Raw genomic sequence first — 115,343 nt, 5'->3', positions numbered from 1 at the left:
TCGGAGCGGGCACGCTGACTATCCTCACCCGTGAGGACCAGCCCATTGTCTTAGAGGCCGACAACGGCCTGGGAACGGTAAGCGGGGCGGTCACCGGCCCCTGGCCGACCACCGGAGCCCCCCTGGACGCCAACATCCCTGCTGAGGAGAGCGTCCCCGGGCACACCTTGGAGGGCGCTGACGTACCCAGCTACAAGTTCAACTACACCACGGCCGGTCGGGAGGACCTCACCCTCTCCTCACCCCGGGCCTCCCAGTCCGGCTCCGGCCTGACCGTTGAAGCCACCGTCGGGGTGGGCATTATCAACGTTAACGAGTACAACTCGGAACTGGTCTGGTACGGCAACGCCGACGAGGCGGTGTGGATCGTCTCGTCCTGGATCGACCCGACGACGGGCTACCACGAGGGCGACGCCCTCCCCGTACCCGGCATGACTCAACCGGCCATCTCCTCGACCACCGCTGAGGAGTGCATTGCCCAGGCCACCGCCGATTCATATTCGGAGGACCACTACTGGATGGACCTGAGCACGCTCAGCCCCCAGGAGCGCACCTCCTACGACTCCTGCGTGCAGGAGAAGCTGGACGCGCAGGCTGCCGGCCCCTCTCAGCCCGGGGACGCCACCGCCGACCCGAGTGCGGACGCCAGCGCGTCGCCCTCCGTCCCCGCCGCATCGGGCACAGCTGAGCCCACAGCCACCCCCACCAACTGACTGCCCTGTCAACCAACTGCGAACGAGGTCACCACTATGAGCACCAGCGACCGCGACACCACCCCCACCACCGAGATGTCCCTGAAGCTGGGCGGGGCGCCCGCCCGCCCCGAGGATGCGCCCGCAACCGCCGATGGGACGGCCGTGGACCAGCCCCCGATTGAAGCAACCGCGCCGCTGCCCGCTGCGACAAGCCCGACCAAGGCGCCGCCAACGCCGAATTCTGCCGAGGAGGCGGCGCCGCCGCTGCCCGGATCCCCCGCCTCGTCCGGTTCCCCGGCCTCCAGCGCCGGCTCCGCGGCTGAAACGGTGTGGAGCGCTAAAACAGTCCAGCGCGATGCGTCGGCACCCACCCGCGGACGGGTGCGTACCTCGACCCTCATGTGGGGGCTTGTCCTCCTGGCCCTGGGTGGCCTGCTGATCGCCGTCGGACTCGGCGCCAGGATCGACCTCGTCAGTGCCTTCATTGTCATTGTCGGAGGCCTGGGGTTCCTGCTCCTGATTCTGGCCCTGGTGCCCAAGCGGTCCCGAGCGGGGGATCAGTGAGGAACAGCGGGGGCCGGGGCCTCAGCGCTGGTAGACAACCTTCGCCTTAAGGTCCTCCACGGCGTCATCCCCCAGGTAGAAGCGCACAATCTCCAGGCCGAGGTCCACCGCCGTGGCCATGCCGCGGCTGGTCAGGAGATTGCCGTCGACGACAACACTGGCTTCGCTGGTCCGAGCCCCGTGCTCGGCCAGCACCGCCATGAAGGCGGGGTTCGCGGTCGCCCGACGGCCCTCCAGCAGTCCCTCCTCGGCCAGGATCGAGGGGGCCGCGCAGATGGCGGCCACCGCCCGGCCCTGCCTCATGCGGGCGGTAACCTCCTCAACCAACGGGGCGGTCGCCTTGAGGTTGGGGGTACCGGGGATGCCGCCGGGCAGGACGACCATGTCGTAGTCGGACAGGTCCACTTCGGCCAGGAGGCGGTCGCAGGTCAGAATAATCCGGTGGGAGGAGGTCACCTGGAGGCTCTGGCCCACGGCGATCATGTCGGCACGGATCCCCGCCCGGTAGAGCAGGTCGACCACGGCCAAGGCCTCGACCTCCTCTAGCCCCTCGGCAATGAGGACGGCGATCTTCTTATCGGTGGTGAGCTGGTCGGGCGTGGGCACGGTTCCTCCTGTGGTGGGTCGTAGTGCGCCGGTCGCGCTTGCCCTAGACCTTAATAGACCTTAGTAGACCTTAATCCGCCCGCCGGCCCTGTGGGCCGACACGGCACGACCCGCTGCCAGGTCCACTGCCGCCGGCCCCTAGCACACGCGGGCGAGGTGCTCCAGAGCGCGTTGCAGAATCCCGGTGGCGTCAATGGGGGCGTAGAGGGATAGCCCGCTATCAGTTACGGAGACCTCGACTGTGCCGTCCTCATCAATGACGACGTCCTCCCCTTCGCCGATAACGCACACCCAGGTCTGGCCCGCGTGGCGGGTGCCGACCCTCATCCTCTTGGCGGCTGCGCAGCGGTCTGAGATTAGGACGGCCAGGCCGCTGGCCGGGTGGTCATCGTCCCCTTCACGGGTGAAACCAATGCACTCCGGTGAGTCGATGTAGTCGTGTTGGGGGCCGTGGGCCAGGCTGCGGCGCGCCCGCATGAGCAGCGGCAGGTCCGTGACCGCCGGGATGTCCCCGGTTTCGGGCGTACCGAATAGGTCGCCCCAGAAGACGCAGGGCACGCCCTTGTCGCGCAGGAGGATCAGTGCGTAGGCCGAGGGCTTGAACCATGGTTCGACATAGGACTCCAACGCCTGCCCGGGCTGGGTGTCGTGGTTCTCCACGAAGGTGATGGCGTTCTCGGGGCGGACCTGCACGACCGTGTCCACAAACATGCCGGACAGGTCGAAGCCGCCTTTGCCTTCCGAACAGGAGGCCAGATAGAAGTTGTGGTGCAGAGGGCTGTCGAATAAGTCCATAATGGGCTCTTCCCCCAGGTAGTTCATCATGAGGTCAATGTCCTCGGTCCAGTACTCCCCGACCGTGGGCAGGGCCTTGCCGGTGGCCCTGCGCAACTCGGGCAGCCACTGGCGGAAGAAGCTGCGACCAATGTGCTTGACGGCGTCCAGGCGCAACCCGTCCACCCCGGTGGTCTCCAGGAACCACTGGCCCCAGCGCTGGAGCTCGTGGGCCACGGCCGGATCGGACAGGTGGACATCGGCACCCATGAGGTAGTCGAAGTTGCCGTGCTCCTCAGCGACCTGTTCATGCCACTGTTTGCCCTCGAAGAGCCACACGCCATTGCGTCCAGTGGCCTCATCCCAGTCGGTGCCCTTAAAGCAGCGCCAGTTCCAGGTGAAGTCGGAGTAGGCGCCGTCACGACCGGGGAAGGTGAAGCGGGTCCAGGCGGTGATGGTCTCCGGCGGGCCCAGGACCCGGTAGCGGTCCTTGGGGTCCACGGGGGTGGCCACGACTTCCTCGGTGGCGTCGGCGCCCATGCGGTGATTGAAGACGATGTCGGCCAGAACCACAATGCCGGCGTCGTGCAGGGCCTTAACGGCCTCAATGTACTCATCCTTGGTGCCGTACTTGGTGGCCACACTGCCCTTCTGGTCGAATTCGCCCAGGTCGTAGAGGTCGTAGACGCCGTAGCCGACGTCGTTTATGCCCTCGTGCCCCTTGTAGGCCGGTGGGAGCCACATGGAGGTGACACCGGTGGCCGCCAGGAGTATGGCGTTGTCGGCAATGAGCCGCCAGTGCGTGCCATCGGCGGGCAGGTCCCACGTGAAGCCCTGCAGGAGGACCGGATTGGTGGGGGCCGTCAAAGTGCTTGGGACTGGGAGTTGCGTCACGGTCCTTGATCTTGCCATGACTACGCCGCCAGTGGGGCCAGGCCCGGTGGGCTGGGCGCTGTCACTGCGAAACCTCCCCGGCCCCCAACACACCGGCCCACTCCAGGAAGTCGATACTCTGACGTGTGGCCGCCACCAGGTGCTCATCTGCGAAACCATGGGCGGCGCCGGGTACGGTCACCAGGCGCGCGTCGGGCAGGATTGCGGCCGCCCGCTGGGAGACCGCCAATGGCACGTCGCGGTCCTGGTTTCCGTGGACGATCAGCACCGGGCCGCGGAAGCGGGCGAGTTCAGTGTCAACGTTCAGGTTCCAGGCGTCGGCGGCGTAGCGGCGCGATAGGAGGATGTCGCGCCCCTCGACGCGGTGGGTGAAGGTCCGGGGCACGGCCGACAGTGCGCCGAAGCGCTGCCGCAGGGACTCGGGGGACCCCAGCGCCGGGTACCACAGGACCAGGGCCATGATCTCGTGGGGGTGGCGGGCGGCGGCCAGGGCGGCGACGAGTCCGCCCAGGCTGCGGCCGAAGAGCGCCACGCGACTAGTGTCCACGAAGGGCCAGGTGCGGGCCGTGCGCACCACGGCCCGCACGTCATCGAGCTGGGTGCCCACGCTCATGGCGGTGGTCGGCCCGGCCGTAGGGGCACCGCCGCCGCGGAAGGAGGGGCAGACGGTGGTGGCGCCGGCCAGGGTGAGGCGTTGGGCCAGAGGTGCGACCCGCAGGCCGGACTCCCCCAGCCCGTGACAGCACACGACCAGCGGAGCGCGCTCGCGCTGGGCCGCAGCCCGGCGCGGGACGTGGACCAGGACGTGCACGAGCCCTCCCGACCCCGGCGACTCCAACGGCACCTGACCCGGAGTTGCCGGGCTTCCTGAGACAGCCGCCGCGGCACCGTCGTCCTCGCCCACGGGCACGCTCGTCTCCCGGACCAGGTAGTCGTCCATGGCTCCCCTTTCGCCGCCTGAGGGCGGGTCCGCCACCCCGAGGGGGAGGTTACGCGACTACGGCCGGCAGTGGAGCCCGGCATCGTTGCGACATCGTTGGGCCGCCGGCCGGGCGGGCCGGCGGCCTGGGAGCATTCCCGGCCCGGTGGGAGCACGCCGCGCAGGTGCAGATCAGGCTGTCGGGCTCGTGCTGGGCGCCCTCGATGTGTACGAGCACGCCGCGCGGGCGCGGGTCAGGCGTCAAGCACCCCGATCTGTTGCAGGTAGGCGGCCGTAGTGCCCACCGCCTGATCCCAGGCGGCCTCGGAGAAGCCGTGCCCGGCGCCGTCAATGGTGACGAGTTGGGCGTCGGGGTAGGTCTGGACGGCCTGGCGGGAGTAGTTGATGGGCACGAGGGCATCCGCGGAGCCGTGAACGAGGAGGACCGGAGAGGCGTAGGAGGGCAGCTCGGCGTAGACGTTGTAGTCCCACATGTCCTCCACGTAGACGCGCCCCAGGCTCAACGGCCCCATGTCGTAGCTCTCGGGCACCTCGTCCAGGGAGTCGAAAAGGAGGTGGAGGTCGTCGGCAATGGAGAAGGCCGGGTACCACAGGGCCAGGCCGGCAACCTCCTGGGGGTGGCGGGAGGCGGTAATAGCGCTGACGGCACCGCCCTGGCTCACCCCCTGGAGAACGATCCGCTGCGGGTCGACGGACTCCCATTCGCCGGCTCCAGTGCGCGCCGTCTCCAGGACGGCCTCCAGATCGGTGACCTCGGTCATGACGGACATGCGCGTGGTGTCCCCGGCTGCAGGGCCCCCGCCGCGGAAGGCGAAGCAGTAGGAGGCCATCCCCACGCCCGCGAGGGCCTGGGCCACCGGGTCGAGGTCGCTCATGGAGCCGCCCAGCCCATGGGAGCAGACAACCAGGGGAACAGCGGCGTCGGTGTCCGGCACGTAGAGACGGCCGTCCATGGACTCCCCCTGGCTGACGACGGCCACGTTGTGCGCCCGGTAGTCGTAGGCGGGCACAGACGCCAGATCGAGTGGGCTGAGCGTGTCCGCCGGCTGGGGGGCAGTTCTGGAGGCATCGGCGGTCGAGGCGGGGGCTGAGGGGGTGCGGTTGGAGGGGCCGGCCCCGCAGGTGGCGACAGCGCCCAGGAGCCCGCCCGCGCCGACGACCCCCAGAGCCCGAACCAGGCTTCTGCGGGTGATCAACGGGTGTGCCATTGTTCTCCCCTCCCGGCCCCTGGGCCGGGGCCGTGTGCGGGGCACCCTACCGCCCTGGGCTGGGCGGCCCCCTAGAGGGTTCTGTCAGCCGGGCATGGGCTCGGAGTACCCGTGCAGCCGGTAGCGGGACTGCCGAGTCGACTCTGGTGGAATCCGCGTGGCCGACGACGGGTCGCCGGAGCTGACCGCCCTCAGTGGTTCCGGGTCGGGTGGTCCTGGGGTTGACCGGCGTCAGGGATGGCGGCGCCCTCCAGGCGCAAGAGCGCTGTCTTGCGTCCAGTGCCACCGGCGTAGCCGGTTAGTGAACCGTTCGCCCCCAGAACGCGGTGGCAGGGCACCAGAATGCTCACCGGATTGCGCCCGACGGCCCCACCGACAGCGCGCGCCGAGCAGCGCCCGCCGCTGGCCGCCTCAATGTCCGCGGCAATCGCCCCGTAGGTGGTGGTGGCGCCGCGCGGGATGAGGCGCAACTGCGCCCAGACCCGCTCTTGGAAGGCGGTGCCGTGAGGCGCCACGGCCGGCGGGGGTCCAGGGTCGTGTCCTGCGAAGTAGGCGTCCAACCAGGCGCGCGCCTGCGCCAGAACGACCGGCTCCTCATCGCCGGGCTTGAGGCTGACAGCGCCGTCGGGCAGGCCCTCGCGGTCATGCTCCTGTCCGTCGAACCAAGCCCCGGTGACGGCCCCGCCGTCGGGCATGCCCTCCCCCACCCGGCAGGCGAGCGTCATGGGCCCCAGGGGTGAGAGGTAGCCGGACAAGTAATGCACAGGCCCATGGTCTCATGCCGCAGGCCCGCTGCGCCACGGGCCGCTGGGCCCCGGCCGTGCTGGGATTCGGCAGGACAACCGGGGCTCAAGAATGCCTCCTCAACGCTGACGATGTGTTCGCGCGAGCCGCCGCTTTCGCATGGCCAGCGCCACGCCCACGATGATCACCGAGTGCAGCAGCCCGAAGATCTGCGAGAACAGGAGGGCTGCGAGAGGGCTCATGGGCCAGGCGCCGAGAGAGGCGGGGATCTGGCTGAGGTTGGCCACGCTGTGGGCGAGCAGACAGGGCCACACGCTCCGCCCCGCCAGGCGCAGCTCGGTGAACAGTGGGGCCCAGGACATGCAGACCGGAACGGCCGTGAGGGCGTAGACGAACCGCGGTACGTCCCAGACGCCGCGCATGAGAGTCTCATCGAGCAGGAACAGGTAGTAGGGCAAGTGCCACAGGCCCCAGACTGCGCCGGAGATGATCCACACGGCGATATCGGGCAGTCCCCGGACCATGAGCGCTGGTGCGAGGTAGCCCCTCCAGGCGCCCTCCTCGGCGATGTTCTTGACCAGGGTCGGCACGACGGCGGCCGCCACCGCCGGCACATAGGGCCCCGGATCCGCTGGCTCAAGGACCCCGCACACCCAGCCGATGACGAGAGTGACAGTGAAGGCCACGGGGAAGATCGCGAGCGCCAGGACATACGCGCTGGGGCGCCCGGGCTTCCATGAGGCGAGGTAGGCGCGGCGCCTGGAAGGGTCGCTCAGCGCGAGTGCCGCACCGGCGAGCAGCGGGGTGAGGATCCAAATGAGGGCGCCATGGGACTCCATCGAGTCGGGGACGCCTGCCAGGCGGTTGACGGCGAGGCCGATCCAGCCGGAGGCGAGGGTGATGAGGACGAACAGGGGCAGAGAGGCATGTGATCGCACGCCCCTACTGTATTTTGCAAATATTCGACTTTGCAAGTATCAGTCGAGTGCGACACCCGCCCGAGCGGCGTCGGCGCGCACGGCCCGTCTCGTCTGCTCAACCCAGTCCAGCTCGTACTGATCCCCGGCGATGCCGTAGCGCAGGATCGACGCCTTGAGGGTGGTGTCGAGATTGTTCTCCTCGATCTCGATGGCCCCCAGGGACTCCTGGTCGGCGCGGATCATGCGCTCGACCTCGTCGAGGAGCGCCAGCACCTTCGTGTGCCCCAGGGGTGCGGCGAGGAAGACCCGGGCCAGCATGGCGTCCTTGGGCCGGCGGGGCTCCAGGGGGCCGGCGAGCCAGGCCTCGAGCTCGGCGCGGCCAGAGTCGGTCAGGGAGTGGACACGGCGGTCGGGGCGGCCGCTCTGGGCGATGACGCGCGTGGAGATCGCGCCGTCGGCCTCGAGGCGGTCGATGGTGCGGTAGACCTGGGACTGGTCGGCGTGCCAGAAGTAGACCACCGAGCTGGCGAAGGCGCGGCTGATGTCGTAGCCGCTGAGCGGCTCGCCCGCGAGCAGGCCCAGGATCGCGTGCCGTAGCTTCATGCCCTCACCGTAGACCAGGAACTGCTCACGCTTCGCGCCGCCACCGCCTCAGGACCGCGCCGCGAGCTCCTTGTCCAGGGTCCAGATCCCGACGACGGACAAGGCTCTTCCAGTCCGCTCACAGTACTGCTGCCGCTCCACCAGGATGCTGAGGTCTCCGCCGCCTATCGCTCCACGGCTCGCCAGATTGACCCAGGACTCCCCCGTGCCATCCCCATCCAGGAACGTCTGCAGGAACACACCATCCCACTGGACCTCGTCCAGCACTCATGGCGCCTTACCCTCGACGACCATGCGGAGGATATTGGCGAAGCGCTCCGCCGCCGCCCGCCGGTTACCTACCTTGACCTTGCTGATGTGGTTGCCCGTCTCGACGACAGCTGTGATGGGCAGGAGGAAGGTGTGCCCCGCCTTTGTCCGCTCCTTGAGGTCGCGAAGGACCTGCTCCCGCTCCTCCCCCTCTTTCGACTTGCCCGGCACCGCGACGATGTGGTCAAGGATGGATGTATCGATGAACCAGGTGCGGGGCGCCATCACTGGGCTCCGATGAGCCGCAGGAACTCTGAGTAGTCTGCCCGCTCCTCCTCAGCGGGCCCGGTGAGCAGGCCTTGGGAGACGACGCGCCCAAGGGTCCCCCGCGCCATGGCCCGGTCGTAGCCGGGGAGGTCTGGCATACGCGTCACCTGGCCGTCGTGGCAAACGAGCACATCCCTGGCATGCGCTCCCCCGATCGCATCGAGAAGCGCTGGCGAGTGGGTGGTGATGATGACCGAGACTCCCGCCTGTCCGGCCGCCTCCTCGACGAGCTCGAACAGGCGCGCCGCATGCGAGGGGTGCAGGCCGTTCTCAATCTCCTCAATGGCGAGCACTTGCCCGAAAGCTCCGAATCCCGACGATTCACCACCGGCTGGCATCTGAAAGCCACCACTGCGAGGAGCAAGCAGGAGCGCAGTCGCGATGCCCAGGAACCTGAGCAGTCCATCGCTCATCGATCTGGCGTCCGTGCGACTGGTCTCCGACTCGTTGAGCGCCAGCATGACCTCGCGCCCCTCGTCGGCGGTGACGAAGTCGAGCGACTTCACGGGGCATCCTGCGACGTCGCGCGTGAGAGTCTCCAACCTGTCGAACAGGCTCGGGTACCCATCCTTCATGAAGTGAGCGACGGCAGATAGATTGGCCATATCCGGCTCGATGGACAGGCTGTCCTTCGGGACATAGGTCCGCATGCGGGATGCATCGACAGCGATAATGACCACGTCCCGCAATGCCTGTGCGACGATGGCCGCCGCCTCGGCAAGCAGTTGATCAGGTGAATCGATCTCCACACTCCCCAGGAAGGACAGGGCGGTATTCTCCGCGGAGACGGAGAACGGCGCTTTGCTCTCACCAATCATGATGCTGTTCATCTGCGTACTGTCATTTCCTTGAGCAAGGAAAGCCGGAGACTGCTCCATCGCCGGGCCGGTCTCCTGGCAGTAAAGCGCCTCTCGCACTACCCTGATGTCAGGGCTCACCTCGACCTCGATGTCGTACAAGTACTCCACCGGGTCCTCGCCGTCGACGCGCACCGTGCACCCGAGCTCGAAGGTGGTCTCCCCGTAGGGGGCCAGGCCCCGGGAGCCGCCGCGCACAGGGCCGCCTCCTCGGCGCCTGCCGTCAAGACTGTCACGCAGGCGCTCAGGCGTGGCCAGCCGCGACAGGACGTCCAGGGCGTCGAAGACATTCGACTTCCCGCTGGAGTTCCGCCCGGTCAGCACCGCCAGCCCGTCGAGTGGCACGACGGCATTCCGGAAGGACTTGAAGCGGGTGAGCCGCAACTCGGTCAGGCGCGACGTCTTCATGCCAGCATGCTACTCAGGCGATTCCGCCTCAGCGCAGCCGCAGGATGACCGAGTCCCAGCCCGCAAGGGCGGGGCGCCCCGGCCTGGACACGCCGTTCTACCGCCCCTGCTGCAGATCATCGAGTCGGTCAACAACACCCTCACGAGCCAACTCGACTTCGAGCGCCACGGCAGTCGGCCTTCGGTGGCGCGGTGGTCTCCACGGAGCGCAAGCCACCGTTATGTGCGGAATCACAGTTGAAGTAGCCTCCCCATGGCACCCGACACTTCTGACACGACAGATAGAGGTTAAGGAGCACACGGATGCAGTACACGGCGCTAGGTGACTCGGGGATCCGCGTTTCGCGGGTGTCCATGGGGTGCATGGGGTTCGGGGAGGCCTCGGCGGGACAGCACTCCTGGACTCTGGACGAGGACGCTTCCCGTGAAATCATCACCTACGGCCTGGAGCAGGGGATCACCTTCTTCGACACGGCCATTGGCTACCAGGGCGGTACCAGCGAGCAGTACCTGGGTCGGGCCCTGCGCCAGTGCGCCCGGCGGGAGGAGGTGGTTGTGGCCACGAAGTTCCTCCCCCGCCCCGCCCAGGCCATTGACGCCGGCCTCAGTGGCGCCGAGCATCTGCGCCAGAGCCTGGAGGCCAGCCTGCGCAATCTGGGCATGGACCATGTGGACCTGTACATCCTCCACATGTGGGACTGGGGCACCCCGATCGAGGAGTACCTGGCCGCCCTCACCCGGGCGGTGCGGGAGGGCAAGGTCCGCGCCATTGGTATCGCTAACGCTTTCGCCTGGCAGGTCGCTCAGGCCAATGCCCTGGCGCAGGCCCACGGTTGGGAACGCTTCGTGTCCGTCCAGAACCACTACAACCTCCTGTTCCGGGAGGAGGAGCGGGAGATGACGGTTTTCGCCGACCAGAACAACATTGCCCTGACCCCCTACAGCGCCCTGGCCGGAGGTCGCCTGGCCCGCCCGGTGGGCACTGTCACGCGCCGGTTGAGGGAGGACGCCTACGCGCGCATGAAGTACGACGCCACCGCCGAGGCCGACGCTGTGGTGATAGATCGCGTGGCGCAGGTGGCGGCCAGGCACTCGGCAAGCATGACCGAGGTCTCCTTGGCCTGGCTGCTGACTCGCACAGCGGCGCCGGTGGTGGGAATGACCAAGCGCTCTCATGTGGAGGGCGCTGTTGGCGCCATGGATCTTGTGCTCGACGACGCCGATCTGGCCGCCCTGGAGGAGGCCTACGTGCCGCACCCCCTGGTTGGGGTCATGGCGCAGAACACGCCCGCTGCCGCCCGCCTGAACCGGGCCCGGCACCGAGCCTGACCACCCCGGGCCCCGCAGGCGGAACGCCCGACTCGCGCTGCCTGTGGCGCGCGAAAGCGGCGCCTCACAGACGCAACGCCACCTGTAGCGCCTTCACGCGGCCCGGTGGCGCGGGTGACCGGCTCTCCCCCGCGCCACCGGGTTTGAACAAGCCGCCGGCGGGCCGAAGTCTCTCCTGGAGTCGCGCTGCTCATCGCCCCGCAGTGAGCCCGACTCAGTCCTCCTGGTCCTTCTGATCCTTCCACCTTTTGAGGCCGGGCAGGACAGCGGCCATATAGGAGATGGCCTCATCCTCGGTAATGTGGACGCCCTTGGACATAAAGGGGGCGCTGTACTCGATAAGCTCCTCCATCGGCCCGGGGGCGGTGAACTCCCCATCCTGGTAGCACCAGGCGCAGTAGTCCTCAGACCTCACGCCGTCGGCCTCGCTGCCGTGCTCCTTCTCAGTGGTCAAGGGCATGGCGCAGCTCTGACAGAAGGGCTCGGGCGGCATCTCCAGCAGGCGGGTGACGGGAACGTCAAGGGTGACGGCAAGAAGCTTGCACATATCGACGCCCGGTGTCGTCACCCCGGTCTCCCAGCGCGAGACCGCCTGCCGGGTCACGAAGATCCTGCCCGCCAACTCACTCTGCGTCATCCCCCGGGAGGTCCGGGCCTCAGAAATTACCTCTCCAATGGACACTGTGCGTCTCCTTTCCGCAGCCCTCATCACCGGCCGCCGTCTCAAGGAAAGCACGAGGCCGCCCGAATATCGAGCAACTGGATGTTGCCCCCATGCGAGGCAGAGCGGAAGGACGGATCGTCACACCGTTCAGCGGCAGCCGGGCGTCAGTCCCTCATGGTCAGGATCTCCTCCACGTCCACGTGGGAGGGGGCGAAGGCGGCCAGGCGACTGTGGGCCGTGTGGCCCACCGCAATACCGGTGGCGAGCGTCTCCTCCTCGCCGATCCCCATGACCTCGCGGACCGCGTCAGGGCGGTTGACGAGCGCATAGGCGTTAATGGCGCCCAGCCCCTTGTCGAACGCCGCTCAACGAACGCGGCGACACCGTGGAGTATCACAGACTGCAGGGCGGCGGATTCATGAGTTTGAAGGCGAAGGACGACGTCGTACACACCAATGGCAAATCGAATGTGTCCTACGACAGCAGCGGCGCATTGAGTTTCTTCTCCGACGATCTTGACGCCGACTTCGCCAATGGTGTGATCACGTTGATCGAAACACTCGGGTTCGTTGATGAGGACGTGGGTTTCGATGGCTCCTCCCACCACTTCCGCCCCGTGGAAGCATGACGGAAAGCGGATCAGCAACCGAAGGCGAGCCGTTTCCCGCGGCCTCAGTTGAACTCATTGAGCATGAGCCATTCGGTGTCGTCGGCGCCATCCCCGACGATGCGAAAGCCCACCCGTTCGTACAGGCGCAGGGCTGGATTGCCCTTGGCGACGCCGAGCGATGCCCGCAGGTAACCGGCCTCCCGCAGCTCCTCCAGCATTAGGCGCAGCATTCGGGTACCGATCCCCCGCCCACGAAACTCCCGGTATAGGGAAATTGCGAATGCCGGCGTCGTCGCATCCAGTCGGCCGTAGCAGTCGGTCGTGCGCACCCAGCAGGCGCCAATCGCCCTGCCGCCCACCTCCGCCACGAGCGCTCGGTCATCGGGCAGCGTCCCGAATCCCTCGAAGTGGGCACGGCACTTCGGATCGTCGTCAATGATGCTGCGCGGAGGTCGGGTGGAGACCCCCTCCGGCACGTAGATCGCCTCGTACAGGAAATCCTCCAGCAAGTGCGCCTCGCCCTCGCGCAGCGGGCGAATGACCGCAGCGGAGTCTTCATGCATCTTCGTCACCTTGCTGCCCTCTTTCCCGCATTGGACGCTTTCGACGCGCCCACTCCTCCGGCGTAGGGGATGCGGAAGTAGTCGAGGTGCTGCTTAAACCGGTCCTGTGCCTCGCGGCAGGTCTCCAAGAGGAATCCCGGCTGTGATTCCCATTCACGCAGGCCCCGGTAGTAGAAGGCCTTCATATCGTCGGTGATGACAAAGGGTACGACATCGCTGGCCAGGCACTCCCCCAGCATAATCAGTCTCCCGACCCGTCCATTACCGTCTTGAAAAGGGTGGATGCGCTCGAAGCGCACGTGCATGTCGACGATCTCCTCCAGCGTATGGGGGCGCTCCGGCTCATACCCGGTCAGGAGAGCCTCGATCTCCTCGGCGACATCCTCGGGCGCAGTGGTCGGCATCCCGGACACCTCGTTGGGGATGCGCTTGTAGTCACCCACGGTGAACCACTCCTTGGCGGCGTCGCCCGTCGCTGTCTTGAGGACGCGGTGCAAGCACTTGATCATGTTCTCAGTCAGTGGCTCGCCCGCGTGGTCGATGACGGCGTCGACGGCTCGGAAGTGGTTGGAGGTCTCGACGACATCGTCGACGCGCACGGGTCCCTCAGAAATGTCGATCGTGCGGGTCTCGAAGATGAGACGAGTCTGCTCCTCGGAGAGTCGACTCCCCTCAATGCGGTTGGAGGAGTAGGTGAGGTCGACCTGCAGGCGGTGGTAGATCCCGCCCTTGATCCTCTCCGCCTTCTCCGCCCGCAATCGGTCAAGCAGCACGGACCCGGGCGAGGTCTCGGGGACGCCGAGCATGCACGCCTCCTTCAGAGCGTCATTCCCACTCGATGGTGCCCACCGGCTTGGGGGTCAGGTCGTAGGCCACGCGGCACACGCCGGGGACCTCCGCCAGAATACGGGCGGTGATGCGCTTCATGAGCGGCCAGCCCAGCTCGGGCACCTCCGCGGTCATCGCATCAACCGTGTTAACGCAGCGGATAATGACGGGCCAGTCGAAAGCGCGCTCGCCGTCGCGCACACCAGTGGCGCGCATGTCGGGCACAACGCAGAAGTACTGCCAGATGTCCTCCCCGGCGGCCTCGATCTCCGCTCGGACAATGGCATCGGCCTCGCGCAACACCTCCAGCCGGTCGCGGGTGATCCCGCCCAGGCAGCGCACCCCCAGCCCCGGACCGGGGAAGGGCTGACGCTCGACCATGGACTCCGGCAGGCCGAGCCGCTTACCGACGACGCGCACCTCGTCCTTGAACAGCAGCTTGACGGGCTCAACCAATTCGAAGTCCATGTCCTCGGGCAGGCCGCCCACGTTGTGGTGAGCCTTGACGCCCTTGTCGGACTCGAGGATATCGGGGTAGATGGTGCCCTGCCCCAGGAAGCCCACGCCGTCGAGCTTCGCGGCCTCCTCGGCGAACACCTTGATGAACTCGCCCCCGATGATCTTGCGCTTGGCCTCGGGCTCGGTCACGCCCTCAAGCAGGGTCAGGAACCGATCTGAAGCGTCGACGTAGATGAGATTGGCGCCCAGCCGATCGCGGAAGACCTCGACGACCTGCTCGGACTCGCCCTTGCGCATGAGGCCGTGATTGACGTGGACGCTGACCAACTGCTTGCCGATCGCCTTGATGAGCAGGGCGGCGACGACGGAGGAGTCGACGCCGCCGGACAGGGCCAGCAGCACCTTGCCGTCGCCGACCTGCGCGCGCACGGCCCGGGTGGCCTCGGCGATGAAGGCGTCCGCCAGCTCGGGGGTGGTGATGCGCTCCATGTCGGCGGGGCGCTGGTTGGAGGTGAGGTCCACTGCGGTCTCCTTCATCGTCGAGTGCGGTCCTGCCCGACCCTACTGCCATTCCCGCACAGGTGAGACGACGCGCCACGACGACGGCGCCTGCGCATCTCCGTCCAAGCTCATCGCCCTGTCGCCCGCGAGCGGCCCCGGGTGCAGTCACGGGGCAGCGGCCGCGGGGCCGTGGGCGCCGTAGGTGCGGACGGTAGGTCAGCCTCGGGCCCCCGTGGAGGGGTCGGCGGCCATGGGGGCCGTAGCCTCACCGCGGCCCTCGCTCGGCTCCTGGCGGGGTCCCTCGGCGACCGCGGGGGCCGCGGGCCGTGCCCGGTGGGCGTCCTCGGCCAGCAGCCCCGGGACTACTCGCACCCCCAGTGGCACCAGTGCCCTGAGAGTCTGGATGACGAAGGACCTCGTCTCGGCGTCGAGACTCGCGAACGCACGGGTGCGCGCCGGGACGCTGTGGCGCCAATCGGCCCGCAGCTCACGCGTAGTCGACACGTCCCCCAGGTCGATGACCGAGTAGAGGGTGTCGATGAAGCGCTCCCTCTCCTCATTGGTTCGGGCACCGAGCCACGCGCTAATGGTGGAGCTGAGGTAGCGGGCGTCGGGTGCCAGGCCGTCCACGTGCACCAGCTCGCAGCCGTCCACCACCCAGGAGAACAGGTCGTGCTGCCAGATCAGGGCGCGGTTGCTGCGCACCACCTGGTACCCCTCCTGCTGCTCCAGCATCATCCCGACCACTGAGGACTGCGGAAGAGTCTTCTCGACCCTGGGCTCCACCCGACGGTAGTCCTCGGTGGCCAGGAACTCCGCCAGGAAGCCGGGGCCGTCGTGGGAGAAGACCCGCACCACACGCTCACTGGCGGCCCCCGCCGCCCTCGCGGCCGCGTAGACGGCGAGGTTGCCTCCCTTGGAGTGCCCGCCCACCAGCAGGTCGCCGTCGACTCGTGCGGCGGCCTCGTTCAGGTAGCGCGCCGCCTCGGCCTGGGAGGGCACGGGGCAGCGGAAGGAGAGGTTGAAGTCCTCCTTCCAGCCCACCAGGCTGGAGTCCGTACCGCGGTAGCCGACGTAGGACGCGTCCTTGGTGAGCCGGAACGTCATGGCGGCGAACTGCTTCTCGACCTGGGGGTCGGTGACGTCCACGTAGCCCGCCACCCGCACGTCCCGGAACCGGGGGCTCGCGGCCACGGCGGCGAGGAGCTCCAGGCCCGCGCTCTCGCTCCACATGCCGTCGTAGTAGGCGTCGAAGTGCTCGGCGCGGTACAGGTCCGCCAGGCGCACCCCCTCCCAGCCGCGGACCGCCGCCAGGTCCGGGTCGCTGGCCGGGATCCGTGTGTAGGTCATCCAGGACAGGACCAGGCTGTCGACGGTGCAGAAGCCGCGTTCGTCGAAGGTGTCGAGCTCGGTACGCACGTAGTCGAGCATGTTCCGTGTACGGCTCACTGTACTGCCCCTCCGATCAGGACCGTCCCTCCGCTCCGGACCCGGCGTCCGCACGTCGCGGCGCGGCTGCCGGGTCCCGCTGACGACGCTACCCACTCCCGCCCGACGGCGCCCAAGGGCCTGGACGTGCAGTCGGGCACCATGTGGTTGACCTTGGGTGCGGAGGCGGGAGAATGCTCCCGGGCGACCCCTCCCAGGCGGCCCCGGGCCACGACGACCAGCCCAGGGACCAGCACCAGGCACCCGTCCCTCGTCGGCGCTCCTCCGTCTCCACGGCCAGGGGGTGCCGACGACGAAAAGTGCAGTACAGGAAGAACTGATGGCGATGACTCTGGAGCCCCTGCAGGAGAAGGACCTCGCGCGGTTCAAGGCCGATATGCGCGAAGCGTTCCGCCTGGGCGCCCGGAACAGCCTCGGGCAGGAGCAGGACGTGCTCCCTGAGGAGGACATCGACGCCTCGCTCTCGGGCCCGGGTGCCGCCGCCTACGTCGCCATCGAGAACGGTGAGATCCTGGGCGGGGCGGTCGTCGCCGTCGACGCCGTGGGCGGACGCAACCACCTCGACTTCCTCTACGTCAGGCACGGGGTCCAGAGCCGGGGCCTGGGCCTGGCTATCTGGCGCGCCATCGAGGCGCGCTACCCGGAGACGAGGGTCTGGGAGACGGTCACGCCCTACCTCGACCGCCGCAACGTCCACTTCTACATCAACCGCTGCGGCTTCCACGCCGTCGAGTTCTTCAACGCCCACTACCCCGACCCCCACGACGAACCGCACCGTGACCCGGCACCAGCGGGCACGGAGCACCCCCCGGCCGAGATGCTCCGCCTCGAGAAAGTCATGCGGCCGTCAGGCGGCGCACACGAACCGTAGGGGCGTGCACGACCACGGGCGGCGGGTCTCAGGCGCGCTCCGAGTACCTGTTGCCGTACGCGGCCCGGGCCGCACCGGTCGTGCGTCTCACGAAGTCGCCCTTGGCCTGCGTGTAGCCATCGCGGTCGTGCTCGAACCGGTGCCACAGCCCCAGCTTGAGCGCCTCGTACTCCTTGGCCGTCTCCGGGTGGTCGTTGAGGAAGTCCCTGAAGTAGAGCTCATCATTGTCGCCCGCGCAGCGGAGGTGGATGTGGAATACCTCGTCGTCGAACCCGTTCTCCGTGTACCCGGCGTTCAGGGAGGCCCGGCGCTCCTCGCTGCTCATCGTGAGAAAGCCGCTGCGCTCAAGGAGCCTGACGACGACGTCCATCTCCTCCCCCTCCTCGATCTCGACGAGTACGTCGACAATGGGTTTGGCCCAGATCCCCGCGACCGCCGTGCTCCCGATGTGGCTGATGCGCACGACCGCACGACTCGGCAGGATCCCCAGAAGCCTCGCCTCCATCTGCGCATACTGTGCCGCCCACTCGCTGCGGTGCTCTGTCAGCTCGATGGGGAACAGCTCCCAGAGCTCCTCGAGCGTCATCTCCAGCAACCTCTTGGCCATGACTCCTCTTCCCTCCACTATTCTCACGCCTCCGCCCCGTCGCACGCTCCTTGGTCGCCACAGATTCGACCTGCTCAGCACGCAATGAGCTGCACGCCCGGAAGTGCCTTGAAGACGCGGTCCGTGCTCGCCAGCGCCCAGCCCCGGCGCGTCGCCTGCGCTACCAGCATCCGGTCAAAGGGGTCCCGGTGCTCCCATATCAGGGAGGCGGCTGCGATCATGTCCTGCATGTCCAGGGCCAGAGGCTGAGCATCAATATCAGATAGCCGGTCCATCCAGCCCAAGGCGATCATCTCCGCCTGCGGCCATTTTCCTAGACGTACCTTGCTAATGAGTTCGTAGGCACTGGCGCTGGAGACCCACAGACGGTGGCGCGGCTGAGAAAGAACATCGAGCGCAGCGGGGCGGATCCTGCGACCCGCGGTCCCCAAGAGCCGCACAACCACATTGGTGTCGAGAAGGACGTCCACCGCTACTCCCACAGAGCGAGCTCGTCCTCGGGCAACGGAGCATCAAGGATCTCGTCAGGGATGTCGTACTCCGGGTAGGTGGGAAACACCCTGCGATTCGGCTCCTCCACGGCGACGAGCCGAGCAACGGGCCTGCCCGCACGCGCGATCATGACCTCCTGGCCGCCCTCCACCCTTGCCAGGAGATCAGACAGATGCGCCTTGGCCTCAGCCACGTTGTACTGCTTCGCCATGGCTGTGATGCTCCCATTGTGACCTAAGTTGGTCAAGACCACCATGACCAGGCAGGTCACTCCCACTCAATGGTGCCCGGGGGCTTGGAGGTGCAGTCGAGCACCACGCGATTGACCTCGGGAACGAGGTTGGTAATACGCGTGGAGATGCGGGCGAGCACGTCGTAGGGCAGCCGCGTCCAGTCCGCGGTCATGGCGTCCTCGCTGCTGACCGGCCGCAGGACCACGGGGTGGCCGTAGGTGCGGCCGTCACCCTGGACGCCCACACTCCGCACCCCGGCCAGGAGGATGACCGGGCACTGCCAGATCTCCGTGTCGAGTCCGGCGGCGGCGAGCTCCTCGCGGGCAATGACGTCGGCGGCGCGCAGAATGCGCAGGTTCTCCGCCGTCACCTCCCCAATAATGCGGATGCCCAGGCCGGGGCCGGGGAAGGGCTGGCGGGCCACGATCTTCTCCGGCACGCCCAGTTCACGGCCAATAACACGCACCTCGTCTTTGAACAGCTCGCGCAGGGGTTCAATGAGCTCGAAGTCCAGGTCCTCGGGTAGACCGCCCACATTGTGGTGGCTCTTAATGTTGGCGGTGCCCTCCCCGTCCCCGGACTCCACGACGTCGGGGTAGAGGGTGCCCTGGACCAGGAATCTGATCTGTCCACCGGCGGCCCCCACCTCCTTCACGACGCGGCGCTGGGCGGCCTCAAAGGAGCGGATGAACTCCCGGCCAATAATCTTCCGCTTGGCCTCCGGGTCGGTCACGCCGGCCAGGGCGGTCAGGAAGCGCTCGGACTCGTCCACGGTGATGACGCGGATACCCATGCCGACGGCGTAGTCGGTCTCCACCTGCTCCCGCTCGCCGGCGCGCAGCAGGCCGTGGTCCACGAAGATGCAGGTGAGCTGGTCGCCGATGGCGCGGTGCACCAGGGCGGCGGCCACGGAGGAGTCGACGCCACCGGACAGGCCGCAGATGACGTGGGCGTCACCCACCCGCTGGCGAATGCGCTCGACCTGCTCATCAATGATGTTCTCCGACGTCCAAGTCGGCGCGATGCCCGCACCGTGGTGCAGGAAGTTCTCCAGGGCGGCCTGGCCGTGCTCGGAGTGGAGCACCTCGGGGTGCCACTGGAGGCCGAAAAGGCGGCGCTCCCGGTCCTCGAAGGCGGCCACCGGAGTTTGCTCGGTGGAGGCGGTCACGACGAAGCCGGCGGGGGCCGCCTCAACGGCGTCGCCGTGACTCATCCACACCGCCTGCTGGATCGGCGTGCCGGCGAAGAGGCAGGAGTCGGTCTCGACGGCGGCCGGGGTGCGACCGTACTCGCGGGTGCCAGTGCGCCCCACTGCTCCCCCCAGAGCCTGAGCCATGGCCTGGAAGCCGTAGCAGATGCCCAGGATTGGTATCCCCGCGTCGAAGAGGGCCGGGTCGATCCCGGGGGCGTCATTGGCGTAGACGGAGGAGGGTCCGCCCGACAGGATAATGGCGGCCGGGCTCTTGGCGAGCATCTCCGCCACGTCCATGGTGTGCGGCACGATCTCGGAGTAAACCGAGGCCTCACGCACACGACGGGCAATGAGCTGGGCGTACTGGGCGCCGAAATCGACGACGAGGACCGGCCCGACGGCTCCGCCCGCGTGCGCCCCGGGAGCAGCACTGGTGGGAGTGGTCACGCACCCAGCATACTGAGCGGCCAGCCGGCCCCGGGGAAGCGGCCCCGAGGCGACAAGGGGCAATGACGGCCGCGGCCCCTCGTGTCGGCTCGCGACGCCGACCCCGGGCCGACACGAGGGGCACACGAGGGGCAATGGGCTCCGATGGTCCCGCGCTTACGCCCAGATGGCGCGCAGAGTCAGGGCCGCTCCGGGCAGTCCGGGCAGCAAGGACGTGCTCAGCCCTGGCATGGCCGAGCGGGTACGCGCCGAGACGGCAATGTGCATGACGAAGGCCGCAGCGCTTCCCAAGCACACCCCGGTAGCGAGTATCCGGGTGGCCGGCTCGGAGCGGCGTGCGCAGGCCCACAGGGCGCCGGCGCCGAGCGCCTGCACCCCGACGGCGGCCAGGCGCCGGGATACGCGCGCGTCGGCCAGTGGGGTGCCCCCGCCTGACGGGCCCCGCAAGTGGGCGTCAAGGAGGGGCCAACCGGTTGAGCCGACGTGCTCGAGCCAGGAATGGGCCGAGTAGACGACTTCCTCGGCCTGGTGGATCGCCAGCAGCCCCAGGGTGAGCGCCCAGACCTGGTCCGGGTTCAGGGCGCGGCGTACGGGAGCGCTCATCGGAGCCACCCGCCCCCCGGCGAGACGGCTGAGCGGGCCCGGGGCGCACCATCCGGGGCGGTACGGGCGCCATGCGCCGCGGCGCAGGCGCCCAGGGCGTGAGCGAGTGCCAGCCAGGAGCCGACGATGAGCGCCGCCCGGGGCAGGTTCGAGCGGTCGGGTACGCCGGCGCGCCGCAGCCGCGAGCGCGCCCACCACCACACCGGCAGCACCACGGTCGGCGAGGTGGCCACGCCGGAGGTGTAGCCGCGGGTCAGCGCGGAAGCGGCCATGTGCCCGTATGCGTGCAGCCCGAAGGCCCGCTGAACGTCCTGGTAGAACCAGCCCCGTCCAGCCGTGCGCACGCCGTCGAGGGCGGCGGCGCCGTATAGCAGCCCCATGGTGGCCACCCCCACCTGGACGTGCCTGCGGGAGACGGCCAGCGCCTCCAGGCGCGACCCCGCCCGGGAGCGCACCGCTGCGGGTAGGCGGGCCAGGGTGTCGACCATCGTTGCGGACATGGTCGCCAGCTCCTCGCCGTCGTTGGCGGCGAAGGACACGAGCAGAGAGGCAGGGACCAGGACCCGCATGGGGCCGCTTAGAGCGCCGTCCACAAGAACACCTTTCGATACTTCCAGTAGCGATATAACTATCATGCCCCTCCGCGCCGTCTGAGGGCAACCGGATCTGGAGGATTGAGCCGGCAATGCCGGGTCGCGCGAATCCCGCGGCGGCCATCCCCGACTGCCAAGCGGGCCGGGCCAAGTGAGCCGAACCGGCGACCCCAGGGCGAGTGACCCCTTGGATTCACGACAGATTCACAACGGCTGGGCTCGCCGGCGGATCGAGCCTGGTCCCAACGGTGAAGCCATCGGCTCCCGGGCGCACATGTGCGCGCCCGGTGCGCCGCCGATCGAGTTCCGGCGCACCGAACGCGCACGCGTGCAGGCCGGCCCTGCGGGCCGGCGGTCACAGGGACATGTCGACCACCGCGCGCCCTTGGATTTCGCGGTTCCTCAGGGCCTCATAGCCCTTGCCGGCGTCCTGGAGGGGGAGGCGGCGCGAGACGACATCCTTGTAGTTAATAATGCCCCGGGCCGCCAGATCGACAACAGCGGGCAGATCCTGGCGGGTACGGGCGCCGTAGGAGCCCAGAATCGACTGGGAGCGGCGCACGGTGCGGTTGATCTCAACCCCGGCGGTCTGCACGCCGGCCCCCAGTCCGATCGGGACCATGCGGCCGCCGTCGGCCAGGACGTCCAGCGCCGTGGTCCAGGTGGCGGGAATGCCCAGGGCCTCGAAGGCCACGTCCACGCCCTTGCCGCCGGTGAGTCGGAAGACCTCCTCGCGGGCGTTGTGGGTGACCGAGTTGACCACGGCGGTGGCGCCGTAGTCGAACATGGGGGCCAGTTTCTCATCCGAAACGTCAATGGCGATGACCTGGCTGGCGCCGAAGGCGCGGGCGATCTGGACAATATTGGTTCCCACGCCGCCGGTGGCCACCACGGCCACGGTCTCCCCGAAGCGCAGGTCGGCTCCGCGGCGCACTGCGCCGTAGCCGGTCAGAGCGGCGCAGCCCAGAATGGCGGAGGGGACCAGGTCAATGGTGTCCGGGACGGGGGCCACGGAGGTGGAGGGGACGACGGCGTACTCGGCCAGGCCGCCCATGGAATACATGGCCACGCTCTCGCCATCGAGGGTGGCCAGGCGGGTGGTGCCGTCGTAGAGCACCCCCTTGAGGCGGTTGAGCTCGAAGAAGGGGCCGCACAACTCGTCGCGGCCCGCGGCGCAGGCTTCGCACTGCCCGCAGGGCATGAGGAAACCACCGGCGACCTTCTGCCCCACCTCCAGGCCGGTGTGCTCGTTGCCCGGGCCGAGCTCGACAATGACCCCGGAGACCTCGTGCCCGAGGACGGCCGGCAGGGGGAAGGCAATGGCGCCGCCTATGACGTGCAGGTCGGAGTGGCATAGGCCGCAGGCGACGACCTTTATGAGGACTTCGCCGCTCTTGGGGTGAGGGGTGCGCAGGGTCTCCATTTGGAGCCCCTGCTCCGGGTCGCGCAGGACGGCGGCACGCATGGTGTCGGGGACCTGGACTGCCTCGTTGCTTGTCATGGTCACTTGCCTCTCAGTATTTGGGGAGGGCCGGCGGAGCGCTGCGACCCATTGGGCCACCACTCACATTACACCGTTTGTCTTGACATATAAAGCGATTGATGGCGGTTTCCGCCTGCCGCAGCAATCGCACACCGCAGCAGGCGGAACTCCTGGAGGCCGACCCCGCTGTTCCCGGCGCGCTGCGGCACGGGGAACAGCGGGGTCGGCCTTGGCAGTGAGTTCCTGGGGCCCAGGGGCATTGCGCCAGCGCGACGCGCCGGCCTCAGACCCCTTAGACGGGAACCCGGGAGCGCTTAGCTGTACTCCTTCTCAAAGCGGTCCTCCAGCTCCTCCAGGGAGTGGTACTTCGTCTCCGGAACGACCTTGAGGTAGAACAGCAGCGATCCGACGTTGATGAGGGCGAAGATGAGGTAGGTTCCCGCACCCCCGATCCGCTTCATCATAATGGGGAAGAGCCAGGCCACCAGGCCATTGGCGATCCACAGCGTTCCCACGGCCAGCCCCATGGCGGTACCGCGAATCTTGGAGGGGAAGATCTCCGCAATGAGCACCCAGGTCACCGTTCCGGACTGCTTGGCGAACACGAAGAGGCTGACAATGAGCAGGACGAAGTAGGGGGCGAAGGACGGCGCACCGATAATGTCGCCCTCGGCGTTCTGGTAGGGCTCAATGAGGAAGAAGAAGACGGCCGCCAGGACGCCGAGCGAGATGACAATACTCGTTTCCTGGTAGATGCCCACATGGCGACGCGCGAAGCGAGTCACAAGATACAGGCCCACGGCCGACCCGATGAAGGAAATGGCACCGGAGACCACATTGAGGGAGATGGCATCGCTCATGGGCAGACCGGCCGCCGAAAGCACCTTGGGCGTGTAGTACATCGCCGTGTTAATGCCCGTGAGCTGGTCGGCCAGGCCCAGGACAATGCCGATGCCGAGCAGTCGCCTCGTCCACCTCACTCCCAGGATCTGGGCGAGCCCCCATTTCTCCTGGTTGGCCTCCTTGCGCTGGATCTCGAGCATCTCGTCGATCTCGTCGGCGACGGGGCCGTCCTTTTCCTCATTGCGCACGCGCTTGAGCGAGCCGATGGCCTCGGGGATCCGCTGGTTGGCCACGTACCACCGCGAGGACTCCGGCATGAGACGGATACCGATCCACAGGGCAATGGCGGGCAGCGATGCGAGAATGAGCATGTAACGCCACGTGGCGCCATTGCCGTCGGCGATGGAGAACATGCCGTTGGCGAACTGCGTGGCCACCGAGTCCGACCAGTCGACGCTCTGGCCGTCGGTGGTCGTGAAGTGCGGGCCGCCCTGGCTCTGGGCAATGACGGCGTTCATGGAGAAGGCGAGGAACTGACCGAAGACGATCATCATCTGGTCCACCGCCACCAGGGTGCCACGGATGCGCTTGGGCGCCGTCTCACCGAGGAACACCGGCACCGTACCCGAGGCACCGCCGACCGCGAAGCCGAGGACGATGCGGAAGACGTAGAGGATCCAGATACTCGGCGCCAGAGCACAGCCCACCGCACCGACGAAGAAGACGACCGCGAGCAGGATAATGTTGTGCCGCCGCCCGTACTTGTCGGACAGCTTGCCGCCCACGGCCGCACCAATGGCGGCGCCCAGGCAGAGGAAGGCTCCGACGAGCCCCTCCTCAACGTCGTTGATCTGCAAGCCGTGAGCGTCGTGAGGCAGATACATATAGGGCAGGGCCCCGGAGATGACTCCGGTGTCGTAGCCGAAGAGCAGCGACCCGAGAGTGGCCACGAAAGCGATGAGGCCCAGTGAGCGTTTAGGCCCTGACGGCGGCGTCTCCTCTGCCAGTTTTTTAATTCTGTCCGGCGTGTAGTCGTCCACCGATGATGCGGGTTGGGACATTGGAATCTCCTTGTTGGGGGGCGGTCTTCGTCGACCAGTCCTTTTTTGGGGGCCGGCGCCTCATTGTGTGCGGGGCGACGAGCCAAGATGTGAGAAGGACGCGCATGGGGTGGGAAGTGGGTTTAAGGTCCCTGCTCCGCCAGTGGCGGAGCAGGGACCCCGGTTCACCTCGCGCGGAGAGGGAACCGGGCGTTTGCCACGGCCGGCGGCTCCGGTTCAGCCGAGCTCGGCGCTCAGGCGCTGGAGCATTCGTTTGTGGATGTCATCGGCGTGTTCGTGCCAGCCGAAGACGCAGACCGAAACGACGCCGTCGAAGCCCACCTCTCGCAAGGTCGCGAAGACCTCGTCCCAAGGGACCTCGCCATGACCAATTTCGTTGTGCTGATGGACGGTAACGTCGGCCCCCGGGGGGTTAATAATGTAACGGTTGCCGTCGTTGGCCCGGTGATTGAATCCGTCGGCAACATGGACCTCCCGGAGCTTGCCGGCAGCCGCTGCAGTGCGAATCATGCGCCCAACATCTCCGGCGCCGTCGGAAAGATGGAAGGCGTGGGGGCAGCAGAACTCGTATCCCATCCACTCCTTGTTGACGGCGCGCACCAGGCGCAGCGCATCATCGTGGAGTTCGATGAAATCATAGGGGTGAGCCTCCATATTGAGGCGGATCCCATAACGCTCGAAGTCGGGGATGAGTTCCTCGACGGAGCGGAACCATTGCTGCTCGGACTCGCGGGCGCGGTTGCGGTCCCCGGAGAACTCCGAGGTGATCTCACGCACGCCAATGGCGTCGGCGAGTTCGAGAAGACGACGCCAGTTGGACACCTGGGCGGCGCGCTCCCGCTCGTCAATGGCCGACCAGTTGAAGACCGGGTTGAGGGTGCGCACGGTGACGCCGGTCTCCTTCTGGGCCTTGTTGAGCTCGGCGACGAAGGCGTCGTCGGCGGCCGGGCGGTGGTGCCAGAAGTGGAAGTCCGCGTTCGGGGACAGCTCGACAAAGCGGTAGCCGAGCTCGGCGGCCTTGTAGAGCGTGGCGGGGGTGGACATGGTCCGGTAATACATGTTGGGGTCGAGCGCGATATCGACCATGAGGGCTCCTCTCGCCGTCGACGACATCGTCGTCATCGTCGAACTCATAATGTCATGACAAATCAGATTTGGGAAGTGGCTCGCCAGATCCTGGACAATGATCTCGGCTCGCGGCGCGCCGGCCCGGTGCCCGCCCTGAGAGCGGGCGGGTCACCGGACTCGGCGTCGCCCGCGCTCTCAGGCGTAGAAGGAGGGCTTGGCGATCATGGAGACGGCCACCTCGCGGCCGCCACTCTCCAGGGACTCCAGGCCGGCGTCCACCACGCAGGTGGCGGCGTAGCCATCCCAGGCGGTGGAACCGGTGTGCTCATCGCGCTCAACCGCGCGGATCCACTGCTGGACCTCGGCGTTGAAAGCGGCATGGAAGCGGTCAATGTGGCTGCGGCAGATCGCATTGCGGTTGCCCGCCCCGTCGCGGGTGACGGTCTTCTCCTGGTCCCCCAGGCGAACAGTGCCCGCCTCCATGACCAGTTCGCACTCAATGGAGTAGCCGAACTGGATATTGACATTGATCTCATCGTCAATGAGGACGCCGGAAGTCGTCTTGGCCACCAGAACCAGCGGGTCCTGGAGGTGCTCGAAGCGGCGGGTAGTGGCGCGCGGGACGTCCACGCGCACTGAAACGATCTCCTCATCCAGCAGGTAACGGCAGATGTCGATCTCATGGATCGCAGTGTCGTCGATCATATTGCGGGTGGTGTAGTTCTCCGGCACCGAGGGGTTGCGGTGACGGCAGTGAACCAGGGTGGCGTGGCCCAGTTCGCCGCCCTCGCGCACAGCGCGCATCTCCTGGTAGCCGGTGTCGAAACGGCGCATGAAGCCGACGGTGACCAGCTGTTTCCCCGCCTTCTGCTCGGCATCCATAATGGCGATGCAGTCCTCGGGCGTCGTGGCCAGGGGCTTCTCGCACAGGACGTACTTGCCGGCCTGGACGGCGGCAATGACGTCGGGGGCGTGGACCTTGCCGAAGGTGGCGATCAAGACGGCGTCGACCTCGGGGTCGGCAATGAGTTCGGGGCCGCTGGCGTAGGCCGTGGCCCCCAAGGGCTCGGCGACGGCCTTGGCGCCCTGAAGGTTGATGTCGGCGACGGCGACGATCTTGCCGCCGGCCAGCTCCTTCTCAATGCGCTCGACGTGGGCGCGGCCCATGCCGCCTGCGCCAATGAGTCCAATGCGGATGGTCATGGTGTTTCCTCTTCCTTGAGCGGGTTGGTTGGGGTCGGGGCTGGAGATCTCAAGCCAGTCCCAGGCCGCACTCGGCCAGGTAGGTGCGCATATTGATGGCGTTCTGCTTGGGGAAGCTGGGGTCGCAGGGATAGCAGTCCTGCTCGCAGATGCAGTAAATGGGCTTGTCGAGCTCGGCCAGGGCGTCGACGAAGGCGTGCATCTCGGGCAGGCCCGCCGGCGGGCAGACCGAGGCGCCCTTGGTGACGGCCTCGCCGAAGGGCCAGTCCTTCTCGTGGGCCTCGCGGGTAATGTCCTCATCAAAGGCCTTAATGTGGACATAGGTAATGCGCTCGGGGTACTGCTTGCACAGTTCGACGGGGTCGCCACCGCCGTAGACCACGTGACCGGAATCCAGGCAGAGGTTGACGTAGGCGGGATCGGTGGCCTCGAAGATGCGGGCGATCTCCTCGGGGGTCTCAATATGGGAGTCCCCGTGGGGATGGAGGACCATCTTCAGGCCGTACTCGTCGAGGAGCATCTGCCCCAGGGCGTTGGCGTGCTCCACGTAGAGCTTCCAGGCGTCGTCGCTCAGGACCCGGTCATCAGTCCACTCCCAGGTCTTGTCATCGCGGTAGAGCGGCGGCAGGTGGACAATGTACTCCGCCCCAACGGCGGCATGGGTCTCGGCAATGGCGCGGAAGGTCGAAAGGGTGGTCTCCCAGGCCTCCTGCTTGTGCAAGATGCCCCAGCCGGTGCCGGCCACGACTCGCATGCCGTATTCGTCGCACCACTTCTGGAGTTCCTTGGGGTCGGTCGGGAAGTAGCCGAAGGGTCCGGTCTCAATGATCTCGAAGCCGGCCTCGGCCATCTCCTGCCAGGCCTGGCGGGGGTCCATCTGCTTGGGGTCATCAGGGAACCACACGCCCCACTGATCGGGACAGACCCCAATGGTGAGCTTTGAGTACTTCGGGTTCTTGGTGTTGACAGCTCTCGACGTCATTGTCATCGTCGCCTCTCCTGTGATGGCTTGGCACATCATCCGAATCGTTTCGGATGACATGGAACACGATACTCGTCGCACCTTGTTTGTCAAGACATTAGGTCTAATGAGTTAACCGTCCTGTGACCTGCCCGCCCCGTCCCCGGGGCGGGCAGGCGGGGCACTGGGGTTAGGCGTTGGTGGGGAAGCTCATGCCCACGTAGCCCACCTTCTCCCCCCGGCGGGGCCAGCGGGTGGTCACCACCTTGCCCCTGGTGTAGAAGCGCACGCCCTCAGGGCCATGGATGTGGACATCGCCCAGCAGTGACTCCTTCCAGCCTCCAAAGGAGTAGTAGGCCACCGGCACCGGGATTGGCACGTTGACGCCCACCATGCCGGCCTCGACGTCCACGGTGAACTGCCGGGCGGCGTCGCCGTCGCTGGTGAAGATGGCCGAGCCATTGCCGAAGGGGCTGGAGTTGACCAGCTCTATGGCCTCCTCGTAGGTACCCGCGCGCACCACCACCAGCACGGGCCCGAAGACCTCCTCGTGGTAGATCCTCAGGTCAGTACTGACCTTGTCCACAATGGTGGGCCCCAGCCAGAAGCCGTTGTCGTGCGCCCCGCCGGCGGGGCGGTAGCCGCGCCCATCCAGGACCAGTTCAGCCCCGGCCCGTGCGGCCTCCTCGATCCAGGACTCAATGCGCTCCAGATCCCCTCGGGTAATGACCGGACCCATCTCGCTGGCCGGGTCGGTGCCGGGGCCCACAACGATTCTCTCGGCCCGCGCTTTAACGGCCGACACGAGCCGGTCGCCGGCATCGCCGACGGCGACGACCACCGGCAGCGCCATGCAGCGCTGGCCCGCGGACCCGAAGGCGCCGGCGCAAATGTGCTGGGCGGCGAACTCCATCTGGGCGTCGGGCATAACAATGGCGTGGTTGTTGGCCCCGCCCAGGGCCTGGACCCGCTTGCCATGGGTCACGCCGGTGTTCTGGACAATGTGGGCCACCGGGGTGGAGCCCACGAAGGAGATAGCGTCAATGCCGGGGTGCTCCAGGATCCTGGAGACAATGGTGCGATTGCCGGCGATGACATTGAACAGGCCGTCGGGCAAGCCGGCCTCCTTGTAGAGGCGGGCAATGAGCATGGAGGCACTGGGCACCAGCGAGGCCACCTTGAGAATGAAGGCGTTGCCCGTGGCCAGGGCCACCGGATGCATCCAAGCCGGGACCATGACCGGGAAGTTGAAGGGGCAAATACCGGCGACCACGCCGACTGGTTGGCGCAGGGTGTGCACGTCGATACCGGTGGCGGCCTGGTCGGTGAATTCGCCCTTGAGCGCGGTATTGACCCCGCAGACGAAGTCGATGGTCTCTCGGCCGCGGGCTATCTCGCCCAGAGCATCGTCGCGAGTCTTGCCGCCCTCGCGCACAATGAGATCGGCAAGTTCCTCGGCGTGCTCATCCACCAGCCGGCGCATGGCGAACATGACCTCGACTCGCTTTGCCAGGGAGACCCTGGCCCACCTCTTCTGGGCCTGGCGGGCGACCGCGACCACGTGATCGAGGTCCTCGGCGCTGGCCAGCAGGAGTTCGTCAACAACCTCGCCGGTGGCGGGGTTCTCAACGGGCAGGGTGTCGGTGCCGGTGCCGGCGTAGGGCGCCCCGGCCACCCAATGGGTGATGGTCATTGAAGTTGGTCCTCTCGTATGCCGCAATCCCGCCGACGGCGGCCCGGCGATGGTCAGTCGTGATCAGTCACGGTCGGTCGTAGTCAGTCATCGTTGATGGAGCGCGAGTGGGGCAGGACCGCAGCCCCATCGGCAGAGCGGGCCGGTGGGGCGGGCCCTCCTCGGTGGGCGCCGGTTTTCTCGGCCACCCACCGAGGAGGCTCACGGCTCACAGGTAGTGGCGCTGCGGCTTGCGGTCCTCGAGGTAGCGCTCATAGGCCTGCTGGGTGGACTCCAGGCGAGAGACCTGGGAGACGGCCACGTCCCACCAGCTCGAGCTGGGCGGATTAGGACCGTACAGGTCGGTCTCAATATGGATCATGGTGGGCCGCTTGGAAGCGGCCGCGATCTTATAGGCGCCCCTGAACTCTTCAATGCTGTGAACCTCCAGGACGTCCAGGCCCCAGGAACGCGCGTTGGCGGCAATGTCGAGCCCGGCGATCCTCTCGGTGTCCTCCAGGTGGCCGCCGGTGCCGCGCTGGCGGTACTTGGTGCCGAAGCGCTGGGAGCCGCGGGACTCCGACAGGGCCCCAATGGAGCAGAACCCGTAGTTCTGGAGCAGTACGTAGATGACCTTAATGCCCTCCTGGACCACGGTGGCCAGCTCCATGGGGAGCATCTGGTAGGTGCCATCGCCCACAATGGACACCACTTCGGACTCGGGCCGGGCCAGCTTGCAGCCCAGGGCGGCGGGGACCTCGTAGCCCATGCAGGAGAAGGCGTACTCGACGTGGTACTGCACCGGCGTGCGGGCCTGCCACAGGGCCTGAAGGTCCCCGGGCATAGAGCCGGCGGCGTTAATAACGATGTCGTCCTCGCCCATGAGCTCGTTGAGGGCACCGAAAACCTCGGTTTGGGCGGGAAGCGGGCCGTGGTTCAGGTGGTAGCACCTGTCGGTGGCGGCGAGCCAGGCCTCGCGCTCGGCCGCGATCTCCGCGGAGTAGGCCTCCTGAACGTGGTAGCCCTCCAAGGCGGCGGTCAGGGCCTCCAGGGCCTCGCGGGCGTCGGCCACGATCATTTCGGCGCTCTCCTTGGCGGCGTCGAAGGCGCAGACGTTAATGTTGACGAACTTGACATCCGGGTTCTTGAACTGGGTCTTGGAGGCGGTGGTGAAGTCCGAGTAGCGGGTACCAATGCCAATGACCAAGTCGGCCTTGTCGGCAATGTGGTTGCCCGAGTCTCCGCCGGTGGAGCCCACTCCCCCAATGGCGCAGGGGTGGTCGAAGTTAATGGCGCCCTTACCGGCTTGGGTATCCGCCACGGGAATACCGGTCGCCGTGGCCAGGGCCCGCAGTTGCTGGCAGGCCTCGGAGTAGATGGTGCCGCCCCCGGAGATGATCATGGGGCGCTTGGCCGCCTTAATCATGGCCACAGCGCGATCCAGGGCGGCGGGCTCGGGAAGGGGGCGGCGCACATGCCACACGCGCTTGCGGAAGAACTCGACCGGCCAGTCAAAGGCCTCGGCCTGGACGTCCTGGGGCATGGCAATGGTGACCGCGCCGGTCTCAGCGGGGTCGGTCAGGACCCGCATGGCGTTGAGGAGCGAGGGGATGAGCTGCTCGGGGCGGTTAATGCGGTCGAAGAAGCGCGACACCGGGCGGAAGCAGTCGTTGACCGTGACATCCAGGCTCGTGGGGTCCTCCAACTGCTGGAGGACGGGGTCGGGCACCCGCGTGGCGAACTGGTCGGAGGGGAAGAGCAGCACCGGCACCCGGTTGGTGGTGGCCAGGGCCGCACCGGTGACCATATTGAGTGAGCCCGGGCCAATGGAGGCGGTGCACATATAGGCTTGGAGGCGGTTCTTGACCTTGGCGTAGGCCGCAGCCGCGTGGACTTGCCCCTGCTCATTGCGGGGCATGATGTAGGGCATTGCCTCCTCGCCCGGGACGGGGGCCACTTCGTTTTGGAGAAGGGCCTGGCCGATTCCAGCCACATTGCCGTGGCCGAAGATCCCGAAGGCGCCGGCGATGAGACGTTGTTCGACGCCGTCTCGCTCGGAGTACTGGTTGGACAGGAAACGGATAGTGGCCTGGGCGACCGTCAGTCGGATCGTCCCAGTGTAGGCCTCGTTGCTCACGTCGTGCTCTCTCTGCTTGTGGGGCGGGTGGTCTCAGCGGGTCATGGGCAGCCGGGGGTCGATTTCCTGATCGTCCCAGGTGGCACGGATCCAGTGATGGGCCGGATCGTCGGGGGCGAGCCAAACCAGGTCGTCGGCGGGGCCCGCCATGACATTGAGGTAGTACATGTCGTAGCCGGGGGCGGCCACGCAGGGCCCGTGGTAGCCGTGGGGCACCAGGGCGACATCGCCGTCGCGGACTTCGGCGCACAGGTCAATGGGGCGCTCGGGCGTGCCGTAGGTGCGGTGGAGGCCGAAGCCGGCCTCCCCCGTGGGGCCGGGGGCGATCTCGAAGTAGTAGATCTCCTCCAGCTCGCGCTCGGTCTCGGAGGTCTGGTCGTGCTTGTGGGCCGGGTAGGAGGACCAGTTGCCCCCGGGGGTCAGCACCTCGCAGCACAGCAGGTGGGAGGTGGGCACGCCGTTGGCCAGGGCGTAGTTGTTGACCTGGCGGGAGCAGTCGCCCGCCCCGCGCAGGTCGGTGCGCACCTGCTCGCGGCCGTACCGGGCCACCGGCAGGTCGGCGGTGGCCAGCGCCGAGGGCAGGGCGTAGCGGCCCCCGGCCACGGAGGTGAGGGTGAAACTGGTGCGCCGGGGCACATAGAGGTAGTCGGTGACCTCGGTGAAGACGGAGCTGCGGCCGGCCAGTTCGTGGTGCTGGGAACCGATCCTCACGGTGGCTGCGCCCTGGAGGGGCAGGACGAGCAACTCGGATTCCCCGGTGCTCAGCTCAATGCTCTGACCGGCCTCTAGGGCGGCGACCCGCAACCCGGAGTAGGTCCAGCCGGCGCGGGCGGGGTCGATGTCGACGGTGAGGGCGCCGTGCCCTGAAGCGCCGGCCTTGATGTGGAGGGTGGTGGCGGGTGCGGTCATGAGAGGAGTCCTACGGTGTTGTCGACGGCGGCGGCGACGTCGTCGTCGGGCGGATAGAGCAGGGAGCGGCCAATGACCAGCCCCTTGACGGTAGGCAGGGACAGGGCCTTGGCCCAGGAGGCGCGGGAGGCCTCGGGGTCGGAGGTCTCGGCGCCGCCCAGGATGAGGGCGGGCATGGTGGAGGCCTCCATGACCCGCTCCATCTGGGCGACGGCGGGCAGCTTGAGCCAGGTGTAGGCCGAGGTGCGCCCCAGCCCGGAGGCGATGGCCATGGAGGAGATGACGGCGTCGGGGCTCAGATCGTTGACGACGCGCCCCTTGTCCCACCGGGAGATGAAGGGCTCGACCATGGCCATGACTCGCCGCTGGGCAAGCTCGTCGATCCCGCGGGCGCAGGCGGCCAGGGTGTCCACCGTCTTGGGGTCCTCGTAGTTAATGCGCAGGAGCATCTTCCCGCCGTCCAGGCCGGCGTCGACTACTCCGGCGGCGTCGTAGCCGGTGAAGCGGTCGTCCATCTCGAAGGTGGATCCTGCCAGGCCGCCGCGGTTCATGGAGCCGTAGACGAGCTTGCCGTCCAGGGCCCCCAGGAGAGCAAGATCCTCGATCATGTCGGCGGTGCCCAGGAAGCCGTTGACCCCGGGCCGGCTCAGGGCCGTGACACAGCGGGCCAGGACGTCCTCGCGCGAGGCCATGGCCAGGGGGCGGGCTCCGGCGGCCATGGCCCCGCGGGCCGGGTGGTCGCAGGCGATAATCATGAGCTTGCCCTCGCCGGTGGGCAGAGTGCCACGGGGGCGGGCGGCCAGGACCTGGGCAATGCGCTCGGGGGTGTGAGTGCGAATCTCGACAATACGGTCGGTCAGGGGCGTGGTGCTCATGGCGGTCACAGTCCACTCACGTCCGGAGCGCACAGCTCGCGGTGATCGCGCATCATGGCCAGGAGTTCGGGCTCGGTGGGCATTGCCGTGGAGCACTCCAGACGGGAGGAGACAATGGCCCCGGCGGTGGAGGCCGCGAAGATCGTCTTCTTGAGAGACCAGCCGGACAGCAGACCGTGGCAGACGGCTCCGCCAAAGGCGTCGCCGGCGCCCAGTCCGTTCTTGGTGACCACCCGGGTCACGGGCATCTCGACGCGCTCGTCGCGGGTCTTGGCGAGGGTGCCGTTGAGGCCCTGCTTGACAATGGCGAGCTCAACACCAGCGTCCAGGAGGGCGTCGGCGGCCCTCTCGGGATCAGTCTCGCCCACTGCGACCTGACACTCCTCGCGGTTGCCAATGGCGACGGTCACCTTGGGCAGGGCCTCGGCCACGCGCTCGTGGGCGACCTGGGGGTTATCCCAGAAAATGGGGCGGTAGTCCAGGTCGATAATGGTGTACTGCTTGCGGGCCCGGGCGTCGAGGGCGGCGTGGTGGGCGGTGCGGGAGGGCTCGCGGCTCAGGCCGGTGGCCGAGACCCAGAAGACCTGGGCCTCCTTGACGGAGTCCACCGGGATGTCCTCCTCGGTGAGCTCGAGGTCAGGGGCGGAGGGTTGGCGGTAGAAGTAGAGGGGGAAGTTGTCGGGAGGGAAGATCTCGCAGAAGGTGACGGGCGTGTTGTAGTCGGCCTTCGTGACGACGTAGTCGTCGTAGACGCCCAGCTGGCGCATCTCGGTGCGCACGAAGCGCCCGAAGGGGTCGTCGCCGACACCGGTGATGACGGCGGCGCGGTGGCGGTAGCGGGCCGCGGCCACGGCCACGTTCGTGGGGCTTCCGCCCAGGAACTTGCCGAAACTCTCGACATCCTCCAGGCCAACGCCGATCTGGAGGGGGTAGATGTCAATGCCGCAGCGTCCAATGGTCAGGACGTCCAACGGCGGAGTGGTTGAGGCGGTCATCGTGTTCCCTTCCACATCATCGGGGTGGGGTGGTGGATCAGGCGCGGTCGGTGCGTCTGGGTTCACTGTGACACCCATCGCCTCATCCAGTCAAGCATTTGTCCGAACATTTGCCATGCCGGGGGCGCGCTCGACTCTCCGCTATCCTGTCCCTAATATCAACCCCAGTCTCGCGAGCACAACCATGCCCACCACACCCTTCACCGTCGACGTCAAGCTGGACCGTTCCAGCCCAATCCCGCTGTACTTCCAGATCTCCGAGCCCATCGCCTCCGCGATCCAGGACGGCACACTCGCCGCCGGCACCCGTCTGGAGGACGAGTTGAGCATGGCCAAGCGGCTCCAGGTTTCGCGACCCACGGCCCGCCAGGCCCTCCAGCGGCTGGTGGACAGAGGACTGCTCACGCGACGGCGCGGCGTAGGAACCCTCGTGGCCCCCACAAGAGTGCACCGCCCCATGGAGCTGACCAGCCTTCACTCCGACCTGGTGGCCGCAGGACTGACGGTGACCACCGCGGTCCTGGACTACGACGAGCACCCGGCCACCGAGGAGGAGGCCGAACTTTTAGAAACCCAGGCCGAGACCCCAATAGTGCGCCTGGTGCGCCTGCGCTCGACTGATGACGAGCCGATCGCACTCATGACCAACCTCATGCCCGCCGACATCGCCCCCACTCGCGACCAGCTTGAGCGCGAGGGCCTCTACGACCTTCTGCGCGCCGAACAAGTCGTCCCCACCACCGCGCACCAGGTGATCGGCGCCCGCAATGCCACCGCCCCCGAGGCTTTGACCCTGGGCGAGGAGCCCGGCGGCGCCCTGTTGACCGCAACGCGCACCAGCTACGACCGCTCCGGGCGGGTCATCGAGTACGGCAACCACCTCTACCGGGCCTCGCGCTACTCCTTCGAGACCACACTCTTCGCCAACTAGGGCCACGAGGGCGACGAGGGTCGCTAAGACCACGAGGACGACGAGGACCACCGCCCATCCCGACAGGAGCGCACTCGTTCGTTCAGGCGCGCACGAGATTTCTTGCCACATTTGTCTTAACATTCTATTGACAGCGGCCCTCTTTTGGTCTTGAATGGCCTCATCCGGCATCGCCGCCGGAGCCTGCGAGAACCTTGATCAGGAGAGCAGCCGATGACCATCGACTACACCCCCGGGCCGCTTCTGGACGCAGCCCGCACCACCCCCACCGCCCTGTGGAACGACTCCGCCGACCCTGACGAGTTGGCCCAGTCCATCTCCTTCGGCGGCGTGGGCGCCACCTGCAACCCCGCCATCGCCTACACCTGCATTAACCAGCGCAAGGACGTCTGGCTGCCGCGCATTGCCGAACTCGCCACGGAGATGCCCCACGCCAGTGAGTCCGAGATCGGCTGGCAGGTGGTGCGCGAGTTGAGCGTCAAGGCCGCAGCCCTCCTGGAGCCCATCTTCGAGGAGCACAAGGGCCGCAACGGCCGGCTGTCGGTACAAACCGACCCGCGTCTGGCCCGCTCCGCCCAGGCCCTGGCCGACCAGGCCGAGGAGTTCTCACGGCTGGCCAAGAACATTATCGTTAAGATCCCCGCCACCTCCGAGGGCATTAAGGCCATTGAGGACGCCACCTACCGCGGGGTCTCCATTAATGTCACCGTCTCCTTCTCCGTCGCCCAGGCGGTGACCGCCGGTGAGGCCATTGAGCGCGGCCTTGCCCGCCGCGAGGCCGCGGGCAAGGACACCTCCACCATGGGCCCGGTGGTCACTCTCATGGGCGGGCGCCTGGACGACTGGATTAAGATCGTCGCCAAGCGCGCCAACCTTTTCCTGGACCCCGGCCACCTGGAGTGGGCCGGCGTGGCGGCCCTCAAACGCGCCTACCAGGAGTTCCAGGCCCGCGGCCTGCGCGCCCGCGTCCTGTCCGCGGCCTTCCGCAATGTCATGCACTGGTCCGAGCTCGTCGGCGGCGACCTGGTCATCTCCCCGCCCTTCGCCTGGCAGAAGCTCATTAACGACTCCGGATACAAGGTCACCCCCCGCATCGACGTGCCGGTGGCGCCCGAGATCATGGAGACCCTGCTGAGCATCCCGGAATTCGTGCGCGCCTATGAGCCCGAGGGCATGACTCCCGCGGAGTTCGACACCTTCGGCGCCACCGTGCGCACCCTGCGCGGTTTCCTCCAGGCCGACGCCGACCTGGACGCCCTGGTGCGCGACGTACTCATGCCCCAGCCCTGAATAGGGCCGCTCCACCGGCACGGACCGCCCGGCCCCGCCCATCGCCCCTCAACATCCACACCCAACTGAAAGCAGGAGCAACGATGCTCAAGATCGCCGTCATTGGAGCGGGCCGCATCGGCCACGTCCACGCCAAGACCATTGCCGGCCACCCGGCCGCCGAGCTCACCCTTGTCGCCGACCCTTTCGGGGACGCCGCGGACAAGCTGGCCACCCTCTATGGGGCCCGCTCGTGCAAGGATGCCGAGGAGGTCTTCTCCGACCCGCAGGTGGACGCCGTCATCGTTGGCAGCCCCACACCACTGCACATCCCCCACCTCCTGGCCGCCGCCGCAGCGGGCAAAGCAGTTCTATGCGAAAAGCCGATCGCCCTGGACATGAAAGACGTTGAGGCGGCCCGCGCCGAACTCGACGCCGTCAAGGTCCCGGTCATGTTCGGCTTCAACCGCCGCTTCGACCCCTCTTTCGCCGCTGTGCACGCCGCCGTGGCCGCCGGCAGGATCGGGCGGCTTGAGCAGCTGACCATCATTAGCCGAGACCCCGCAGCACCGCCGGTGGAGTACATTGCGGTCTCCGGCGGCATCTTCCGCGACATGACCATCCACGACTTCGACACCGCCCGCTTCTTCCTGGGCGAGATCACGGAGGTCCACGCCGTGGGCCAGAACCTGGATCCCGCCATTGAGAAGGCCGGCGACTTCGACGCCGCCGTGGTGACCCTGCGCGCCGCCACGGGGGCCGTGGCCACGATAATTAACAACCGCCACTGCGCCTCCGGCTACGACCAGCGCCTAGAGGCCTCAGGCCGCGACGGAGCGCTCTTCGCCGAGAACATCCGCCCCACCACGGTGCGCCTGTCCAACGCGGAGGTCACTGACGCCCAGGAGCCCTACCTGGACTTCTTCCTGGAGCGCTACGCCGACGCCTACCGCCTGGAGCTGTCAGCCTTCATTGAGGCCGTCGAGGCGGGCACAACACCGCCCACGAGCATTGACGACGCCATCCAGGCCCTGCGCCTGGCTGAGGCGGCCACGCAGTCGGCCAGGAGTGGGAAGCCGGTGCGCTTGGGTTGAGCACTCCCGGTCCGGGTGGGCGCCGTTCCCCGGGGGCGGCGCCCACCGCTTCACCGCCCCCCCTTCCACCCGGGGGCGGCACCGCGCCCGCAACACCCGGCGCCGGCCGCAGCGCTGCAGGACCGGATGGGGCGCTCAGGCCCCCACCGCCGTCGTCCCGCGAAGTACGAGGCTGGGCATGACGAAATAGGCGCTCCCACCCTGGGGACGGGCTCGACTCACCACCCCCGGGGGCATGATCCCCATGGTCTGGGCCTGCTCGGGGTGCACCCGCCCCAGCAGCGCCCGCACCGCCACCTCGGCCAGGAGACCCGCGTCCTGGTGCACAGTGGTCAAGGAGAAGGAGGAGACCGCGGTCACCGGGATGTCGTCGTAGCCAGTGATCGCCACGTCCTGGGGCACCCTGACCCCCTGACGCCGCAGTTCCATGAGCGCCCCCACGGCGCAGTGGTCATTGAAGCACAACAGCGCCTCGGGGAGCCGATCACCCAGAAGGACCTGCACCGCCCGGGCTCCGCTTTCCTCGTCACCGCCGCCGGGAACCACCCGGGACAGGCCGGCCAGGCCATGGTTCTCCATGGCGGTGAGGTAGGTGCGGGCCCGTAACTCCGCAGCGGTCTCATCGGCCCCATCCAGGTGGACAATGCGCCGCCGCCCGGTCATGACCAGGTGGTCCACCAGCGCGGTGACGCCAACATCGTCGCGAGAATGGACCTCGTCGACATCCGCCAGCCCCGTGCTGGTGCAGATGAGCACGCCCTGGGCGCGCTCGACGGCACCGGCCAGGACCGGGGCCGCCACGTCGGGGTCAATGAGGATAAGCCCCTCGCAGCGCTCCGACAGCAGTCCGCGCAGGCCCTGGGCCACGTCGCGGTGCGGGGTGGAGGCGGCCAGCACCAGGGAGTGCCCCAGCTCGGAGCAGGCGCGGTACAGCCCGTCAACGATCTGCCCCTGGAACGCCTGCCCTACGGCGAAGCTGGCACCAATGAGTCCGGTGTGACGGCTGCGCAGGAGGCGCGCCCGCGGATCAGCCTCATATCCCAGTTCTCCGGCCACGCGCAGGATCTCCTCGCGGGTCGACGCGGCCACACCCGGACTGCCGTTGAGGGCGGCGGAGACGGTGGAGATGGAGCGCCCGGCACGGGCCGCGACCGTGGCGATCGTCGCCCTGCCATTCCGCCCTTGCGCCATGGAACCTCCAAATGCACGGGCACGACCGCCCGCCTAACCGGATCATGGTAACGGCACGGGAGCAGCATCTTCCCATTCACACCTTGTCCTGACATTAATACTTATGTAATCTATGGGTGTGCTCGCCACCGCCGATGGGCACAACACCGCGAGACGCCGGCCAGCACCACCGATAAGAACTCAACGAAGAGGGACCACCCGCCATGACCACCGTTTACAACCCCGCCACCGCAATCAAAGACCCCCACGGCATCACCTGGGGCATGCACCCCATCTCCTGGCGCAATGACGACATCCCCGAGGTCGGAGAGTGGAACACCCTGGAGGACATGCTCGAGGACCTCGCCGCCGTTGGCTACGCCGGCACTGAGTGCGCCGGGTTCTTCCCGCCCAAGGAGGAGGTCAAGGCCGCCGTCGAGGCCCACGGACTGCGAATCGCCGCGCAATGGTTCTCCTCCTTCATTGTGCGCGACGGCGTGGAGGCCGTCATCCCCGAGTTCGAGGACAAGTGCGCCTACCTGGAATACCTCGGCGCAAGCCGTGTGGTGGTCTCCGAGCAGACCGGAAGCGTCCAGGGCATCCGCGACGTCAGCATCTTCACCAACAAGCCGGTCCTCACCGACGCCGAGTGGGAGGTGCTGGCGGCGGGCCTGAACCGCCTGGGGCAGATCGCCCAGGCCCACGGCCTGGAGCTCGTCTACCACCACCACCTGGGCACCGTCGTTCAGACCAAGGAGGAGACGGTGCGCCTTATGGAGATGACCGACCCGGCCAGGGTCTCACTCCTGTTCGACACCGGGCACGCCTTCGTCGGCGACGGCAACGTCATGGGCTTGCTGCGAGCCACCATCGACCGGGTCAAGCACGTCCACTTCAAGGACGTGCGCCCCGAGAAGATGGCCGAGTCCCGAGCCGCCGGCCGCTCCTTCCTGGACTCCTTCTTGGCCGGCATGTTCACCGTGCCCGGCGATGGCTGCATTGACTTCACCGAGCCCTACCGGCTGCTGGTGGACCACGGCTACTCCGACTGGATCCTGGTCGAGGCCGAGCAGGACCCGGCAGTGGCCAACCCCCTGGAGTACGCCCGCAAGGCGCGCGCCTACCTGGAGGACACGCTCTTCACCGCCTGAGGCGCTCCGCCCCGCCGACGCCGCAGCCGGCCCATCCGGCCGCTGGGCGCCGGCCCCGGCCGCAGGCCCTGACGGCTCCCCCATCCGGACAGTGGACGGGGGAGCCGTCGTTTTCCCGGCGCGCCCGCACGCGGCCACATCAGTCATCTGACCTCTCTGCATCCTATTGACAGGACATTGTTCACGCGCGTGAACTTGATATGCGCGTAGCTCCGCGCGCACCGCCCACCCACAGGGTGCGAACAGAAGGATCCTCACATGACCGCACAGTCAACGGACCCCACCAGGGAGGAGATCGACTCCCTGGTCAAGCAAACACCCCCGTCCGGCGCGCGCCGCTCAGTAGGCTTCGTGGCCGTGGTCGCCACGCTGGGCTCACTCCTCTTCGGCTATGACACCGGTGTCATCTCCGGGGCGCTTCCCTACATGTACCTCCCCCAGGCCGCGAACGGACTCCACCTGAACTCCACTGAGGAGGGCCTCGTCGGCGGCATCCTCCTCATCGGCTGCGCCTGCGGCGCGTTCTTCGGCGGCCGCCTCTCCGACGCCTACGGGCGACGCCACAACATTCTCATGCTCGCGGCGATCTTCCTCTTCGGCGCCCTGGGCTGCACCTTCTCCCCCAATATCTGGGTCCTGTACGCCGCCCGCTTCATCCTGGGCCTGGCCGTTGGCGGCGCCTCCGCCACCGTCCCCGTCTACCTGGCCGAGACAGCGCCGAAGTCCATCCGCGGCACCCTTGTGGGCATCGACCAGCTCATGATCGTCACCGGCCAGTTCCTCGCCTTCGCCGTCAACGCCGGCATCGCGCGGATCACCGGCGGCCCCGAGGCCACCGTCACCTCCGTGGCGCCCGGCACCACAATCAAGATCGACGGCGTCGAGCAGGCCGTCGAGGTCGGCAGGACCTACAGCTGGGATGTCCTCAAGAGCGTTCAGGACGCCATCGCCGTCGACGGCGGTACCGGCAACACCTGGCGCTACATGCTCGTCGTGTGCTCCATCCCCGCCATCGCGCTGTGGCTCGGCATGCGCATGATGCCCGAGTCGTCCCGCTGGCACGCCTCCCAGGCTCGCTACATCCAGGCCATAGCCGAGCTCAAGCGCGTGCGCAGGCCCGACGACGACATCGCCGCCGAGATCGACGAGATGATCGAGATCAACCGCCGAGAGGCCAGCGCCGAACGCTGGAGCCTCTCACGCTGCTTCCAGATCCGATGGACGCGCAAACTCCTCATCATCGGCGTGCTGGTGGGCGTCTTCAACCAGACCACGGGCGTGAACACCATGATGTACTACGCCCCGAAGATCCTGCAGAACGCGGGTTTCGGCACCGAGTCGGCCATCACGCTCACCGTGCTCACCGGCATCGCCTCCGTCATCGGCTCCTCGCTCGGCCTGTGGCTGCTGCTGCGCTTCTCCCGGCGCGGGGTCCTCCTGGGCGGCACCATCGGCCTGACCGTCATGCTGTGGGTCATGACCGCCGTCTTCCTGTTCGGCATCAACCCCCACCTCGACGACGCCGGCAACATCCTGAACACCATGCCCGCGATGGTCCCCTACCTCGTGGTGGTCGTCATCGTCGTCTACATGCTCTTCATGCAGGGCGGCAACGCCCCGGGCACCTGGGTCATCATGTCCGAGCTCTTCCCGACGCGCATGCGCGGGGCGGCGATGGGCTTCGCGGTTCTGTGCCTGTGGGTGGTCAACGCGATCATCACCTTCCTCTTCCCCATCATGATGGACAAGCTCGGGCCGGTCATCACCTACCTGACTTTCTCCATCATCAACGTCATCGCGGTCATCTACATGCATCGCAACGTCCCGGAGACGAAGTACTCCTCCCTGGAGGAGCTGGAGGAGGAGTTCCAGCAGCGCTACGCGTGACATGGGCGCCCCACTGCGAACAGCGCGACCAGGGCGGGGAGTCGCCTCGCGGGCCAGTCCCCCGCGCCATCGGGCCGGGCGCCGAAGGGCGCCCGACCCGATGGGGGCTCCGCGGAGCGAATCACCACCCCGGCTTCAACGCTTCAAGCAGCGCATGATTAGACTGCTCCTCACAAGCCATCGCCAGTGAGGAAGCATATGAGCGCGCACGCCGCCACGCAGAGCGACGTCGCGCTCGCCGCGGGAGTCTCCCGCTCGCTGGTGTCCCTGGCCCTCGCCGGATCGCCGAAGGTCGCCCGCGAGACCCGCGAGCGCATTGAGCAGGTGGCCCGGGACCTGGGGTACCGCGTCAATGTGTCGGCGTCGTCGTTGGCGCGGCGGAGCTCGACGATCATCGGGCTCGTGCTGCCCAACCTGCGCAACGCCTTCTTCGAGCGCATGGCAAGGTGCCTCAATGAGGCCGCCTCGGATCGGGGGATGACGCTGTTCGTCACCGTAGGCTCGGAGGACCCGGTGGCGCTGCACCGGGCCATCGACTCGCTCCTGGGCGTGCGGGTGGCGGGGATCGCGATGGTTTCCCCGTGGCTGACCGGCGAGGATGTGGTGGCCGTGGGCGAGGAGGTCGCCACCTGCGTCATCGGGCGCAAGACCCCGGGCGGCAGGATCGACGCCGTGCATATCGATGAGCGCGCGGCCGCCGGGCTCGTTGTGGAGCACTTGCGCGAGCGGGGGGCGTCGTCATTGGTGTACGTGCGCCCCCGGAGCGGCGACGAGACCTCCCGCCACGAGAGGGAGATCGCCCTGACCGGCGCTGCCGAGGAGGCGGGCCTGCCTCTGGTCGTCTACGGCTGCCACGACGAGGCCGGACCCGCCGTGCGGGCGGCGGTGAGCACGCACCCCGAGCCGCTGGGCCTAGTCATGCACAACGACGTCCTGGCGATCGACGCCGTGCCCGCCTTGCGCGCCGTGCATCGCAGCCAGGACTCCCCCGTGTTCATCGCCTCCTACGACAACACCTACCTGGCCCAGCGCGAGGAGTTCTCGCTGACGAGCATCAACCAGCCCGAGCCCGTCATGGCGGCCCGGGCCATCGAGTTCATCTGCCAGCGGGCGGGACTGGACTCCCAGGTGACCCTGCCCGCCGACGAGCCGGCGCGCAGCGTGGTTCTGGCCCCCACCCTCGCGATTCGGGCCTCCTCGGCGCGGTAGGGGCGTCGGGAGCGCGCCGCTCCGCTCGACCGCGCCTGCACCCTCATTGTCCAGACAAAAGGTCATATCTTCTCTGACGCCCTTGACACCGCACGGCGCCGATGACAGCATTGCTCACACCAATTCACGCGCGTGAACTACGGAAGTTCCAGCATTGTCGAGACCGCCCTCAGCATCCGTCAATAGCACCCGTCAATGAGGATAGGAAGGCACACCCATGAGCACATCACCCGCCTCACTCTCCGTCGCAGTCATCGGCGCGGGCATGGCCGGCACCACCCACGCAAACGCCTGGCGCCAGGTCGGCACCGTCTTCGAACTCGGCCTGCCCAAGGTCCGCCTGGCCGCCATCGCCGACGCCTACGAGCCCTTCGCCGTTGACGCCGCCGAGCGCTACGGCTACGAGAAGGCCGTCACCGACTGGCGCACCATCGCCGACGACCCGAGTATCGACATTGTCTCCATCGTCGTGGGCAACGCCCTGCACCGCGAAATCGCCGAGGCCATGATTAAGGCCGGCAAGCACGTCCTGTGCGAGAAGCCGCTCGCGGACACGCTTGAGAGCGCCAAGGCCATGGCCGAGGCGGAGAAGAGCGCCGGCGTCGTCACGGCGGTCGGCTTCACCTACCGCCGCAACGCCGCCGTCGCCGAGCTCGCCAAACTCGTGGCGACGGGGCACCTGGGCGAGATCAACCACTTCGATGGCCGCTACTGGTGCGACTACGGCGCCGACCCGAACACTCCCATGGCCTGGCGGTACAAGGGCCCCATGGGCTCGGGCGCCCTGGGCGACGTCGGCTCCCACCTCATCGACACCGCCGAGACCATCTGCGGTCCGCTGGTGAGCGTCTCCGGCGCCGCCATGATGACCTCCATCAAGCAGCGCCCCGTCGCCGCCGGGCACGTCACCCGCGGCACCGCGCTGGACACCGCGAACGCCGTCTACGAGGACGTGGAGAACGACGACGTCGCCACCTTCACCGCGACCTTCGCCAACGGCGCCGTGGGCACCTTCTCCTGCTCGCGCGTGGCCTGGGGCCTGCCCAACTCCCTCATGGTGGACGTTCTGGGCTCCAAGGGCCGCGCCTCCTGGGACCTGTCCCGCTGCGGGGAGATCAAGATCGACGATATCCACTCCCCCGCCGGCCTGGGCGGCGCGCGCCGGGTCCTGGTCAACCCGGACTTCCCCTACTTCGCCCGCGGCTCCTCAATGGCGTTCGGCGGGGTGGGGCTGACCCAGATCGAGCAGTTCACCTACCAGGCCTACGCCTTCCTCCAGCAGGTGGCCGGCGTCACCGATGGGGCCCTGCCCCCCTGCGCGTCCTTCGCCGACGGCTACCGCGAGATGCTCATCGCCGACGCGATCGCCCGCTCCGCCGCCGCCGGTGGGGCCCCCATTGACCTAACCGCCCTCAACTGACATCACCGCCATCGCCATACCGCGCACGATCACGCAAGGAGTTCATCATGCCACTCAACTACGGCGCCTACACCGCATGCCTCGGCGACCGCCCACTGGCCGCAGCCCTCGACGTCCTCAAGGAGGCCGGCCTGACCGGCGCCGAGATCAACGCCGGCGGCTTCATCCCCTCCCCCCACTGCCCCGTGGATGCGCTGCTCGCCTCGGCGGCGGCCCGCGAGGACTACCTGGGAGTCTTCGAGTCCAAGGGCATGCGCCTGGCCGGCCTCAACACCTCCGGCAACCCGGTCTCCCCCCTGCCGGGCGAGGGCATTAAGCACGCCCACGACCTGCGCCAGACCATTGAGCTGGCGGGCCTGCTGGGCGTGGGCGAGATCGTCACCATGTCCGGAACTCCCGGGACCGACCCGACGGCCATCTACCCCACCTGGGTGGTCAACCCCTGGAACGGCATTGACATGGAGATCCTGGACTACCAGTGGAGCGTCGTCGTGCCCTTCTTCAAGGAGATCGATGCCCTGGCCCGCGACAATGACGTTCAGGTCTGCCTGGAACTCCATCCGCGCAACCTGGTCTTCAACGTGCCGAGCTTCGAGCGCCTGGTGGAAGAGACCGGCGCCACCAACATTAAGGTGAACATGGACCCCTCTCACCTGTTCTGGCAGCACATGGACCCGATCGCCGCCACGAAGCGCCTGGGCTCTCTCATCGGCCACGTCCACGCCAAGGACACCAAGATCTTCCCCGGAGCGGCCTACCGCGGCGTACTGGACACGGACTTCGGCCACGTCCCGGCCGACGCTGAGGGCAAGGTCCCGGTGGCCTACGGCTACTGGTGCAACGCCTGGCCCCAGGATCCAGCCTGGCGCTTCGTAGCCTTCGGCCTGGGGCACGACACCGATTACTGGACTGAATTCCTCAAGGCCATTGAGGAGGTCAACCCGGACATGAACGTCAATATCGAGCATGAGGACGCCGAGTACGGCAATGTCGAGGGCCTGAAGATCTCCGCTAAGAACCTCCTGGAGGCCGCCGCCAGACTGTGAGGGCCGCACTGGGGGCGGGGGCCCTGGGCGCCCCGCCCCCGGCCGAGCGGAGATCAGGAGTTCGTCGACCCGCGCGAGCGGGAGTGGTCCACGTAGTCCAAAGGAGTGGTCTCGTCGAGCTCGGCATCGACCCGCGCGAGCGGGAGTGGTCCCGCCCCGTAGCGCAACCCCCGCCCTGAGCAGCCTCCCACACCCCATCGCAACCCCATCGCACACGACGAAAGGTCAGGTCGTGCTCCCAGCACTCCTCGGGCTGCCCCATATGAGCACCACCGCCTGGGCCATGCTGGTCTTGGCGGCGGCATTGGCCGGCATTGCCAAGACCGCGCTGCCGGGCGCTGCCACCATTGCCGTAGCGCTGTGCGCCGCAATCCTGCCCGCCAAGGAGTCCACTGGGGCAATGCTGCTCATGCTCATGACCGGCGACCTTCTGGCGGTGTGGAGCTACCGCAGGGACGCGGACTTCAATATGCTGCGACGGCTGGTGCCCGCCGTCGGTGCGGGCGTGGCCGCCGGCGCCCTCTTCCTGCGCCTGGCCTCCAATGACTCCACCCGCCGCATTATCGGCCTTATCCTGCTGCTCCTCATCGCCGTCACCCTCGTGCAGCGGCGCCCACGGCCCCGGCGCCATGGCCGCGGCAGCGGCCCTGGGGCGGACGGGGCGGACGGGGCACCGGGCCCGGCCGCAAGAGACTCAACGGGCGAAGCCAGCAGCGGGGCACTGGCGGCCAACGCCCCACGGGGTGCGGAATCGCCGCCAAGACCACCGGCCCTCGCCGACGCCCCACCAGCCGGCTCCCACACCTCGGTGGCGAGTTCACGCTCCGCCCGTCTTCTCTACGGCGGCCTCGCCGGCTTCACCACCATGGTGGCCAATGCGGGGGGCCCGGTCACCTCCATGTACTTCTTGGCCTGCCGCTACCCGGTCAAGGCCTTCCTGGGCACCACCGCCTGGTTCTTCTTCGCCGTCAACCTGATCAAACTGCCCTTCTCCATTGCCATCGGCCTGGTCAACCCCACCACCATTGCCCTGGCCGCCGTCAGCGCCCCGGTGGTCGTGGCCGCGGCCCTCATTGGCCGCAGGCTCGCCGAGCACATGGACCAGAAGGTCTTCGAACCCATAGTCGTCGTCCTGACCGTCGTCTCGGCGCTACCACTGCTCGCGTGAGACCCCGGCGCCCCGACCCTAAGGGGCGGGGCACCGGCCCCGGGCCGCGAGGCGCTCCCGTCGTATTCACCGGGTGCCCGCGGATCCCAATAGGACCGCAATCGGTCCGCATGTGCCCCTTTCCACATCATCGCCGACCGCCGACCCGGGCCCTTGGTCGCATCTTTGCGCCCTCAAAGGGCAGAATCGGGCAGTGAGGGGCACCGGACGATCCCGACCCACCCAACTCAACGTCGAGACACGAGAAGGATCCATCGTGGCGCGCAGCATCTATATCGCTTCACCCAACGCCGGAACCGGTAAGTCGACCGTGGCACTGGGCCTGGTCGCCTCTCTGACCAAGGTCGTCGCGAAGGTGGGCGTGTTCCGTCCTTTCACCGGATCGCGCAACCTGGACCCCTTCCTCAACCTTCTGCTCTCACGCTCCGGCTCGACCACCCCCGCCGACCAGTGCGTGGGCGTGACCTGGGACGAGTACCATGCCGACCCCGAGGGCTCCCTGGCCCGGATTGTCACCGCCTACCGCGCTGTGGCCCGCAACCACGATGTTGTCATCATTGACGGCTCGGACTTCTCCGATGTCGTCGGAAACCCCGAGTTGGCCCTCAACGCCCGCGTCGCCGCCAATATGGGCGTCCCGGTGCTCCTGGTGGTCTCCGGTCAGGGGGCGCCGGAGGACGTGCGTAGTTCCGTCGAGGTCTCCATGGCCGAGATCTCGGACAACCTGGCTCGCACGGTCGCCGTTGTCGCCAACAAGTGCCCAGCCGACTCGCGCTCCGCCGTGGCCCAGGCCCTGCGGGGCATTAAGGGCATCGCCACCACGACCCTGCCCGAGGTCCCCCTCCTGGCGGCCCCCTCGGTGCGCGAGGTCATGAAGCGCATTGACGGCACGCTCATCTCCGGGGACGAGGCCCTACTGGACCGCGAGGCCGAGTCGGTGCTCGTGGCCGCCATGGATGTCTCCCACCTTCTGGAGCGTCTGCGCGAGGGGCAGGTCGTCATTGTCCCGGCCGACCGCTCCGCGGTCCTCATCTCCTTGGCCGCCGCCCAGGCCTCCTCCTCCTTCCCCTCTATGGCCGGCCTGGTGCTCAATGGGGGTTTCGCGGTCGCCCCCTACGCCATGCGCCTGCTGCAGGGCCTCAACCAGCCCCTGCCGGTCATGACCTCCGCCCTGGACACCTTCGACGCCGCCTCGGCGGCCGGTTCCTTGACCGGGGCCCTGGCCCACGGCTCCGAGCGCAAATTGGACGTGGCCGTGACTACTTTCGAGAAGGAGGCCGACGTCGACGCGCTCATGGCCGCCTTGGAGGTCGAGCCCTCCGGGGTGGTCACCCCCATTATGTTCCAGGCCGAGCTGGTGGAGCGCTCCCGCTCCCACCGCAAGACCATTGTCCTGCCCGAGCCCGACGACGACCGCGTCCTGCGCGCCGCCGACGCCATTTTGCGTCGCGGCATCGCCGAGATCGTCCTGCTGGGAGAAGAGACGACCGTGCGCGCCCGCGCCGCCGAGCTGGGCCTGGACATTGCCGCCGCCCGGGTGGTGTCCACCAACGACGCCGAACTGCTGGAGAAGTACGCCACGGAGTTCGCCCGCATCCGCGCCAAGAAGGGCGTCACCCTGGAGCAGGCCCGTGAGAAGGTCCAAGACGTGTCCTACTTCGGCACCATGATGGTCCACATGGGTGATGCCGACGGGATGGTCTCCGGTGCTGCGCACACCACCGCTCACACCATTGTCCCCTCGTTCCAGATCATTAAGACGCGCCCGGGCACCTCGATCGTCTCCTCGGTGTTCCTCATGCTCCTGGAGGACCGGGTCCTGGCCTACGGCGACTGCGCCGTCAACCCCGAGCCCACGGCGGAGCAGCTAGCGGACATCGCCATCTCCTCGGCGGCCACGGCCCGCCAGTTCGGGGTGGAGCCGCGCGTGGCCATGCTGTCCTTCTCCACCGGCACCTCCGGCAAGGGCGCGGACGTGGACAAGGTCCGGGAGGCCACTGAACTGGTGCGCGCCAAGGCCCCCGAGCTGGCGGTGGAGGGCCCCATCCAGTACGACGCCGCCATTGACCCGACCGTGGCCGCCAAGAAGGCGCCGGACTCGGCGGTAGCCGGACGGGCCACCGTCTTCATCTTCCCCGACCTGCAGTCCGGCAACATTGGCTACAAGGCGGTGCAGCGCTCCAGCGGTGCCATCGCCATTGGCCCCGTGCTCCAGGGCCTGAACAAGCCGGTCAACGACCTATCCCGCGGCGCCCTCGTGGAGGACATTATTAACACCGTCGCGATTACTGCCATTCAGGCCCAGGCCTGAATCCTTGGGCGGTGCCGTCACTCCCCGACAGACGGCACCGCCCATCCCGTCCCACCGCGCCCGCACCGAACTGAAAGGCCCTTGCCGCCATGACCACCCGCACCGTCCTCGTCATTAACTCCGGCTCCTCCTCCATTAAGTACGCCCTGGTAGACCCCGACTCCGGGGCCTCTCTGGCTTCAGGCCTGGTGGAGCGCATTGGCGAGGAGATGGGTGCCATCACCCACAAGCGCGGGCAGGAGAAGACCGAGCTGACCGAGCCCGTGGCCGACCACGGCTTCGGCCTGTCCGAGGTGCTGCGCCTCTTCGAAGAACAGGGCCCTAGCCTGGCCCAGGCCAATATTGTCGCCGTCGGGCACCGCGTGGTCCAAGGTGGGCGCTACTTCTCGGGCCCGGCCCTGGTCGACGACGAGGTCGTGGCCCGTATTGAGCAGCTGGTACCACTGGGGCCGCTGCACAACCCCGCCCACCTCAAGGGCATTGAGGTCGGCCGCCGCCTGCTGGCCGAGGTTCCCCACGTCGTCGTCTTCGACACCGCTTTCTTCCAGGACCTGCCCGAGGAGGCGGCCCGCTACGCCCTGGATCGCGAGATCGCCGACACGTACTCCATCCGCCGCTATGGGGCGCACGGCACCAGCCACCAGTTCGTCTCCGGCGCGGTCTCAACGCTCCTGGGCCGCGACGACCTCAAGCAGGTGGTTCTTCACCTGGGCAATGGGGCCTCGGCCTCCGCCGTCGTGGCCGGGCGCGCCGTGGACACCTCCATGGGCCTGACCCCCTTGGAGGGCCTCGTCATGGGCGGGCGCACCGGCGACATTGACCCGGCGGCTGTTTTCCATCTGGCGCGGGTGGCGGGCATGAGCATTGACCAGATCGACCACCTGTTCAACCGCGGCTCGGGCATGAAGGGCCTGGCCGGCGACAATGACATGCGTGAAGTGTGGAAGCGCATTGAGGCCGGGGATGCCCAGGCGCGCGACGCCATGGACATCTACCTGCACCGCCTGACCAAGTACGTGGGTGCCTACACCGCCGTCATGGGCGGCCTGGACGCGCTGACCTTCACCGCCGGCATTGGGGAGAATGACGACCTTCTGCGCGCCGAGCTGTGCCAGCGCCTGGCCTTTATGGGCGTGCAGATCAATGAGGGGGAGAACGCGGTGCGCTCAAGCGAACCGCGGGTCATCTCCACCCCCGACTCGGCGGTGACCGTCTTGGTGGTTCCCACCAATGAGGAGTTGGCCATTGCTCGCCAGGCCATGACGCTGCTGTAGGGCCATCGCCACGGACGCGATCGCCCGCCGGGCGGGCGCCCGGGCTTTAGAGCCCCTGGCCTTAGAACAATGTGCCTTCCTCCCGGCGCAGGCGGGCGCGGCGAGCCGCTGTGGCCCCGGGAACCACCGTGGTCCCCTCCGCCTCCGTGGGGCCGGGGGCGGGCGATACGGCACCAGGGCTCCCCGCTGCCGTATCGCCCCCGTCACTCGCCCCCGGCCATCCCGGCCCGCCGGGCACGTGGGCGCCCCGTTGGTAGGCGGTGGCGGCGGCCCGGGCACGGGAGTCCGCGGCCTCATTGAGGGGGTGGCCCACATGCCCGCGCACCCATTCGAACTTCACCGACCGGCCCGCGAGTGCGGCGTCGAGAGCCTTGATGAGGTCGGCGTTGAGAACCGGCTTGCCGTCGGCCTTGCGCCAGCCGCGCTTCTTCCAGCCGGCCATCCACTTCGTCAGGGAGTTGATGACGTACTGGGAGTCGCACTGGATGACCAGGTCCTCCCCCGCCAAGCCCGCGGCCCGCGTCGCACGCAGGAGCTCCAGGACGGCGGTGAGCTCGCCGCGATTGTTCGTTGAGTTCTCCCAGCCCCCAGCCGCCCAGCAGGCGTCATTCACGTACCAGGCCCAGCCCGCCGGGCCGGGGTTGCCCAGGGCGGAGCCGTCCGCCGCCGCAATAATCGTCATGCGCGCACCCTACCGGGGGTCCTAGTGCGCCAGTCCGGGCAGCACTGCGGCCAGGCCGACGGTGAGCATTTCGACAGCGATTGAGGCCAGCATCATGCCCATGAGCCGCGTCATAACGGTGCGCAGCGTCATGGACAGGTGGGCGCCGATCTGGGCGGAGAAGAAGAGCACGACGCCGAGCATCACCAGGACCCCGATCAGTGCCAGGGCCACGGTCAAGCGCTCGGGCAGGCCATGGGCCTGGGCGTCAATAACGACAATGGTGGTGATGGTGCCCGGCCCCACAATCATGGGAAAGGTCATGGGGTAGAAGGCGATGTCGTTGACGGTCGCGTGGTGGCTTTTCTCCTCCTGGCTGCCCTCGTGGGCGCTGGACCCGCGGCCGGAGAGCATGCCCAGGGCAATAGTCAAGAGCACCAGGCCCCCGGCGACCCTGAAGGCGTCCACACTCACCCCGAAGAACCCGAGCAGCCGGGAGCCGGTCAGCACAACGACGGCGCACATCATGGTGGAGAACAGGATGGTGCGCAGGGCGGTGCGGCGCTGGCGACCCGGGTCCTGCCCGGCGGTCAGGCTCAGGAAGATGGGGAGGTTGACGAAGGGGTTCATGATTGCGAAGAAAGCCCCGAGAGCCTTGACCAGGAGTGCCGTATTCACGCCCCCATTGTCAACCGGCTGGAGGTCATTGGGGCGGGTATCGGGACTCTGCGGCATGTGGCGAGGACCAAGCGGGGTTCGGTGCCCGCGGCGCACTGCCCCCGACCGCCCTGTCCGGGCTGCCCGCAGAGCCCCGGAGCGAGCGCCCCAGCGGCACGGGCCGCCCCGACCGCGCGGCGGGACCGGCCGGGCCTCACTCCCGCGCGGCGGCCGCCCCCATGAGGATGAGGCCGGCTACGGCGACGACAATGCCAATCAGGGTGGTGCGCGTCTCCGCAGGGGTCTTGCGCTCCCCCAGGATGGTCATGGCGCCAATAGTGGCGATAACGAAGCCGAGCTGGGAGAGGGTAAAACCGCTGGCCACGCCGACGGCCCTGGTGGAGCGCAGCAGGGCCGCATTGCCCACCGCCCACACTCCCCCGGCAATGATCCCGGGGAGGATTCTGGGCCCGCGCAGGGGAACCGGTCGCGGCAAGATGAAGGCGACGAGTACGGACCCCACCAGCAGGCCCAGACCCATGGGGCCCAGGGCCTCGCCGGGGCTGACGCGGACCAGGCGCAGCATGGAGGCGTACGAGCCGTAGAGAGCAGACGAGGCCGCGGTGGCCAGGAAACCGAGCCGGCGGGAGGCGGCGTCGGGCCCCGGCCCACTGCGCTCCTGCCAGGAGCAGGCGGCGGCGCCGACCATAATGAAGATCAGGGACGTCACGCCCAGGGGCATGGCCCCTGGGGCGCGCCACTCACTGAAGAGGATGATTCCCAGCACGGCGTTGAGGACCAGCTGGAGGGCGGTGGTTACTGGCATGGTCAGTCCCACGCCCCAGTAGTTGTAGGCGCGCAGCATGAGTACCTGCCCACCGGCCCACATAAGCCCCGCCAGGGCGCCCCAAATGGTGGCGCGCGGGCTCCAGGCGCCGCCCATCATGAGCGAGCAGGCCAGGCTCACCAGGCCGGCGCCAATGAGGACGGCGACGTTCTGCCGTCTCTGATCCGTGGCGAAGCCTCCAAGCAGGAGGCTCATGATTCCGAACAGGAGGGAGGGCAGCAAGGCGATCGCGAGGTCCACCCACCGATAGTAGTGGTGCACCTCACTATGTGGGCGTCAAACGGGCCCTCCTCGTGCTCCCGTCACTGGGCTCGTCGGGCGCCGGTCGATCCCGCAGGCCGCCGGTACGCCGCCAATACGTCAATGCTCAGAGCATGCAGGACGTCACCGGTGCCGAACGCGCCGAGGGGGCGCGCCTGATCAGGCGCGCCCCCTCGGACAGGATCTGACAAGCGTCAGGCGTCGAGGTCGGTCTCAAGCAGAGCCTTGAGCTCCTCGAGGGCACCCTCGGCACCAGCGGCCTCGGAAGTGAGGGTCACGACGTCGCCGAAGCCGGCGCCCAGGGTCATGACGCCGAGGATGGAGGAGGCGTCAACGGGGGCACCGCCCTCCTTGGCGATGGTGACAGGGACACCCTTCTCGGCGACGGCCTTGACGAAGGTGGCAGCGGGACGGGCGTGAAGGCCGACCTTGGAAGCGACGGTGGCGGTGACCTGGGCCATGAATAGCTCCTAGTGAGGGATCTGGTGCCGACTCCCGGGGCATGTGCGCCCGCTCGTCGGCAATGACAGCGCTTAGGCTTGTGCCCACACAGTACCGGAGATTATGAGCGCGCAAGGCGGAGTGGAGGATTGATTCAAGAAATCGTTCACCGCCGCCCGCCCTCACCCCCCTGCCGGGGCCCAAGGCCCGCGCCACCACGAGCCGGCGCCCGCCCGCCGGGCCTCACGGCGCCTGAACGTCCTGAGCGCACTGAACGCCCTGTCTCGCTGCGGTTCAGGAGGGATCGTAGGGGGCCAGGACGATCTCGACGCGCTGCAGCTCCTTGACGTCGGAGTAGCCGGTCGTGGCCAGGGTCCGCCGCAGGGCACCCATGAGGTTGAGGGTCCCGTCGGCGCGGTCCGAAGGCCCATTGAGGATCTCGGCCATGGTGCCCACCGTCCCCACGCGACTGCGGTAGCCGCGTGGAAGTCTCTCGTGGCGGGCCTCATCGCCCCAGTGGTAACCGCCTCCGGGAGCTTCCCGGGCACGGGCCAGGGCGGCACCGAGCATGACGGCGTCGGCCCCGCAGGCAATGGCCTTGACGACGTCCCCGGAGTTGCCCACCGAGCCGTCGGCGATAACGTGGACGTAGCGGCCCCCGGATTCATCAAGGTAGTCGCGTCGCGCCCCGGCCACGTCGGCCACGGCGGTGGCCATGGGCATGTGGAGCCCCAGGACTTGGCGCACCGAGGAGGAGGCGCCGCCCCCCTGCCCCACCAGGAGGGCGGCGGCACCGGTGCGCATGAGGTGGAGGGCGGCGGTGTAGGTACTCACGCCGCCGACGACGACGGGCACGTCGAGCTCGTAGATGAAGCGCTTGAGGTTGAGGGGTTCGGTCGAGCCCGAGACGTGCTCGGCGGAGACCGCGGCCCCGCGGATGACGAAGAGGTCAACGCCGGCCTCGACGACTGTGCGCCAGTGCCGCTGGGTTTGCCCGGGGCTGAGGCGCCCGGCGACCACGACGCCGGCGGCGCGGATCTGGGCCAGGCGGGCGGTAATGAGCTCGGGGAGGACCGGGGGCCGGTAGACCTCTTGGAGGACCCGGGTGGCGTCTTGAGGGTCGGCTTCGCGAATGCGGGCGAAGGCCTCGGTGGGGTCCTCGTAGCGGGTCCACAGGCCTTCGAGATCCAGCACGCCAATGCCCCCAAGCTGCCCCACGAGGATCGCGGTGCCGGGGCTCATGACAGAGTCCATGGGTGAGGCGATGACCGGCAGCTCCACGTGGTAGGCGTCGATCTGCCAGCCCACGCGCACGTCATGCACGTCCCGGGTGCGCCGGGCGGGCACCAGGGCGATGTCGTCGAAAGAGTAGGCCTGGCGCGCCCGCTTGGAGCGCCCAATCTCGATCTCTGAGGTCATGGCCCGATCGTAGGCGACCGGCCGGCTCTGGCGGCCGGCACAGGCCGGGGCGCCATGAGTGTCGCAGGCCGGTGGCACACTCGATCCATGAGCGCCGCACCGGACCGCACCGTCTCCCGCCGCCCATGGGTTTATGGACCCCTGGTCGGCTTTGACACCGAGACCACGGGCGTGGACCCGCGGCATGACCGGCTCGTCACGGCCGCGGTCGTGTCCCGCGAGTCAATGGATGCCGGTGGGGTTCGCGCCCAATCCGTGCGCATGTGGCTGGCGGATCCGGGGGTCGAGATCCCCGCCGCCGCGGCAGCGGTTCACGGCGTGACCACTGAGCGGGCGCGCGCCGAGGGCAGGCCGGCGGTCGAGGTGCTTGAGGAGATCGCCTCGGTCCTCACTGAGGCCATGGCGGCGAACATCCCCGTCGTCGTGTTCAACGCCAGCTTCGATCTCACCCTCATGGAAGCCGAACTCGCCCGCCACGGCCTGCCGACTCTGCGTCAGCGCCTGGGGCGGGAGCTTGGCCCCGTGCTTGACCCCCTCGTCCTTGATCGGGCGGTGGATCGTTACCGCCCGGGCAAGCGCCGCCTGGAGGACCTGTGCACGGTCTACGGCGTGAGCGTCGAGGATTCGCTGCACACAGCGGAAGTTGACGTCACCGCCACTCTCGATGTCTTGGCGGCGATCACCGTCGCCTACCCCGCACTGTCCCGCAGGAGCACCGACGAGCTCGTCCCCTTCCAGGCCGGCGCGCACCGCGCCTGGGCGGAGTCCTTCAATGACTTCCTGCGCCGCCGCGGCCGCACACCCGATGTCTCCACGTCCTGGCCGCTCGCCGAGGGCCTTTGAGCCGTGCGGCCGATGATCCACGTAGCCCTGGTAAACTAATGTATCTTCGGTATTGACAGTCAGGAGGATCGGGCATGGCCCAGCCGTTACTGCAGCAACCGCCTTCGAAGCGCATCGCCAAGCGGCCGTCTGTCGCCGCCACGAAGACTTCTGTCGGCACTCCGCGCATTATCGTCCTATCTCAGCAAGTGGCCCCGAGTCCCGCATCTGACGAGTTGTACGCGAACATTCCGACTCGGGCGCAGCTCAAACGCGGGCGGCCGCGGCGGTCGCTGCGCCGGAAGATGGCGTAGCCGCCTCGCACCGGGAGTCCCGCCCACGGCGGTCACTCGTCATCGATCGTTTATGAGCCATGCGATTCCCTTGCCGGAGGCCGGTCCGTCAACGCAGTCTCAACTCGGCGAGACCGCCTCGCCGAGTGACGCCACGCCAGCCGGAGCGCACCCCATACTCCGAGCCCGGTCGGGCAGAGTCGCTGTTCGACCGGGAGACTGGTGCGTTCACCGGCGACATCGCCGAACTCATTGATCGCATCGGCTTCCAGGGGTATCTCTGGAAGGAGCGCATCCACTGGCAGCGGCGCATCGTTCAGACAATCACCTTCGCCGACGAGGAAACCCATCGGCGCTCCATGAGCATTGATATCAACGGAATTCACCTGGCCGCCATCCTCAACGCCTGGGATCATGAGCACTCGGCTATCTGTCTGCCCGCGCTAGCAGGAATGATTCCGGGCCCGATTCTCGACATCGACGCCAAAGACGGACAAAATAGAGTCCTCAGCATCGCCCGGCGACACGAGAATAATGAAGCGATCACCTTCCAGTTAATGAGCGCTCTCTTGGACGCCGACTCCATAAGAGAATGGCATTGGATTCCAGAGGCCGCCCAAACGATCTATCGGTTCCTCAAACACCAGATCCCGACCACAGATGTTTTCCACGATCATATCGGAGGAATAGAGCAGCTACCTGAATCCGTGAAGGGCATTGCGAAGTCACCGGGATTCACTGATGAGCTGAACAGACTCCGAGAGCACTATACCCTGCACGTCATCTACACGCCGCATCGAAACGGCGATCGCTTTGTGCGCGACGACGTCCTGAAAGTCTCGTGGCTCGAGCGCAGCATCCCGGCGTCTTCGTGGTGGCTCGAGAGCCTTGCCACACGGATGCTCCCACGACCAGCTCCCTATGAAATCGCGCTACCATTACTCAATAGCTCCAAACGGGCCGGAACCCATATTAGAATTCTCGCACCGGAGGAAATGCAGATCGGGGGAATCGCCATCTCATTCGGCGAGCATGAGTTGCCCCTTCTGCCGTCGCAGCCCCACCGGAATACATCAGGTTCCACGCCAGAACCGGTAGAACCGGGGATGCGCATTATCGCTGACGACCCGGTTCACCCGTTCATCGAGCTGAATCGCAATCGGCGCCAGATCGAGATTCTCACCCACCCCGACGCCCTTCATGAGCGCAGCGATGACATTGCTTCGCTCCTAACAGACATTCCCGGGCCCGGCGCCGATCAACCGATCTGCAAAGCAACCGTCACCTTCATCCCCGACCGCAGTCATTTCGCCATCTCAGCAGTCTTGAACCTCCTGCTCACACTCCTCCTTCTCAGCCTCTCCTACCGGTACCTTTGGGACAGCAATGCAGCAGAGGCGGGACCGACAACACTCCTGTCACTGCTCCCACCTTTGGTGACGATGTATATCGCCACCCCGCACGAGCACGCCATCATGGCTGAATCACAGGCAAGCGGACGACTCGGCGTGATCATTGCCTCGTGCGCGGCCTTCAGCTACGCCGCGGTCGAGACCTTCAACGGCTCGCATCCCGCCCTCCGCGTGCACATGCCGCAGTGGCTCCCTGATTTCCTCGGCCAGTGCTGGGATCTGCCTTTCCTATCCGTGATCGGCGTGTGCACGGGCGTGATCCTCTATCTTGTCACTGCCGCAATTCTGACGACCATCGCCCAGATTGACGCTTTCAGGCTGTACGCGTACTTCCGCAATGATCAAGCCCTGCTCTCCGAGAGCATCGACGCGAGCGAAATCAGTTCATACCGCCGGGAACTGAGGCGGGAGGGTTTCGGCATCCTGGGACGAAGCCTGCTGCTCCTCGATAAGCGCGGACGCCGCTTCATCTCCGAGACGCCACCACCGTGGCGCCGCGGCGACGGCGCAGCGCCACTGCAATCCTCCGGGCCGCCCGATACGGGGTCATCCTGAACTGCTTCGCCTACTCCCGTCCGGTGTAGTTGGGGGCCTCCACCGTCATCTTGACGTCATGCGGGTGGGACTCCTTGAGCCCGGCACTAGTAATGCGCACGAACTTGCCATTGGCCTTGAGCTCGGGGACGGTACGGGCGCCCACATAGAACATTGACTGGTGCAGGCCGCCGACCAGCTGGTAGACCACGTCCGCTAGGGAACCGGAGAAGGGCACCTGCCCCTCAATGCCCTCGGGCACAATCTTATCGTCCCCGGAGACGTCGGCCTGGAAGTAACGGTCTTTGGAATAGGACTTGCGCCCGCGCGAACTCATGGCGCCCAGCGACCCCATGCCCCGGTAACGCTTCCACTGCTTGCCGTTGACGAAAACCAAGTCACCGGGGGATTCGACGCATCCGGCCAAGAGCGAGCCGAGCATGACAGTGTCCGCACCGGCCACCAGGGCCTTGGCAATATCGCCGGAGTACTGCAGGCCGCCGTCAGCAATGAGGGGAACTCCGGCGGGGGCGCAGGCGCGGGCGGATTCGTAGATGGCGGTGATCTGGGGCACGCCGACGCCGGCAACCACGCGGGTGGTGCAAATCGAGCCCGGCCCCACCCCCACCTTGACGGCGTCCACGCCGGCGTCGATCAGCGCCTGGGCCCCTTCGCGGGTGGCGACATTGCCGCCAATAATGTCCACGCCGGCGAAGGCCGAATCGGACTTAATGCGGGAGATCATCTCCAGGGCCAGCGCCGCCCCGCCGTTGGCGGTATCGACGACGATCACGTCCACACCGGCCTCGGCTAAGGCGCCAGCCCGTTCCCACGTGTCCCCCCAGTATCCGACGGCGGCGCCCACGACCAGGCGGCCCTCTTCGTCCTTGGTGGCATTGGGGTACTGCTCGGTCTTGACGAAGTCCTTGACGGTAATCAGGCCGGTCAAGCGCCCTTGGTCGTCAATGAGGGGAAGCTTCTCAATGCGGTGCTCGGCCAGAAGGGCCTTGGCGTCCTCCCGGGAGATGCCGGTGGCCCCGGTGATCAGGCGCTCACGAGGGGTCATGCACTGACGCACGGTCAGGGAGGACCACCGCGCAGGCGGCACGAAACGCAGGTCGCGGTTGGTGATAATGCCCAGCAGGCTCCCATCCTCCTCAACCACGGGCAGGCCGGAGACCTTGTAGTGGCCGCAGAGGCTGTCGAGCTCGGCAATGGTGGCGTTGGGGCCGACTGTCACCGGATCCGAAACCATGCCGGACTCCGAGCGCTTGACCCGCCGCACCTGCTGCGCCTGGCTCTCAATGGGCAGGTTGCGGTGGAGAATGCCAATACCGCCTTGACGCGCCATGGCGATAGCCATATCCGACTCTGTGACCGTGTCCATGGCAGCGGAAAGCATGGGGGTGGCCAGGGTGATTCGCCGGGTTAGGTACGAGGTTGTATCAACCTCGGAAGGGATCACGTTTGTGAGTCCGGGAAGCAGGAGCACGTCGTCATAGGTCAATGCGGTGGGGGCGAAGAGGTCGGGGTTGGTGATCGAATCGCTCACGGCATCATCGTAGGGTCGAGGCCCCGGACGCTGCACCTCATAACCGGATAGCCGGCGCCGCGCCCGCCCCGCTCCCCCGCCCGGCACGGAGCGCACCGACGCCCTTCTTTCGTTTCTCATATGAAACACATAAGGCGACCTCGCGCGAGCCGCGAAAACACACTAGTTTCCTAGGAAAAGTGGGCGTCGAATCTTGCCTCCGACACCAGCATTGGCTAAGGTTTTCTACAAGGTCAACACATCTATCCGGTGTGTTTGGCACACCCCGCTGATGGTCGAACCCAACGGAGGGACACATCGATGCTCGACAACTCACGCCTTCCAGGGCCTGTACTGGCCCTGTGGGAGTGGCAGCACAGCGGAGCCTGCATGGGAATGGACTCTGCGCTCTTCTTCCATCCTGAGGGCGAACGTGGGAACTCCCGGCGACGTCGGGACGAGGACGCCAAAAACGTCTGTCGCACCTGCCCGGTGATTGACTCCTGTCGCGCCCACGCCCTAGCCACCCATGAGCCGTACGGGGTCTGGGGCGGGATGACGGAGGATGAGCGCCGCACCTGGATTAAGCAGAAGGAGCGCTATGCCCGCAGCGCCGCCACAGGCTGACCGGCGCCGCTGGGCCGCCCGCCTGAAGCGGGCTCGCCGCATCCCGCCGCACTCAGAACCACTCAGAACTGGGTGTAAGACTCCGATGAGATGGTGAAACCTCGACCAGTGACCGTATTCCAGCAGGTCATACCGGTGAGGCGGGCGGTGCAGGCGAAGTTCGAGAAGGTTGTGGACTGTTCGTACTGGAGTTCGTGGAAAGTCATCCCCGGCACGCCCAGGAACTGCTCTCCGCAGCGCAGTTGCGAGCTGCCCTGCCCCACCGAGATGGAGAAGTGCGAGGAGGAGCAGTCGCTCTGGCCGGCGGCGCTGTAATCGCGCAGCAGAATCGAGCAAGCCACGTAGTCCTCATGGAGCTCACAGGAGATGTTCTTCGAAGGCGTGTCTATGTACTGGTAGGTGAAGGAGCCGGCCGGTGCGGGACTGGCCTCGGTCCGCGTGTAGCTGCTGAGCGTCGTGGTCAGGGCCGGGGTCGCCCCTGAGGCGGTGGCTGTTTGCGCCACCTGGCGCGCATAGTCGTGCCCGCAGGAGGACTGCAGGTCCGCCATGGCCAGGATGACGGAATTCTCACCGTCCGCGGTCGTCCAGGTGGCCCCACGGGAGTTCGAGGCCCCGTAAGACACGAGCACACTGGCGTCCGTGGAGGCTGTGGCACAGCTTGAGTTGCTCAGGGCCGTCAGGCCTGTGGCGGTAGTTGCGGTCGCAGTGGGCAGGGCCGCGTTGTCACCAGCGGCCGCCCCGGGTGAGGCCTCGGTACCCATGACACTGGGTACCGTCGTGGCCGACGCGGAGGGCTGCCCGGAGGGGCTGGAGGCGCGGGTGTCGTCCCCGCCGCGAAGCAGGGCGCCGGCGAATCCCCCGCCGACAGCGACCACCACGGCCAGGACGGCGACCAGCGCTATGCGCATACCGGACCAGGCGGACCCTTGGCCGCGCCCGCCGGCGGGTTGAGGCTCAATGGCCGGGTAGCTGGATCTGACCGGGATGGGGGCGGGCGGCGGGACGGGGCCCGCCTCATGGGGCTGCGGGGCGGGCATGACCATATAGGGCGAGCCCGCGGCCTCGGCCGTGGGCGCCCAGGACAGGTCAATGTCGACGGGGCTGACGACGTCGGCGTCGGCAGGGTCGGCGACAGGGTCGGCGTCGGCGGCCGCAGCGGTTGCTGCTGAGATGGCTTGAGCGTGGATCCAGTCGCGCAGCTCGGGGCTGGCCGCCGGATTGGCGACGATTAGCGGCCAGAGCTCGGCCGATCGCTGGGCGAGCTGGTGGAGCATGGTCGGGTCGGTCGTGGGGTCTGCGGCCAGACGCGCTTCATCATCAAGGGAGGCAGGCACGGCAAGATCATAAATGCTACCGGCAGTGCGCTGAACTGTTTTATCGGTCATGGACTCGCCGAGGACCCCGCCCCGCTCGAGAGTGATGGGACACGCACGCCTGTGGGGCGGGAAGCGTACGCTTCCCGCCCCACAGGCGTGCGCTGCGGCTGGGCAGCAGGCGGGCCGGAAACCGGCGCCGCCTAAGACTCAGCGGGTGACGACGGCGAGAACGTCACGGGCCGAGAGGATGAGGTACTCCTCACCCAGGTACTTGACCTCGGTGCCGCCGTACTTGGAGTAAATGACAATGTCGCCCTCGGCGACATCCACCGGAATGCGGTTGCCATTGTCGTCGACGCGGCCGGGGCCCACGGCCACGACCTTGCCCTCCTGGGGCTTCTCCTTGGCGGTGTCAGGGATGACCAGGCCGGAGGCGGTGGTCTGCTCGGCCTCGACCGTCTGGACGACAATCCGGTCCTCGAGCGGCTTGATGGAGATCGACATTGCGGACCTCCCCTTCTCGCTTCATAGCGTGTGTAGATGACAGGCGGGTCGCCCTCGTCAACACGACCGGACCGCCGTCGCGGGGGTCGGCCGGTCGCGTCGGAGTGCGGGTCGCAGAAGCGTGCCGGAGCACGCCCCCGCGCCTGGTGAGGAATCTACGTCGGCGTTAGCACTCAGTCAAAGCGAGTGCCAGCGCGCCGGTTGCGGTTCGCCGATGGCGTTCACTGCTTCCCGCGATTGGCGCGGGTCCAGGCCACGGCGTCATCCACACTGGTCTCGTGCCTGCCGAGCACGGGATCGCGGCCGGTCACCACATCCGCGACAGCCTTGATCGCGGCGAGCCGCTCGCGCAACCAGCTTTTCACCCAGGTGCTCCGGTAGGCCCGGGCGCGCGTATCGGCCACCCCTTCGACCTGGAGCCCGGCGGAGCGGCAGGCGAATACGGCGCGCGGCTCATGGAAGTCCTGGGTGACGATAATCGCCTCGTCGATTCCAAAGATCTTGGTGGCCCGCACACAGGTCCCGTAGGTGTCGAAGCCCGCGTAGTCCAGGGCGACCGCCTCACTGGGCACCCCGATCTTCACCAGGTAGTCGCGCATGGCCGAGGGCTCGTCATAGGTGGTCCGGCCGTTGTCCCCCGACACCAGGATGGCGTCAACACGGCCGGACTCGTACAGGCCGGCGGCGACCTCCAAACGGTAGCGCAGCCATGGGGAGGGGGTGCCGTTGGGGTACACCGAGGCCCCCAGCACAATGGCTACCGGCGCCCGCGCAGTGTCCCCCTCGGAGCCGTAGACGCGGATATGGCCGCGGGAAGCCCCCCAGATCCAGATATTGGGGACCGCCAGGATCATGGCGGCCAGCACAAGAAGGCCCACTAGCCCCCTGAGCACCGGGCGGCGGCGCCGTGGAGCCCGCCGGTGGGCCGACCGCATAGTGCCCCTAGTGCTGGCCGCCCTTTCACCGCCGGGCACGGCGCCCACAAGAGTCGAGCCGTCGCCGCCCGCGTCAGCAATGCCGGCATTGCCAGCTTTATCGGTGTTGCCGGCGTTGCCGGCGTTGTCAGCGTTGCCGGCTTTATCGGTGTTGCCGGCGTTGTCAGCGTTGTCAGCGTTGTCGGCGTTGGGGTTCCCCTCTTCCTGATCGGGGGCCGTGCGGGTGGCGTATCCACCGTCGACGGCCATGGGATGGGCGCCTCCAGGTCCGCGGTGGTCGGAGTGCTCCGACTCGGGCACTTCGTCGCGGTTCGTCATGTGCTCCCACCTCTCCTATTAGCGTCCAAGCGCCCACAACCGGCCCCGGGCGTCAACACGACTCTAACGACTCTAACGCCGTGGTCTGGTCCGGGCCGGCCGCCGGGCCCTCACATCCCAGGGCAGAGATCCCCATTCGGGACGCGGCCCATGACATGATTCCGGTGATGAACGCCGCCGACCTCGCCCCTCTGCTCACCTCTGAAGGCTGGGCCCTACTGTCCTCGCTGCCGCCCTACCGGGAGGATGAGGCGCTGGCCCTGGGCACCTCGCTACGCGAACAGGGGCACGCACCGGACCTGGTGGCCGCCGCGCTGACTCAACAGCGGTTGCGGTCACGAGCCACCGCAAAATTTGGTCCCTTCGCCGCCCAGATGCTCTTCACCCCTGAAGGTTTGGAGCAGGCCACGCGCCTGGCGGTCGGGGCCCACCACGCCTCCCGCTACGCCCGTGCCGGAGTTAGTCGGGTGGCCGACCTGGGCTGCGGCATCGGCGGGGACGCACTCGCCCTGGCGGGCCTGGACCTGTCGGTCCTGGCCGTCGAGCACGATGAAGCCACAGCGGCCCTGGCCACAGTCAATCTCATGCCCTTCCCGCAGGCCGTGGTGCGCTGCGCCGACGCGCTGGAGGTGGACCTGGCCGCCGAGGGGGTCGACGCCGTCTTCGCCGACCCCGCCCGACGGCGCCAGGGCGAACGGGTGGGCGACCCCGAACAGTGGTCCCCTCGACTCTCCCAGATCCTGGCGCTGCGCGAGCAGGTGGCGGCCTTGGGCGTCAAGGTCGCCCCGGGCATTGACCACGCCACCCTGCCCGCCGACACCCACGTGCAGTGGGTGAGCGTGGACGGACAGGTCGTCGAGGCCGGGATCTGGTGCGGCCCACTGGCCGTCGAGGGCCCGGGGCGCAGCGCCCTGTGCCTGCGCTCAAGCTCCGAGGGCCGGCAGACCGCCCACACCCTGGTCGACCCCGACTGCCAGGACCCCTCCACCGAGCCCAGGCAGATCGACCCGCTCACCGACGTCGACGAACTCGGCGAACTGCTCATTGAGCCCGACGGCGCCGCTATTCGGGCGGGCCTGGTGGCCCACCTGGCCGAACGGCTGGGGGCAGCGCCGGTGGCCTCGCGCATCGCGTACCTGTCCGGTCCAACACCGCCGGGAGGTGACCTGGCCCCCTTTGTGCGCTCCTGGCGGGTCCTGGAGGTGCTGCCCCTGCACCTCAAAGACCTCAAGGCCCGGGTGCGTGAGCGCGGTATTGGGCGCCTGGAGATCCACAAGCGCGGCGTGGAGGTCTCACCCGACGCCCTGCGCGCCTCCCTCAAACCGCGCGGGCCGGCCGGGGAGACCTGGGTGGTCACACGCATTGGCGTCAGCGCAGAGGCATCGGGCCGTGCGGGGGCCAGGGGCGCGGTGCTCGTCGTCGAACCCCTCTAAGGGCCGTGTCAAAAGGTTAAGGACTGCGTCAAAAGGGGCCGGCCCCGGCCGGCAGGGCCCGCAGGACGCCCGTCAGGGCGCTGGAGCCGCCGAATCGGGGCCTCAGTGAGCTCAGTGAAGAACGTCAGCGGACGCGTCAGTGGACGACGGTGACGCTCAGGGGCATCCCGGAGTCGGGGGCGAAGCCCAGCGGGGAGGGTTCCACGCCCGCGCGTACCGCCGCCGAGCCCAAGGCCGCAATCTGGGCGCCGTTGTCGGTGCAGTAGCGCAGCGGGGGCAGGCGCAGCGTAATGCCGGCCGCCGCGCAGCGCTGGGCGGCGAGCTCGCGCAGGCGGGAGTTGGCAGAAAAGCCGCCCCCGACCACCAGGGTGTCGCAGTCGTGGTCCAGGCAGGCCTGCACCGCCTTGGCCGTCAGGGAATCATTGACGGCTTCGGAGAATCCGGCGCACACGTGAGCGCCCGGCACCTCCTGGCCGGCGTCCTGAAGGGACTCCACATAGCGGGCCACCGCGGTCTTGAGCCCGGAGAAGGAGAAGTCGTAACGGTGGCGCTCCTTGTCCTTTCCGGCCGCCAGGCCGCGCGGGAAGCGGATGGCGTGGCGGTCGCCGGCCCGGGCGAGCCGGTCCACGTGGGGGCCGCCGGGGTAGGGCAGGCCCAGGAGGCGCCCGACCTTGTCGAAGGCCTCCCCGGCGGCGTCATCGAGTGTGCCGCCGAGTTCGACAACGTCGGTCGCTATATTGCGGATGCTTAGCAGGTTGGAGTGTCCGCCGGAGACAATGAGACCTATGAAGCGCTCGGGCAGAGGGCCATCAGTGAGTTCATCGACGGCCAGATGCCCAATGACGTGGTTGACGCCGTAGACCGGCCTGCCCAGGGAGACGGCCAGGGCCTTGGCGGCGGAGACCCCCACGGTCAGTGAGCCAATGAGGCCGGGCCCGGCGCACACGGCGACGGCGTCCACCTGCCCCAGGTCGACGTCGGCCGCGGCCAGGGCGGCGTCCAGGGTGGGGATGAAGGACTCCAGGTGGGCGCGGGAGGCTATCTCGGGGATGATGCCGCCATACCTGGCGTACTCGTCCATGGAGGTGGCGGTCACGTCACCGAGGAGCTCGCGGCCGCGCACCAGGGCCACGCCGGTCTCATCGCAGGTGGACTCAATGCCCAGGACTAGTGGTTCGCTCACGGGCACCCAGCCTATCCCGCACGCGCCCCGCCAATATCCCGCGAAATCCCCGCGGACTCGTGCACCCCGCCTTGCTAGCCTTGCCCCAGCTCGCCCCGCCCAGATTCTCGGCCCCGCCCCTGGAGGCACCATGCTCTTCCAGCTCCTGCCGGCGTTAGGAACCGACTCCCCCCGCCATTGGCGCCAGCCATTGGCCCAGGCCGAGGCGGTCCTGTGCGATATGGACGGCACGCTGGTGGACTCCACGGCCGTGGTGGAGGCCATGTGGGAGCTGTTCGCCCACCAATACGGCCTGGGCGACCGTTTTGACGAGATCATGGAGTACTCCCCCGGCCGAACCAGCATGGACACCATTAGCCACTTCCTGCCCCACCTCCCCGAGGAGCAGCGCGCCGCGATTAGCCGGCGTTTTGTGCGCGAGGAGACCACCCGCACCGAGGGCATTACCGAGGTACCCGGCGCCGCCGCCCTGGTGGCCGGCCTGCTTGAGGCCGGCGTGCCCACGGCACTGGTGACCTCCGCCTCGGAAGGCCTCATGCGGGCGCGCATGGGGGCCGCGGGCGTCCCCGTCCCGCCGGTGACCGTGTGCGCTGGGGACGTCGCCCGCGGCAAGCCCGCCCCGGACGCCTACCTGCGTGCCGCCGAACTCGTGGGCGTGCCAATCGGCTCCTGCCTGGTCCTGGAGGACGCGCCGTCGGGCTACATCGCCGCCCGCGCGGCCGGGGCCGCAGTCCTGCTGGTGGGTTCGCAGCCGGGCTCCGCCGAGAACACGCCCTGGGTGCCCGACCTGCGCGGTTTGCGGGTGGCCCGGGTTTGAGCCGCCCCTCGCACGCAGACCCGAGGGGCGGTCACCGCCCGCGTTGGTGACCACCCCTCAGGTTGGGCAGCGACACTGTCAAGCAGCCTCAGCGTCGCCGACGTGGATCAGTGCGCGTGCTGCCCCTTCCACAGGGCGTGACCCAGGTCCCGGTTAAGGCGCGTAATAACCTCCAGGGGAACCGACTTGGGGCACACCGCGGCGCACTCGCCAATGTTCGTGCAGCCGCCGAAGCCCTCGGCGTCGTGCTGGTTCAGCATGTTCACCACACGTGCTAGGCGCTCGGGCTGACCCTGCGGGAGCAGGCCCAGGTGAGAGATCTTCGCACCGGTGAACAGCATGGCCGAGGCGTTGGGGCAGGCGGCCACGCAGGCGCCGCAGCCAATGCAGGCGGCGGCCTCGAAGGCGGCGTCCGCCTTCTCCTTCTGGACGGGGACCGAGTGGGCCTCCGGTGCCGCACCAGTGTTGACTGAGATGTAGCCGCCGGCCTGAACAATGCGGTCCAGGGCCGAGCGGTCCACAATGAGATCGCGTAGCACCGGGAAACCGGTGGAGCGCCAGGGCTCAATGGTAATGGTGTCCCCATCCTTGAAGGAGGGGTCCTCCGCCAGGTGACGCATGTGCAGCTGGCAGGTGGTTGAGCGAATAGGCCCGTGGGCCTGCCCATTAATGACCACGCCGCACTGGCCGCAGATTCCCTCACGGCAGTCCGAGTCGAAGGCCACCGGTTCCTCGCCCTTCCTGAAAAGCTGCTCGTTGAGCAGGTCGAGGACCTCCAGGAAGCTCATGTGCTCCTCAATGCCGCTCATCGGGTACTCCTCGAAGTGCCCCGCAGAGCCCTGGTTCTTCTGGCGCCAGATCTTGAGCTTGATGTTCACTTGTAACTCCGCTGCTTGAGCTCGATGTCCTTGTAGATGAGGTCCTCTTTGTGGAGGATCGGCGGCTGGTTCTCCCCGCCCCACTCCCAGGCGGCCACGTAAAGGAACTCGTCGTCGTGGCGCATGGCCTCGCCCTCGGGGGTCTGGGACTCGGCCCGGAAGTGGCCGCCGCAGGACTCGCGGCGGTGCAGCGCGTCAATGCACATGAGTTCAGCCAGTTCGAAGAAGTCCAGGAGGCGCCCGGCCTTCTCCAGGGCCTGATTGAGCTCCATGGCCTCACCGGTGACGCGGGCGTCACGCCAGAATTCCTCCTTGAGGGCCCGGATTTGCCCGATGGCGTCGCGCAGGCCGGGCTCGCGGCGCTCCATGCCGCAGTACTCCCACATAATGCGCCCCAGCGCCATGTGGAAGTCGTCCACACTGCGGGTGCCGCGCAGTGCCATGAGGCGCGCAATGCGCTCCTCCACGTCGCGCTTGGCGGCGGCGATCTCGGGCGCATTGGGATCGACCTTGCCCTCGCGGAGCATGTCGGCCAGGTAGTCGTTCATGGTGTCGGGCAGAACGAAGTAGCCGTCGGCCAGGCCCTGCATGAGGGCCGAGGCCCCCAGACGGTTGGCGCCGTGGTCGGAGAAGTTGGCCTCGCCGGCCACGTACAGGCCCGGGATGTTGGATTCCAGGTCGTAGTCGACCCACAGCCCCCCCATGGTGTAGTGCACGGCCGGGTAGATGCGCATGGGAACCTCATAGGGGTCGTCCCCGGTAATGCGCTGGTACATCTCGAAGAGGTTGCCGTAGCGGGCTGAGACCGCGTCCTTGCCCAAACGCCCGATCGCCTCGGAGAAGTCCAGGTAGACGCCCCGGCGCATCATGCGCTCATTGCCGGCGGCGTCGCGCTCCTTAATGGCCGGGCCCACGCCGCGGCCCTCGTCGCACATGTTCTTGGCCTGGCGGCTCGCAATGTCGCGCGGCACGAGGTTGCCGAAGGCCGGGTAGATGCGCTCCAGGTAGTAGTCGCGGTCCTCCTCGGGAATCGTGCGCGGGTCCTTGTCGCAGTCCTCCGCCTTCTTAGGCACCCAGATGCGCCCGTCGTTGCGCAGGGATTCGCTCATGAGGGTGAGCTTGGACTGGAAGTCCCCGGACTGCGGAATGCAGGTGGGGTGGATCTGGGTGTAGCAGGGGTTGGCGAAGTAGGCGCCCTTGCGGTGCGCCCGCCAGATGGCGGTGGCATTGCAGCCCATGGCGTTGGTGGACAGGAAGAAGACGTTGCCGTAACCGCCCGAGCACAGCACGACGGCGTCGGCCAGGTGCGTGTCAATCGCGCCGGTGACCATATTGCGGGTGACAATTCCGCGCGCACGACCATCGACCACGATCAGCTCAACCATCTCGTGGCGGCGGAACTCCTCCACCGTGCCGGCCGCCACCTGGCGCTCCAGGGCCTGGTAGGCGCCAATGAGGAGCTGCTGCCCGGTCTGGCCACGGGCGTAGAAGGTGCGCGAGACCTGGACGCCGCCGAAGGAGCGGTTGTCGAGCAGTCCCCCGTACTCGCGGGCGAAGGGCACGCCCTGGGCTACGCACTGGTCAATAATGTTGGCGCTGACCTCGGCCAGGCGGTAGACATTGTCCTCGCGGGCCCGGTAGTCGCCGCCCTTGACCGTGTCGTAGAAGAGCCGGTAAACGGAGTCGCCGTCATTGCGGTAGTTCTTGGCGGCGTTAATGCCGCCCTGGGCGGCAATGGAGTGCGCGCGGCGGGCGGAGTCCTGGTAGAAGAACACCTTGACGTTGTAGCCCTGCTCGCCCAGGGAGGCCGCCGCCGCGCCGCCGGCCAGGCCAGAACCGACGACAATAATGTCGAGCTTGCGGCGGTTGGCGGGGTTGACCAACTTGGCGTTGAACTTGCGCTGCTCCCAGCGCCGGGCAATGGGGACGTCATGGGGGGCCTTGGTGTCGGCGATCCTCTCGCCCTCGGTGTACAGGCCGTCGATGAGCTCAGTCATGGTGGTTCACTCTCAGTGGGAAGATCCGATACCGGCCTCAGCGGCCTTAATCGCGTACTCGGCTGCGTCCATCGGGGCCTCGGTCAAGCCGAAGAGGATCGCCGTCGGGACGCACATGAACGCGGCGAAGAGTCCGAAGGCGACCACGAAGGCGATGAGGCGGATGAAGGGCACCGTGTTGCCGCGCACCGCGCCCAGGGTCTGGAGGGCCGACCACACGCCGTGCCACACGTGTAGGCACAAAGCCACCAGGGCGACGGCGTAGATGAGCCACACCCACCACAGGTGGAAGCCGTAGTACATGTTCATGTAGGCGCGTCCGTGGATGTACGTGCCGCCGGCCTGGATGTGCAAGGTGGTGAACTGCAGGATGTGCCAGACAATGAACATCAGCAGGATGACGCCGCCCCAGCGCATGGTGCGCATGGCGTAGCGGGAGGCGAAGTAGTCGGCATTGGACTTCTTAACCGCGTACCGGTCGTTTCCGCGGGCCTTCCTATTGCGGTTCCACAGGTAGAAGGCGCTGTAGGCGTGGGCGCACAGGAGCACCAGGAGCACGATGCGCAGGATCCACAGGACCCCGCCGCGGGGGAGGATCGGCACGAGCAGCTCACGCAGGAAGTGCGCGTAGTGGTCGTAGGCGATCTCGCCCTCAAAGTAGTGGAGGTTGCCGTAAGCGTGGAAGAGGACGAAGAGCAGGAACACGATTCCCGAGATCGCCATCATGCGCTTCATGAAGACAGTCGTCGTGAACGCGGTCCGCTTCTTGGAGGGAACAGTCGTTTTGGCCACACGCGAAGGGTAATCGGGAACATGTCCGGCTCGCCCGCGGATGTTCCGCCCACCCGAAAGGGGTCGTTGGTGATCGGCGCCGTTCCAGGCGAAAGTGCCGGTCGCCCGGGGAGTCGGAGGGCCGGGTGGGGCCGCGGGAGGGGCCGGTAGCGCAATCGGGCCGTCGCCATTTCGTGACGCGGTCGTCAGACAAATCTATTGCGGGCGCCCAGGTCCAGGCGCATGACCAGGGCGTCCTCAGCAGGGTGCTGGTAGTAGCGCCGGCGCCGTCCCAGCTCCACGAATCCCCGCCCCCGGTACAGGGCCTGCGCCCCGGCGTTAGAGGCCCGCACCTCCAGGAGTACCGCGGTGCAGCCGCGGTCGCGGGCGGCGTCGACCAGGGCGTCGAGCATGAGCCCGCCCAGGCCCTGGCGGCGGGCGGCGGGCACGGTGGCAATAGTCAGCAGGTCGGCCTCACTGCGCCCGTCACCGAACCACAGGCCCGCGTACCCCAGGATCTGCTCGTCGTCGGTGAGCACCAGGTAAGTTCGGTCCCCTGCCTGCGCCTGAGCCAATTCGGCCTCCAGCAGCGCCCGGCTCCAGGACTCGCCGCCGAAGAGCTCAGCCTCCAGGCGCTCCAGGGTCGGCAGGTCCTCCGCCCTCATCTCGCGCAGAATCAGCCGCCCCCACTGGCGTGACGCGGGGCTCATTGGACGCGCTTGCGCGGCCTCGGCGCCTGGACGTCGGCATGACGCAGGTAGAGGGGCTCGGTGCCCAGTTCCTCACCCCGGGCCAGGCGAGCCAGGGCAATGCGGACCTGCGTGGCCCCATCCCCTGAGGCGGCGGCCAGCACCGGAGCGTCCCCGAGGACCGAGGCGTACTGGCGCGCGCCGGATCCGGCCAGCAGTGCGCGCTCACCGACGCCTTCCCGGGCCCGGTCCGGGGCCCCCACCCGCAGGTCGGTGAGTCGCTCGACGTCGTCGGCGCCGCGCGCCCGGTAGGCGGCGGAGTAGACCTCGCGGCGGCGGGCGTCGGTCAGGACGATAATGGTGGCGCCAGCGGCCGCCTCCTGCCCCCGCTCCTGGGCCAGCTCATCGAAGGCGGCCCGGGCCACCGCGTCCAGGCTCGGCACGCCGTAGACCGGGATGCCGCGGGCGCGCCCCACGGTGCGTGCGGTCACGAGCCCAGCACGCAGACCGGTGAAGGGGGCGGGCCCGGTGGCGGCGACGACGGCCCCCAGGGGGGCGTCGGCCACGGCGGGGTCGGCGAGTGCCCGGGCCAGCATGGGCCCCAGGGACTCGGCGTGACGGCGGGGGTCCGGCTGCTGGGCGCTGGCGAGCACCCGCAGGCTCACGGGGGCACCGGCCCTCCGCACGGCGTCGCACACCAGGAGCTGGGTGCCCAGGGAGGAGTCAATGGAGAGGATGCGCACGCGCCCAGCCTAGGCCTTCCCCCACGACCCCCTGGAGTACCGGCGCACCTTGGAGGCGGAGGGGCGCGGGATTCGGGCGGCATCGAGGGTATTCTCCAGCTGGAGGGTGGCCTCCAGGGGGCGGGGCCGCTCGGGCTGGGTCTGGTGCGTGGCCCGGTTCGCGCTTTGACGGTCCTGGCGCCGCTTACCCGGAGCACTCACGTTCACCCGCCGCAGGGGCTCGGTCACGCGCCTTTCGTGAAGGATCGTGGCGGTCAGGCAGACCACGCCCAAGGTGACCACCGCCAGGGCGACCGCCCATACGGGCACGTCCCCCAGGGACAGGCCGTCCTTGTCCGTGGCGGTCTCGGTGCGCAGGGTCCCTGTGCGCTCCCGCAGGACCACGGAGAACACTTGGGTGCTCACCGTGCCGGCCAGGCCCGCACGGGCCTCGGCGTTAATGGCGCTGACGGTGGAGTCCTTCACCAGGTACCAGGCGCCGTCATCGCGCACCAGGAAGCCGGCGCCCTTGTCCTGCCAAACGGCGGCCGCCAATTCGGGGTCGGCGTTCAGTGAGCCGGTGGCCCCGGTGGCGGAGACGGTGACGATGAGGACGCCGTGAGCGGTGTCGTCGACGCGAACCGGCACGGCCCAGTCCCCGGTGAGCACCGGGGCGGCGGCGGTGTCACGCCCCTCCAGGAAGGCCGGGGCCCAGGAGCGGATCTGCGTGGGGGAACCGAGGGCAATGGTGGCCTGCGCGCCGGCCCGCTGCCGGACCAGTTGCAAGCCCTCACCGTCAACCCAGGCCTGGACGGTGGCCCGGGCCTCCTCGTCCCCGGCGGCACTGGCCGGGGAGATGGGGGTGGCGGTGGTGGCGCCTGTGGCCGGGGGCGGGAAGGCCAGGGCGGGGAACATGGGCAGGAGGGCCGCGACCAGGAGTAGCCAGCCGAGCAGGCGGGCCCGGTGCCGCCAAAGCCACCGGCCCGAGCCATGAGCCCGTGGCCGCCCCGCTGCGGCCGGGGCGGCCAGAGGCGGCGGTCGATGGTGCGGACGGGAGGCTGGGCTCACGGGCGCACCACCCCCAAGTCCACCCCGGCCCACCGGGCTCCCAGGGCGCGAATGGTAATAACGCGGTGGCCATCGTCAATGCCGGCCAGGTCGGTGTCTGCGGCGGCCGGCGCGTCCTGGGCGGTGGCCGCGTCCTTAGCCGTGTCCGCCTTGGGGGCGATGACCGTCGGGGCCGCCAGGGCGCCGCGGGGGCGGGAGACCTCGATCTCCAGGCGGTCGGCGGCCAGTGACTCGACCTTGCCCCTCCCCCATTCCACCAGGGTCACCGAGGAGTCCATGGAGGATTCCAGGTCGAGGGCGTCAATCTCCTCCAGGGAGCCCAGCCGGTAGGCGTCGACGTGGATGAGGTCGGGGCCATCGCCGGTGGCGCGGTGAGTGCGGGCAATGATGAACGTCGGGGAGGAGACGCGTCCACGCACCTTCATGGCGGCCCCGACGCCCTGGGCCAGGGTGGTCTTGCCCGCCCCCAACTCGCCCGAGAGCATGACCAGGTCACCGGGGCGTAGGAGGGCGGCGAGGCGGGCGCCCAGGGCGCGGGTCTGCTCGGCGTCGGTGACGGTGAGCCGTTGTGCGGGGGCGGTGCTCATGGCTGCTCCTGGCAGCCGGGCCCTGTCGGGGCGCCAATATGGTGCCGGGGGACGTTGGGGCCCAGGCGGGTGACGATCTCGTAGTTAATGGTGCCGCACACCTGCGCCCACTCGTCGGCGGTGGGGGCACCGGGGGTGCGGGCCGGATCGGCCCACAGCACGGCGAGGTCCCCGGCCTGCGCCGGCGCTGGGCGCAGGGACCCATCCGCGCGGGTGGCCGGCCCCAGGTCCACAATGACCTGGTCCATGCACACCCTGCCGACAATGCGGGTGCGGTAGCCCGCCACGCTCACCGGCCCGGCGCTGGCGGCGGCCCGCGGGACGCCGTCCGCATATCCCAGGGGCACTAGGCCCAGCCAGCGCTCGGTGGGGGCTGTCCAGGTGCCCCCGTAGGAGACGGCCTGCCCGGCGGGGATGCGCTTGACCTGGACGAGGGGCGCCTCCAGGCGCATGGCGGGGCGCAGGCCGAGTTCGGCGGACGTGGCCAGGGCCGGATCCGGGGAGAGCCCGTACAGGCCGATGCCGGCGCGCACCAGGTCCAGACGGGCCCGGGGGTGCCACAGCAGTCCGCCGGTGGCGGCCAGGTGGCGCACGCCTGGGGTGAGCCCGGCGTCAGCCAGAACCTGCTCGGCATGGTGGAAACGAGCGAGGTGCTCCTCGGTGGAGCCGCTGGCCGGCTCATCAGCCCGTGACAGGTGGCTCCACAGGCCGACGACGGCGACACTCCCCTCATCCTGCGCCGTGCGGGCGGCGCCGGCCAGTGCCGGAAGGTCCTCGGCGACGGCGCCGGCGCGAGACATGCCGGTGTCGGCCTTCAGGTGGATGCGAGCAGTGGTGCCCTGGGCGTTGGCGGCGGCGGCCACCGCCGCCAGCATTGGGCGGGTGGAGACGGACAGGTCGATCTCAGCGTCCAGGGCGGCGCGCAGGGGTGAGCGGGGGGCGGCGGCGGCTTCGGGGGTCATGACGGGCAGCAACCAGCACATGAGGCGCGGCGCCGCCTGCGTGGGGGTGGTGTGCGCCCCGGGGGCGGGGCGGGCGGTCCCGGCGGCATCCAGGAGGGTGCGCAGGTGGAGGGCTTCGGCGAGCTGGGCGACACCCAGCCAGGTGGCCCCCGCCTCCAGGCAGGTGGCGGCCACCGGTCCCAGGCCATGACCGTAGGCGTCGGCTTTGACCACGGCCATCCAGGGGACGCCCGCGGCCTTGGCCAGGACGCCGGCATTGTGGGCTATGGCGCCCAGGTCGATGACGGCGCGGGATGTCGCCGCTGCGGGGGTCGGGGCGTCCGAGGGGGCTGGTGTTGGCCGGTGATTCACGGTGGTGATTGTCTCACCCCCGGGCGCCGCTTTGGTCAGCGGCTCAGGTGGCAGGACCTGGCCCGCCGGCGGCCTGCTCCCCGGCGGCCCGGCGGTGCGGCGCACAGGCGCCTTGGGCGGGCGGGTGGGCTCGTAACTCGGCCCAGGCCCGCGGCACGGCGCGGGCGATGTCGAGGGCGGCAAGGGGGCGCCCAATGCTGGGGCCGGAAGTCTCCTGGGACCCGGCGGCGCAGTGGCCCGCCAGCGCGTGGAGGCGGACCGCCAGTGCCGCGAACCGGGGGGTGTCACGGTCTCCCGGCCCGGACTGATCAGCCTCGTCTCCCGGCCCGGACTGATCGGCCTCCTGGCGTGCCCGCATGCCGGCCAGGAGTGCGCCGAGGATGCCGGCGAGCACGTCGCCGCTGCCGGCGGTGGCCAGCCAGCCGGGGCCGGGGTCCACGCAGAGCACCGGTGACGGCCAGGGCGGGGCGATCAGTGTTGGGGTCCCCTTGAGTAGGACGGTGGCCCCGGTGAGTCGGGCTATCCGGTCGGCGGCCCGGGCGGGCGCGGCCTCGACCTTCTCGCGTGAGGCGGGCTCCCCCAGGGCGGTGAGCAGCGCAGCGGCCTCACCCGCGTGGGGGGTGAGGACCTGCACCGCGTCTAAGCGCGCGCCTGTGGCGAGCAGGGCCGGCACCAGGGGCAGGGCCCCGGCGTCAATGACGGCGGGCAGGGGGCCGGTGCCGGGCGGTGCTGGAGTCTCGGGCCGTGGTGCTGCCTTGGGCCGGGCCTGCCGCATGAGGCTGCGCAGGGCCCGGCGCAGCTCCTCGGCGCGCGGCTTGTCGGCCGGGTCGGTGCCGGGTCCAATGACGAGGGCCTGGCAGCGCCCCGGTGCGGGCACCACCTCGGGTCGGACTGCCAGGACGAGGTCTTCGACGCGCCGGGGCGCCGCCAGGCGCACCATGCCGACTCCGCAGCGCACGGCGGCCGAGGCGGTCAGGACGGCGGCGCCCGGGTAGGTCTGGGAGCCGGCCCACAGCCCGAGAACCCCGCGGGTGTACTTGTGGTCCTGGGGGCCGGGGGCGTGCAGCAGTGCGGCGAGCTCACCGTCGTCGAGACTCACGGCCAGGGGCGGCCCCGGCGGCAGGGGCAGCCCCAGGTCGACCGTCTCAATGATGCCGGCGGTAGGGGCGGCCGGGGGCAGAAGGTGGGCACCTTTGAGGCAGGTGAAGGTAACGGTCCGGTCGGCGGCCAGGACCGGGCCGGGCAGGGTGCCGTCGTCTACGCCGGTGCCGCTGGGAAGGTCCACCGCCAGGACCCTGAAGGGCCGTTGGCCGGGCGGGCCCGCGGCCTGAAGCGGGGCGATCAGGTCCGCGGCGCGGGGCCTGAGGGCCCCGGTGGCCCCAATGCCAGTCAGTCCGTCCAAGACCAGGTCGAAGCGGGCGCCGTCGGGAGGCCCCGCGTCAGGGGCGTTGGGGGCGTTTGGGCCTGCTCCCTTCCCTCCGCGCCCCCCGGGCTCGCCCCCGCCGGCGGGAGTGGGCCCGGCCGCTGCGGGCGCGGCTTCCGCGCCGGGGATAAGGTTGACGGAGCTGATGGGGTCGATGGGATCGTCCTCGACCGTGCGCACGCCGGCGCGGCGGGCTTGGGCCAGGGCCCGGGCGTGGGGTCTGTCGGTGGCCAGGGCCGCGGTGACGGTGCAGCCCCGGCGGGCCAGGGCGCCACCGGCCAGGAGGGTGTCGGCGCCATTGTGCCCGCCGCCCACGAGCAGGAGCACCCTGGCCCCGGCCACGCGCCCGCGCGCCCGGCGCAGCTCGGCGCGGGCGGCGGCTGCGACGGCGTGGGCGGCGGCACGCATGTAGCGGTCGGTCCGGGCGGTCAGTGGCGCCTCGGCCCGGGCGACGGCGCGGGCGGGCCAGGCCGTGCGGGGGGCGAAGGTGGAACCCGGCGGGGTGCGGGGCGGGGCCGCGGCGGTGCTTGGGGTGCTCACGGCCCCATCATGGCCCCGACCTGGCGCAAGGATGTGAGCATCCGGGTTCGCGGTTGCTGCTGCGCGCGGGCACCGGGGCGGTGAGTGCGAGACCAGGGGCGCGCCACGGCTCCTGGCCCCAGCGTCATCCCCGCCGGCCGGGGCCGCCCGGCCCTCTATTCCTATTCGGCTTATTCCTATTCGACGGTGACGGACTTGGCCAGGTTGCGCGGCTGGTCAATGTTCAGGCCCTTGGCGCCGGCCAGGGCGGCGGCGAAGAGTTGGAGGGGGACCACGCTCATGAGCGGCCACATGAGTGTCGGCGTGGCGGGCACGCGGATAATGTCGTCGGCGAAGGGGGTGACGGCCTCATCCCCCTCCTCGGCGATGACAATGGTGCGGGCGCCTCGGGCGCGGATCTCCTCAATATTGGAGATGACCTTGTCGTGCAGCACCGGGCGGCGCGGGGTGGGGACAATGACGAACACCGGCAGCCCCTCCTCGACCAGGGCGATGGGCCCGTGCTTGAGTTCCCCGGCGGCGAAGCCCTCAGCGTGGACGTAGGCGAGCTCCTTGAGCTTGAGCGCCCCCTCCAGGGCCACCGGGAAGCCCACGTGCCGGCCCAGGAATAGGAAGGAGGTTTTGTCGGCCAGTTCGGCGCCCAGGGCGCGGACCTGCTCCTCCTGGGTGTCCAGGACGTGCTGAATGCGCTCGGGCATGCGCTCAAGGTTCTCCAGGTAGTCGGCGACCTCGTCGGGCCACTTGTTGCCGCGCAGCTGGGCCAGGTAGAGGCCCAGCAGATAGCAGGCGGTGATCTGGGCCAGGAAGGCCTTGGTGGAGGCCACCGCCACCTCGGGGCCGGCGTGGGTGTAGAGCACCGCATCGGCCTCACGGGCAATGGTCGAACCGTATGTGTTGACAATAGCGAGCACCTTCGAGCCCTGCTCGCGGGCGTGGCGCACCGCCTGAATGGTGTCCATGGTCTCCCCGGACTGGGAGATGGCCACGGTCAGGGTCTTCTCGGAGACCACGGGGTCGCGGTAGCGGAACTCGTGGGCGAGTTCGACCTCCACCGGAATGCGGCACCAGTGCTCAATGGCGTACTTGGCGACGTGCCCGGCGTAGGCGGCGGTCCCGCAGGCGACGACAATGATCTTGTCGACGCTGCGCAGCACAGTGGGTTCAATGCGCATCTCGTCGAGCTGGAGCTCACCGCGCTCATCGACGCGCCCGCGCAGGGTGTCGGCCACGGCGGTGGGCTGCTCGTGGATCTCCTTGTCCATGAACGTCTCGTAGCCGCCCTTGACAGCGGCTGAGGCGTCCCAGGACACCTCCCAGGTGGCCGGCTCCACCGGGGCGCCGTCCTCATCCCACACGCGCACCTCCTGGGCGGTCAGCAGCAGGACCTGGTTGTCGTTGACTTCGGCGGCGCGCTTGGTGAAGGCGACAAAAGCAGCGACGTCCGAACCCAGGAAGTTCTCGCCCTCACCCAGGCCAATGACCAGGGGGCTGGAGCGGCGGGCGGCCACAATGACGCCAGGGGCCAGGGGGGTGACGGCCAGCAGGGCGAAGGCGCCCTCCAGGCGGGCGGTGACGGCGCGCATGGACTCCACGAGCACGGCCGCCACGGCCTCTTGGGACAGGGCCTCGCCGGCGGCCTTCAGGCGGGCGGTGAAGTCGAGGTCCAGGATCTGGGCGACCACCTCGGTGTCAGTGTCTGACAGGAGCTCGCGGCCGGCCGCCTCCACCTCTGCGCGCAGGGGGCGGAAGTTCTCAATAATGCCGTTGTGGACCACGGCGAGGTTGCCGGCACGATGGGGGTGGGCGTTGGCGGTGGTGGGGCCACCGTGGGTGGCCCAACGGGTATGACCAATGCCACAGGTGGCGGGGGCCGGGGGGCGGGCGGACAGGGCCGCGCGCAGCTCGTCGAGTTTGCCGGCGGCCTTAACGACATTGAGCCCGCTCGGGCCCACAAGGGCCACTCCCGCGGAGTCGTAGCCGCGATACTCCAGGCGCCCCAGGCCGTCCATGAGGACGTGCAGGGGGCGATCCGATCCGGCGGGTGACAGGGGGCCGACGTGCCCGACGATTCCACACATGCGGCTGATCGAACCACGCCCACGGCGCCCCCTTCAACGATATGCTCGGCCAGTTCTGTGATTCGCGCCCAGGTGGTGCACGCGGGTGAGCCGAATTGGCCGCTATGCGTCACACTTAGTCGGTGACCACCTCGCCGTCCCCCTACATCGAGTTGTCGCGGGAGCAGTGGGCAGGCCTGGCCTCCACCGCCCCCCTGCCACTGACCCAAGCCGATGTTGAACACCTGCGCGGCCTAGGCGACCCCATCGATCTGGCTGAGGTCGACGTCGTCTACCGGCCCTTGACGGCGCTGCTCCAGGACTACATTGCCGCCACCCGCGAGCGCGCCCGCCGCACCGCCGGCTTCCTGGGGGTCACTGAGGGGCCAACGCCCTTTGTCATTGCCGTGGCGGGGTCGGTGGCTGTGGGCAAATCCACGACGGCCCGCCTTATTGCCCACCTGCTCGCCCGTTTCCCCGACACCCCGCGCGTGGACCTGGTGACCACCGACGGGTTCCTCCTGCCCAACGCGGTATTGGAAGAACGTGGCCTGACCGGCCGCAAGGGCTTCCCGGAGTCCTATGACCGGCGGGCCCTACTGGAGTTCGTCTCGGCGGTGAAGTCGGGGGCGCCGCGGGTGGAGGCCCCGGTGTACTCCCACACGGTCTACGACATTGTGCCCGGACGCCGCGTGGTGGTTGAGCGCCCCGACGTGCTGGTCTTGGAGGGGCTCAATGTGCTTCAGCCGGCGCCGCGCGGGCGCGTAGGGGCCGGTGGTTCCCGGGCCTCGGCGTTAGCGGTCTCGGATTTTATTGACTTCTCGATCTATGTTGACGCCGACCCCAGTGATATTCGCCGCTGGTACCTGGAACGCTTCCTCACCCTCAAGCGCACCGCCTTCAACGACCCTGAATCCTATTTCCAGCGTTTTGCGGACGTCCGCGACGACATTGCGCTCAGCGCCGCGAGCGGGGTGTGGGAGTCGGTCAACCTCCTCAACTTGCGTGAGAACATCGCCCCAACACGAGGGCGCGCCACCCTGGTGCTGCACAAGGACTCCGATCACCACATGAGCCGGGTGCTGCTGCGCAAGGCCTGATCCCCTGATCCCTGGCGTACGGCGCTGGGGTGGGTGGGCGCAGGTCGCTGCCCACCCACCCCAGCGCCGCTGGACGCAGTGCAGACGCTCAGGTCCTGCGCCGCATGAGCCGCAGCCCGACACCAATAGCGCACACAGCCAGCAAGAGCGGCAGGCCGATCCGGACTCCAGTAGTCGCCAACGACGACGAACTACTCGATCCCGCTGACGTCGGCGTGGCCACGGGCTGGGTTGACGCTCCCCCTGTCGGGTTGTCAGACGGCGGAGTCGTCGCCGGATCACCCGTGGGCGCGGGCGTGGGCGTAGGCGTGGGCTGATCACCGCTGTGATAATCCCCAAGGTGGTGGATCGCCATGCTTCGCACCGTCATCTCACCGCCTTCGGAGAAGAGAATGACATTGGTGGACTGGGGCGAGGGGTAGACCGCTGAGGTGATGACCGCCTCACCGCTTCCGGCGAAGACCTCAACGCTCGAGCGGTCAACGAGCACCCGCAAGTGGATCAGACCATCGGCATCAGGCTTAACAGGAGCCGAGGACACTGACGGGAACGCCGGGCTAAAGGAGGTGCGCCCAGAATTAGTGCGATCCACGTAGACCGTGCCCGCCTGGGCGTCGTAGCCGATCACCGTGGCCTCATCACCGGAGGCGAGAACCTTGACGCCGCTGCGACTGGCGGAGCCCGGATCAAACACCACTTCCATGTCATAGGCGTTGCCGGCGGCCCCCTGGTCAAGGACCACGTCCGCACCATCACTGACAGTCACATCGGTGGTCGAGAAAGATTCCCCGGTGCGCAAGGTATCCAGCGCCTCCACCGGAGACGACACGAGCTGAACCTGCCCATTGACCGTCCTGAGTTCATACTTGCGCACCATGGTCATGGCCTGGCGCCACGTCGAGGTGGGCAGGGCGCCGGCGTAGGACCAATGCGACATCCAACCAATCCCGTAGCGCTCGCCATCAGGGGTGTGGTTCCACGTCACCGCGGCGTAGTAGTCCATGCCGTGGTCGATGATGGGCATGGCATCGGCTCCCGAGAAGCCTTGAGTATTCGAGGCGAGGATGGAGTCGACCAGGATATGCCCGTAATCACCTGAAGTGTTGGCGTCCTCAATGACAATGCTTGCCTGCCGGCCCTTCCACTGCCTGAGATCAATACTCTGCCATGCCAGGAGTTCGCTCTGGTTTCCCGTGGCGGAGCCGACAACCTCCCCGTCAACCACGACGTTAACTGATGTATGACTCGGCACGGGCGTGGCAGGGCGCTCACCCAGGCGCACCTCGTCGAGGAGAATGTGCCCCCATCCCCCGGTAGCCGCATCCGTCACGACGATCGTGGCGGTCTTGCCGTTGAGATCCGTTACGTCCCACGACTGCCAGTTGAGCACTTCGGTGTCGCGCCCGGTGGCCGTGCGCACGACCTGACCGTCAACGACCAGTTCCACTGTTGTGCGTCCGGACGGGGAATCGGCAGTGTGATAGCCGCCTCCGATATTGAGGTTAATATACGGAGCGTTAATGGTGAACTCCGGGGAGGTGGCCGTGCCCGTGGTGGCGTCGGAGCCCCGACCGGTGACGGCATCATAGAAGGTATTGATCAGTCCGGCTCCGCGCTGGTTGCCCAACGGCAGTTGATCGGGCCAGCCGCCCGTCGCGGGAGCGGAGGAGAAGGCGTCCCCCTCCACGGACCAGCCCTCCCAGGTCCCGGAGTCGAAGCCTGCGAATAACGTGCCGCCGCCGTCGTCACCGGTGGCGACCGGGTCATAGGGGTGGTTGCCGCCGCCAATGCGCATATTGAGATAATCCGCGTTAATGGTGAATTCCGGGGAGGTGGCCGTGCCCGTGGTGGCGTCACTGCCCCGGCCGGTGGCGGCATCATAGAAGGTATTCACAAAGCCACTGCCTTCATATCCGGCCACCGGCAGTTGATCCGGCCATGAACCAGTTGCCGGCTCCTTGGAGAAGGCGGAACCGTCGACAACCCATCCGTCCCAGCTGCCGGAGTCGAAGTTCGCCAGCATCTCGCCTTCAGAGCCGTCGTAACTCGGCAACGGATCCGGGGTGAAGACCGAGCCGTCCCAGTCGCCGGTGAAGTACTTGGTTCGGCCGACCCCGCCCGCAATGGATACGCTCAGCACCCATTTGGTCTGGTCGCCGCCATCGACTTGCAGGGGGAACAGGTCGGGGCACTCCCACACGGCGGTGGTGTCCCCGATCCCGCCGACCTCGGACTCGTAGGCCCAGTCGATGAGGTTGTTCGAGGAGTAGAAGACGACCTTGTGCTCGGTGGCGACGACGGCGACCATAATCCACTTGCCCGAGACGTCATCCCAGAACACCTTGGGGTCGCGGAACTCCCTGGAGCCGATGTCCAGCACCGGGGCGCCATCGTTGTAGTTCGTCCAGGTAGCGCCGTGATCGGTGGAGTAGGACAGCGACTGGGCCTGGATACCCGTCGCTGTATCCGCGCGCGTCCACACCGCGACAATCGGCGGGGCCTCGGCTGTTCCCAACCCCGAGGTGTTGTTCTCGTCGTAGACCGCCGACCCGGAGAAGACTCCATAGGAGTCGGTCGCAGGAATCGCGACTTCCCGCTCAGTCCAGTGAATGAGATCTGGGGATGTGGCATGCCCCCAGGACATATTGCCCCACTCCAGGCCGTAGGGGTTGTACTGGTAGAACAGGTGATACGTGCCGTTCTCGTACACCAGTCCGTTGGGGTCGTTCATCCAATTCTTCTCGGGTGCATAGTGCGCCAGCGGTCGCCAGGCCTCCGAAGCAGTCGCATCGTCGTCGGCGAGAGCCGACTCGGGCACGATGGTCAGAACTCCGATAGACGCGAGAGCCATCGCCACGCACAGCGCCAGGAAGCGATACGGGGCTCGCATGGTATCTCCTTCGATACGGGGAGCGGCAGCCACAGTCATGAGTTAAGGGAAGATCTCGCTGCCGCACCGCAACCATAGAAGATGGTAGAACGTTTTGGCAAGGGGTGATGATGAGCCGCCCCCATCCAAGAGGCGCCCACTGCGTTCGCGACACCGCTCTCCCCCAGTCGCTGCGCGCGTTTGCGCGAGGACAACCCCAGCGGGACCCGGCCGAGGACAGCTGCACCATCTCGGCGGTTGAGGGGACCGCTCAGCGAGACTGATCACTCATCTAAGGTTCTCCCCAACACCCACCCCAGGGGCCGGGCCCGGGTTGCGTGCTCGCCTCGCATCCACATCAGTTAGGAGTTGCCGTGCGTCTTGGAGTCCCGTGCGAGAGTCCAGGCCAGCGCCTGGTCGCCGCCACCCCCCAGAGCGTCGAGAGGCTCGTCCGCCTCGGGTATGAGGTCTGCGTCGAACGCGGTGCCGGGCATCGGGCCCGCTTCCACGACGCCGACTATGAGGCCGCCGGAGCCAGTCTCGTCGACGGCGACGCCGCCTGGGGCTGCGAGCTGGTACTGGGCGTGCAGGCCCCGGCCACCAGCGATCTCGACCGCCTCACCGAGGGGGCGACGTTCATTGGTCGACTCGATCCCGGCCGACACCCCGAGCTTGTTGAAGCCCTCCGGGCCCGCGGCGTGACCGCCCTGGCGCTGGACGCAGTGCCGCGCATTTCGCGCGCCCAGGCCATGGACGTGCTGTCCTCCCAGGCGAACCTGGCCGGCTACCGCGCTGTCATCGAGGCGGCGGCGCACTTCGGTCGCCTTCTCAACGGCCAGGTGACGGCGGCCGGGAAGTTCCCGCCAGCCACGGCCTATGTCATTGGCGCCGGCGTGGCCGGGCTGGCCGCCATTGGAACCGCCTACTCACTGGGGGCGGTGGTGCGCGGCACCGACGTGCGCCCGGAGGTTGCCGACCAGGTGCGCTCCATGGGGGCCGAGTTCATTGCCGTTCCCACCGCGCAGGACGTGTCCTCCGACGGCTACGCCCAGGAGATGTCCGCCGACCAGGCTGCCCGAGCCGCCCTGCTGTACGCCGAGCAGGCCGCCCGGTCCGACATTGTCATCACCACCGCGAATATCCCTGGGCGGCGCGCCCCTATCCTGCTGGACCGCGCCGCCATTGACGCCATGCGCCCCGGCTCAGTCGTTGTGGACATGGCGGCGGCCAATGGGGGCAACACCGAGTTGACGGTGCCCGGGGAGGTGGTGACCACCGACGGCGGGGTCATAATCGTGGGCTACACCGATCTGGCCGGGCGCCTGCCCTCCCAGGCCTCCCAGCTCTACGGCCAGAATCTGGTCAATCTTCTGACCCTCATGACCCCGGGCAAGGACGGCCGGTTCACGCTCGACCTGGACGATCAGATCGTGCGCACCATCACCGTGTGCCACGACTCCGAGACGCTGTGGCCACCGCCGCCGGTGACCGTCTCGGCGGCACCGAGCGCGACACCCGCCCCGAGCGCCGACGAGGTCGCCCGCACTGAGGCGCAGGAGGCCGCAGCCCGGGCGCGCTCCCGGCGCAACCGGATCATCGGCCTGGCCCTTGCCTCCCTGGCGGGAGCCGCCCTAATCCTGGTCACCCCGGCGGCGGTCACGAGCCACTACATTGTGCTGGCGCTGTCGATCATCCTCGGTTTCCACATTATTTCTAATGTCACCCCCGCTCTGCACACCCCGCTCATGAGCGTGACTAACGCGATCTCCGGGATCATTCTGCTGGGCGCCATCTCCCAGGTGGGCCACTCCAATCTGTTCATTAGCACCGCCGCCTTCGTCGCCGTCGTCCTGTCCACCATTAACGTTTTCGGCGGTTTCGCGGTGACTCACCGCATGCTCGCCATGTTCAAGAAGGACTGAGGCCATGCTCGCCATTCCCGCAGCATCCATGCCCATCGCCGCCGAGGTCCCTCTTCTCGGCTCTTTGCCCTCGCCCGTGGCTCTGGCCTACATCCTGGCGGCCGTCCTGTTCATTGCCGCCGCCGCCGGCCTGTCCAGGCATGAAACCGCCGTCGCCGGCAATGTCGCCGGGGCCGCCGGCATGTGTGTGGCGGTGGCCGCCGCCATCGGCCTGGCCCTTTCCTCCAATCCGAGCCGAGGGGTGCTGACCACTGCGCTTCTCATCGCACTCGCCCTGGGGATCGGGGCGGTTATCGGCATGGTGCTGGCCGGCCGCGTCGCCATGACCGGCATGCCTCAACTCATCGCCGTCCTCAACGGGCTGGTCGGCCTGGCCGCCGTCGTCGTGGGATACAACTCCTACCTGTCCCCCGACGCCCTGGCCGCCTCCTTGGGCACCTTCCACCTCGGCGAGGTCTTCCTGGGCGTCTTCGTGGGCTCGGTGACCTTCACCGGTTCCATTGTGGCCGCCCTCAAGCTCGCCGGCAGGATCCCGGGCCGCCCCATCACCCTGCCCGGGCGCAACCTGCTCAACCTCGCCGCCCTGCTGGTGTCTGCGGCGCTCATGGCCGCCTTCATGGTCCTGCCCGACGGCTCCCCGGCCGCCTGGACCTGCCTGGTCGTCATGACGGTCATCGCCCTGGCCCTCGGCGTGCACCTGGTGGTGGCCATCGGCGGCGGCGATATGCCCGTGGTGGTGTCGATTATGAACTCCTACTCGGGCTGGGCCTCAACCTTCACCGGTTTCCTCGTCAACAATGACCTGCTCATTATCACCGGAACCCTGGTGGGCTCGTCCGGCGCCTACCTGTCCTACCTCATGTGCCAGGCCATGAACCGCTCCTTCATGTCGGTGCTGCTGGGCGGATTCGGCACCGAGGGATCCGCGCCCATGCCGGCCGGCGCCGAGGAGGGCACCATTGATGCCACTGATGTCACCACTGTGGCGCACACGCTTCAGGGGGCCCGGCGCGTGGTTATTACCCCCGGCTACGGCATGGCGGTGGCCCAGGCGCAGTACCCGGTGGCGACCCTGACCGATATGCTGCGCAATGAAGGCGTTGAGGTCACCTTCGGTATTCACCCGGTGGCCGGCAGGCTTCCAGGCCATATGAACGTTCTTCTGGCCGAGGCCAAAGTCCCCTACGACATTGTCCTGGAGATGGACGAGATCAACGACGACTTCCCCGAGGTCGATGTGGTTCTGGTCATTGGCGCCAACGACACCGTTAATCCCGCGGCCCAGGAGCCGGGCTCCCCCATTGCCGGCATGCCGGTGCTGCGCGTGTGGGAGTCCCGGCAGGTCGTCGTCTTTAAACGCTCCATGGCCACCGGTTACGCCGGGGTGCAGAATCCCCTGTTCTTCAAGGACAACACTTCTATGCTCTTCGGTGACGCCAAAGACACTGTCGAAGGCATTATTCGGGCACTGGAGTAGGACGCGGCCGGAGCCTCCAGGAGGGCCGGCCCCAGGTCCGGCCGACCCTCCTGGAGGCGGACCCGGAGCGGCCCGGGAGCCGCAACGAGCGTGGCGGCCGGGCGCGGTCCATTGTTCGCCGTCGGACTGCCCGATCCCTCCGCGGCATTAGCCGCCCGCCTCCATTAGCCCGCCCAAGACCCACGGGAGCACATTGTGTCTCGTGGCCACCCACAGCTCGGCGCGGGTGATCCGACCGCCGACCACGACGAGGGAGCCTCGCAGGCTGTGGGGCACCTTGGAGAAGGGGATGACGGTGGAGGCGCCGTGATCGACGGCGACACGGCCCTTGCCCAGCAGGTGCAGGCGCGCAGTGGGGCGTCTCGGGTCCCGGCCCAAGGCCTGGATGACCTGCGGGGGCAGTCCCTGGGGCAGTAGCAGCGCCAGATCCGCGGCGTGCTCGGCGCGATCCCGTCCCGGAGCGGCGATGAGAATGTCGAGGTGGGTGTCTTCGACGATATCGAAGAGCGTCGCGGACTGGTCGGTGTCGACGCACAGCCGCGTCCAATCAAGGGCGCCCCGGGCCCGGTCCTCCTCACTGACCGTCACCGCGTGCAAACTTCCAGTGGCGTTGCCGGTGAAGCTGGCTATGGTCTGCCGACCCGAGCGGTTGAGGCTGCTCATCTCCATGAGTGAGGGCAGGCGGCGCCCGTGCACATGGACCAGCTCGTCAAGGTCGAGCAGGCCCAGCTCGGGTGCGGCCGCCGCGTCGAATCCCTGATCGCGCAGCTTGCGGTGCTCGCGGCGCGGCGCACGAAACCCGGAGAATATGAAGGTCGATCCCTTCAGCGCCGTCGACAATCCTCTCGCATGCGGACGCGAGGCCATGGCGGTGCTGAGCGCTCGGCCGAATGGGGTCGCATTGGTTGCGGCGGTGGCGGCGTCGGCCGGGGCGGCTCCGGCCGCCCCGGGCAGGGCGCTGCGCACCATCTTGCCCGCCCGGGCAGCCGCTTGAGAGGCGGCCTGCGATGGGCTCGTGCGCAGCCGCTCAGCCAGCCGCCGCACCTGCTCGACGGCTCGGGGGCGTGGGTCCATCGGGGCTCCCTTCATGTCGTTGACGCTCAGTGTGGCACCCGGCGGCGTCCACCTTCGTGCCCGGGCGGTATTGCGGTGGGGCCGGGCGGGCCCGAACGGGGCCTCGAGTCAGGAGGCGGGCGCTACGCTGAGGGTCCCACTGGTCGTGTCGGAAGGCGGGGACTATGAGGCTCCTCCCCGCGCTTCTGAACCGGGGCGGGCGGGTGCTGGGGAGGCTGTCGGCCCTGGAGCTCCACCCCGGCACCGGGGCTGAGGACCCCGCCGGGCCCCCCGACTTCAAAGAAGGTCGAGGAAGGCCAGGTCGTAGCCCTCGAGCTCGGGCCGATGGCTGCGTGCGAAGGCGGCCAGCTGCGCCGGACGCGGCGCGCTGGATGCCCCGCCCGGCGAGAGGACCGTCAGCGTGGCGGCGAGGACCGCGGCACTGAGAGCCGCCCGCAGCCCCAGTCCGTGAAGATGCGCCCACGTCAGGGCGGCGGAGAAGGTGTCGCCCGCACCCGTGGTGTCCACGGCGCGGACCGCCGGGCAGCGAAGGCTGATGCGCTCCTCCCCGATGGCCACCACTCCATGCGCACCGCAGGTCACAATGACGGTTCCCACCCTCTGGGCGAGCATGCCGGCCGCCTCGGCGACGGAGTCGGCCCGCGTGTAATGAAGGGCCTCGGCGTCATTGGGCGTGAACACATCGACGGCGTGCAGCGGATCGAGGTCAGCGGGGTCCCAGCGGCCCGTGGGATCCCAGCCGACATCGCCCAGCACCCAGGTCGGCGTCGACGAATCCCGCCACGCGCGTATGACGTCGAGGCTGCCCGCAATGCCGGCGAGATCGGCGAGCAGCGCCGCGGGGGCCGGACCGGGGGCCACGGGTGGGGCGGCGTCGGAGCCGAAGGTCGTTATCGCCCGGTCGCCGTCGAAGAACAGACTGGTCGACACCGATTGGCGTTCGACGTAAGCCACCGCATCCAGCCCGACGCCCTCCTCGGCGAGCATGGCCTCGACGAGCCGCCCGGCGGTATCGCGGCCCACATAGGTCACGACGGACGCCGCCAGCCCGAGCCGTGACAGCGCCACGGCCTGATTGGCCACGCCCCCAGGGGTTAGCGCGCAATCGGGCACCCACTGCTCCTGGCCGGGGCGAGGGGCGTGCTCGAGGCCGCCCATGACGACGTCGAGGAACAGCGGGCCGACGGCGAGGACCGGACCAGTGGTGGGCCCGCCCGCGCCGGGCCCACCCGCACTGGAGGCGGTTGTACCGGGCTCACTCCCGCCGGACACGGTTCTGCCTGCCAAGGAATCCACCCGCCCAGCGTACTCACTTTTGCTCGAAGATGCTCATTTCTGCTCATTGTTGTAGAGTGGGACTGTGTTGGCGCGGCTGCGGGCGAACCGGGCCTCCGCCAATGCGGGCGCCGGCGACCTCACGGCCACCTCGCCGCGGCATGCAGTCCATGCGCCGCGGCAATGGGCCCGGGCCCGGCGCACGGAGGCGCCTCCGCCGGGCGGCCATGACGCCTCCACCACCCGGGCTGGCCGCACACGGAGGTTTGTCACGCATGAAGCTGGTCATTGTCGGGGGTGGCGGATTCCGCGTGCCCCAGATCGTCGAGGTGCTCGCTCAGGCCCGCGCCGGAGCCGGCAGTCACGCTCATCTCGTTGTCGACGAGCTGTGCCTCTACGACGTCTCGGCGCGCCGCCTGAGCGCCATGCGGGCCATCCTGACCGACCTGGCCTTCCCCCATGCTCCCGCCGTCACCACGACCACCGAGTTGCGCGAGGCCGTGCGCGGCGCGGACTTCGTCTTCTCCGCCATTCGCGTGGGCGGAACCGGCGGCCGCATTGTTGACGAGCGCGTCGCCCTCGACCAGGGGGTGCTGGGGCAGGAGACCGTGGGCCCGGGCGGTTACGCCTATGCCTTCCGCACCATCCCGGTGGCCGTGGACCTGGCCCGCGTGGTGCGCGACCTCGCCCCCGAGGCCTGGGTCATCAACTTCACCAATCCGGCGGGCATCATCACCCAGGCGATGCGCACCGTGCTCGGGCGGCGCGTCGTCGGCATCTGCGACACCCCCATCGGGTTGGTGCGGCGCGCCTGCGCGGCCCTGGGGGTCGACCCGCGGGAGGCCGCCCGACCACGGGGGCGGGTGGAGTTCGACTATGCCGGACTCAACCACCTGGGCTGGCTGCGCAGGCTGACGGTCGACGGCGTCGACCGGCTTCCCGAGCTCCTGGCCCGTGACGACCTCCTCGATGCCATCGAGGAGGTACGCGCCATCGGAGTGGACTGGGTTCGCGCTCTGGGGGTGCTCCCCAACGAGTACCTCTTCTACTACTACCTCAACCGCGAGTCCGTGGCCCGGATCCGCCGCGAGGACGAAACCCGCGGGCAGTTCCTCGACCGTCAGCAGACCGCGTTCTTCGACGCCGTCACCGCCGATCCGGGGCGCGCGGGCGAGCTGTGGGTCTGTGCGCACGGCGAGCGCGAGGCCACCTACATGGCCGAGTCCCGGGCCGAATCCCAACGCTCCGCCCGGCGCGAGGAGGACATCGCCGCAGGCGGCTACCAGGAGGTCGCCCTGGACTTCATGACGGCCGTGGCCACCGGATCGCCCGCCCGCATGATCCTCAACGTCGCCAATTCCGACCGGCGCGACGACGGCGGGGCGGGCCTCACCGTGCCCCAGTTGCGTGAGGATGCCGTGGTCGAGGTGCCCTGTCTCGTGGGCGACGACGGCGCTCACCCCCAGGATGTGGCTCCGGTCAGCGGCCCGGAGCTCGGGCTGGTGACGGCCGTCAAGGCCTGTGAAGAACTCGTCATCGAGGCGACCCTCCGCGGCGACTTCGACCTCGCCTGGCGCGCGGTGGCCGCTCATCCACTTGTCGACTCCGTGGAGGTGGCCCGGCGCATTGTCGAGGGCTACGTGCGCAATAGCCCGGAGGTGGCCCGCGTCTTCGGCCAATGAGCCCGCGGTGGCGGCGCGGCGCCGGCTTGGTTGGGCCCGGGTAGCAGAATCGATCATGCACTATGATTGAGAATCGTTCTCACGTAGAATGGTGGTGTCGGGCACTGACGACGGTTCCGTACGGGACCCCGCGCCGGGCCCGGCTCCGGATTCCGAGCGTTCGCATACCCGAGGAGTAACCGTGAACCAGCAACAGGCACAGCAGATGCGACACGGAGCCGGCTTCATCGCCGCTCTTGACCAGTCGGGCGGATCAACCCCCAAAGCCCTCGCAGCCTACGGCGTAGGCCCCGAGCGCTACTCGAACGAGGCCGAAATGTTCGACCTCGTCCACCAGATGCGCACCCGCGTCATCACCTCGAAGGCCTTCAGTTCAAGCAGGATCCTCGGCGCGATCCTCTTCGAACGCACCATGGACGGCCAGATCGAAGGCAAGCCGACGGCCGATTACCTGTGGGAGGTCAAGGGGGTGGTGCCCTTCCTCAAGGTCGACAAGGGCCTCGCCGAGGAGCAGCACTCCGCCCGCCTCATGGTGGACAACCCCGGCTTGGCGGATCTGCTCAAGCGGGCCGTGGACGCCGGGATCTTCGGCACCAAGATGCGTTCGGTCATCCTGGGGGCGGACCCGGAGGGCGTGGGCGCCGTCGTCGACCAGCAGTTCGAGGTGGCCGAGCAGATTCTCGACGCCGGACTCGTGCCGATCATTGAACCCGAGGTGGACATCCACGCACCGGACAAGGCCGCCGCCGAGGACCTCCTCATCGCCGCGCTCACCAAGCGCCTCGATGCCCTGGGCCCGGGGCGCGACGTCATGCTCAAGGTGACCATCCCCAGTGTGGACGGCCTGTTCACCCCGATCATGGAGCACCCTCGAGTCATGCGCGTGGTGGCCCTGTCCGGCGGGTATGAGCGCGAGGACGCCAATGCCCGCCTGGCCCGCAACCCGGGGCTCATCGCCAGCTTCTCGCGGGCCCTCCTCGAGGGGCTGTCGGACTCCCAGAGCAAGGAGGAGTTCGACTCGACCCTCGCCGCGAGCGTCGAGGGCATCTACCGGGCCTCTGTCGCCTGAGGGTCAGGGGCACGAGGACCTGACGGAGGTTGACCGGGGCGCGCAGGGGATCGGCCCGGGCTCCGTCACCCGGTCGGGCGCCAGGCCGCGGTGCAGCGCCACGGACGGTCGCCCTTAGAGCGCTTTCCGTCGAGTTCGGGCCCGGCGGGCTCGAACTCGACGGAAGGCCTCGAAGTGGGCGGAAGGCCTCGAAGGCGAAATGCCGCGGCTGCCGGGCGGCCCCTCCCCCTTAACTACCCCTTGACGGCGCCTTCGGTCATGCCGGAGATGAACTGCTTTTGCAGCACCAGGTAGAGGATGACCATTGGCAGGGCGACCAGGACGGCGCCGGCGGCCAGCAGGGTTGAGCCCTGCGTGTACTGCCCTTGGAAGAAGGCCAACCCCAGTGGGGCCGTGCGCATGGCGCCCGAGGGCGACATGACCAGCGGGATGAGGAAGTCGTTCCACGTCCACATGAAGGTCAGAACCACCTGCGTCACGATCGCGGGCCTGCCGATGGGCAGGAGCACCGAGACCAGAATCCGCAGATCGCCGGCGCCATCGATCCGTGCGGCCTCGAGGATGGCCGGGTCCACCCCGCGGAAGAAGGCCCGCATCCAGAAGGTGCCGAATGCCAGCGACTGAGCGGTCTGGGGCAGGGCCACCGCCCAGACCGTGTCGGTCAGCCCCAGGGCGCGCATGTCGAAGAACATTGGCAGCACAATGGCCTCGCTGGGCACCATAATGCCCAGGAGGAACACGAAGAACAGGACGTTTCCGCCCCGCGGCCGCAGCACCCCCAGGACGTATCCGCTCATGAGCGAGAGCACGAGCGCCAGCCCGACGACGAGCACGGCAATGATCGCCGAGTTGGCCATGTACTGGGAGAAGCGCCCCTGCTCCCAGGCGGTCGCGTAGTTCTCGACGTGCCCCCACGAGTCGTCGCCGATCCGCTCCGAGCGCAGCGACAGGATGACGACGTACAGCACCGGGATGAGGGCCTGGGCGGCGAAGAGGACGAGGACCATGTAGTTGACGGCCCTCTCCATGCGCGAGGCCCTCATCGTCGCCTCTCCCCGACCAGGTTGATCGTCAGGTTGATGACGAAGATGACGAGGGTCAGCACGACGGCCAGGGAGGAGGCCGTCCCGACGCTGCCCAGGCGGAAGGCCTGGTTGTAGACCTCGTAGCTGGGGACCGTCGTCGTCGAGCCAGGGCCGCCGGAGGTGGTGACATAGACGAGGTCGAAGGTCTTCAGGGCGGCGATGATCGTCAGGGTGAGGCACACGAGGATCTCGGCCCTCACGCCGGGGATGGTGATGTGCCAGAAGCGCTGCCACCAGCCGGCGCCGTCGAGGATGGCCGCCTCGTAGTAGTCCTTGGGTATGGCGGCGATGCCGCTCATGAGCAGAACGGTGACCAGTCCGGTGCTCACCCAGGTGCCGATGAGGCCGACGGCGGGCAGCGCCGTGGAGAAGTCACCGAGCCAGGCGCGGGTGAGCCCGTCCAGCCCGACGGCGCGCAGGACGCTGTTGAGCAGGCCGTCGGGGGCGTAGATCCGGCGCCAGGCCACCGCCAGCACCACCATGGCGATGACCTGGGGCAGGAAGACCACCGTGCGGAACAGGCCGATGCCGCGCAGCTCACTGCGGGTCAGGAGCGTGGCCAGGGGCAGGCCGATAATGAGCGGAAGCAGCGCGTAGAAGACGATGAGCACCAGGGCGTGGCCGAAGGCTCCTGCGAGGCGGTCGTCGGAGAAGGTCGTCATGTAGTTCTCGACGCCGACCCACCGGCCCACCCCCAGGCCGTCCCACTCGTAGAAGGACAGTGTGACAACGCGCGCCAGCGGGTAGAGCATGAATAGGCCGTAGACGATCAGGGGCGGCGTCAGCAGGCCGACGATGGCCATGGTGCGTCCGCGCCGGATGGTGGCAGGTGGCGTCATCGGGCCTCACCCGGCGGTGTGCTCGGTGTAGGCCGCCTCCAGCGCGGACAGGAAGTCCTGGGGCGTGGTGCGCGAGTCGAGCAGGGATTGCAGTGAGTCGCCGAGGACCTGGTCGAAGGTGGTCGTGGCGTAGTCGAGGTAGGGCAGGACCTCGCCCTGGGTGGTGAGGGTGTCGAATCCGGTCATGACGTCGTGGACCACGCCGGTTTGGCCCTCGGCGTAGGTCGAGGCGCCGTTGACGGGCACGTTGCCGGTCTCCGCCAGGACCTTCATGGCCTCGGCGTTGGTGATGAAGTTGATGTAGGCCGCGGCCACATTGGGGTCCTTGGCCGCTGAGGTGATGGCGAAGGGCAGCCCGGTGCCCCCGGTGGTGGCGGGCTTGTCCATGGTGGCGGACTTCGGCGGGAGCATGAAGCGCACGTCGTCGCCCAGGACCGCCTTGAGGTCCGGGGCGAGCCAGGAGCCGGCCATGAGGTAGATGCCGGTGCCCTGGGAGAAGTCCTGCCACACCGAGTCGTAGTCGACGCCGTTGAAGCCGTCGTTGAAGTAGCCGTTCTTCGCCCAGTCCTGGAGTTCGGTGGCCGCCGCGAGGTTCTCGGGGGTGTTCCAGGAGGCGCCGGGGTTGCCGAAGCCAAGGGCGCGGATCTGGTCGGCGGGGACGTGTGCGGCCTGAACCGGGCCGAAGATGTGGAAGGCGGGCCATTTCTCGACGTTGCCCAGCATGAGCGGGACCTGTCCGGCGGCCTTGATGGTGGCCAGCTGGGCGGTGAAGTCCTCCCATGTGGTGGGGGCGGACAGGCCCAGTGCGCTCAGGCGCGAGGGCGAGTAGTAGATGCCGATGGCCTCGCCGACCTGGGGCAGACCCCACAGGGAGCCCTCGCCGAAGGTGGCACCGTCGCTGGAGTAGGAGGAGTAGGCCAGGATGGAGGCGCTGTAGCTGGAGTCCCAGCCGTAGGTCGTGATCCACGGGTCGAGGCTCATGAGCTGGCCCGCGGCGACGAACTGCCCCATGGTGGAGCGGGCGTTGTTGGCCTCGACGACGTCGGGGGCGTCGTCTCCGGTCAGTGCCAGGCGCAGGGTGGTTTGGAGGTCGTCGAAGGACTGGGAGACGCGCTTGATCGTGATGTTGGGGTAGGCGGCCATGAAGGCGGCGTTGAGGGTCTCCATTTGCTCGTTCTGGCCGCCGCGGACCTCTTGGTCCCACACGGTGAGGGTCTGGTCGGGAAGGCCGGCGATATCGGTTGAGACCGCCACGGGGCCGGCCGAGGAGCCCGAGCCGGAGCCGGAGGGCGCGCAGGCGGACAGGGCGGCCAGGGCCGCCAGGGCCCCGGCGCCCGCAATGACGTGGCGACGGCTGAGGTGGTGGGCCCGTTGGGTGACGGGGGTGGGGGTGCGGCGCACGGGGTTCTCCTTGCTCATGAGGTGGACGGCGCCCCGGCGGTCGGCCGAGACGATGGATCGCCGACGGCGGTGTCAGGCGGAGTCTCAGACGCGCCGGTTCGGGGCTGCGCAAGAGTGTGGCGAGGACGAGTCTACGCCAATTCTGACTGAATTTGAACGATTCTGCACGATAGTGCTCGAAGTGGGATAGGGTGTGGTCATGCTGGTCCAGCAACGGCACACGGCCATCCTGTCCTTCGTGAGGGAGCGCGGAGGTGCCTCGGTGACCGATCTCGCCAGGCGCCTTGACGTCTCGGAGTCGACCATCCGGCGCGATCTCAACGCGCTGGACCGCGAAGGGCTGTTGCAGCGGGTGCGCGGCGGTGGCGCGGTGGAGGTCGATGATCAGCCATTCGCACATGTGGCCACGCATTATGCCGAGGAGAAGGACCGGATCGGGGCCACGGCCGCCGGTCTTGTTCAGGATCGTGACGTCGTCCTGCTCGATATCGGCACCACCTGCGCGGCGGTGGCCCGGCACCTGCGCGGCAGGGACATTACGGTGGTCACCGCCTCGCTGGCGGTGGTCGATGAGCTGCGCAATGACCGGACAGTTGAGCTCATTGTGCTGGGCGGGCTCTTGCGAGCCTCGTACCTCTCACTGGTGGGGTCGCTGACGCAGCAGGCGCTGGCCCAGCTCAGCGCTGGCATCGCCTTCATGGGGACCTCGGGAATCCGACCCGACGGCACGGTCTTGGATTCCACGGGCGTGGAGGTGCCGATCAAGCAGGCGATCCGGGCGGCCTCCGAGCGCACGTGCCTTGTGGCCACGACCGACAAGTTCCCCGGAACCGGGCTGCTCGCGGTCTGCGCGCTGAGCGACCTGCAGACGGTGGTGACCACCGCGCCGCCCTCGACGGCGCAGCTGGCCGCACTGGAGGGCTCGGGTACGGACGTGGTCTACGCCTGAGGCGCGGGCCGGTGGGTCGGCGGGGAGCGCGGGCGGCGGCCGGTCGCAGTGCTTGACTCTCACATCGTGGGAGGCCTCATGCTGTGCTCATGGCCGAGATCACGAAGCTCATGGGCATTGGGCAGTTCAGTTCCCGAAGTCGCCTGTCGGTGCGCATGCTCCGCCACTACGACGCCCACGGCGTCCTCGTCCCCGCGGACGTCGACCCGGTCACTGGTTATCGCCGCTACGCCCCGGCCCAGCTCCGGGATGCGGCCGACGTGCGGAACCTGCGCGACATCGGCATCGGCGTCTCCGCCATTCCCGCCCTCCTCGCCGCCCGCGGCACCCCGGCCTGGCCCAGTGCGCTAAGACTCCAGCGCGAGGCCCTCACCGAGGAACTGCGCGCGGCCCAAGGTCGGCTCACCCTCATCGACCGCATGCTCAACGAAGGAGAGTCAACCATGTCCGTGACCATTGAACGCCGCACCATCCCCGCCATGACGGTGGCCGCCCTGCGCGCAACCGTGCCCACCTACGGCGACGAAGGGCAGCTGTGGGAGCGCTTCCTGCCCATTCTCACCGAGCAGGGGATCGAGCCGACTGGCCCATGCGGTGCCATTGAGCACGCCGACGAGTACGTCGAGCACGACGTCGACCTGTCGGTCTTCGTGCCCGTGGCCCCGCACACCGAGGTCCGCGCTCCGGTCGAGAAGCTGGAGTTGCCCGAGCGCGACTGCCTCGTGGCGCGCGTGGTGGGGCCCTACAGCCTCATCTCGCAGGCCCATGACCTCATCGGCAAGCGCCTGACTGATGAGTCCCTGAGCGTGGCCCGGAGCACGCAGGTGTGGGCCCGCGTCTTCAACCTCTACCTGGCGACGCCCGGAGAAGTCAGCGAGGCCGAGCTCGTCACCGAGGTCCACGTCCCGCTCGCCTGAGCGGGGCGGGCCCGGACCGACCACCTCCCCGCGAGCCCCAGGTCGCTCTGGGGCTCGCGGGGAGGTGGACCCCTTCGAGGCGCGCCCAGTGGCCAGGCATGATTTCGACGGTGTCTCCAGGACCTACTCCTGCCATTCGCATGAGGATCGGGAGATTTTGGAGAGTGTCGCACTCCTGTACCGGCAGGCCAGCTTCGCATGACCTCAGTTATTGAGGGGCTCCCGCCGTGCAAGGTGCGGGACCTCTTGGACGAGGGGTTCGCACTGGACCTCGTCAACCGGGTCGAGAATCGACTAGGAGTCGACGTCATTCTCCTGCCGTTAACGGGTCCCGGAAACTCACTACGGTTAGGGCAGCACGAGGTGTTTCAGCGTTAATGTCCGCTTCGGCGATTGGATCAGACCACATCCTGATCGCCCAGCCCCAACTGACACCTGAAGCACGCAAGATCCTCACCACACTCCAACGCCCGCCGGCACACTCAAACCCAGCCCGAGTGCCAGGAGTCGGACTTGGCGGTGTTGCACATTCTTCTTACACCGGCCTGCGAGGGATCGTTGATATCTCAACGATCCCTTGTTGTAGAGCACCCGTTAGACAAGGATGAATGTGCAACGGCGACGCCGTTGCACATTCATCTCCTTCCCAGGCCCCCAGCCCCCGAGCAGATCCGCAGGATTCAGCGCCCTGCCACTCTTCGGGGACAGAAAGAATGTGCAACGCTCACACCCGAGCACACGCCGAAGAGATCCCAGGCCTGACTTGCCCAGGGAACTAAATCAGCACGAGTCAGGTGAGAAGTGCGGAAGCCTGGCGCGGACGGTCCGCGTGTGCGCGAGGCAGAGCAGGGCTCAGGGCGTGCCAGCACCTGAAGAGGATCTGCCAGCCGATCGCCGCCGGTCATCCGCCCCGGCCGCTTCGCCGTCGCCCCCATGCTCAGCTAATGAGCGGGACCAGCCCTCCAATGCCCTCGTGAATGGCGATGGGGCGGAAGGGGTAGGTGGTGACGTCGGCGAGCGTCGTCGAGCCGGTGAGGACAAGGTGGGTTTGAAGGCCGGCCTCCAGGCCCGCCCGCATGTCAGTGTCCATCCGGTCGCCGACGAAAGCCGTGGTCTCGGAGTGGGCGTCGATCCGGTTGAGGCCCGCGCGGATCATAATGGGGTTGGGCTTGCCCACGAAGTAGGGTTCGCGGTCCGTTGCCGCGGTGATCATGGCGGCCACCGCGCCGGTGGCGGGCAGAGCGCCGTCGGCGGAGGGGCCTGTGACATCGGGGTTCGTGGCGATGAAGGTCGCGCCACCCTCAATGAGGCGAATGGCTCGGGTGATGGCGTCGAAGGAGTAGTTGCGCGTCTCGCCCAGGATCACGAACTCCGGATCTGTTTCGGTCATGACGAAACCCTCCTGGTGGAGGGCCGTGATGAGACCCGCCTCGCCGATAACGAAAGCGGAGCCACCAGGGCGCTGCGAGGCCAGGAAGTCGGCGGTGGCGACGGCGGAGGTCCAGATCTTCTCCTCGGGGATGGTCAGGCCCGAGTTGCGCAGGCGAACGGAAAGGTCCCGGCGGGTGAAGATCGAATTATTCGTCAGCACCAGGTACGGGGTGGAGGTGTCCTCCAGGGCCGCAATGAACTCGACCGCCCCCGGCAAGGCGAGATTCTCGTGGACGAGCACCCCGTCCATGTCGCACAGCCAGGCGGAAGGGCGGGGCAGGGCGGCGAGCTCGTCGGGGGTGCTGAGGTGGGGGGTGATGCGCATGGGTGACCTCCAGGGTGAACGTATGCAGCACAATATCCTGCGCGCGTGCGCCGGACGTGCACGATGCGGGGCCCCGGCCGGATGAGGATCGGCCGACCGCCACGAGGGCGGGTTCGGCTCTGGAGGCGATCCGCGCCGACTTGGCCGTCCGCGCCCATCCGCTACATCAACGTTGCTGCCACGGCGGCCGACGGATCGCGAAGCGCGGCAGCTGTCTATCCGCCGACGCCGCCCACCGCAACGCCGAGAATGAACCTTTTGGCCCCGGTCCCCTGCTTTTGCCCGGGGACCGGGGCCAAAAGGTTCGTATTCGGTGCCAACCGGCATCACGGCGATCGATGTGCCGGAGCCGGAAGGGCGGGTACCAGCGCTCAATGAAGTGCAGTTCCCGAAGGAACTGCAACATGCCGGGTGCGTCGCGTTTGGAGCAGGCTCGTGCGGGCCTCAATGAAGTGCAGTTCCCGAAGGAACTGCAACCTGGCGAGTCCCTGGAGACGATCCAGGAGAACATCCTGGGGCCTCAATGAAGTGCAGTTCCCGAAGGAACTGCAACTTCGATTACCATCCCCATCGGGGTGACGCTGATCGCGCCTCAATGAAGTGCAGTTCCCGAAGGAACTGCAACACCGGGCACCTGGCTGTAGTCCTGGTGCATGGAGATATGCCTCAATGAAGTGCAGTTCCCGAAGGAACTGCAACCATTATGCAGTCGCGTATGTATACGGTGACCATTCGCCTCAATGAAGTGCAGTTCCCGAAGGAACTGCAACTGGCTTGATTACAACAATGTGCTCGACGTGTTCGAATGCCTCAATGAAGTGCAGTTCCCGAAGGAACTGCAACCCACGGCAACTCCGATAGACCACACAGACCAGATAAGCCTCAATGAAGTGCAGTTCCCGAAGGAACTGCAACAAGCCGGGTTATCTGCACGACGCCCTCTTGGATGGGCCTCAATGAAGTGCAGTTCCCGAAGGAACTGCAACCATGAATGTGAAGGGTATGTCCAACGGCGAACTGGCCTCAATGAAGTGCAGTTCCCGAAGGAACTGCAACCTGGCACTACTGTCTCGGAAGGGGACGATGAATTGAGCCTCAATGAAGTGCAGTTCCCGAAGGAACTGCAACTCTCGGGGGTTTTTCTTCTGAGGTCAAGCGGAAGCGCCTCAATGAAGTGCAGTTCCCGAAGGAACTGCAACATCATCTTCAAGTATCCTTCAGACATGGACTGCGCGCCTCAATGAAGTGCAGTTCCCGAAGGAACTGCAACTAGAGATCCAGCTCCACGGCGGACTCCTCCGCCACGCCTCAATGAAGTGCAGTTCCCGAAGGAACTGCAACTTGAGGTCGATGTAACCCCGTCGGTTAAGCACGGCCTCAATGAAGTGCAGTTCCCGAAGGAACTGCAACAGTCCCCGTAGTCTAGCCTACGACGCCGCTGGCGAGCGAACCGACTGCGACCGCTCGGCTATGCGTAGCTCGGGTCGAGCCTCAGCTCGACCGCACCATCTCCGTGAATCGGCATGAGAACGCCAAAAGCTGGGCGACGAGCGCTGACCGGGGATCCCGGACCACCGGAGCGCTCGCGTCAGGCGATGAGGGGGCCGTCCGGCGTGATCGTTCGCGTCAGCCCGACGTAGCTGAACCTCCGCTCATCCACGGTCGACAGCAAGCCGAGGTCGCACAGAAGGATCGAATCCGCGTCAGGATCGACGATCGCATTCAGCTCACCGCGCAGACGCAGGAGCCGGGCAGGAGCGGCATCGACGATGAACACCGAGTACTGAATCCGATCGCCGTACTGGGAGAGCTTCTTTGAAACCCTCGTCCGGCGCCGGTCGGATGGAATATCATAGGCGACGAGAACCCGCCTCACGTCATCGCGCATTAACGTACGGTCACTCCCCGGTAACTTGCTTGAGTTCCATCGATCACTCCGAGGATGAGCCGAGCCTGAACCTCGATCGCACGCCGCCACGTCACATCGTAATTGAAAACGGGATGCTTGAACGACGTCTCGATACGGCGTTCGAAACCTGCAATGAGCTGCTTACGGCCCCGATCGGTTAAGCGACATGCCCCCATCCGCTGTGTGAAATCGGTGGCGCCGAGCTCGCCGTTACGCAGGGCGCGTACCACCACGGAATCGGCCACGGGCGCACGGAGCTCCTCCATGAGATCGAGGCCCAGTGCGGGTTTGTTGCGCGTACTGGAATGGAGAAACCCGGCATGCGGATCAAGCCCGCATGCTACAAGAGCGCGAATGCACTCACCAAGCAGCAGGGCGTATGTGTAATCAAGGGCGGAGTTAACGGGATCGGGCGCAGGTCGGCGGTGCCGCCCGGTCCACTGTGATGCGGCGAACTCGGCGGTCGGACCTTCCAGCATGGACCCGAATGCCTCAAAATACAATCCCGCGGCCTCTCCTTCGAAGCCCATGAGGTCATTGAGGCTGGCGGCTCTGGCGGCATAGTGTTGCAGCTGCCGCATGCGGGCCACGAGGTCAGGCGCATTTCCGTTCCGGCGCAGAAGGGTTGCCTGATTGGCAATCTTCGCTGATACCATCTGCTGAGCAATATCGAGTCGACCTTGCGAGCTGGCGACGTGCTGCTGAACTCGTTGTAGTCCGTTTGGACTGTCCGCCCCATGGGACCAGCCGATGACCCGGCCGGACCAGGAGCACCACACCACGCACCGATTCCTCCAGAACATCTCACGAAGCAGAGCGGAAGAAACATCAACGTTTCCGTGGATGACAAGGCCGAGAACTCGCTCCATGGGCACACTCATGAGTTGCTCGCCCTGTTTACTCACCTCCAGCCTGCCGCCCTTGAGCGAGGCCCGCGCCCCGGCGGTTGCACAATGAACGATCTGGGCGTCCGGAGCAGCGGCAATGATTCGACGTCGGGGCTGCTCATACCGGTGCTCCGAGGGCAAGCATACCGAGACATGAGAACACCAACCGCACCGAGTGTCGTCATCAAGCGGCGCCGGTGCCGTCGCGGAGGAGATGATGCTGCGCGTCCGATGGACGGCGTCCTTCGCCGCCACGAAGTCATCGTCGGTCAGATCGACCTCCACGCGGCGGCGGTGCCCGGTGAAATAGACCTCAGTCTTCTCGACCCTCTCGCCCATCTCCTCCAAGCAGAGTTTTTGAAGGGCGAGCTGCACGCGATTCGCATATGTAACGTCGGGGCGGCGTCGCACCGGTGTCGCCTTGTACTCCACTATTGTCAGCGGCGTTCCGGGAGCTCCCTCAAGGACATCACAGCGGCCGGATAGTCCAAGGGACTCGCTGCGCACGTCCACGGCACGGTGCTCGGCGGGCCGACTCTGAGCCGGATCGTCGGTGCGCTGGTGCGAGTCTCGTCCTGCCTGCATCTGCATCGTATCCGTCTTCTCCCCGACGGAATCCAGCCACGCGCGCCGCGGACAGTAGATCGTGTGGATGACCAAGCTGATGGGGATCGGATCCCCGGTCGCCGACGATTCGCTGGCCGCCTCAGTTACGGTTCCCATGATGTCTCTCCTTACAAGACCCTCAACGAGAGGCCGACGGCGCCGCCGCGCTGAAGTCACGTCATGACAGGCAGGGCCTCCCCGAGAACATCCAACTCCCCGACGCCCAATGAGCGCTCGCGAGTGCGCGAGCCGTCGCTGAGATGGAATGCAAACGTGATGACAGCCCTGGCGCCATGCGCGGCCAGCCAGGTGCGGGCGGAGAGATCATCCGCGGACCGAGCTCGGATCAGCTGATCCGAAACCAGGAGCGCCCGCCACCGCTCGAGGGAGTGCGGTCCCACGAAGACCGGCAGCACCATGGCCCCGGGGTAGAATGTGCCGACGGGCGTGGCGGCGGCCGTAACAGACGCGCCCTCAACCCGATGGATGACCGGGAATGATGCGATCCCCCACAAGGCGCACCAGGCAAGAGCGCTGTCGGTCCACCGGGGCGTCGTCAAGCCCGTCGGCGTTCGGGATTCCTTGGACCGCTTCCCCTTGTAGGCCTCGTCAATGCGATGTCGACCGTCCAGGCCTTTGTGAACCCCATCAACGTCACGCGCGGCAACATGCTTGGCAAGGTGCCGCAGTCGATTCTGTACGAAGTCTGCTCCGCTGTTTCGTGCTGCCATCTCCCAGCGACTGGCGCCCTCATCCGGCACGGGGTCCTTATCGCTGAGCCGCCAATAGGCGGGTTCCCCGAGAGCTCCAATGAACTCGAGCCCTTCCCCGAAATCCGATCCGTCCCCCTCCCGGTCGATGCCGCAGTGTCGTGCCTCCTGTAGGGCCCTCCACCGCTCGATCACCTGATCCTGCGATGGCGCGACTTTGTTCACCTTCGCATGCGGTGATTTGATTCGAGGACTGAAAACCGCGCTGTCCTCATTCCACGGCGGGCCGTCCAGATCGGCTTGAACCCAACTGCCCTCCCGCGTGCACGCCTCGGCGTGCCGGTGGACGGCGTCGGCGATCATCTTGTCGTCGAGTCCGGCGGCGGTGACAACCATGCGTGGTTCTTCCTCGTCCGTCCAGCCCAGGCGGACGCGTTGCGCCCCATCGGCCTCCAGGATGAGTGCCAGCCCCAATCCGGCGAAGCTCGTCAAAGCGCTCGTGATGCTCCCAGCCAGGATCATCCCGATCACTTCCCTTCCGCAGAGATGGTGCAATCGGCGGCGCGCAGAAGCGCCTCCACATAGGCGGTTCCCCACGGCCCGAAGGACCTGTCGGTGCGAGCGATGAGCGACTCCCACTCGCCCTCGCCTACGAGCTCCCCGAGCGCCTCCAGGCACGCAGGGCCGGCCGTGACGGGGTCGTGATTGAAGGTGGGCCTGCCCCTGCCGTGGCTGGTTCCCACGAGCCGGGTCACCAGATCGCGTTCCGGAGCGTCGGTTCCCTCCCTGCCGGTCTGCTCCCAGTAGGCGGCGGCCGAAGCCAACTCGTGGCGCCACCCCGGTGGCAGCCCGGCATCGGCCCATGCCCGCTGAACCGACCGGGGTGGCCTACCCCCGCTCTTGGCCAGGACCTCGTCTCCTTCACGCCGTCCCAGCATCGCCTGGAAGCGCTCATCGGCCTTGCCGACGTCGTGCCAGCGCCCCGCCTCGGCCAGGGCGCGGGTCGGCGCCGGCGCAAGGCCGAGCCCGCTGGCCAGCACCTCCGCCCGCCCCGAGACGGCCGCATTGTGGTCCGCCAGAAGCACGCGGCGACTGCGCGACCAGGCAGAGCGGGTATCGGATTCGTCATCGACGACTTCCCCGCTGCGCACCACAAGCCATGCCGGTGGTGTAGCGGCGTCCGGATCCCACCCGGGAGACCACTCCAGGCTCTGATCGGGGAATTCGCGCTCCAGCTCGTCGATCTCCATATCGGACAAACGCCCCAGCTCGTCAGGGTCGGTGACGATGGCGGCGATGCCCTCGAGATCCTGCGCCGGCACCGGAGCACCCGTATCCGCGCCGTCGGATGTGACAACCCCCTCGGTGAGCAGCGGCGTGGAGGCGTCGAGCACGAGCACATCACCGGGGCGCAGCGCCCACCCGACGTCGATCTCGACGTCGTCCTCGGCCCGGGCCGACTGCCCCAGGGGCAACGCCTCCCCGTCCCGCCACAGCACGGCCTGCTCCAGCGGGGCGTCGGCAGCCTGCGCCAGCTGCTTCATCATGGCGCGCGCTGTGGTGATCGTGGGGAAGACCTCGCTCTCCTGCGGCAGGACGGCCCGCAGGAGCGTCTCACAGGCCGTGGCGTCGGGCAGGGCCGCCAGATCCCGCAGCACCACGCCGACCGTCCCGACCTCCGGTTCCAGGTCGTCCCTGAGCCACAGGTCGAGCTCGGGTTCGATGACCAGGTCCATGGACGTCTTGGCCCACAGGGCGGCGTTCCACGGCTCGGGCCGCTGCCACAGGAATCTGCGGGGTTGCTCCGGCGACGGCGGGTCCTCGCTGACGGCCAGCGGGGATAGATCGCCGTCGTCGGCGCGGGCCAGCGCCCAATCCCGGCCCTCGGTCAGATCGGCGGCCTGGTAGGGGAGTGCGTTCTTGGTCAACTCCGTCTCGGGTGGCGGGCCGACGACGATGACGCTCCCCCACTGCCGATCACCCAGGCGATTGACGCGGCCCGCCCGCTGAGCCAGGGCGCTGCCGGAGGCCAGTTCGGTGACCATGGCCGCAAGATCGAGATCCACACCGACCTCGATGGTCTGGGTGGCCACGAGCACGTCAACACGCCCCGAACCGGAAACGTCGAACAGGCCCGGATCCTCCCGCTTGAGCCGCTCAAGATCCCACGGGCGCATGCGCCCCACCCACAGGCGGCACTCCAGCCCATGCTTGTCGCGCAGCTTCTTGACCACCTGGGTGGCGGACTCGACCCGGTTGAGGACGCAGCCCACGGTGCGCGGCGCGTGGGTGCCGTCGGCCGCGTCGGGCACGAGTTCGCGCGCCTCCTCGACGGCGCTCACCACCTGCTCGACGACGACATCCCGATACTTCGCCGTCATCGTGCCGTTCGCGGGCCAGTGATCGGTCGGTGCGTACACGGCGGTCTTGGCCGCCTGCACCCGGTGGGCCAGACGCGGGTCGCGGGCGAGATCCCCGCGCTCAACACCAATGGTCGCATCGGAGGTTTGCGACGGCGTCGCCGTCATCTCCACGACCTGCAGGCCGGGCACGCCGAGCCGACCGGCACTGGCCGTACTCAACTGGCCGACGCGCCGCGCCGTGAGAAGGACCTGACGGTTGAGGTGCGCCTCGTCGAGGACGACGGCGGCATCGAGGGCGAGCAGCCCGGCCAGCCGCGGTCGCGCGAAACGACTGGCACCGTAGGAGCGGAACAGGAGACTGGATGCCCACATGGCCGGGGTCATGCACAGGACGGCGCAGGCCTCCGGCGCGTTGAGCCACGCCCGGTCCGTGGCCGCGGCGCCCCGCATGGTTGTCACGACGAGCGGAGCCCGGTCGAGTGCCTCAGGTGGTCGCAGGCTTACGAGCGCATCGCGCACCCGCCCGAGGACACCGTGGTCACCGTCGGGCGCCTGGGCCAACTCATCGCGGAGCCGGGCGGCCCTGTCCGCGTGGGCGTCGGTGAGGGCCCGACGGTTGACGACCACGGCCAGTCGGCGCGGAACGCGGGCGCCCGCTCCCAGGGCCGCCAGCGCGCAGGCGAAGACGTGCGCTTCGACGACGCTCGACTTGCCGGCCCCGGTGGGTGCGGCGATCTGCTCGGGCCATCGGCCTGTGGAGATGACATGGTCAAGTAGTTTCTCCTGCCAGGCAAAGGGCCTGACCCCGGGCCCGTGGAGGGCCTCGAAGAACTCTGCGAAATCCTCACGGCTCAACACGGCGGCTCCTCAGCGTCTCCTGCACCAATTCGGTGGGCAGGTCTGCGGGAACGAGCAGCCCACCGCCCAGGTGGCGGCTCTGGCCGACGGCGGCGAGTGCCGAGTCCGGCAGCAGCTCCCCGGCGCGGATGAGGGCGTGATAGGGCTGGGCGACCATTCCCTGCGGCATCTTGTGGGCGTAGGCGGGGGGCCGCTTCGTCACGTGCTCGTACCACATGACTGAGGCGCCCAGGGCGCGCACCTGCTGAACGAGGTTCCGGTAGCCCTGCGGGCCCTTGCCGACCGGCTCCAGGGCGCCGCGCCACACGAAGCCCAGGGACAGCAGGATCGCATCCTCGAAGGTCCACTGGCCGCGCTGACGCACTACCTCGGGAACGGCGACCGGGGTCGGTGACCAGAGCCGAGTCGTGCCCGAGGCTGGTGCCGCCCAGAAATCACCGGCCCGGTACACCTCACCCAAGGGGCGCAATCGGGCCTTGCCCCAGCGCGACCTCACGTGCGGCATCCCGATCAGGCCCCGGCGCACCACCTCGGCCTCTGCTGCGCTGATGTCGGCGGGGAGCATGACGAGGAACGCCCCGCGCGCCCCACCGGCATCCCGGCCAATGCGCGAGCGGGCGAGCACCGATGCGGGGACGTACTGGATGGCAAGGCGATTGGCGGGGAGTTTGAGTCCCTCGGGGTAGCGGCCGGTGACGACGGCGGGGGCGCCATACCCGATCCGGGAGATGAGCGCCTTGTGGAAGCCGACGCACCAGTCGAGGCGCCGAAGGGCGGAGAATTCCTGCCCGGAACCGTCGTCGGCGAGGAGGACGAGGACCTCGTTCCAGGGTGAGCCGAAACCGTCCGCGGCCTCCCGCCCGTCGTCGAATCCCGCAGCAACGTATCGGACGGTGCGCAGGCATTCGGTCGAGGTGGGGAAGACGACGACCGATTCGCTCGCCTTCGGCTTGTCTGCGCTCGCCGTCGGCCATTTGGTGGGCCGGGTCTTGGCGTGCAGGTCGGCGAGAACCTTCGCCCGTCCCAGGGCGGGCACCGGCAGCCGCAGCCCACCGGGGGTGAAGGCCGTGGCCTGCTCGTCGATGCGCCAGGTCGGCTCTACCCCGGTGTCCACCTCGAAGACGGCGACGCTGTCCGCCTCGCCGAGGTGGGGGATATCGGCGCACAGGCCGGTGAGGGTCTCTTGGACCGCGGTGGGCATCTCATCCCAGATCCAGGCGAAGCCGCCGGCGACGGCCACGCCGTCGGAGATCGGCTTCGATTTCTTCTTTATCTCCTTCTTCTTCGTCGACTGGTTCGTCTCCACAACCCCGGTGTCGCAGTAGGCGACGCGCATCCTGTGGGAGGTGCGGACGGCCATGGTGGGAGGTATCCTCAGGCCGCTGGGCGGGTGCTCCTCCAGCCACCTCAGGGCCGCCTCAGCCTCATGGGAGGGCGCACCCTCGGGTGTGGCCGTGGTTCCAGTGCAGGCGGCGCTGACCAGTGCGGAGAAGAGCCGGGCGGGCGAGGGCCAGGGGTCGGGTGCGCCATCGTCACCATGACCGTGGTAGACGCCGAGCGGGAAGCGCGCTGTGATCGCAACCGGGCCCATCACTCGTCCTGTGCGTCATCGACCGCTGCGGCGAGGATCGCCGGGTTGCCCTCGACCACGAGGGCTGAGCCGTCCCAGGTCAAGTCCGCCTCGCGCTCCGCATGCTCGATCGCCGCGGTGAGGAGGCCCTGGGCCTGGTCCACGCTCAAGGGGTCGAGGGTCTCCTTCTGCCCGTAGCGTTTGTCCAGGGTCACCACGGTGGGACCCGCCTCGACCAGGTCGCAGTTGGCGCGCAGCAACAGTTCGGCGTCGGAGCGGGCCAGGCCGTTGAGGGCGAGGGCGGCCAGGACCGCGCGGCAGGCGACGTCGCCCTCAGGGTTGTCGCAGTCGAAGCGCAGCGCCCGCAGGGCCGAGAAGCTCAGCACATGGGAGCGGATGATCGCCTGACAGGCCACGCCGCCCAGCTGTTTCAGGGCCGGTGGGATGCCGCCGAGACCAAGGATTGAAAGCTGCTTCTTCTCCTTCACTGCATTGTTATAGGTGCCTTTGGACAGCTCATTCTTCTGGGCGTCTGCGATCGCCTTGCGGTCCTTGTCGGTGATCTCGAGCTTCATTCCAAGTGGGTCGATGCGGGCCCCGCCCCGCTTGGATTGGTGAGCACTGGGGTTCCCGTCCTGGTCCGCGAGGATGCCAATGATCTCGCCGACGAGGATGGAGCGGTAGCGCCCCTGATGGCTCTTGCGGCTGGCGTCCCAGCCGCCCAGCAGCAGCGTCATGGGACTGCGCTCCAGGAGTGCGCGCGCATGGGAGAACGTGGCGTCGCGCAGCAACCGGTAGTCCGGATCGGCGGTCGCAGGCTGGCCGTTGATCGTCCCGGCACGGATCTGACCGTCGAAGGCCCGGTGGGGCAACTCGATGTCGCTGAACACCGGACCGTCCGAGAAGCGGAGCTCAATGCACGGCAACCGTGACAGGACCGGGTCGCCGCCCGCGATCGCCGCCGCCACGGCGGCCTCGATCCGGTTGTTCTGGGACTGCTTGGAGTCGAGGAGGACGGCATCCACCGCCCGCCCCTCCCAGAAGCGCCGCTCGTAGGCGAAGACGCTCTTGTCGCCTTCTTTGAACTTCGCCGGCGCGACCGAGGCGTGCGGCCCCGCCGCGGGCTCCAAGGGGGTCACGGAGGTCAGGACGCTCGCCCCTCCCGGTCGGCACGCTGCGAGTAGGTCTTCAAGGGCAGGGACAGTCACAGTGCACTCCTCACTGAACGGGTGATGCGCGGGTCTTCACGGCGCGCGTAGACATCATTGTCCTCTTCGGGGTTGAGTGTTCCCTGAATGGCGTCACAGTTCGACAACACCGCCAATCAGAGGTAAACGGCAACCGACCTGCCTGCGCAGATGAGGGCGCGGATGTTCCGGGTTCTGCGGCAACGGATGACGACGTGGTCGCCGCGAGTGACGATCGCCGCCGGCTCAGGACGAGCGACGGAGCTTGCGCGCAGCGAGACGACCCATCTCCGCAATAAGCAGGACGGCGAGGATCCACCGCGCATACCGCCAGAGATCATAGGGAAGGAACGAGAAGCTCAGTGCTGCCAGGATCACCCACAGCAGCAGATTCCTTTCGGGGCGCCGAATGAATTCACCCCAACTTCTCCTGTTGGATTCACGAATCGTGTTCATGGGTTCTCCCTCCATTTTCCATTACGGAATGTGGGGAGCGGGGCGATGCTCGCTCCGGCCTCTCCTCCCTTGAGCCTACTCGCGGCCCCGCACCCGCGGAATAGGTCTACCCCCGGGGTGCTCGACGGCGGTGCCACCGGCCGCCGCCGAGCCCGGCCTCTCACCGGCGAGGAGGACGAGGCGGACCTCGGTCCGACGTGGGCCCGTCACTCCTCGCTGGTGAGCCGTCCGCCACGACGCGGCGCCTCAGCCCTCGGAGGCCACGGTCCACCGGATGGAGCGGTGGGCGTCAGACTCGGCCTCGTCGACGATGGCCACGGCCATGTCCTCGGCCGACACCTTGGGCCCGGCCGGGGAGTCGGTGGCCTGCGCGTAGCGCCCGGTTCGCTTGCCGGGTTCGATCAGTGGCGCCGGGGCGATGACGGACCAGGCGAAGGCGGGCCCCGCCTCCCGGTAGAACTCGAGGATTCGGGTGTAGGCGTTTGCTTCGGCGAGGTACTCCGCGGGGAATCCGGGCGCGTCCTTGAGGAGCAGACCCGAGCCCGGCTCGGTTTCCAGAGCCCCGGCACCGGCGACGACCACGAGCCGGCCCACCGGCTCGCCAGTCAAGGACTCCACCAGTGCCCGGTGCTCATCAATCGTGGGCTGGACCGGACCGCCGCTGCGATCCGGGGAGGTGGCGATGACGACGACGTCGTGGTCCGCCAGCAGCTGACGCACCCCTGGCACGTCGGACAGGGGTACGGCGACGTTCACGGCGGCGCCCTCGATGGGGCGCCCCGAGCGACTTGCGCTGGTGACGTCGTGTCCGCGTGAGGATGCCTCGGCGACGACGCGTGATCCGATCATCCCGGTACCACCGATGACTGCGATCTTCATGTTTCCTCCGGTTTGGTGAGAGAAGCGCGTGGGCTGTGAGTGCCCCCTGATCCATGGGGACGATGTCCTTGCTGTCCTTGCTCAGGGGGTGCACTTACGCTATCCTCTAGATATCAGATACCTCAAAGATACTAAAGGATGGATGTGACGGTCTTCACGAATACTTCTCGTCGGGCGGCGGACACGGCGCGAAGCGAGGCGAGCGAGGCGCTTGTTGACTTCGACGTCATGTCACCGCAGTGCCCTTCGCGTTCCGTTTTACGTCATGTCGTGGACCGCTGGACGCCTCTGGTGGTCTCCGCCCTGGCCGATGGGCCGCTGCGCTTCACCGAGTTGCGCCGTCGAGTCGGCGGGGTCACGCCCAAGGTGCTCACGCAGACGCTGCGCTCCATGGAGCGCGACGGTCTGGTGACTCGCACTCAAACCGGGGGTGTGCCCCCGCGCGTGGACTATGAGCTCACCGAGCTGGGGATCACCATCAGTGAACCGATCGCCGCGTTGCGCCGCTGGGCGCAGGACAACGCCCGCGAAGTCCTGGCCGCCCGCACGGCCTACGACGCCGACCACGAAGCCCACCAGGATTCGCAGGGTGTCAGCGGACAGGAGAATGCGTGATGCGCAGTTCTCCAGCACTGCTGAATTCGGTGACCTACCGCCGCGACCTGGATCGTGCACTGCAATGGGCGATTGAGGATGCCGGACGGTACCTGTCGGCGGATCTCACTGATCGTCTGGTCCCGCGGGGGCAGGTCGAGGCCGATCGGGAACTGCTCGCCGCCCTGCTGACCCTGCGGGATCCCGGTCCGGTGCCCACCGCGGCCGCACGAGCAATTGACGCGCTTCTGACGGCCGAGGTCCGGGAGCGGGGCGTTGTCGAGGCTGAGGATCTTCCTCGCATCGCGGACAGTGGCCCGTTGGCCCATGTGGCCCTGTGGCAGGGGGACATCACTCGTCTGCGCATCGGCGGAGTCGTCAACGCCGCCAACAGCGCCATGCTGGGGTGCCGCACCCCGGGGCATTCCTGTATCGACAATGCGATCCATGCCGCCTCCGGGCCCGAGCTGCGCAATGCCTGCGCCGAACACATGCGACGTCGGCGCACACCGGAGCCCACGGGAACCGCCACCATCACGCCGGCCTTCAACCTGCCAGCAGCAGCGGTCATCCACACTGTTGGACCGATCGTCACCGGGCGACAGCCCACGGCTGAGGACGCTCGTCTTCTCGCCTCCTGCTACCGCGCGTGCTTGGACGCAGCCGAACGCGCCGGGCTCGACAGCATCGCCCTGTGCTCCGTCTCGACTGGCGTCTTCGGTTACCCGATCGAGCAGGCGGCCGCGGTGGCACTCAACGCCGTGACGCAGTGGCTGGGCGGACCAGACGGTCGCGGCATGTTCATCGTTTTCGACACCTTCTCGCCACGAGACACCGAGGTGTATCGCGAGCTGCTCACCAGCGCCCGGGCACAACGATCCAAGGAGACGATATGAGACCCACCTGGCCCGAGGACCTCGTGTCCGCAGATGCCACCTCGATCAGTGAGGCGCGCGCCCTCCTGGTGGGAGCGGAGCACATCCTTGTGGCAACGGGCTCGGGCATGAGCGCCGCCGCCGGATACGACTACGGCGACGAGGCGTACTTCGCCCGGGTTCACCCCGAACTGCACGCCATGGGCGCCCGCAACTGTCTCCAGTTCATCACTACAGAACTCCCCCAACAGGTTCTGTGGACCTTCTGGAGAAACTACGTTTGGGATATCCGACTGCATCCCCACCCCGACCCCAATCCCCTGTACTCGCGGCTTCGCGAGATGATCGCCGACCGCGATTACGCCGTCCTGACCAGCAACGTCGATGAGCTCCTGGCCCGGAACGGCTTCAGCGTCGATGCCTACGCCAAACCCCAGGGCGACTACGCCTTCTACCAGTGCACGAAGCCCTGCGTACGACGGGTCTGGGACGTCGCCCCGGTTGTCGAGCGCCTCAGAGACGACGCTGCGACCCATCCAGGGCTGTCCCGGCCCGAGGTGCTGCCGACCTGCCCCAACTGCGGCGGACCAACCTTCCTCAATGTGCGGGCGGACTCCTCCTTCATCGACGAGCACTTGCGACCTGGCATTGCAGAGGCCAACAACTGGCTGTCTGCTCTGCCGCAGGACGGCCAGGGCGTGGTAGTCCTCGAGATCGGCGCCGGTTTCAACACCCCCAGTGTTGTGCGCTGGCCCGTTGAGCACATCGTGCGCTCCCTGCCGGAGTCCCAGCTGGTGCGAGTGAACATCGCCCACCCCGGTGTTCCACAGGATCTAGCGGGACGCAGCGCCTCGGTGTCGGACGCGGAGACGCTCCTGGAAGGAGCTGCCGGCTGAGCCACCGTTGAGACGGATAACTCGCCCGCTGTCTGTGGGCCAGCCGCGGCGAGGATCGGCCAAGGCGTCAATAACAGTTGACGGGGGTGGCTTGGTGTCGACATCAGTGACGGCATCCCCCATGCATCCAGGGTTCGAGGGAGTCGAGGACGCCGGAGAGCCGGACGCGCACGATTCTCGTCGTCTACCGGGTCGCCGCTGTGACGGGCGGCGTCACGCCGGGTCGGGGTCCGCAGCGATCCCCATGGCCCGGCCGCGAACCCAGTAGGCCTGGTGCTGGATGGCGCGTCGCGCCAGGCCCGCATTCATTAGATGGCGCCGCACGGTGCGCGTGAGCGCGCTCTCCAGGGCCACCCAGGCCCAGGTCGTCGATGCCAGGGACTCCAAAGCGCGGTCGATGGCCTCCAGGTGCTGAGACTGCGGGGCCCATGGGTCCACGAGGGTCCAGCCGTGGTCGCGCTCGGCGCGCGGGAGGCTGCCCCCGGGCTCGGCCAGCATGACGACTTCTGCGCGGCAGGAGGCCGGGGCGGCCTTCACGGCGTCGGTGATCGCCGGCGCGGAGGCGGGATCGCCGACCAGGAGCATGCGATCGCTTGGGGACGGGGACCGGTAGCGCGTGCCGCCCAGGACGTGGATGGCCACGGCGTCGCCCGGGCGGGCGCGACGCGCCCACCGGGAGGCAGGCCCCTCCGGTTCGTGATGCGCCACTAGGATCTGCGCGCAGGCCCGCCCGGTGTCCATGCGGGTCAGGGTGTAGGCGCGCTGGTACTCCCGCCCGCCCTCGGGGATCCACATCCGCACCCAGGTTGTGGGCGGCAAAGGACTGGCCTGCGGTCCCAGGAGGCCGGGGCAGTGGACGGTCAGCACGGTGTACGGATCCTGCTCACCGACCTCGGTGATCGTCAGACGGTACTCGGGAGCGCGCAGGGCCTTGAGTACCGCTCCCTGAACTCCGCGCGACATTGCCGTCCCCCTCACTCCGGGCACCCCGGCACCAACGCTACTAAGGCTGACCTTAGCTTCTGGATGGTGGAGGCGATAGGCGGGTGAGCGGATCCGGCAGCGCTTTGCGCGGCTTACCCCTGAGCAGTGCGTACGGGGCCAGGGGGTAATGGGTCGGCCTACCACTCGGCGACGCGTGCCAAGCGCCTGACCGGGCTGACGGCGACGGCTACCAGGGTGGCGAGCGCCCCGAGGAGCAGCGCAACCAGCAGGCACAGGCGCAGGCCGCCGACCTCGAGAAGGACGCCGGCGGTCACCGGCACGGCCGCCGAGATCACGGCGATGATCAGGCCCACCAGTGCCAGGGCGCGCCCCTGCCCCGCCTTGGGCACCACATGCTGCACGTAGCCGAAGGCGCAGCCATTCATGGTTGCGGCGGGCAGACCGATCAGCGCCATTGTCACCACCTGAACCGCACGCCCGGAGTGGACCAGTGCGGGCACAACAACCACGGTGCACAGCAGCGAGCCCACCACAATGATCCAGCCCGCCCGAACCCGCCGGATGATCCAGGAGGCCGGCAGCGCCCCCACGAGTACTCCCGCCGCCATGACGGTATTGAGCAGGCCTACCGCGGCGGTAGACGCGCCCGCTATCCGCAGGGCCATCTGCATACCGTCGACCAGGAGCAGGACCTGGACGTTCAGCAGTACTGCGGAACCGAGCAGTGCCAGCGAAATCGGCTGCAACAGGACCCGCAGCAGGAGCTCCCAGGTCACCGGTGTTTGCGGCGCCCGCGGCGCATCGCCATGGTCCCCATCTCCAGAAAGCGGGTGCAGATCGGTTCTCACGCGGCTGATGCCGGCGGCCTGACCGAGCGCACCGATAACCGAGGCGACGAACGGCGCCCGCGACCCCAGCGCGAGCAGAATCCCGGAGATCGGCTGCCCAACAATGTTGACGACGCCGTCGCGCCCCCGGTTGACGGCCAGCGCACCCGGCAGCCGTTCACCGGAGACGACGCTGGGCAGAGCCGCATCCGACGCCGTGCCGAATACTCCCGTAATCAGCCCCGCCAGTGCCCCGCATACCATGAGAACGCCCAGTCCCGCGTGGCCGGTCGCGCACATGACGGCGACGGCCGTGTAAAGAACGGCTCGCAGCACCCCGGAGGCGATAATGGCACCGCGCCGGTCGACGCGGTCCATTGCCATGCCCCCGGGGACGGAGAGCGCCGCTGCCGCGCCCCCGGCGACCGTGGACACCAGCCCCGCCTGCGCCGTCGACCCGGTGACGTCCAAGGCCACCATCATGAACGCGAAGGTGCCAATGACCGACCCCAACTGCCAGGAGGTGTCGGCGCACAACCAAGCCAGATAATCGGCGCGCCCTGAACCATCATCCTCAGCACCATCGTCCTCATTGTCCTCAGCGTCAGCCGAACTCATGGCCTTTTCTCCACAACATACTCAACGCACTCATATCCTTTAATATGGCCGGCTTTAAACAAGATCGTTGTCGGGGGGTGTTGTTGGTAGGTGTTCGAAGTCGTAGTCGAAGGTGCGGCTGTTGATGTAGTCAAGGAACGCGTCGTATGTTTGTTCGGGGGTGTCGCGCTGGATGTTGGCGATGCTTCCTTTGGCCGTGTTCCAGACGTGCTCGGTCGGGTTGTGGTCCGGCGCGTATGGCGGTAGGTAGATCGGGGTGATTCTCTCTAATGCTTCGCCGGGCTCGTACAGGCTGGTGAGGGCTTTGGCGTGGTGGAATCTGGCGTTATCCAGGACGACAGCGATCTTATCGTTATCTGTTTCACGTGCCAGGCGGGCCATCGCCAGGATGATCTGCTCGGTGTTCTGGTTTCCCTCGATGGGATAGACCTTCATCTTCTTGGTGGTCAGGCTCAGGGCACCGAAGAACGAGCATGAAGAACGGTTCCGGTCCACATAGATCCTGGTTCTTTTGCCCTTGGGCAGCCACATGCGGCGGGTCTCGGCCTCATGCTCGACACGGACCTCGTCTATGGTGTAGACCTCCCAGCCGCCGGCCATGAGATCAGCGACTTCCTGGCGGATCTGCGCCATGCGCTGGGTGATGGCCTTCTCATCGCGGCGCTTGTCGAAGGGGTCGGGCAGCTTGAAGCTCATGCCGACGAAGCGCAGGAGCAACTGGTAGGAGGAGTCCGACTCATACTCCACACCGAACCTCGCCTTCACCACATCGCGTAGGGCGGGCACGTCCCAGAAGTCAGCCCTGATGCCGGACTGCGATGGTGGCAGGCTCAGCACTTCCTTGAGCTGTTCTTTTTGGGTGCGGGTGAGTTTCGCGGCGTTCTGATTGCCGGCATGACCGGTCACCACCGAATGCAGCCTGGTGCGCCGCCACTCCGAGAACCATTCCTTCACGGTTCTTTCGGTTCGGTCGACCATTTCAGCGATGATGTCCGTATCAACGCCGCGGGACGCGTAGAGGATCGCTTCGGCTTTCAATCTGACCAGGATCAGCGTGTCGTTGCGCTTCTTCCACCTCAAAAGGACATCGCGTTCTTCCGGTGTCACATCAACCTGCATGCACCCATTCTATACCGCGCCCACACTAATCTCCACCTAAGAACGCACTGGAATACGGTTTTGTTTAAAGCCGGCCATAGAGGGTTATTCATGGGGTGTTGTAGGTGAATATGAGGGCTAGTACTGCGGTGATTGTTGTGTTGAATGTGTTCAGGGGTCTTCGGTAGTCGTTGTGGAGGATTCTCCAAGTCTTGATATTGGCGATG

102 protein-coding genes and 1 CRISPR repeat array (1 of these 103 running past the window's edge) are annotated in these 115,343 nt (G+C 67.9%); of the genes, 31 read left to right on the top strand and 71 right to left on the bottom strand.

What is annotated here, in order from left to right; genetic code table 11:
• Together EUC46_RS02010 and EUC46_RS02005 are read left to right on the top strand one after the other, a co-directional pair.
• A protein-coding gene (locus tag EUC46_RS02010) for a PspC domain-containing protein (RefSeq protein WP_128772531.1) crosses the window boundary here: on the top strand, positions 1–713 show its 3' portion. It extends 1,735 nt beyond the left edge of the window; the window shows 713 of its 2,448 coding nt (coding positions 1,736–2,448); its start codon lies beyond the left edge, outside the window; the stop codon is at positions 711–713.
• Between the two features lie 36 nt (positions 714–749).
• Positions 750–1,259, top strand: coding sequence for a hypothetical protein (locus EUC46_RS02005; RefSeq protein WP_128772530.1), 510 nt, complete (start codon positions 750–752; stop codon positions 1,257–1,259).
• Between the two features lie 21 nt (positions 1,260–1,280).
• On the opposite strand, the gene EUC46_RS02000 is transcribed toward EUC46_RS02005, so the two are convergent.
• From EUC46_RS02000 to EUC46_RS01955, 10 genes are all read right to left on the bottom strand, one after another.
• Positions 1,281–1,865, bottom strand: a complete 585-nt coding sequence (locus EUC46_RS02000) for a DJ-1 family glyoxalase III (protein WP_128772529.1) — start codon at positions 1,863–1,865, stop codon at positions 1,281–1,283.
• Between the two features lie 138 nt (positions 1,866–2,003).
• Positions 2,004–3,551, bottom strand: coding sequence for an alpha-amylase (locus EUC46_RS01995; RefSeq protein WP_128772528.1), 1,548 nt, complete (start codon positions 3,549–3,551; stop codon positions 2,004–2,006).
• A gap of 43 nt (positions 3,552–3,594) precedes the next feature.
• A complete protein-coding gene (locus EUC46_RS01990) occupies positions 3,595–4,473 on the bottom strand; it encodes an alpha/beta hydrolase family protein (RefSeq protein WP_128772527.1) in 879 nt (292 codons plus the stop codon).
• A gap of 233 nt (positions 4,474–4,706) precedes the next feature.
• Positions 4,707–5,681, bottom strand: coding sequence for an alpha/beta hydrolase family protein (locus tag EUC46_RS01985; RefSeq protein WP_128772526.1), 975 nt, complete (start codon positions 5,679–5,681; stop codon positions 4,707–4,709).
• Between the two features lie 191 nt (positions 5,682–5,872).
• Positions 5,873–6,445, bottom strand: a complete 573-nt coding sequence (locus EUC46_RS01980) for a methylated-DNA--[protein]-cysteine S-methyltransferase (RefSeq protein ID WP_128772525.1) — start codon at positions 6,443–6,445, stop codon at positions 5,873–5,875.
• A gap of 99 nt (positions 6,446–6,544) precedes the next feature.
• Positions 6,545–7,363, bottom strand: coding sequence for a CPBP family intramembrane glutamic endopeptidase (locus EUC46_RS01975; protein WP_128772524.1), 819 nt, complete (start codon positions 7,361–7,363; stop codon positions 6,545–6,547).
• Positions 7,364–7,402: 39 nt separating this feature from the next.
• Positions 7,403–7,948 (bottom strand): PadR family transcriptional regulator, encoded by a 546-nt coding sequence (locus EUC46_RS01970; RefSeq protein WP_128772523.1) that lies wholly within the window; start codon positions 7,946–7,948, stop codon positions 7,403–7,405.
• 48 nt (positions 7,949–7,996) lie between these two features.
• A complete protein-coding gene (locus EUC46_RS01965; protein WP_128772522.1) occupies positions 7,997–8,188 on the bottom strand; it encodes a hypothetical protein in 192 nt (63 codons plus the stop codon).
• A gap of 27 nt (positions 8,189–8,215) precedes the next feature.
• Positions 8,216–8,482 (bottom strand): hypothetical protein, encoded by a 267-nt coding sequence (locus EUC46_RS01960; RefSeq protein ID WP_128772521.1) that lies wholly within the window; start codon positions 8,480–8,482, stop codon positions 8,216–8,218.
• A complete protein-coding gene (locus EUC46_RS01955; RefSeq protein ID WP_128772520.1) occupies positions 8,482–9,789 on the bottom strand; it encodes an AAA family ATPase in 1,308 nt (435 codons plus the stop codon). Before EUC46_RS01955 ends, EUC46_RS01960 begins: the two co-directional genes overlap by 1 nt.
• 303 nt (positions 9,790–10,092) lie before the next feature.
• Between EUC46_RS01955 and EUC46_RS01950 the strand changes: the two genes are divergently transcribed.
• Complete coding sequence (locus tag EUC46_RS01950; protein ID WP_128772519.1) at positions 10,093–11,118, top strand: aldo/keto reductase; 1,026 nt, start codon at positions 10,093–10,095, stop codon at positions 11,116–11,118.
• A gap of 214 nt (positions 11,119–11,332) precedes the next feature.
• On the opposite strand, the gene EUC46_RS01945 is transcribed toward EUC46_RS01950, so the two are convergent.
• Together EUC46_RS01945 and EUC46_RS13225 are read right to left on the bottom strand one after the other, a co-directional pair.
• The gene (locus EUC46_RS01945) at positions 11,333–11,800 is read right to left on the bottom strand and encodes a zinc ribbon domain-containing protein (RefSeq protein WP_128772518.1); all 468 of its coding nucleotides are present in this window, start codon (positions 11,798–11,800) and stop codon (positions 11,333–11,335) included.
• A gap of 146 nt (positions 11,801–11,946) precedes the next feature.
• Complete coding sequence (locus tag EUC46_RS13225; protein WP_277750463.1) at positions 11,947–12,072, bottom strand: hypothetical protein; 126 nt, start codon at positions 12,070–12,072, stop codon at positions 11,947–11,949.
• A 128-nt stretch (positions 12,073–12,200) separates the two neighbouring features.
• Between EUC46_RS13225 and EUC46_RS01935 the strand changes: the two genes are divergently transcribed.
• Entirely contained in the window at positions 12,201–12,410 is a 210-nt protein-coding gene (locus EUC46_RS01935; RefSeq protein WP_128772517.1) for a hypothetical protein, read from the top strand.
• Between the two features lie 44 nt (positions 12,411–12,454).
• Here EUC46_RS01935 and EUC46_RS01930 read toward each other — a convergent pair whose 3' ends face one another.
• The 4 genes from EUC46_RS01930 to EUC46_RS01915 form a co-directional block, all read right to left on the bottom strand.
• Positions 12,455–12,955 carry a GNAT family N-acetyltransferase gene (locus tag EUC46_RS01930; protein WP_128772516.1) on the bottom strand — a complete coding sequence of 167 codons (501 nt, stop codon included), beginning with the start codon at positions 12,953–12,955 and terminating at the stop codon, positions 12,455–12,457.
• A gap of 5 nt (positions 12,956–12,960) precedes the next feature.
• A complete protein-coding gene (locus EUC46_RS01925) occupies positions 12,961–13,761 on the bottom strand; it encodes a Fic family protein (RefSeq protein ID WP_128772515.1) in 801 nt (266 codons plus the stop codon).
• Between the two features lie 19 nt (positions 13,762–13,780).
• The gene (gene guaA / locus EUC46_RS01920) at positions 13,781–14,779 is read right to left on the bottom strand and encodes a glutamine-hydrolyzing GMP synthase (protein WP_128772514.1); all 999 of its coding nucleotides are present in this window, start codon (positions 14,777–14,779) and stop codon (positions 13,781–13,783) included.
• Between the two features lie 180 nt (positions 14,780–14,959).
• A complete protein-coding gene (locus tag EUC46_RS01915) occupies positions 14,960–16,192 on the bottom strand; it encodes a DUF2974 domain-containing protein (protein WP_164918724.1) in 1,233 nt (410 codons plus the stop codon).
• Positions 16,193–16,511: 319 nt separating this feature from the next.
• On the opposite strand from EUC46_RS01915, the gene EUC46_RS01910 reads away from it, so the two are divergent.
• Positions 16,512–17,063, top strand: coding sequence for a GNAT family N-acetyltransferase (locus EUC46_RS01910; protein ID WP_128772512.1), 552 nt, complete (start codon positions 16,512–16,514; stop codon positions 17,061–17,063).
• 28 nt (positions 17,064–17,091) lie between these two features.
• Here the strand turns inward: EUC46_RS01910 and EUC46_RS01905 are convergent, their stop codons facing one another.
• The 16 genes from EUC46_RS01905 to iolC form a co-directional block, all read right to left on the bottom strand.
• On the bottom strand, positions 17,092–17,670 hold the full coding sequence (locus EUC46_RS01905; RefSeq protein ID WP_128772511.1) for a GrpB family protein: 579 nt from the start codon (positions 17,668–17,670) through the stop codon (positions 17,092–17,094).
• A gap of 74 nt (positions 17,671–17,744) precedes the next feature.
• Positions 17,745–18,140, bottom strand: a complete 396-nt coding sequence (locus EUC46_RS01900; RefSeq protein WP_128772510.1) for a type II toxin-antitoxin system VapC family toxin — start codon at positions 18,138–18,140, stop codon at positions 17,745–17,747.
• Between the two features lie 2 nt (positions 18,141–18,142).
• Positions 18,143–18,373 (bottom strand): type II toxin-antitoxin system Phd/YefM family antitoxin, encoded by a 231-nt coding sequence (locus EUC46_RS01895; protein WP_128772509.1) that lies wholly within the window; start codon positions 18,371–18,373, stop codon positions 18,143–18,145.
• 56 nt (positions 18,374–18,429) lie between these two features.
• On the bottom strand, positions 18,430–20,034 hold the full coding sequence (guaA, locus tag EUC46_RS01890; RefSeq protein ID WP_128772508.1) for a glutamine-hydrolyzing GMP synthase: 1,605 nt from the start codon (positions 20,032–20,034) through the stop codon (positions 18,430–18,432).
• Between the two features lie 156 nt (positions 20,035–20,190).
• Positions 20,191–20,637: an HXXEE domain-containing protein gene (locus EUC46_RS01885; RefSeq protein ID WP_128772507.1), complete on the bottom strand. Its 447-nt coding sequence runs from the start codon at positions 20,635–20,637 to the stop codon at positions 20,191–20,193.
• Positions 20,634–21,230 (bottom strand): HXXEE domain-containing protein, encoded by a 597-nt coding sequence (locus tag EUC46_RS01880; RefSeq protein WP_241655339.1) that lies wholly within the window; start codon positions 21,228–21,230, stop codon positions 20,634–20,636. Before EUC46_RS01880 ends, EUC46_RS01885 begins: the two co-directional genes overlap by 4 nt.
• A 355-nt stretch (positions 21,231–21,585) precedes the next feature.
• A complete protein-coding gene (locus EUC46_RS01875; RefSeq protein WP_128772506.1) occupies positions 21,586–22,731 on the bottom strand; it encodes a zinc-binding dehydrogenase in 1,146 nt (381 codons plus the stop codon).
• A 296-nt stretch (positions 22,732–23,027) separates the two neighbouring features.
• On the bottom strand, positions 23,028–24,617 hold the full coding sequence (locus EUC46_RS01870; RefSeq protein ID WP_128772505.1) for an MFS transporter: 1,590 nt from the start codon (positions 24,615–24,617) through the stop codon (positions 23,028–23,030).
• Between the two features lie 216 nt (positions 24,618–24,833).
• On the bottom strand, positions 24,834–25,703 hold the full coding sequence (locus tag EUC46_RS01865) for a sugar phosphate isomerase/epimerase family protein (protein WP_128772504.1): 870 nt from the start codon (positions 25,701–25,703) through the stop codon (positions 24,834–24,836).
• Positions 25,704–25,880: 177 nt separating this feature from the next.
• Positions 25,881–26,888 carry a Gfo/Idh/MocA family protein gene (locus EUC46_RS01860; protein ID WP_128772503.1) on the bottom strand — a complete coding sequence of 336 codons (1,008 nt, stop codon included), beginning with the start codon at positions 26,886–26,888 and terminating at the stop codon, positions 25,881–25,883.
• 49 nt (positions 26,889–26,937) lie between these two features.
• On the bottom strand, positions 26,938–27,870 hold the full coding sequence (locus EUC46_RS01855; RefSeq protein WP_128772502.1) for a TIM barrel protein: 933 nt from the start codon (positions 27,868–27,870) through the stop codon (positions 26,938–26,940).
• 169 nt (positions 27,871–28,039) lie between these two features.
• Positions 28,040–29,542 carry a CoA-acylating methylmalonate-semialdehyde dehydrogenase gene (locus EUC46_RS01850; RefSeq protein ID WP_128772501.1) on the bottom strand — a complete coding sequence of 501 codons (1,503 nt, stop codon included), beginning with the start codon at positions 29,540–29,542 and terminating at the stop codon, positions 28,040–28,042.
• A gap of 208 nt (positions 29,543–29,750) precedes the next feature.
• Complete coding sequence (gene iolD / locus EUC46_RS01845; RefSeq protein ID WP_128772500.1) at positions 29,751–31,658, bottom strand: 3D-(3,5/4)-trihydroxycyclohexane-1,2-dione acylhydrolase (decyclizing); 1,908 nt, start codon at positions 31,656–31,658, stop codon at positions 29,751–29,753.
• Between the two features lie 33 nt (positions 31,659–31,691).
• Entirely contained in the window at positions 31,692–32,567 is an 876-nt protein-coding gene (gene iolB, locus EUC46_RS01840; protein ID WP_128772499.1) for a 5-deoxy-glucuronate isomerase, read from the bottom strand.
• A complete protein-coding gene (locus EUC46_RS01835) occupies positions 32,564–33,442 on the bottom strand; it encodes a Cgl0159 family (beta/alpha)8-fold protein (RefSeq protein ID WP_128772498.1) in 879 nt (292 codons plus the stop codon). Before EUC46_RS01835 ends, iolB begins: the two co-directional genes overlap by 4 nt.
• 5 nt (positions 33,443–33,447) lie before the next feature.
• On the bottom strand, positions 33,448–34,437 hold the full coding sequence (gene iolC / locus EUC46_RS01830; RefSeq protein ID WP_128772497.1) for a 5-dehydro-2-deoxygluconokinase: 990 nt from the start codon (positions 34,435–34,437) through the stop codon (positions 33,448–33,450).
• Positions 34,438–34,621: 184 nt separating this feature from the next.
• Between iolC and EUC46_RS01825 the strand changes: the two genes are divergently transcribed.
• The 3 genes from EUC46_RS01825 to iolG all read left to right on the top strand — a co-directional run bounded on the left by EUC46_RS01825 (position 34,622) and on the right by iolG (position 37,731).
• Complete coding sequence (locus EUC46_RS01825) at positions 34,622–35,368, top strand: GntR family transcriptional regulator (RefSeq protein WP_128772496.1); 747 nt, start codon at positions 34,622–34,624, stop codon at positions 35,366–35,368.
• A gap of 213 nt (positions 35,369–35,581) precedes the next feature.
• Positions 35,582–36,658, top strand: coding sequence for a transaldolase family protein (locus tag EUC46_RS01820; protein WP_128772495.1), 1,077 nt, complete (start codon positions 35,582–35,584; stop codon positions 36,656–36,658).
• Positions 36,659–36,741: 83 nt separating this feature from the next.
• The gene (gene iolG, locus EUC46_RS01815; RefSeq protein WP_128772494.1) at positions 36,742–37,731 is read left to right on the top strand and encodes an inositol 2-dehydrogenase; all 990 of its coding nucleotides are present in this window, start codon (positions 36,742–36,744) and stop codon (positions 37,729–37,731) included.
• A 135-nt stretch (positions 37,732–37,866) separates the two neighbouring features.
• Here the strand turns inward: iolG and EUC46_RS01810 are convergent, their stop codons facing one another.
• Positions 37,867–38,922, bottom strand: a complete 1,056-nt coding sequence (locus EUC46_RS01810) for a LacI family DNA-binding transcriptional regulator (protein WP_128772493.1) — start codon at positions 38,920–38,922, stop codon at positions 37,867–37,869.
• Between the two features lie 203 nt (positions 38,923–39,125).
• Here EUC46_RS01810 and iolE point away from each other — a divergent pair, with 203 nt between their 5' ends.
• From iolE to EUC46_RS01770, 8 genes are all read left to right on the top strand, one after another.
• Positions 39,126–40,052, top strand: coding sequence for a myo-inosose-2 dehydratase (gene iolE, locus EUC46_RS01805; protein ID WP_128772492.1), 927 nt, complete (start codon positions 39,126–39,128; stop codon positions 40,050–40,052).
• A gap of 258 nt (positions 40,053–40,310) precedes the next feature.
• A complete protein-coding gene (locus tag EUC46_RS01800) occupies positions 40,311–41,939 on the top strand; it encodes an MFS transporter (protein WP_128772491.1) in 1,629 nt (542 codons plus the stop codon).
• Positions 41,940–42,137: 198 nt separating this feature from the next.
• Entirely contained in the window at positions 42,138–43,148 is a 1,011-nt protein-coding gene (locus EUC46_RS01795) for a LacI family DNA-binding transcriptional regulator (RefSeq protein ID WP_128772490.1), read from the top strand.
• A gap of 217 nt (positions 43,149–43,365) precedes the next feature.
• On the top strand, positions 43,366–44,568 hold the full coding sequence (locus EUC46_RS01790) for a Gfo/Idh/MocA family protein (RefSeq protein WP_128772489.1): 1,203 nt from the start codon (positions 43,366–43,368) through the stop codon (positions 44,566–44,568).
• Positions 44,569–44,615: 47 nt separating this feature from the next.
• Positions 44,616–45,614 carry a sugar phosphate isomerase/epimerase family protein gene (locus tag EUC46_RS01785; protein WP_128772488.1) on the top strand — a complete coding sequence of 333 codons (999 nt, stop codon included), beginning with the start codon at positions 44,616–44,618 and terminating at the stop codon, positions 45,612–45,614.
• Positions 45,615–45,876: 262 nt separating this feature from the next.
• Complete coding sequence (locus EUC46_RS01780; RefSeq protein ID WP_128772569.1) at positions 45,877–46,782, top strand: sulfite exporter TauE/SafE family protein; 906 nt, start codon at positions 45,877–45,879, stop codon at positions 46,780–46,782.
• A gap of 256 nt (positions 46,783–47,038) precedes the next feature.
• A complete protein-coding gene (pta, locus tag EUC46_RS01775; RefSeq protein ID WP_128772487.1) occupies positions 47,039–49,093 on the top strand; it encodes a phosphate acetyltransferase in 2,055 nt (684 codons plus the stop codon).
• Between the two features lie 89 nt (positions 49,094–49,182).
• Entirely contained in the window at positions 49,183–50,367 is a 1,185-nt protein-coding gene (locus EUC46_RS01770; protein WP_128772486.1) for an acetate/propionate family kinase, read from the top strand.
• A 61-nt stretch (positions 50,368–50,428) separates the two neighbouring features.
• Here EUC46_RS01770 and EUC46_RS01765 read toward each other — a convergent pair whose 3' ends face one another.
• From EUC46_RS01765 to EUC46_RS01745, 5 genes are all read right to left on the bottom strand, one after another.
• Positions 50,429–51,049 (bottom strand): ribonuclease H family protein, encoded by a 621-nt coding sequence (locus EUC46_RS01765; protein ID WP_128772485.1) that lies wholly within the window; start codon positions 51,047–51,049, stop codon positions 50,429–50,431.
• 21 nt (positions 51,050–51,070) lie between these two features.
• Entirely contained in the window at positions 51,071–51,706 is a 636-nt protein-coding gene (locus tag EUC46_RS01760) for a MarC family protein (RefSeq protein ID WP_206645861.1), read from the bottom strand.
• A 193-nt stretch (positions 51,707–51,899) separates the two neighbouring features.
• Positions 51,900–52,772 (bottom strand): GRP family sugar transporter, encoded by an 873-nt coding sequence (locus EUC46_RS01755; RefSeq protein WP_128772483.1) that lies wholly within the window; start codon positions 52,770–52,772, stop codon positions 51,900–51,902.
• Positions 52,773–52,987: 215 nt separating this feature from the next.
• On the bottom strand, positions 52,988–53,254 hold the full coding sequence (locus EUC46_RS01750) for an HPr family phosphocarrier protein (RefSeq protein WP_128772482.1): 267 nt from the start codon (positions 53,252–53,254) through the stop codon (positions 52,988–52,990).
• Between the two features lie 274 nt (positions 53,255–53,528).
• Positions 53,529–54,653 (bottom strand): GuaB3 family IMP dehydrogenase-related protein, encoded by a 1,125-nt coding sequence (locus EUC46_RS01745; RefSeq protein WP_128772481.1) that lies wholly within the window; start codon positions 54,651–54,653, stop codon positions 53,529–53,531.
• 87 nt (positions 54,654–54,740) lie between these two features.
• Between EUC46_RS01745 and EUC46_RS01740 the strand changes: the two genes are divergently transcribed.
• Together EUC46_RS01740 and EUC46_RS01735 are read left to right on the top strand one after the other, a co-directional pair.
• A complete protein-coding gene (locus EUC46_RS01740; RefSeq protein ID WP_241655337.1) occupies positions 54,741–55,496 on the top strand; it encodes an exonuclease domain-containing protein in 756 nt (251 codons plus the stop codon).
• Between the two features lie 418 nt (positions 55,497–55,914).
• On the top strand, positions 55,915–57,735 hold the full coding sequence (locus EUC46_RS01735; protein ID WP_128772479.1) for a hypothetical protein: 1,821 nt from the start codon (positions 55,915–55,917) through the stop codon (positions 57,733–57,735).
• A 10-nt stretch (positions 57,736–57,745) separates the two neighbouring features.
• Here EUC46_RS01735 and guaB read toward each other — a convergent pair whose 3' ends face one another.
• Positions 57,746–59,266: an IMP dehydrogenase gene (gene guaB / locus EUC46_RS01730; RefSeq protein WP_128772478.1), complete on the bottom strand. Its 1,521-nt coding sequence runs from the start codon at positions 59,264–59,266 to the stop codon at positions 57,746–57,748.
• Positions 59,267–59,566: 300 nt separating this feature from the next.
• On the opposite strand from guaB, the gene EUC46_RS01725 reads away from it, so the two are divergent.
• Entirely contained in the window at positions 59,567–59,872 is a 306-nt protein-coding gene (locus EUC46_RS01725) for a WhiB family transcriptional regulator (protein WP_128772477.1), read from the top strand.
• 62 nt (positions 59,873–59,934) lie between these two features.
• On the opposite strand, the gene EUC46_RS01720 is transcribed toward EUC46_RS01725, so the two are convergent.
• The 3 genes from EUC46_RS01720 to EUC46_RS13365 all read right to left on the bottom strand — a co-directional run bounded on the left by EUC46_RS01720 (position 59,935) and on the right by EUC46_RS13365 (position 62,945).
• Positions 59,935–61,206 (bottom strand): variant leucine-rich repeat-containing protein, encoded by a 1,272-nt coding sequence (locus EUC46_RS01720; RefSeq protein WP_128772476.1) that lies wholly within the window; start codon positions 61,204–61,206, stop codon positions 59,935–59,937.
• Positions 61,207–61,395: 189 nt separating this feature from the next.
• Positions 61,396–61,692, bottom strand: coding sequence for a co-chaperone GroES (gene groES / locus EUC46_RS01715; protein ID WP_128772475.1), 297 nt, complete (start codon positions 61,690–61,692; stop codon positions 61,396–61,398).
• Between the two features lie 221 nt (positions 61,693–61,913).
• Positions 61,914–62,945, bottom strand: coding sequence for a SanA/YdcF family protein (locus EUC46_RS13365; RefSeq protein ID WP_338324452.1), 1,032 nt, complete (start codon positions 62,943–62,945; stop codon positions 61,914–61,916).
• Between the two features lie 167 nt (positions 62,946–63,112).
• On the opposite strand from EUC46_RS13365, the gene EUC46_RS01705 reads away from it, so the two are divergent.
• Positions 63,113–64,378, top strand: coding sequence for a class I SAM-dependent methyltransferase (locus EUC46_RS01705; RefSeq protein WP_128772474.1), 1,266 nt, complete (start codon positions 63,113–63,115; stop codon positions 64,376–64,378).
• A 136-nt stretch (positions 64,379–64,514) separates the two neighbouring features.
• Here the strand turns inward: EUC46_RS01705 and tsaD are convergent, their stop codons facing one another.
• Entirely contained in the window at positions 64,515–65,561 is a 1,047-nt protein-coding gene (gene tsaD, locus EUC46_RS01700; protein WP_128772473.1) for a tRNA (adenosine(37)-N6)-threonylcarbamoyltransferase complex transferase subunit TsaD, read from the bottom strand.
• A gap of 130 nt (positions 65,562–65,691) precedes the next feature.
• Between tsaD and EUC46_RS01695 the strand changes: the two genes are divergently transcribed.
• On the top strand, positions 65,692–66,378 hold the full coding sequence (locus tag EUC46_RS01695) for an HAD-IA family hydrolase (RefSeq protein WP_128772472.1): 687 nt from the start codon (positions 65,692–65,694) through the stop codon (positions 66,376–66,378).
• Positions 66,379–66,485: 107 nt separating this feature from the next.
• Here EUC46_RS01695 and EUC46_RS01690 read toward each other — a convergent pair whose 3' ends face one another.
• From EUC46_RS01690 to glmS, 10 genes are all read right to left on the bottom strand, one after another.
• Positions 66,486–67,256, bottom strand: coding sequence for a succinate dehydrogenase/fumarate reductase iron-sulfur subunit (locus EUC46_RS01690; RefSeq protein WP_128772471.1), 771 nt, complete (start codon positions 67,254–67,256; stop codon positions 66,486–66,488).
• Positions 67,253–69,253, bottom strand: coding sequence for a fumarate reductase/succinate dehydrogenase flavoprotein subunit (locus tag EUC46_RS01685; protein ID WP_128772470.1), 2,001 nt, complete (start codon positions 69,251–69,253; stop codon positions 67,253–67,255). The genes EUC46_RS01690 and EUC46_RS01685 overlap by 4 nt, the downstream gene beginning before the upstream one ends.
• Before the next feature lie 12 nt (positions 69,254–69,265).
• A complete protein-coding gene (locus EUC46_RS01680; protein ID WP_128772469.1) occupies positions 69,266–70,045 on the bottom strand; it encodes a succinate dehydrogenase cytochrome b subunit in 780 nt (259 codons plus the stop codon).
• Between the two features lie 185 nt (positions 70,046–70,230).
• Positions 70,231–70,734, bottom strand: coding sequence for a ribosomal protein S18-alanine N-acetyltransferase (gene rimI, locus EUC46_RS01675; RefSeq protein WP_128772468.1), 504 nt, complete (start codon positions 70,732–70,734; stop codon positions 70,231–70,233).
• Positions 70,731–71,456, bottom strand: a complete 726-nt coding sequence (gene tsaB / locus EUC46_RS01670; RefSeq protein WP_128772467.1) for a tRNA (adenosine(37)-N6)-threonylcarbamoyltransferase complex dimerization subunit type 1 TsaB — start codon at positions 71,454–71,456, stop codon at positions 70,731–70,733. Before tsaB ends, rimI begins: the two co-directional genes overlap by 4 nt.
• 9 nt (positions 71,457–71,465) lie before the next feature.
• Positions 71,466–72,503, bottom strand: coding sequence for a hypothetical protein (locus EUC46_RS01665; protein ID WP_128772466.1), 1,038 nt, complete (start codon positions 72,501–72,503; stop codon positions 71,466–71,468).
• Positions 72,500–73,090 carry a tRNA (adenosine(37)-N6)-threonylcarbamoyltransferase complex ATPase subunit type 1 TsaE gene (gene tsaE, locus EUC46_RS01660; protein WP_128772465.1) on the bottom strand — a complete coding sequence of 197 codons (591 nt, stop codon included), beginning with the start codon at positions 73,088–73,090 and terminating at the stop codon, positions 72,500–72,502. Before tsaE ends, EUC46_RS01665 begins: the two co-directional genes overlap by 4 nt.
• Positions 73,087–74,403, bottom strand: coding sequence for an alanine racemase (gene alr, locus EUC46_RS01655; protein ID WP_128772464.1), 1,317 nt, complete (start codon positions 74,401–74,403; stop codon positions 73,087–73,089). Before alr ends, tsaE begins: the two co-directional genes overlap by 4 nt.
• A gap of 43 nt (positions 74,404–74,446) precedes the next feature.
• Positions 74,447–76,366, bottom strand: coding sequence for a bifunctional ADP-dependent NAD(P)H-hydrate dehydratase/NAD(P)H-hydrate epimerase (locus EUC46_RS01650; protein WP_241655336.1), 1,920 nt, complete (start codon positions 76,364–76,366; stop codon positions 74,447–74,449).
• Positions 76,367–76,542: 176 nt separating this feature from the next.
• Entirely contained in the window at positions 76,543–78,444 is a 1,902-nt protein-coding gene (glmS, locus tag EUC46_RS01645) for a glutamine--fructose-6-phosphate transaminase (isomerizing) (RefSeq protein WP_128772463.1), read from the bottom strand.
• 122 nt (positions 78,445–78,566) lie between these two features.
• Between glmS and coaA the strand changes: the two genes are divergently transcribed.
• Entirely contained in the window at positions 78,567–79,523 is a 957-nt protein-coding gene (gene coaA, locus EUC46_RS01640) for a type I pantothenate kinase (RefSeq protein WP_128772462.1), read from the top strand.
• 88 nt (positions 79,524–79,611) lie between these two features.
• Here coaA and EUC46_RS01635 read toward each other — a convergent pair whose 3' ends face one another.
• Positions 79,612–82,413 carry a GH32 C-terminal domain-containing protein gene (locus EUC46_RS01635; RefSeq protein WP_128772461.1) on the bottom strand — a complete coding sequence of 934 codons (2,802 nt, stop codon included), beginning with the start codon at positions 82,411–82,413 and terminating at the stop codon, positions 79,612–79,614.
• A 353-nt stretch (positions 82,414–82,766) separates the two neighbouring features.
• On the opposite strand from EUC46_RS01635, the gene EUC46_RS01630 reads away from it, so the two are divergent.
• Positions 82,767–84,314 (top strand): Re/Si-specific NAD(P)(+) transhydrogenase subunit alpha, encoded by a 1,548-nt coding sequence (locus EUC46_RS01630; RefSeq protein ID WP_128772460.1) that lies wholly within the window; start codon positions 82,767–82,769, stop codon positions 84,312–84,314.
• 4 nt (positions 84,315–84,318) lie between these two features.
• A complete protein-coding gene (locus EUC46_RS01625; protein WP_128772459.1) occupies positions 84,319–85,791 on the top strand; it encodes an NAD(P)(+) transhydrogenase (Re/Si-specific) subunit beta in 1,473 nt (490 codons plus the stop codon).
• 147 nt (positions 85,792–85,938) lie between these two features.
• Here EUC46_RS01625 and EUC46_RS01620 read toward each other — a convergent pair whose 3' ends face one another.
• Together EUC46_RS01620 and EUC46_RS01615 are read right to left on the bottom strand one after the other, a co-directional pair.
• Positions 85,939–86,865, bottom strand: a complete 927-nt coding sequence (locus tag EUC46_RS01620) for a hypothetical protein (RefSeq protein WP_241655335.1) — start codon at positions 86,863–86,865, stop codon at positions 85,939–85,941.
• Between the two features lie 276 nt (positions 86,866–87,141).
• A complete protein-coding gene (locus EUC46_RS01615; RefSeq protein WP_128772458.1) occupies positions 87,142–88,161 on the bottom strand; it encodes a carbohydrate kinase family protein in 1,020 nt (339 codons plus the stop codon).
• 254 nt (positions 88,162–88,415) lie between these two features.
• On the opposite strand from EUC46_RS01615, the gene EUC46_RS01610 reads away from it, so the two are divergent.
• Both EUC46_RS01610 and EUC46_RS01605 read left to right on the top strand, forming a co-directional pair.
• On the top strand, positions 88,416–89,822 hold the full coding sequence (locus tag EUC46_RS01610; RefSeq protein ID WP_128772457.1) for a 6-phospho-beta-glucosidase: 1,407 nt from the start codon (positions 88,416–88,418) through the stop codon (positions 89,820–89,822).
• Between the two features lie 181 nt (positions 89,823–90,003).
• A complete protein-coding gene (locus EUC46_RS01605) occupies positions 90,004–90,891 on the top strand; it encodes a fructose bisphosphate aldolase (protein WP_128772456.1) in 888 nt (295 codons plus the stop codon).
• Positions 90,892–91,124: 233 nt separating this feature from the next.
• Here the strand turns inward: EUC46_RS01605 and EUC46_RS01600 are convergent, their stop codons facing one another.
• Genes EUC46_RS01600 through EUC46_RS01590 form a run of 3 tightly spaced genes read right to left on the bottom strand, consistent with a single transcriptional unit; the run spans position 91,125 to position 94,216 of the window.
• Positions 91,125–91,934, bottom strand: a complete 810-nt coding sequence (locus tag EUC46_RS01600; RefSeq protein ID WP_128772455.1) for a carbohydrate ABC transporter permease — start codon at positions 91,932–91,934, stop codon at positions 91,125–91,127.
• Positions 91,931–92,815, bottom strand: a complete 885-nt coding sequence (locus EUC46_RS01595) for a carbohydrate ABC transporter permease (RefSeq protein ID WP_128772454.1) — start codon at positions 92,813–92,815, stop codon at positions 91,931–91,933. Before EUC46_RS01595 ends, EUC46_RS01600 begins: the two co-directional genes overlap by 4 nt.
• A 6-nt stretch (positions 92,816–92,821) precedes the next feature.
• Positions 92,822–94,216: an ABC transporter substrate-binding protein gene (locus EUC46_RS01590; RefSeq protein ID WP_206645856.1), complete on the bottom strand. Its 1,395-nt coding sequence runs from the start codon at positions 94,214–94,216 to the stop codon at positions 92,822–92,824.
• A 199-nt stretch (positions 94,217–94,415) separates the two neighbouring features.
• Here EUC46_RS01590 and EUC46_RS01585 point away from each other — a divergent pair, with 199 nt between their 5' ends.
• Positions 94,416–95,165, top strand: coding sequence for a DeoR/GlpR family DNA-binding transcription regulator (locus EUC46_RS01585; RefSeq protein ID WP_128772452.1), 750 nt, complete (start codon positions 94,416–94,418; stop codon positions 95,163–95,165).
• 89 nt (positions 95,166–95,254) lie between these two features.
• A complete protein-coding gene (locus EUC46_RS01580) occupies positions 95,255–96,082 on the top strand; it encodes a MerR family transcriptional regulator (RefSeq protein ID WP_128772451.1) in 828 nt (275 codons plus the stop codon).
• A 937-nt stretch (positions 96,083–97,019) separates the two neighbouring features.
• Here EUC46_RS01580 and EUC46_RS01575 read toward each other — a convergent pair.
• From EUC46_RS01575 to EUC46_RS01535, 9 genes are all read right to left on the bottom strand, one after another.
• Complete coding sequence (locus tag EUC46_RS01575) at positions 97,020–97,838, bottom strand: HAD-IIA family hydrolase (protein WP_128772450.1); 819 nt, start codon at positions 97,836–97,838, stop codon at positions 97,020–97,022.
• 368 nt (positions 97,839–98,206) lie between these two features.
• Positions 98,207–99,248: direct repeats of the CRISPR family, unit length 36 nt; unit sequence GCCTCAATGAAGTGCAGTTCCCGAAGGAACTGCAAC.
• A gap of 178 nt (positions 99,249–99,426) precedes the next feature.
• Complete coding sequence (cas2, locus tag EUC46_RS01570; protein WP_128772449.1) at positions 99,427–99,726, bottom strand: CRISPR-associated endonuclease Cas2; 300 nt, start codon at positions 99,724–99,726, stop codon at positions 99,427–99,429.
• Positions 99,726–101,357, bottom strand: a complete 1,632-nt coding sequence (gene cas1, locus EUC46_RS01565; RefSeq protein WP_128772448.1) for a CRISPR-associated endonuclease Cas1 — start codon at positions 101,355–101,357, stop codon at positions 99,726–99,728. The genes cas2 and cas1 overlap by 1 nt, the downstream gene beginning before the upstream one ends.
• A gap of 56 nt (positions 101,358–101,413) precedes the next feature.
• The gene (locus EUC46_RS01560; RefSeq protein ID WP_128772447.1) at positions 101,414–102,442 is read right to left on the bottom strand and encodes a hypothetical protein; all 1,029 of its coding nucleotides are present in this window, start codon (positions 102,440–102,442) and stop codon (positions 101,414–101,416) included.
• Between the two features lie 35 nt (positions 102,443–102,477).
• Positions 102,478–105,171, bottom strand: a complete 2,694-nt coding sequence (gene cas3g, locus EUC46_RS01555; protein ID WP_128772446.1) for a type I-G CRISPR-associated helicase/endonuclease Cas3g — start codon at positions 105,169–105,171, stop codon at positions 102,478–102,480.
• Positions 105,158–106,762, bottom strand: a complete 1,605-nt coding sequence (csb2, locus tag EUC46_RS01550) for a type I-G CRISPR-associated protein Csb2 (protein ID WP_128772445.1) — start codon at positions 106,760–106,762, stop codon at positions 105,158–105,160. The genes cas3g and csb2 overlap by 14 nt, the downstream gene beginning before the upstream one ends.
• Positions 106,762–107,949: a type I-G CRISPR-associated RAMP protein Csb1/Cas7g gene (cas7g, locus tag EUC46_RS01545; RefSeq protein WP_128772444.1), complete on the bottom strand. Its 1,188-nt coding sequence runs from the start codon at positions 107,947–107,949 to the stop codon at positions 106,762–106,764. Before cas7g ends, csb2 begins: the two co-directional genes overlap by 1 nt.
• Before the next feature lie 225 nt (positions 107,950–108,174).
• A complete protein-coding gene (locus EUC46_RS01540; RefSeq protein WP_128772443.1) occupies positions 108,175–108,384 on the bottom strand; it encodes a hypothetical protein in 210 nt (69 codons plus the stop codon).
• A 246-nt stretch (positions 108,385–108,630) separates the two neighbouring features.
• Positions 108,631–109,263, bottom strand: coding sequence for an NAD(P)-dependent oxidoreductase (locus EUC46_RS01535; RefSeq protein ID WP_128772442.1), 633 nt, complete (start codon positions 109,261–109,263; stop codon positions 108,631–108,633).
• 144 nt (positions 109,264–109,407) lie between these two features.
• On the opposite strand from EUC46_RS01535, the gene EUC46_RS01530 reads away from it, so the two are divergent.
• The 3 genes from EUC46_RS01530 to EUC46_RS01520 are packed head-to-tail and all read left to right on the top strand — an operon-like array spanning position 109,408 to position 111,628.
• The gene (locus EUC46_RS01530; RefSeq protein WP_241655334.1) at positions 109,408–109,878 is read left to right on the top strand and encodes a winged helix-turn-helix transcriptional regulator; all 471 of its coding nucleotides are present in this window, start codon (positions 109,408–109,410) and stop codon (positions 109,876–109,878) included.
• Complete coding sequence (locus EUC46_RS01525) at positions 109,878–110,753, top strand: macro domain-containing protein (protein WP_128772440.1); 876 nt, start codon at positions 109,878–109,880, stop codon at positions 110,751–110,753. The genes EUC46_RS01530 and EUC46_RS01525 overlap by 1 nt, the downstream gene beginning before the upstream one ends.
• Positions 110,750–111,628, top strand: a complete 879-nt coding sequence (locus tag EUC46_RS01520) for an SIR2 family NAD-dependent protein deacylase (protein WP_128772439.1) — start codon at positions 110,750–110,752, stop codon at positions 111,626–111,628. Before EUC46_RS01525 ends, EUC46_RS01520 begins: the two co-directional genes overlap by 4 nt.
• Before the next feature lie 213 nt (positions 111,629–111,841).
• Here the strand turns inward: EUC46_RS01520 and EUC46_RS01515 are convergent, their stop codons facing one another.
• The 3 genes from EUC46_RS01515 to EUC46_RS01505 form a co-directional block, all read right to left on the bottom strand.
• Positions 111,842–112,591 (bottom strand): siderophore-interacting protein, encoded by a 750-nt coding sequence (locus EUC46_RS01515; protein ID WP_128772438.1) that lies wholly within the window; start codon positions 112,589–112,591, stop codon positions 111,842–111,844.
• Between the two features lie 158 nt (positions 112,592–112,749).
• On the bottom strand, positions 112,750–114,018 hold the full coding sequence (locus EUC46_RS01510) for an MFS transporter (RefSeq protein WP_128772437.1): 1,269 nt from the start codon (positions 114,016–114,018) through the stop codon (positions 112,750–112,752).
• Positions 114,019–114,072: 54 nt separating this feature from the next.
• The gene (locus tag EUC46_RS01505; protein WP_128772436.1) at positions 114,073–115,137 is read right to left on the bottom strand and encodes an IS630 family transposase; all 1,065 of its coding nucleotides are present in this window, start codon (positions 115,135–115,137) and stop codon (positions 114,073–114,075) included.
• Positions 115,138–115,343: the final 206 nt, after the last annotated feature.

Source organism: Actinomyces oricola (assembly GCF_004104015.1).
GTDB lineage: Bacteria > Actinomycetota > Actinomycetes > Actinomycetales > Actinomycetaceae > Actinomyces > Actinomyces oricola.
This window is presented reverse-complemented; position numbering and strand designations above follow the sequence as displayed.

Coding starts and splice junctions, on each gene's coding strand:
- EUC46_RS01885 (WP_128772507.1), bottom strand. CDS start 20,637: ATGAGCGCTCCCGTACGCCGCGCCCTGAACCCGGACCAGGTCTGGGCG.
- EUC46_RS01925 (WP_128772515.1), bottom strand. CDS start 13,761: ATGCTCGGCGTCCCCGAGACCTCGCCCGGGTCCGTGCTGCTTGACCGA.
- tsaE (WP_128772465.1), bottom strand. CDS start 73,090: ATGAGCACCGCCCCCGCACAACGGCTCACCGTCACCGACGCCGAGCAG.
- EUC46_RS01790 (WP_128772489.1), top strand. CDS start 43,366: ATGAGCACATCACCCGCCTCACTCTCCGTCGCAGTCATCGGCGCGGGC.
- EUC46_RS01685 (WP_128772470.1), bottom strand. CDS start 69,253: ATGACTGAGCTCATCGACGGCCTGTACACCGAGGGCGAGAGGATCGCC.
- EUC46_RS01600 (WP_128772455.1), bottom strand. CDS start 91,934: ATGAGGGCCTCGCGCATGGAGAGGGCCGTCAACTACATGGTCCTCGTC.
- EUC46_RS01910 (WP_128772512.1), top strand. CDS start 16,512: ATGGCGATGACTCTGGAGCCCCTGCAGGAGAAGGACCTCGCGCGGTTC.
- EUC46_RS01970 (WP_128772523.1), bottom strand. CDS start 7,948: ATGAAGCTACGGCACGCGATCCTGGGCCTGCTCGCGGGCGAGCCGCTC.
- EUC46_RS01835 (WP_128772498.1), bottom strand. CDS start 33,442: ATGAGCACCACGCCCCTGACCGACCGTATTGTCGAGATTCGCACTCAC.
- csb2 (WP_128772445.1), bottom strand. CDS start 106,762: ATGGGCCCGGTTGCGATCACAGCGCGCTTCCCGCTCGGCGTCTACCAC.
- EUC46_RS01995 (WP_128772528.1), bottom strand. CDS start 3,551: ATGGCAAGATCAAGGACCGTGACGCAACTCCCAGTCCCAAGCACTTTG.
- EUC46_RS01780 (WP_128772569.1), top strand. CDS start 45,877: ATGAGCACCACCGCCTGGGCCATGCTGGTCTTGGCGGCGGCATTGGCC.
- EUC46_RS01515 (WP_128772438.1), bottom strand. CDS start 112,591: ATGTCGCGCGGAGTTCAGGGAGCGGTACTCAAGGCCCTGCGCGCTCCC.
- EUC46_RS01695 (WP_128772472.1), top strand. CDS start 65,692: ATGCTCTTCCAGCTCCTGCCGGCGTTAGGAACCGACTCCCCCCGCCAT.
- EUC46_RS01950 (WP_128772519.1), top strand. CDS start 10,093: ATGCAGTACACGGCGCTAGGTGACTCGGGGATCCGCGTTTCGCGGGTG.
- EUC46_RS01905 (WP_128772511.1), bottom strand. CDS start 17,670: ATGGCCAAGAGGTTGCTGGAGATGACGCTCGAGGAGCTCTGGGAGCTG.
- EUC46_RS01955 (WP_128772520.1), bottom strand. CDS start 9,789: ATGAAGACGTCGCGCCTGACCGAGTTGCGGCTCACCCGCTTCAAGTCC.
- EUC46_RS01505 (WP_128772436.1), bottom strand. CDS start 115,137: ATGCAGGTTGATGTGACACCGGAAGAACGCGATGTCCTTTTGAGGTGG.
- EUC46_RS01820 (WP_128772495.1), top strand. CDS start 35,582: ATGACCATCGACTACACCCCCGGGCCGCTTCTGGACGCAGCCCGCACC.
- EUC46_RS01860 (WP_128772503.1), bottom strand. CDS start 26,888: ATGACCATCCGCATTGGACTCATTGGCGCAGGCGGCATGGGCCGCGCC.
- EUC46_RS01595 (WP_128772454.1), bottom strand. CDS start 92,815: ATGACGCCACCTGCCACCATCCGGCGCGGACGCACCATGGCCATCGTC.
- EUC46_RS01875 (WP_128772506.1), bottom strand. CDS start 22,731: ATGACAAGCAACGAGGCAGTCCAGGTCCCCGACACCATGCGTGCCGCC.
- EUC46_RS01540 (WP_128772443.1), bottom strand. CDS start 108,384: ATGAACACGATTCGTGAATCCAACAGGAGAAGTTGGGGTGAATTCATT.
- EUC46_RS01635 (WP_128772461.1), bottom strand. CDS start 82,413: ATGCGAGCCCCGTATCGCTTCCTGGCGCTGTGCGTGGCGATGGCTCTC.
- EUC46_RS01935 (WP_128772517.1), top strand. CDS start 12,201: ATGAGTTTGAAGGCGAAGGACGACGTCGTACACACCAATGGCAAATCG.
- EUC46_RS01810 (WP_128772493.1), bottom strand. CDS start 38,922: ATGGCGCAAGGGCGGAATGGCAGGGCGACGATCGCCACGGTCGCGGCC.
- EUC46_RS01800 (WP_128772491.1), top strand. CDS start 40,311: ATGACCGCACAGTCAACGGACCCCACCAGGGAGGAGATCGACTCCCTG.
- EUC46_RS01770 (WP_128772486.1), top strand. CDS start 49,183: ATGACCACCCGCACCGTCCTCGTCATTAACTCCGGCTCCTCCTCCATT.
- EUC46_RS01990 (WP_128772527.1), bottom strand. CDS start 4,473: ATGGACGACTACCTGGTCCGGGAGACGAGCGTGCCCGTGGGCGAGGAC.
- EUC46_RS13365 (WP_338324452.1), bottom strand. CDS start 62,945: ATGACGAACCGCGACGAAGTGCCCGAGTCGGAGCACTCCGACCACCGC.
- EUC46_RS01585 (WP_128772452.1), top strand. CDS start 94,416: ATGCTGGTCCAGCAACGGCACACGGCCATCCTGTCCTTCGTGAGGGAG.
- EUC46_RS01825 (WP_128772496.1), top strand. CDS start 34,622: ATGCCCACCACACCCTTCACCGTCGACGTCAAGCTGGACCGTTCCAGC.
- groES (WP_128772475.1), bottom strand. CDS start 61,692: ATGTCGATCTCCATCAAGCCGCTCGAGGACCGGATTGTCGTCCAGACG.
- rimI (WP_128772468.1), bottom strand. CDS start 70,734: ATGAGCCCCGCGTCACGCCAGTGGGGGCGGCTGATTCTGCGCGAGATG.
- EUC46_RS01620 (WP_241655335.1), bottom strand. CDS start 86,865: ATGGACCCACGCCCCCGAGCCGTCGAGCAGGTGCGGCGGCTGGCTGAG.
- EUC46_RS01580 (WP_128772451.1), top strand. CDS start 95,255: ATGGCCGAGATCACGAAGCTCATGGGCATTGGGCAGTTCAGTTCCCGA.
- cas1 (WP_128772448.1), bottom strand. CDS start 101,357: ATGGGAACCGTAACTGAGGCGGCCAGCGAATCGTCGGCGACCGGGGAT.
- EUC46_RS01855 (WP_128772502.1), bottom strand. CDS start 27,870: ATGACGTCGAGAGCTGTCAACACCAAGAACCCGAAGTACTCAAAGCTC.
- EUC46_RS01575 (WP_128772450.1), bottom strand. CDS start 97,838: ATGCGCATCACCCCCCACCTCAGCACCCCCGACGAGCTCGCCGCCCTG.
- EUC46_RS01535 (WP_128772442.1), bottom strand. CDS start 109,263: ATGAAGATCGCAGTCATCGGTGGTACCGGGATGATCGGATCACGCGTC.
- guaA (WP_128772514.1), bottom strand. CDS start 14,779: ATGAAGGAGACCGCAGTGGACCTCACCTCCAACCAGCGCCCCGCCGAC.
- EUC46_RS01765 (WP_128772485.1), bottom strand. CDS start 51,049: ATGACGATTATTGCGGCGGCGGACGGCTCCGCCCTGGGCAACCCCGGC.
- EUC46_RS01870 (WP_128772505.1), bottom strand. CDS start 24,617: ATGTCCCAACCCGCATCATCGGTGGACGACTACACGCCGGACAGAATT.
- EUC46_RS01795 (WP_128772490.1), top strand. CDS start 42,138: ATGAGCGCGCACGCCGCCACGCAGAGCGACGTCGCGCTCGCCGCGGGA.
- iolE (WP_128772492.1), top strand. CDS start 39,126: ATGACCACCGTTTACAACCCCGCCACCGCAATCAAAGACCCCCACGGC.
- iolB (WP_128772499.1), bottom strand. CDS start 32,567: ATGACCGCACCCGCCACCACCCTCCACATCAAGGCCGGCGCTTCAGGG.
- EUC46_RS01625 (WP_128772459.1), top strand. CDS start 84,319: ATGCTCGCCATTCCCGCAGCATCCATGCCCATCGCCGCCGAGGTCCCT.
- EUC46_RS01960 (WP_128772521.1), bottom strand. CDS start 8,482: ATGGCGCCCCGCACCTGGTTCATCGATACATCCATCCTTGACCACATC.
- glmS (WP_128772463.1), bottom strand. CDS start 78,444: ATGTGTGGAATCGTCGGGCACGTCGGCCCCCTGTCACCCGCCGGATCG.
- EUC46_RS01705 (WP_128772474.1), top strand. CDS start 63,113: ATGAACGCCGCCGACCTCGCCCCTCTGCTCACCTCTGAAGGCTGGGCC.
- EUC46_RS01850 (WP_128772501.1), bottom strand. CDS start 29,542: ATGACCATCACCCATTGGGTGGCCGGGGCGCCCTACGCCGGCACCGGC.
- EUC46_RS02005 (WP_128772530.1), top strand. CDS start 750: ATGAGCACCAGCGACCGCGACACCACCCCCACCACCGAGATGTCCCTG.
- EUC46_RS01725 (WP_128772477.1), top strand. CDS start 59,567: ATGCTCGACAACTCACGCCTTCCAGGGCCTGTACTGGCCCTGTGGGAG.
- EUC46_RS01525 (WP_128772440.1), top strand. CDS start 109,878: ATGCGCAGTTCTCCAGCACTGCTGAATTCGGTGACCTACCGCCGCGAC.
- EUC46_RS01930 (WP_128772516.1), bottom strand. CDS start 12,955: ATGCATGAAGACTCCGCTGCGGTCATTCGCCCGCTGCGCGAGGGCGAG.
- EUC46_RS01785 (WP_128772488.1), top strand. CDS start 44,616: ATGCCACTCAACTACGGCGCCTACACCGCATGCCTCGGCGACCGCCCA.
- cas2 (WP_128772449.1), bottom strand. CDS start 99,726: ATGCGCGATGACGTGAGGCGGGTTCTCGTCGCCTATGATATTCCATCC.
- EUC46_RS01895 (WP_128772509.1), bottom strand. CDS start 18,373: ATGGCGAAGCAGTACAACGTGGCTGAGGCCAAGGCGCATCTGTCTGAT.
- EUC46_RS01510 (WP_128772437.1), bottom strand. CDS start 114,018: ATGAGTTCGGCTGACGCTGAGGACAATGAGGACGATGGTGCTGAGGAT.
- EUC46_RS01750 (WP_128772482.1), bottom strand. CDS start 53,254: ATGGCCCAGGTCACCGCCACCGTCGCTTCCAAGGTCGGCCTTCACGCC.
- EUC46_RS13225 (WP_277750463.1), bottom strand. CDS start 12,072: ATGGGGATCGGCGAGGAGGAGACGCTCGCCACCGGTATTGCGGTGGGC.
- EUC46_RS01985 (WP_128772526.1), bottom strand. CDS start 5,681: ATGGCACACCCGTTGATCACCCGCAGAAGCCTGGTTCGGGCTCTGGGG.
- EUC46_RS01520 (WP_128772439.1), top strand. CDS start 110,750: ATGAGACCCACCTGGCCCGAGGACCTCGTGTCCGCAGATGCCACCTCG.
- EUC46_RS01865 (WP_128772504.1), bottom strand. CDS start 25,703: ATGGTCGATATCGCGCTCGACCCCAACATGTATTACCGGACCATGTCC.
- EUC46_RS01745 (WP_128772481.1), bottom strand. CDS start 54,653: ATGACCTCAGAGATCGAGATTGGGCGCTCCAAGCGGGCGCGCCAGGCC.
- EUC46_RS01740 (WP_241655337.1), top strand. CDS start 54,741: ATGAGCGCCGCACCGGACCGCACCGTCTCCCGCCGCCCATGGGTTTAT.
- EUC46_RS01610 (WP_128772457.1), top strand. CDS start 88,416: ATGAAGCTGGTCATTGTCGGGGGTGGCGGATTCCGCGTGCCCCAGATC.
- iolG (WP_128772494.1), top strand. CDS start 36,742: ATGCTCAAGATCGCCGTCATTGGAGCGGGCCGCATCGGCCACGTCCAC.
- iolC (WP_128772497.1), bottom strand. CDS start 34,437: ATGACCGCCTCAACCACTCCGCCGTTGGACGTCCTGACCATTGGACGC.